The sequence below is a fragment of the Rhodococcus sp. NPDC019647 genome, assembly GCF_044389235.1.
Lineage (GTDB): Bacteria > Actinomycetota > Actinomycetes > Mycobacteriales > Mycobacteriaceae > Rhodococcus_F > Rhodococcus_F oxybenzonivorans.
Genome location: NZ_JBIRXS010000025.1, coordinates 1 through 115343 on the forward strand (window position 1 = coordinate 1; position 115343 = coordinate 115343).

100 protein-coding genes and 8 pseudogenes (1 of these 108 running past the window's edge) are annotated in these 115343 nt (G+C 63.0%); 43 read left to right on the forward strand and 65 right to left on the reverse strand.

Annotation, left to right across the window (positions count from 1 at the left end; genetic code table 11):
• Positions 1 to 297 precede the first annotated feature (297 nt).
• Both ACH49N_RS29815 and ACH49N_RS29820 read right to left on the reverse strand, forming a co-directional pair.
• Positions 298 to 1683 (reverse strand): MFS transporter, encoded by a 1386-nt coding sequence (locus tag ACH49N_RS29815; protein ID WP_358276329.1) that lies wholly within the window; start codon positions 1681 to 1683, stop codon positions 298 to 300.
• A 740-nt stretch (positions 1684 to 2423) separates the two neighbouring features.
• A complete protein-coding gene (locus ACH49N_RS29820; RefSeq protein ID WP_358276331.1) occupies positions 2424 to 3044 on the reverse strand; it encodes a hypothetical protein in 621 nt (206 codons plus the stop codon).
• A 1011-nt stretch (positions 3045 to 4055) separates the two neighbouring features.
• Between ACH49N_RS29820 and ACH49N_RS29825 the strand changes: the two are divergent.
• The 4 genes and pseudogenes from ACH49N_RS29825 to ACH49N_RS29840 all read left to right on the forward strand — a co-directional run bounded on the left by ACH49N_RS29825 (position 4056) and on the right by ACH49N_RS29840 (position 8602).
• Positions 4056 to 4513, forward strand: a pseudogene (locus tag ACH49N_RS29825) (MarR family winged helix-turn-helix transcriptional regulator).
• Positions 4510 to 5934 (forward strand): MFS transporter, encoded by a 1425-nt coding sequence (locus tag ACH49N_RS29830; protein WP_358276333.1) that lies wholly within the window; start codon positions 4510 to 4512, stop codon positions 5932 to 5934. The pseudogene ACH49N_RS29825 and the gene ACH49N_RS29830 overlap by 4 nt, the downstream one beginning before the upstream one ends.
• Positions 5935 to 6446: 512 nt before the next feature.
• A complete protein-coding gene (locus ACH49N_RS29835; protein WP_358276335.1) occupies positions 6447 to 7901 on the forward strand; it encodes an acyl-CoA synthetase in 1455 nt (484 codons plus the stop codon).
• Positions 7901 to 8602, forward strand: coding sequence for an alpha/beta hydrolase (locus ACH49N_RS29840; protein WP_358276337.1), 702 nt, complete (start codon positions 7901 to 7903; stop codon positions 8600 to 8602). Before ACH49N_RS29835 ends, ACH49N_RS29840 begins: the two co-directional genes overlap by 1 nt.
• Positions 8603 to 8895: 293 nt before the next feature.
• Here ACH49N_RS29840 and ACH49N_RS29845 read toward each other — a convergent pair whose 3' ends face one another.
• The 7 genes from ACH49N_RS29845 to ACH49N_RS29875 all read right to left on the reverse strand — a co-directional run bounded on the left by ACH49N_RS29845 (position 8896) and on the right by ACH49N_RS29875 (position 14164).
• A complete protein-coding gene (locus tag ACH49N_RS29845) occupies positions 8896 to 9126 on the reverse strand; it encodes a hypothetical protein (RefSeq protein ID WP_358276339.1) in 231 nt (76 codons plus the stop codon).
• Between the two features lie 353 nt (positions 9127 to 9479).
• A complete protein-coding gene (locus tag ACH49N_RS29850) occupies positions 9480 to 10241 on the reverse strand; it encodes an SDR family oxidoreductase (protein WP_358276342.1) in 762 nt (253 codons plus the stop codon).
• Between the two features lie 44 nt (positions 10242 to 10285).
• The gene (locus ACH49N_RS29855) at positions 10286 to 10699 is read right to left on the reverse strand and encodes a cupin domain-containing protein (RefSeq protein WP_358276344.1); all 414 of its coding nucleotides are present in this window, start codon (positions 10697 to 10699) and stop codon (positions 10286 to 10288) included.
• A gap of 25 nt (positions 10700 to 10724) precedes the next feature.
• Positions 10725 to 11483, reverse strand: coding sequence for a carboxymuconolactone decarboxylase family protein (locus ACH49N_RS29860; RefSeq protein WP_358276345.1), 759 nt, complete (start codon positions 11481 to 11483; stop codon positions 10725 to 10727).
• A 57-nt stretch (positions 11484 to 11540) separates the two neighbouring features.
• A complete protein-coding gene (locus tag ACH49N_RS29865) occupies positions 11541 to 12434 on the reverse strand; it encodes an aldo/keto reductase (RefSeq protein ID WP_358276347.1) in 894 nt (297 codons plus the stop codon).
• A 26-nt stretch (positions 12435 to 12460) separates the two neighbouring features.
• Positions 12461 to 13306 carry an SDR family NAD(P)-dependent oxidoreductase gene (locus ACH49N_RS29870; RefSeq protein WP_358276349.1) on the reverse strand — a complete coding sequence of 282 codons (846 nt, stop codon included), beginning with the start codon at positions 13304 to 13306 and terminating at the stop codon, positions 12461 to 12463.
• A 78-nt stretch (positions 13307 to 13384) separates the two neighbouring features.
• Positions 13385 to 14164: an SDR family NAD(P)-dependent oxidoreductase gene (locus ACH49N_RS29875; RefSeq protein WP_358276351.1), complete on the reverse strand. Its 780-nt coding sequence runs from the start codon at positions 14162 to 14164 to the stop codon at positions 13385 to 13387.
• Positions 14165 to 14309: 145 nt separating this feature from the next.
• On the opposite strand from ACH49N_RS29875, the gene ACH49N_RS29880 reads away from it, so the two are divergent.
• The 6 genes and pseudogenes from ACH49N_RS29880 (at position 14310) to ACH49N_RS29905 (ending at position 20336) form a co-directional block, all read left to right on the forward strand.
• A complete protein-coding gene (locus ACH49N_RS29880) occupies positions 14310 to 15188 on the forward strand; it encodes a helix-turn-helix transcriptional regulator (RefSeq protein ID WP_358276353.1) in 879 nt (292 codons plus the stop codon).
• A gap of 225 nt (positions 15189 to 15413) precedes the next feature.
• The gene (locus ACH49N_RS29885; protein WP_358276355.1) at positions 15414 to 16610 is read left to right on the forward strand and encodes an MFS transporter; all 1197 of its coding nucleotides are present in this window, start codon (positions 15414 to 15416) and stop codon (positions 16608 to 16610) included.
• A gap of 204 nt (positions 16611 to 16814) precedes the next feature.
• Positions 16815 to 17258, forward strand: a pseudogene (locus ACH49N_RS29890) (aldo/keto reductase); the annotation flags it as partial.
• 32 nt (positions 17259 to 17290) lie between these two features.
• Positions 17291 to 17629 carry an aldo/keto reductase gene (locus tag ACH49N_RS29895; RefSeq protein ID WP_358276357.1) on the forward strand — a complete coding sequence of 113 codons (339 nt, stop codon included), beginning with the start codon at positions 17291 to 17293 and terminating at the stop codon, positions 17627 to 17629.
• A 29-nt stretch (positions 17630 to 17658) separates the two neighbouring features.
• On the forward strand, positions 17659 to 18765 hold the full coding sequence (locus ACH49N_RS29900; protein WP_358276358.1) for an FAD-dependent monooxygenase: 1107 nt from the start codon (positions 17659 to 17661) through the stop codon (positions 18763 to 18765).
• Positions 18765 to 20336 carry a Na+/H+ antiporter gene (locus ACH49N_RS29905; RefSeq protein WP_358276360.1) on the forward strand — a complete coding sequence of 524 codons (1572 nt, stop codon included), beginning with the start codon at positions 18765 to 18767 and terminating at the stop codon, positions 20334 to 20336. The genes ACH49N_RS29900 and ACH49N_RS29905 overlap by 1 nt, the downstream gene beginning before the upstream one ends.
• A gap of 607 nt (positions 20337 to 20943) precedes the next feature.
• On the opposite strand, the gene ACH49N_RS29910 is transcribed toward ACH49N_RS29905, so the two are convergent.
• The 6 genes from ACH49N_RS29910 to ACH49N_RS29935 all read right to left on the reverse strand — a co-directional run bounded on the left by ACH49N_RS29910 (position 20944) and on the right by ACH49N_RS29935 (position 26877).
• On the reverse strand, positions 20944 to 21573 hold the full coding sequence (locus ACH49N_RS29910) for a site-specific integrase (RefSeq protein WP_358276362.1): 630 nt from the start codon (positions 21571 to 21573) through the stop codon (positions 20944 to 20946).
• Between the two features lie 684 nt (positions 21574 to 22257).
• A complete protein-coding gene (locus tag ACH49N_RS29915; RefSeq protein ID WP_358276363.1) occupies positions 22258 to 23094 on the reverse strand; it encodes an acyl-CoA thioesterase domain-containing protein in 837 nt (278 codons plus the stop codon).
• A gap of 15 nt (positions 23095 to 23109) precedes the next feature.
• A complete protein-coding gene (locus ACH49N_RS29920; RefSeq protein WP_358276365.1) occupies positions 23110 to 24348 on the reverse strand; it encodes a CoA transferase in 1239 nt (412 codons plus the stop codon).
• 172 nt (positions 24349 to 24520) lie between these two features.
• A complete protein-coding gene (locus tag ACH49N_RS29925) occupies positions 24521 to 25846 on the reverse strand; it encodes an MFS transporter (RefSeq protein ID WP_358276367.1) in 1326 nt (441 codons plus the stop codon).
• Between the two features lie 288 nt (positions 25847 to 26134).
• Complete coding sequence (locus ACH49N_RS29930; RefSeq protein ID WP_358276369.1) at positions 26135 to 26626, reverse strand: transposase; 492 nt, start codon at positions 26624 to 26626, stop codon at positions 26135 to 26137.
• Between the two features lie 128 nt (positions 26627 to 26754).
• A complete protein-coding gene (locus ACH49N_RS29935) occupies positions 26755 to 26877 on the reverse strand; it encodes a hypothetical protein (protein ID WP_358276371.1) in 123 nt (40 codons plus the stop codon).
• A 508-nt stretch (positions 26878 to 27385) separates the two neighbouring features.
• On the opposite strand from ACH49N_RS29935, the gene ACH49N_RS29940 reads away from it, so the two are divergent.
• The 12 genes and pseudogenes from ACH49N_RS29940 (at position 27386) to ACH49N_RS29995 (ending at position 41206) form a co-directional block, all read left to right on the forward strand.
• Positions 27386 to 28729, forward strand: a complete 1344-nt coding sequence (locus ACH49N_RS29940; RefSeq protein WP_358276372.1) for an MFS transporter — start codon at positions 27386 to 27388, stop codon at positions 28727 to 28729.
• A gap of 2 nt (positions 28730 to 28731) precedes the next feature.
• A complete protein-coding gene (locus ACH49N_RS29945; RefSeq protein ID WP_358276374.1) occupies positions 28732 to 30054 on the forward strand; it encodes an SLC13 family permease in 1323 nt (440 codons plus the stop codon).
• A 35-nt stretch (positions 30055 to 30089) separates the two neighbouring features.
• On the forward strand, positions 30090 to 30824 hold the full coding sequence (locus ACH49N_RS29950) for a hypothetical protein (protein WP_358276375.1): 735 nt from the start codon (positions 30090 to 30092) through the stop codon (positions 30822 to 30824).
• Positions 30825 to 32479: 1655 nt separating this feature from the next.
• Positions 32480 to 32602, forward strand: a pseudogene (locus tag ACH49N_RS29955) (helix-turn-helix domain-containing protein); the annotation flags it as partial.
• Positions 32603 to 32704: 102 nt separating this feature from the next.
• Complete coding sequence (locus ACH49N_RS29960; protein ID WP_358276445.1) at positions 32705 to 33250, forward strand: IclR family transcriptional regulator C-terminal domain-containing protein; 546 nt, start codon at positions 32705 to 32707, stop codon at positions 33248 to 33250.
• A 226-nt stretch (positions 33251 to 33476) separates the two neighbouring features.
• Positions 33477 to 34064 carry a nuclear transport factor 2 family protein gene (locus tag ACH49N_RS29965; protein WP_358276377.1) on the forward strand — a complete coding sequence of 196 codons (588 nt, stop codon included), beginning with the start codon at positions 33477 to 33479 and terminating at the stop codon, positions 34062 to 34064.
• Positions 34061 to 35146 (forward strand): amidohydrolase family protein, encoded by a 1086-nt coding sequence (locus ACH49N_RS29970; protein WP_358276379.1) that lies wholly within the window; start codon positions 34061 to 34063, stop codon positions 35144 to 35146. The genes ACH49N_RS29965 and ACH49N_RS29970 overlap by 4 nt, the downstream gene beginning before the upstream one ends.
• Positions 35143 to 35919: an SDR family oxidoreductase gene (locus tag ACH49N_RS29975; protein WP_358276380.1), complete on the forward strand. Its 777-nt coding sequence runs from the start codon at positions 35143 to 35145 to the stop codon at positions 35917 to 35919. The genes ACH49N_RS29970 and ACH49N_RS29975 overlap by 4 nt, the downstream gene beginning before the upstream one ends.
• A 412-nt stretch (positions 35920 to 36331) precedes the next feature.
• Positions 36332 to 37648 carry an MFS transporter gene (locus ACH49N_RS29980; protein WP_358276446.1) on the forward strand — a complete coding sequence of 439 codons (1317 nt, stop codon included), beginning with the start codon at positions 36332 to 36334 and terminating at the stop codon, positions 37646 to 37648.
• A gap of 189 nt (positions 37649 to 37837) precedes the next feature.
• Complete coding sequence (locus ACH49N_RS29985) at positions 37838 to 39187, forward strand: MFS transporter (RefSeq protein WP_358276381.1); 1350 nt, start codon at positions 37838 to 37840, stop codon at positions 39185 to 39187.
• Positions 39188 to 39325: 138 nt separating this feature from the next.
• The gene (locus ACH49N_RS29990) at positions 39326 to 40138 is read left to right on the forward strand and encodes an enoyl-CoA hydratase/isomerase family protein (protein WP_358276382.1); all 813 of its coding nucleotides are present in this window, start codon (positions 39326 to 39328) and stop codon (positions 40136 to 40138) included.
• Between the two features lie 144 nt (positions 40139 to 40282).
• A complete protein-coding gene (locus ACH49N_RS29995) occupies positions 40283 to 41206 on the forward strand; it encodes an SDR family oxidoreductase (protein ID WP_358276383.1) in 924 nt (307 codons plus the stop codon).
• Here the strand turns inward: ACH49N_RS29995 and ACH49N_RS30000 are convergent.
• From ACH49N_RS30000 to ACH49N_RS30030, 7 genes are all read right to left on the reverse strand, one after another.
• Positions 41142 to 41987 carry an IS5 family transposase gene (locus tag ACH49N_RS30000; RefSeq protein ID WP_358276384.1) on the reverse strand — a complete coding sequence of 282 codons (846 nt, stop codon included), beginning with the start codon at positions 41985 to 41987 and terminating at the stop codon, positions 41142 to 41144. The genes ACH49N_RS29995 and ACH49N_RS30000 overlap by 65 nt on opposite strands.
• Positions 41988 to 42120: 133 nt before the next feature.
• Positions 42121 to 43647, reverse strand: a complete 1527-nt coding sequence (locus tag ACH49N_RS30005) for an MFS transporter (protein WP_358276385.1) — start codon at positions 43645 to 43647, stop codon at positions 42121 to 42123.
• A gap of 67 nt (positions 43648 to 43714) precedes the next feature.
• A complete protein-coding gene (locus tag ACH49N_RS30010) occupies positions 43715 to 44467 on the reverse strand; it encodes a TauD/TfdA family dioxygenase (RefSeq protein WP_358276386.1) in 753 nt (250 codons plus the stop codon).
• A gap of 8 nt (positions 44468 to 44475) precedes the next feature.
• A complete protein-coding gene (locus ACH49N_RS30015) occupies positions 44476 to 44649 on the reverse strand; it encodes a hypothetical protein (RefSeq protein WP_358276387.1) in 174 nt (57 codons plus the stop codon).
• Positions 44650 to 44886: 237 nt separating this feature from the next.
• Positions 44887 to 45501, reverse strand: coding sequence for a TetR family transcriptional regulator (locus ACH49N_RS30020; RefSeq protein ID WP_358276388.1), 615 nt, complete (start codon positions 45499 to 45501; stop codon positions 44887 to 44889).
• Positions 45502 to 45733: 232 nt separating this feature from the next.
• The gene (locus tag ACH49N_RS30025; RefSeq protein ID WP_358276389.1) at positions 45734 to 47089 is read right to left on the reverse strand and encodes an IS4 family transposase; all 1356 of its coding nucleotides are present in this window, start codon (positions 47087 to 47089) and stop codon (positions 45734 to 45736) included.
• 837 nt (positions 47090 to 47926) lie between these two features.
• Positions 47927 to 49384 (reverse strand): aldehyde dehydrogenase family protein, encoded by a 1458-nt coding sequence (locus tag ACH49N_RS30030; protein ID WP_358276390.1) that lies wholly within the window; start codon positions 49382 to 49384, stop codon positions 47927 to 47929.
• Between the two features lie 473 nt (positions 49385 to 49857).
• Here ACH49N_RS30030 and ACH49N_RS30035 point away from each other — a divergent pair, with 473 nt between their 5' ends.
• On the forward strand, positions 49858 to 50688 hold the full coding sequence (locus ACH49N_RS30035) for a mycofactocin-coupled SDR family oxidoreductase (protein WP_358276391.1): 831 nt from the start codon (positions 49858 to 49860) through the stop codon (positions 50686 to 50688).
• 1019 nt (positions 50689 to 51707) lie between these two features.
• Here ACH49N_RS30035 and ACH49N_RS30040 read toward each other — a convergent pair.
• The 6 genes and pseudogenes from ACH49N_RS30040 to ACH49N_RS30065 all read right to left on the reverse strand — a co-directional run bounded on the left by ACH49N_RS30040 (position 51708) and on the right by ACH49N_RS30065 (position 59277).
• Positions 51708 to 52664: a PDR/VanB family oxidoreductase gene (locus ACH49N_RS30040; RefSeq protein ID WP_358276392.1), complete on the reverse strand. Its 957-nt coding sequence runs from the start codon at positions 52662 to 52664 to the stop codon at positions 51708 to 51710.
• A 396-nt stretch (positions 52665 to 53060) separates the two neighbouring features.
• Positions 53061 to 55478, reverse strand: coding sequence for a CoA transferase (locus ACH49N_RS30045; RefSeq protein WP_358276393.1), 2418 nt, complete (start codon positions 55476 to 55478; stop codon positions 53061 to 53063).
• Positions 55479 to 55522: 44 nt separating this feature from the next.
• Entirely contained in the window at positions 55523 to 56983 is a 1461-nt protein-coding gene (locus tag ACH49N_RS30050; RefSeq protein WP_358276394.1) for an aldehyde dehydrogenase, read from the reverse strand.
• A 21-nt stretch (positions 56984 to 57004) separates the two neighbouring features.
• A pseudogene (locus ACH49N_RS30055) lies at positions 57005 to 57290 on the reverse strand (thiolase C-terminal domain-containing protein); the annotation flags it as partial.
• Positions 57291 to 57393: 103 nt separating this feature from the next.
• Positions 57394 to 57711 (reverse strand): hypothetical protein, encoded by a 318-nt coding sequence (locus ACH49N_RS30060; RefSeq protein WP_358276395.1) that lies wholly within the window; start codon positions 57709 to 57711, stop codon positions 57394 to 57396.
• A gap of 84 nt (positions 57712 to 57795) precedes the next feature.
• A complete protein-coding gene (locus ACH49N_RS30065) occupies positions 57796 to 59277 on the reverse strand; it encodes an acetyl-CoA acetyltransferase (protein ID WP_358276396.1) in 1482 nt (493 codons plus the stop codon).
• A gap of 1037 nt (positions 59278 to 60314) precedes the next feature.
• On the opposite strand from ACH49N_RS30065, the gene ACH49N_RS30070 reads away from it, so the two are divergent.
• The 5 genes from ACH49N_RS30070 to ACH49N_RS30090 all read left to right on the forward strand — a co-directional run bounded on the left by ACH49N_RS30070 (position 60315) and on the right by ACH49N_RS30090 (position 66089).
• The gene (locus ACH49N_RS30070) at positions 60315 to 61124 is read left to right on the forward strand and encodes an enoyl-CoA hydratase-related protein (protein WP_358276397.1); all 810 of its coding nucleotides are present in this window, start codon (positions 60315 to 60317) and stop codon (positions 61122 to 61124) included.
• Positions 61125 to 61590: 466 nt separating this feature from the next.
• Positions 61591 to 62748 carry an acyl-CoA dehydrogenase family protein gene (locus ACH49N_RS30075; RefSeq protein ID WP_358276398.1) on the forward strand — a complete coding sequence of 386 codons (1158 nt, stop codon included), beginning with the start codon at positions 61591 to 61593 and terminating at the stop codon, positions 62746 to 62748.
• A 212-nt stretch (positions 62749 to 62960) separates the two neighbouring features.
• Positions 62961 to 63704: an enoyl-CoA hydratase/isomerase family protein gene (locus tag ACH49N_RS30080; RefSeq protein ID WP_358276399.1), complete on the forward strand. Its 744-nt coding sequence runs from the start codon at positions 62961 to 62963 to the stop codon at positions 63702 to 63704.
• A gap of 6 nt (positions 63705 to 63710) precedes the next feature.
• A complete protein-coding gene (locus ACH49N_RS30085; protein ID WP_358276400.1) occupies positions 63711 to 64913 on the forward strand; it encodes an acyl-CoA dehydrogenase family protein in 1203 nt (400 codons plus the stop codon).
• A gap of 24 nt (positions 64914 to 64937) precedes the next feature.
• Positions 64938 to 66089, forward strand: a complete 1152-nt coding sequence (locus ACH49N_RS30090; protein WP_358276401.1) for an acyl-CoA dehydrogenase family protein — start codon at positions 64938 to 64940, stop codon at positions 66087 to 66089.
• Between the two features lie 151 nt (positions 66090 to 66240).
• Here ACH49N_RS30090 and ACH49N_RS30095 read toward each other — a convergent pair whose 3' ends face one another.
• A complete protein-coding gene (locus ACH49N_RS30095) occupies positions 66241 to 66426 on the reverse strand; it encodes a hypothetical protein (RefSeq protein ID WP_358276402.1) in 186 nt (61 codons plus the stop codon).
• 151 nt (positions 66427 to 66577) lie between these two features.
• Here ACH49N_RS30095 and ACH49N_RS30100 point away from each other — a divergent pair, with 151 nt between their 5' ends.
• Positions 66578 to 67330, forward strand: a complete 753-nt coding sequence (locus ACH49N_RS30100) for an SDR family NAD(P)-dependent oxidoreductase (protein WP_358276403.1) — start codon at positions 66578 to 66580, stop codon at positions 67328 to 67330.
• Between the two features lie 246 nt (positions 67331 to 67576).
• On the opposite strand, the pseudogene ACH49N_RS30105 reads toward ACH49N_RS30100, so the two are convergent.
• Positions 67577 to 68491, reverse strand: a pseudogene (locus ACH49N_RS30105) (alpha/beta fold hydrolase); the annotation flags it as partial.
• A gap of 114 nt (positions 68492 to 68605) precedes the next feature.
• Here ACH49N_RS30105 and ACH49N_RS30110 point away from each other — a divergent pair.
• Positions 68606 to 68986 carry a hypothetical protein gene (locus ACH49N_RS30110; protein ID WP_358276404.1) on the forward strand — a complete coding sequence of 127 codons (381 nt, stop codon included), beginning with the start codon at positions 68606 to 68608 and terminating at the stop codon, positions 68984 to 68986.
• Here ACH49N_RS30110 and ACH49N_RS30115 read toward each other — a convergent pair.
• Complete coding sequence (locus ACH49N_RS30115; RefSeq protein WP_358276405.1) at positions 68977 to 69597, reverse strand: carboxymuconolactone decarboxylase family protein; 621 nt, start codon at positions 69595 to 69597, stop codon at positions 68977 to 68979. The genes ACH49N_RS30110 and ACH49N_RS30115 overlap by 10 nt on opposite strands.
• A gap of 705 nt (positions 69598 to 70302) precedes the next feature.
• On the opposite strand from ACH49N_RS30115, the pseudogene ACH49N_RS30120 reads away from it, so the two are divergent.
• Together ACH49N_RS30120 and ACH49N_RS30125 are read left to right on the forward strand one after the other, a co-directional pair.
• A pseudogene (locus ACH49N_RS30120) lies at positions 70303 to 70895 on the forward strand (IS1380 family transposase); the annotation flags it as partial.
• A 390-nt stretch (positions 70896 to 71285) separates the two neighbouring features.
• Positions 71286 to 72668: an MFS transporter gene (locus ACH49N_RS30125; protein ID WP_358276406.1), complete on the forward strand. Its 1383-nt coding sequence runs from the start codon at positions 71286 to 71288 to the stop codon at positions 72666 to 72668.
• On the opposite strand, the gene ACH49N_RS30130 is transcribed toward ACH49N_RS30125, so the two are convergent.
• The 5 genes from ACH49N_RS30130 to ACH49N_RS30150 all read right to left on the reverse strand — a co-directional run bounded on the left by ACH49N_RS30130 (position 72658) and on the right by ACH49N_RS30150 (position 75145).
• Positions 72658 to 73074 (reverse strand): transposase, encoded by a 417-nt coding sequence (locus tag ACH49N_RS30130; RefSeq protein ID WP_397504816.1) that lies wholly within the window; start codon positions 73072 to 73074, stop codon positions 72658 to 72660. The genes ACH49N_RS30125 and ACH49N_RS30130 overlap by 11 nt on opposite strands.
• Before the next feature lie 227 nt (positions 73075 to 73301).
• Positions 73302 to 73583 carry a transposase gene (locus ACH49N_RS30135; protein ID WP_397504817.1) on the reverse strand — a complete coding sequence of 94 codons (282 nt, stop codon included), beginning with the start codon at positions 73581 to 73583 and terminating at the stop codon, positions 73302 to 73304.
• Positions 73584 to 73602: 19 nt separating this feature from the next.
• Positions 73603 to 73962, reverse strand: a complete 360-nt coding sequence (locus ACH49N_RS30140; RefSeq protein WP_397504818.1) for a hypothetical protein — start codon at positions 73960 to 73962, stop codon at positions 73603 to 73605.
• Positions 73959 to 74201: a hypothetical protein gene (locus tag ACH49N_RS30145; protein ID WP_397504819.1), complete on the reverse strand. Its 243-nt coding sequence runs from the start codon at positions 74199 to 74201 to the stop codon at positions 73959 to 73961. The genes ACH49N_RS30140 and ACH49N_RS30145 overlap by 4 nt, the downstream gene beginning before the upstream one ends.
• 326 nt (positions 74202 to 74527) lie before the next feature.
• Positions 74528 to 75145, reverse strand: coding sequence for a TetR family transcriptional regulator (locus ACH49N_RS30150; protein ID WP_358276407.1), 618 nt, complete (start codon positions 75143 to 75145; stop codon positions 74528 to 74530).
• 1273 nt (positions 75146 to 76418) lie between these two features.
• On the opposite strand from ACH49N_RS30150, the gene ACH49N_RS30155 reads away from it, so the two are divergent.
• The 3 genes from ACH49N_RS30155 (at position 76419) to ACH49N_RS30165 (ending at position 80957) form a co-directional block, all read left to right on the forward strand.
• Complete coding sequence (locus tag ACH49N_RS30155) at positions 76419 to 77630, forward strand: CoA transferase (protein WP_358276408.1); 1212 nt, start codon at positions 76419 to 76421, stop codon at positions 77628 to 77630.
• 281 nt (positions 77631 to 77911) lie between these two features.
• Positions 77912 to 79087 (forward strand): aromatic ring-hydroxylating dioxygenase subunit alpha, encoded by a 1176-nt coding sequence (locus ACH49N_RS30160; RefSeq protein ID WP_358276409.1) that lies wholly within the window; start codon positions 77912 to 77914, stop codon positions 79085 to 79087.
• A gap of 58 nt (positions 79088 to 79145) precedes the next feature.
• Positions 79146 to 80957, forward strand: a complete 1812-nt coding sequence (locus ACH49N_RS30165) for an AMP-binding protein (RefSeq protein ID WP_358276410.1) — start codon at positions 79146 to 79148, stop codon at positions 80955 to 80957.
• Between the two features lie 137 nt (positions 80958 to 81094).
• Here ACH49N_RS30165 and ACH49N_RS30170 read toward each other — a convergent pair.
• A pseudogene (locus ACH49N_RS30170) lies at positions 81095 to 81241 on the reverse strand (transposase); the annotation flags it as partial.
• Between the two features lie 166 nt (positions 81242 to 81407).
• Between ACH49N_RS30170 and ACH49N_RS30175 the strand changes: the two are divergent.
• The 6 genes from ACH49N_RS30175 to ACH49N_RS30200 all read left to right on the forward strand — a co-directional run bounded on the left by ACH49N_RS30175 (position 81408) and on the right by ACH49N_RS30200 (position 86605).
• Complete coding sequence (locus ACH49N_RS30175) at positions 81408 to 82445, forward strand: LLM class F420-dependent oxidoreductase (protein ID WP_358276411.1); 1038 nt, start codon at positions 81408 to 81410, stop codon at positions 82443 to 82445.
• Positions 82446 to 82654: 209 nt separating this feature from the next.
• The gene (locus tag ACH49N_RS30180; RefSeq protein ID WP_358276412.1) at positions 82655 to 83086 is read left to right on the forward strand and encodes an OB-fold domain-containing protein; all 432 of its coding nucleotides are present in this window, start codon (positions 82655 to 82657) and stop codon (positions 83084 to 83086) included.
• Positions 83083 to 84267, forward strand: a complete 1185-nt coding sequence (locus ACH49N_RS30185) for a thiolase C-terminal domain-containing protein (RefSeq protein ID WP_358276413.1) — start codon at positions 83083 to 83085, stop codon at positions 84265 to 84267. The genes ACH49N_RS30180 and ACH49N_RS30185 overlap by 4 nt, the downstream gene beginning before the upstream one ends.
• A 164-nt stretch (positions 84268 to 84431) precedes the next feature.
• On the forward strand, positions 84432 to 84761 hold the full coding sequence (locus ACH49N_RS30190) for a hypothetical protein (protein ID WP_358276414.1): 330 nt from the start codon (positions 84432 to 84434) through the stop codon (positions 84759 to 84761).
• 134 nt (positions 84762 to 84895) lie between these two features.
• On the forward strand, positions 84896 to 85672 hold the full coding sequence (locus ACH49N_RS30195) for an SDR family NAD(P)-dependent oxidoreductase (protein WP_358276415.1): 777 nt from the start codon (positions 84896 to 84898) through the stop codon (positions 85670 to 85672).
• A gap of 603 nt (positions 85673 to 86275) precedes the next feature.
• Entirely contained in the window at positions 86276 to 86605 is a 330-nt protein-coding gene (locus ACH49N_RS30200; protein ID WP_358276447.1) for a hypothetical protein, read from the forward strand.
• A 30-nt stretch (positions 86606 to 86635) separates the two neighbouring features.
• On the opposite strand, the pseudogene ACH49N_RS30205 reads toward ACH49N_RS30200, so the two are convergent.
• The 5 genes and pseudogenes from ACH49N_RS30205 to gnd form a co-directional block, all read right to left on the reverse strand.
• Positions 86636 to 86870 (reverse strand): annotated as a pseudogene (locus ACH49N_RS30205) (hypothetical protein); the annotation flags it as partial.
• 142 nt (positions 86871 to 87012) lie between these two features.
• Complete coding sequence (locus tag ACH49N_RS30210) at positions 87013 to 87384, reverse strand: WhiB family transcriptional regulator (protein ID WP_358276416.1); 372 nt, start codon at positions 87382 to 87384, stop codon at positions 87013 to 87015.
• Positions 87372 to 89030, reverse strand: a complete 1659-nt coding sequence (pgi, locus tag ACH49N_RS30215; protein WP_358276417.1) for a glucose-6-phosphate isomerase — start codon at positions 89028 to 89030, stop codon at positions 87372 to 87374. Before pgi ends, ACH49N_RS30210 begins: the two co-directional genes overlap by 13 nt.
• Positions 89027 to 90031 carry a glucose-6-phosphate dehydrogenase (coenzyme-F420) gene (fgd, locus tag ACH49N_RS30220; RefSeq protein WP_358276418.1) on the reverse strand — a complete coding sequence of 335 codons (1005 nt, stop codon included), beginning with the start codon at positions 90029 to 90031 and terminating at the stop codon, positions 89027 to 89029. Before fgd ends, pgi begins: the two co-directional genes overlap by 4 nt.
• Positions 90028 to 90924, reverse strand: coding sequence for a phosphogluconate dehydrogenase (NAD(+)-dependent, decarboxylating) (gene gnd / locus ACH49N_RS30225; RefSeq protein WP_358276419.1), 897 nt, complete (start codon positions 90922 to 90924; stop codon positions 90028 to 90030). The genes fgd and gnd overlap by 4 nt, the downstream gene beginning before the upstream one ends.
• Before the next feature lie 187 nt (positions 90925 to 91111).
• Here gnd and ACH49N_RS30230 point away from each other — a divergent pair, with 187 nt between their 5' ends.
• Together ACH49N_RS30230 and ACH49N_RS30235 are read left to right on the forward strand one after the other, a co-directional pair.
• Complete coding sequence (locus tag ACH49N_RS30230) at positions 91112 to 91879, forward strand: DeoR/GlpR family DNA-binding transcription regulator (protein WP_358276420.1); 768 nt, start codon at positions 91112 to 91114, stop codon at positions 91877 to 91879.
• Between the two features lie 83 nt (positions 91880 to 91962).
• Positions 91963 to 92211, forward strand: a complete 249-nt coding sequence (locus ACH49N_RS30235) for a transposase (protein WP_358276421.1) — start codon at positions 91963 to 91965, stop codon at positions 92209 to 92211.
• Between the two features lie 10 nt (positions 92212 to 92221).
• Here the strand turns inward: ACH49N_RS30235 and ACH49N_RS30240 are convergent, their stop codons facing one another.
• The 23 genes from ACH49N_RS30240 to ACH49N_RS30350 all read right to left on the reverse strand — a co-directional run.
• Complete coding sequence (locus tag ACH49N_RS30240) at positions 92222 to 93169, reverse strand: TIGR03619 family F420-dependent LLM class oxidoreductase (protein ID WP_358276422.1); 948 nt, start codon at positions 93167 to 93169, stop codon at positions 92222 to 92224.
• 54 nt (positions 93170 to 93223) lie between these two features.
• A complete protein-coding gene (locus ACH49N_RS30245; RefSeq protein WP_358276423.1) occupies positions 93224 to 94357 on the reverse strand; it encodes an acyl-CoA dehydrogenase family protein in 1134 nt (377 codons plus the stop codon).
• Entirely contained in the window at positions 94354 to 95847 is a 1494-nt protein-coding gene (locus ACH49N_RS30250) for a long-chain fatty acid--CoA ligase (RefSeq protein ID WP_358276424.1), read from the reverse strand. Before ACH49N_RS30250 ends, ACH49N_RS30245 begins: the two co-directional genes overlap by 4 nt.
• Positions 95848 to 95858: 11 nt before the next feature.
• A complete protein-coding gene (locus ACH49N_RS30255; protein ID WP_358276425.1) occupies positions 95859 to 96161 on the reverse strand; it encodes a hypothetical protein in 303 nt (100 codons plus the stop codon).
• Positions 96162 to 96199: 38 nt separating this feature from the next.
• Positions 96200 to 97288 (reverse strand): phosphotransferase family protein, encoded by a 1089-nt coding sequence (locus ACH49N_RS30260; protein ID WP_358276426.1) that lies wholly within the window; start codon positions 97286 to 97288, stop codon positions 96200 to 96202.
• Complete coding sequence (locus ACH49N_RS30265; protein ID WP_358276427.1) at positions 97285 to 98577, reverse strand: acyl-CoA dehydrogenase family protein; 1293 nt, start codon at positions 98575 to 98577, stop codon at positions 97285 to 97287. The genes ACH49N_RS30260 and ACH49N_RS30265 overlap by 4 nt, the downstream gene beginning before the upstream one ends.
• 47 nt (positions 98578 to 98624) lie before the next feature.
• Positions 98625 to 99767 (reverse strand): thiolase family protein, encoded by a 1143-nt coding sequence (locus ACH49N_RS30270; protein WP_358276428.1) that lies wholly within the window; start codon positions 99765 to 99767, stop codon positions 98625 to 98627.
• Entirely contained in the window at positions 99764 to 100210 is a 447-nt protein-coding gene (locus tag ACH49N_RS30275; RefSeq protein WP_358276429.1) for an OB-fold domain-containing protein, read from the reverse strand. Before ACH49N_RS30275 ends, ACH49N_RS30270 begins: the two co-directional genes overlap by 4 nt.
• 552 nt (positions 100211 to 100762) lie before the next feature.
• Positions 100763 to 101188, reverse strand: a complete 426-nt coding sequence (locus tag ACH49N_RS30280) for a zinc ribbon domain-containing protein (RefSeq protein WP_358276430.1) — start codon at positions 101186 to 101188, stop codon at positions 100763 to 100765.
• A complete protein-coding gene (locus ACH49N_RS30285; RefSeq protein WP_358276431.1) occupies positions 101185 to 102366 on the reverse strand; it encodes a thiolase C-terminal domain-containing protein in 1182 nt (393 codons plus the stop codon). Before ACH49N_RS30285 ends, ACH49N_RS30280 begins: the two co-directional genes overlap by 4 nt.
• Positions 102359 to 103534 (reverse strand): CoA transferase, encoded by a 1176-nt coding sequence (locus ACH49N_RS30290; protein ID WP_358276432.1) that lies wholly within the window; start codon positions 103532 to 103534, stop codon positions 102359 to 102361. The genes ACH49N_RS30285 and ACH49N_RS30290 overlap by 8 nt, the downstream gene beginning before the upstream one ends.
• Entirely contained in the window at positions 103534 to 104832 is a 1299-nt protein-coding gene (locus ACH49N_RS30295; protein WP_358276433.1) for a CoA transferase, read from the reverse strand. The genes ACH49N_RS30290 and ACH49N_RS30295 overlap by 1 nt, the downstream gene beginning before the upstream one ends.
• 288 nt (positions 104833 to 105120) lie before the next feature.
• Positions 105121 to 105885: an SDR family oxidoreductase gene (locus ACH49N_RS30300; protein ID WP_358276434.1), complete on the reverse strand. Its 765-nt coding sequence runs from the start codon at positions 105883 to 105885 to the stop codon at positions 105121 to 105123.
• 15 nt (positions 105886 to 105900) lie between these two features.
• The gene (locus tag ACH49N_RS30305) at positions 105901 to 107136 is read right to left on the reverse strand and encodes an acyl-CoA dehydrogenase family protein (RefSeq protein ID WP_358276435.1); all 1236 of its coding nucleotides are present in this window, start codon (positions 107134 to 107136) and stop codon (positions 105901 to 105903) included.
• Between the two features lie 60 nt (positions 107137 to 107196).
• A complete protein-coding gene (locus tag ACH49N_RS30310) occupies positions 107197 to 107982 on the reverse strand; it encodes an SDR family oxidoreductase (RefSeq protein WP_358276436.1) in 786 nt (261 codons plus the stop codon).
• Between the two features lie 82 nt (positions 107983 to 108064).
• Positions 108065 to 109006, reverse strand: coding sequence for a PDR/VanB family oxidoreductase (locus tag ACH49N_RS30315; protein WP_358276437.1), 942 nt, complete (start codon positions 109004 to 109006; stop codon positions 108065 to 108067).
• Between the two features lie 77 nt (positions 109007 to 109083).
• A complete protein-coding gene (locus ACH49N_RS30320) occupies positions 109084 to 109470 on the reverse strand; it encodes an ester cyclase (protein WP_358276438.1) in 387 nt (128 codons plus the stop codon).
• A gap of 52 nt (positions 109471 to 109522) precedes the next feature.
• Entirely contained in the window at positions 109523 to 110752 is a 1230-nt protein-coding gene (locus ACH49N_RS30325) for a cytochrome P450 (protein ID WP_358276439.1), read from the reverse strand.
• 16 nt (positions 110753 to 110768) lie between these two features.
• On the reverse strand, positions 110769 to 110960 hold the full coding sequence (locus tag ACH49N_RS30330; protein WP_358276440.1) for a ferredoxin: 192 nt from the start codon (positions 110958 to 110960) through the stop codon (positions 110769 to 110771).
• Positions 110961 to 110990: 30 nt separating this feature from the next.
• Positions 110991 to 111824, reverse strand: coding sequence for a mycofactocin-coupled SDR family oxidoreductase (locus tag ACH49N_RS30335; RefSeq protein ID WP_358276441.1), 834 nt, complete (start codon positions 111822 to 111824; stop codon positions 110991 to 110993).
• Positions 111825 to 112394: 570 nt separating this feature from the next.
• Positions 112395 to 113216 (reverse strand): GntR family transcriptional regulator, encoded by an 822-nt coding sequence (locus ACH49N_RS30340; protein ID WP_358276442.1) that lies wholly within the window; start codon positions 113214 to 113216, stop codon positions 112395 to 112397.
• A gap of 119 nt (positions 113217 to 113335) precedes the next feature.
• On the reverse strand, positions 113336 to 113560 hold the full coding sequence (locus tag ACH49N_RS30345) for a hypothetical protein (RefSeq protein WP_358276443.1): 225 nt from the start codon (positions 113558 to 113560) through the stop codon (positions 113336 to 113338).
• Positions 113561 to 113779: 219 nt separating this feature from the next.
• Positions 113780 to 115343: the end of a protein kinase gene (locus tag ACH49N_RS30350; RefSeq protein WP_358276444.1), read on the reverse strand. Its footprint extends 1706 nt past the window's final position; only the last 1564 of its 3270 coding nucleotides appear in the window; its start codon lies off the right edge, out of view — the gene reads right to left on this strand; its stop codon occupies positions 113780 to 113782.

The window sequence follows — 115343 nt, forward strand, 5'->3', positions numbered from 1 at the left end:
TGGGCAGACCAGCGGTCACCGCATGCCCGCAACTGCCCATACATCCACTCGCCCGGCCGGAACGGGCTTCGGCATCACGTCGGTGGATTCAGGCTTAGTTGGGTGGCCGCACCCTTGCGGTGCGACCACCCAACACAAACCAGCGACTCACGTTCGTTCACGTCATCGGTGTCCCCGAGGCTAGCGGCCTTAGGCTCATCCACGGCTCGTTGGCCGAGACTTCGCTCCGCTTCCGACAGACTGCATCCCGGCTCGACCGCCTTGCCCAGCGACTACCGAGCAACCACCGGTGCTGGGTTAGGCGCGAGCCTGTTCTGTTTCACGCGGTAGTTCCAACTCGGTGAACTCCTCGAGGTTGAGGTGACGTCCGTCCTGCAACTTGGTTACTGCGATCGCCGAGACGATCAGTACTGCAAGAGTGAACAGCATGACGAGCTTCGTGCCTCCGACCGCGGCCAATGCTGCAGCGATGAACGGCGAAGGCGCTGAGAAGATCAGATTGGCGAACGTGTGAGAAAGCGCGGCGCCGGAGAAGCGACTCTCCGTGGGAAACTGCTCCGCGAATAGTGCCGGCTGCGCACCGCTGAGGAACTGGACCGAGCTCAGCACAAGCGTCACGATGAGTCCCGTCACGAGGACATCGGACCCCGCGACCGTGAAGAACAGTCCGATACCGACGAAGGCACCGGCAATCCCTCCGAGCATGATCGGCTTGCGGCCGATTCGATCGCAGAGCCATCCGCCGAACAAGCACGCCACTACGGAGACTCCGTTGGCGACCATAAGAATCGTGAAGGTCGTGTCGCGCGAGATGTCGGTCTCTTTGGTCAGGTAATTCAGTCCGTATACCGCAACGAGGTAGAAGGAGAGGGCGGGCCCACCCCACGAAAGCGCCAGCTGAGTGACCTTGAGCGGATGCGTCTTGAGCACTCGCAAACCCTTGCCGGCGGGCTTCGCGGCCGGTGACTCAGCCTCCTCTTCCTGGTTCGCGATGAACGCGGGGGTCTCCTCAAGCTTGAGTCGAATAAAGACCGCGATTACCACGACCAAGATGCTGCCGAGGAAGGGAATCCGCCAGCCCCACGATTCGAACTGCTCGGTGGTGAGCATCGCGCTCAGTATCACCAGCGAGAGGTTGGCCATGACCTGGCTGATCGGTGAGCCCATCGTGATGAACGAACCCAGGAGGCCGCGTCGACTCTTGTCACCGTGCTCCATGGTCATCAGCTGATTCCCGATGGCCTCACCACCGAGCGAGAAACCCTGGATGAAGCGCAGCCCCACGAGCAACACCGCGATGCCGACGCCTTTGCCGGTTGGCAAAGCACCGATCAGAATCGATGATCCACCCATCAACATCAGTGTGGCAAAGAGGATGGGTTTGCGCCCGAATCGGTCACCGAGATGACCGAAAACGATGGCACCCACCGGTCGGGCCGCGAACCCGACACCAAACGTGGCAAAGGACGCGAGCAACGCCCCAGTGGAACCGAGGTCGGAAAAGAAGAGGCTCGGGAAAATGGTGGCTGCGAGCGCCCCATAGACAGCGAAGTCGAAGTACTCCAGGGCAGAGCCCAACGCACCGCTCGCAACGGCGCGAACTTCCATTGGCCGGGCCGGTGGGCGACCGCTGGCCGTCGATGCCGACGGCGGGCCTTCCTCAGAAGGTGAAGAGGTCGTCATGAGGTACTCCTAATCTCTCTTACATTTTGACAGTCGCAGAGAACGTCGTCACATCTACTTGAACCGGGCAGTACGCGGAGCCCAACCTGCTCGGCCTCGAGGCGGGTGCCATGAAGGTCATCTGTGGATTCACGACAGCGGAGGACCTTGTGGGGGTTCATTTTCATCCGACGCGATCGGCCGCAGATAGCCTGCACCTCAGTTGGCTTTGACCTCACCGGTTCTGCCATCTGGCTTTGCACTGCGACCGGCGCCGCGGCACCTGTCGGCACGATCCGCAGGAGCGAAAGACTGGAAGCCGTACCTAAGTAACGCAACCTACTCATTAGGAACTCCCCAGCTTCACCGGTATTCATGATCATGAATGCGCGTACGTAATTACGTCGCAACGTTAGAGTGTGACCGCAGTCATGTCAACCGCTCTGGGTCGTCGCGGATCACTGCCCGACCTGCTCGTCCACAGTGCCGGCTGCCGTGGTCGTGTGCGCTATGCCCAGAGGTCAAATCGCACGTGCCGGTTGACGCAGGTGCAGCGCGGCCCGCCTGCGCGATGCTCATGCCTGGCTGCGAAGTGACCGAAATACGTATCCCCCGCCCTCTCGATCTGGTTCCTGATATGCGTTGCACCGCCGCGGACGCGAATTGAACGGACCATTCACTCATGCGCAGGAAACCTGCGAGCACCGACTCGTTTCGCTCGCCCGGGGGGAGCAACGCCGTGCGATGCAAGGAGCGAGGGCTCAGACAGCCACGTGAGTCCCTACCGAGGCCTCCTTGTCCTGTCCGAGCACGGAAACGGATACCGCTGACGTATCGGACCGCGTTGCACGCTTTGCGGCGAGGACAATCAACGGAATCAAGCCGACGCCGACCATGATCACGCCGATGCACTCCGGGCCGGTCGCGCCGAGCGGGGAATCGAGCGCGGGGCCCGCAAGCCATGAGCCAGCGGCGATCCCCACGTTGAAGTCCGACACCGTCAGAGCTGCGGCCAGTGCGGGGCCGGAGTGTCCAAAGCGCACAGCCAGGTGGGTCGCAATAGACGTCACGGCCATACCCGTCAGACCCAGGAGCACCACCAGAACGACGGTGGGCAAGGCGTAGCTCGACAGCGGGATGAGCAGGAGTATGACAAGCCCGGAACCGACTGCGATGCTGAGGAAAGTCGTCAATGGCTTGCGGTCGCCGAACCGCCCAGCCGCAATTGTGCCCACCAGGGCACCGACACCAAAGCCGACCAGGACCAACGGCACGGAGCCCGCGGAGAGTCCGGTCCGCTCGGTGAGCAGCGGAGAGATGAAGCTGTAGGCGGCCAGGAACCCGCCTGAGACGAGTGCGGTGGCGGCCAGGACCAGCCACAAGTTTGCCCTGGCGCAGCACGCCGAGCTGAGAGCGGACAGGGACGACGTCGCGGCGTTCCTCGGGCGGAGCGAATCGGCCGATAACCAGCAACTGCCACAGCGGCAAGGGCGGCCCACGACCAAAAGATTCCTCGCCAGCCGATCGCCTGACCGACCCACGAACCCAGCGGTACCGGCCACGATAGCCAGGCTCACGCCGCTCATCATTACGCCCATCGCGCGAGCCAGCGCGAGGCCCCGCTGTGGAAGTGGCTACGACTGCGGCGACAGACAAGAAGGCGCCAGTGGCCAACGCAGTGATCACGCGGGCTCCAACCACGACTGTGAAGGAGGGGCTGAGGGCGGCGACCACGTGGCCGACAGCGAAGACCACCAGCGACAGAACCAGAGTGGAGCGCTCGGGCGGGTGGCGATCGAGATCGTGGGCGCACCGACGATCATGCCAATTGCGAAAGCCGTCATAAACATGCCCGCTTCAGGCACGCCGACCCCGAGATCGGAGGCCATCTCGGGCAAGAGACCCGCGATGACGAACTCTGTGGTGCTCATCAGGAAGGTGCCAAGGGCCAGCAGTAACACGACGAATGGCAGTTTGGTGGTTTTCTCTCTGCGAGAGAACATATCGGTAGAACCTTTACATCAGTGAGGCACAAGCGGTGGGCGGCAGGCCCAGCTGGCCACGGAAGCGGGCCATGCACCATGAAACCGGGGACGCGCCGGATGTGGGAGTCTCCGCGGTGAGGGGTACCGGCAGGGACCCTCAGCGGCGAGCTGCGGTATTCAGTGCCGTACGGTCCGCGGTTTTGTCCCGACACTTGACGGCGTAGGTGCAGGTCAGCGCGCGGGAATCCTGTCGAGCCGAGTCCGACGCCGCGGCGGTACGCCCGCGGCGAACCATCCGACTTAATCAGCATTACTGCCTAATAAATGTGATAAACGTCCTGCGCATTCCGCGTACACGTCCGATCATTAGCCAGTTACCCTGTCTAATAGACTCAACGATGGGGCGATATGGAAGACGAAGATCGAATCGATCAGCTTCGCGAGGATGTGGTGTTGTTCACCCGCCGGATCCGAACGAAACGGGCGCGACACCTGCTGACGCCCACGCAATTGCAGGCTCTGGGACACCTCGACAGGGTGCGATGAGCGCTCGCGCACTCGCAAACCTCGAACAGGTGGCACCACAGTCCATCGCGCGCACCGTCTCGACGCTCGAGGAGGCCGGCACGCTCTCCCGCACTGCCGACCCAGAGGATGCGCGAGCAAGCATTGTCGCGATCACCGCAGCCGGTCACCAGACCCTGGTCGAGGACCGGGCCAAGCACAGCGAATGGTTGTCAGCCGTGCTCGCCGACAGGTGCACAGACGCCGAACGCGAGTTGCTTTTCATCGCGGGACGCCTCCTGCGCCGCCTCGCCGAAACCCCCGAACCCTCACGGAGTCAGGAGTCACTGATGCAGTCGTGACCGTCACCGACACCCGAGCAACCAATGACTCCCCCTCCGTCCCGTTCCGTGTGAGCGGCTCCGTCTCGTCGGGCACCATTCTCCAGCCCTTGAACGCCTCGATGATCGCCATCGCGATCGTCGCAATGGCGACCCATTTCGGGACATCAGCAGGGATCTCATGGGTGATCTCTGCCCTCTACATCGCGACCGCTGTCACCGCACCGATGGGAGGACGGCTGGGCGCTTTGTTTGGTGCCCGTCGGGTGTATCTCGTCGGGCTGGCGCTAGTCGGGGTCGGTTCGATCGTCGGATCGCTCGCGCCGGATGTGGGGTGGCTCATCGCCGCATACATCCTTCTCGGCGTCGGCATGGCAACCCATTTCCCCAACGCGATGACCATGATCCGCGGCTATGCCGAACGCTACTGTCGGCAGCCGCGCACAGCACTCATGACCCTTGTCATCTGCAGTCAGGCTGTAGCTGCGCTCGGCCCCACGGTGGGCGGGCTTCTGGTCGGAACATTCGGGTGGCAGTCGATCTTGTGGATCAACCTGCCTGTAGTCGTGTTGAGCGCAATCGCGGTCACGCGTTTCGCCGACGTCGGATTCGTGGGTGGCACCTCAGCGTCGGGACGTCAGATGCTGAACTCGCTGGACATCGTAGGCATCACGTTGTTTCTCGCGCTCATCACCACGACCATGTTGTTCCTGTTATCGCTGGGCGGCGAGCCGGTCTGGTGGCTGATACCCGTGTGGGCTGTGGCCCTAGCGCTTTTCGTGGTGCGTGAACGGCGGGCTGGCGAACCGTTCATCGACGTCCGAGCCCTCAGCCGCAACCGTGCCCTCAGCGCGACGCTAGCCCGCACCTTGCTCACCTACACGACCTTCTATTGCGTCTTCTTCGGCATACCGCAGTGGTTGCAGTACGCGAGGGGAATGAGTGCCACCCAAGCAGGTCTGACGATGCTACCAGTGGCCGCCGTGGCCATCTGTTCCACGATCGTCGCCTCGTGGACTTACCGACGCTTCGGTGCGCGCCGCACGCTCGTCGTCGGAACCTGCGCACTGCTCGTCGGCGGTCTGCTGCTCGCATCCGTCGAGCGCTCCACCGCCCCGATCATCGTGTTACTTCTCGTGGCCGCCGTCCTCGGGGTACCCCAGGGATTCAACAACATCGGTAACCAAAATCTCATCAACTCGGTCACCTCCGTCGCCGAAGTCGGCACCGCCATCGGCATGTACCGCACAGTGCAGAACATCGGCGCAAACCTCTCCGCCGTCGTCCTCCAGGTCACCGCCGGACACGTTATCGGGGATGAAGGAATCCACCGCACCGGCTGGTTCATCGCCGCCGCTGGCGTGATCCTTCTCGTCGAGGTCCTGCTGTCACGGAACATCGTTTCACGCTCCGCATCCGCCCTGCCGGTGGAGGTTACCTAGATTGTCTTCCTGACCGCCATTCAAGGATGAGCAGACCTGCTTGCGAACAACACATCCGAGTCTACTGATCTACATGGCGCAGTTGAGGACACGTTCAGCGAGAGTGAACCACCTCCTGCATCTCTCCACTTCTGCATCGCCGAACACCGCCAAGGTGATCCTCCTTCGACTGCTGTCATCAATCACGTTCACGCGCGGCGCCCCATTTCCACCCGGCCGCGGACAGGCCCCCGATGTAGTGGCCGCGCTGTGGTGCCGCGTTCGGCGCCACCACTATTCGCGATCCTCCAGCAGGGGATGCGTCCCGATTCCTTCGAACTATCGAGGCATCTGGAGCGCATCCGAGGGAACAAAGCAAAGCAGAAGCGCGCACCCATTGACACCCACATCGATTCGTAATAACGTATCCACATTCATATTCGGGAACGAGTGCGGTGCAAATGGGGTTGAGTCCGCCAATCAGAGCAGCGGCCTACACTTCCCCAGCCATCCTCGTTCGAAAGGGGCCGCAGATGTCCGCACTTCTCACTTCCCTGTCCGATCCGCGGAACAACCGCGATACCGCGGTAAGGGTGGGCGATCAGCGGTTATCGCCCGAGGAGCTCACGGCAGCCGCAGCTGCGGTTGCCGACCAAGTCGCGGGAGCCAAACGCGTAGCCGTCGATGCAAGTGCGGATATCAGCACAATCGTGGCCACAGTCGGATGCCTGATGGCTGGTGTCGCAGCAGTGCCCGTACCACCCGACTCGGGACCTGATGAACGTCGGCACATACTGGTCGACTCAGGGTCAGAACTCTGGCTCGGACAACCCCGCGACGAGGTGTCCTTGCCCGTAATCAAGGTCGACCCGAATGCGCGATCGGCTGTCAGCTATCCCGAACCTGACATGAATCTGCCGGCGTTGATCGTCTACACATCCGGAACAACGGGGGCACCTAAGGGAGTAATTCTCTCTCGCAAGGCAATCGCAGCTGGACTCGACGGACTCATCGACGCGTGGCACTGGACAGCAGAAGATGTTTTGGTGCACGGACTTCCACTGTTTCACGTGCATGGCTTGGTTCTGGGCGTTTTGGGCGCCCTCCGCGCCGGCTCTCCGCTCATCCACACCGTTCGACCCAAGCCCGTAAACTACGCCGCGGCACGCGGCTCGATGTACTTCGGTGTCCCCACAGTCTGGTCCCGCGTCTGCGCAGACCAATCGTCTGCTCGAGCCCTGACCCACGCACGGTTGCTGGTCTCTGGAAGCGCCCCGCTGCCTGCGACGGTCTTCGACGCGCTGACAACGCTCACAGGATCCGCACCGATTGAGCGATACGGCATGAGCGAAACACTCATCACCACCAGCACACGATTCGACGGCGACCGCAGGCCCGGTTGGGTGGGACTCCCGATCACCGGAATTCGAACTCGCCTACGCGCATCGGGAGTCCTTGCACCGCACGATGGCCAATCACTCGGGCAACTCGAGATCGCCGGGCCCACCCTCTTCGACGGCTATCTCGACAATCCGACCAAGACCGAAGAATCAATGACCGAAGACGGGTGGTTCAAGACCGGCGACATAGCCGTAATCGACCCAGAAGGATTCCATCGGATCGTAGGACGCGAATCCGTCGACATGATCAAATCCGGTGGATACCGAATAGGCGCAGGTGAGGTCGAACAGGCACTGCTCGGCTATCCCGGGGTACGCGAGGCCGCCGTAATTGGTCGCCCCGATCCTGATCTCGGACAACGGATCATCGCCTACGTGGTCGGTGACACCCTGAAGGACGCTGCCCTCATCGACTTCGTTGCACAATCATTGTCCGTACACAAACGTCCCCGCGAGGTGCGGATCGTCGAAGAGCTGCCACGAAACGCAATGGGCAAGATCCAGAAGAAGGCACTTATCGAAGCCGACAGTACGCACCGCAGTCGGACGTCCATCGCGTCGCAGCACAATGCCACGAGGGGGACCTGATGACCACATTCGTACTGGTCCACGGCGGTGGGCACCGGGGTTGGCACTGGAATTTGGTGCGCCCAGTGCTCGAATCGTTGGGACACCACACCATCGCACCCGACATCCCGATGGATGATCCCCAAGCCAGCGTCAAGGACTGGGCCGACGTGGTCGCCCAATCCATGAGGGGGGCCGAAGCCGACGATCTCGTCGTCGTCGGCCATTCGTTGGCAGGATTAATGCTTCCGGTCCTGGCCACCCAGGCCCCCCTGCGGCACTTGGTCTTCGTTGCCGCGAACGTCCCGATGCCCGGCATGTCGTACGTCGACTACCTCAAGATCCACCCCGAGGCCAAGACTTTTCCGTGGAACCGGATTACCTACGATGACCAGGGAAGGAGTCTCATCGACTGGGAACTGGCCCGTGACGCCTACTACCACGACGTCGAACCCTCGCTGGCTCGCGAAGCCTACTCTCGATGCTTACCCGTCGCGACTACTGGCTACTCCGAAATCTGCCCCCTCGAGACCTGGCCTGAGGTGCCGAGCACCTACATCGTCTGCGAGGCAGATCGCGCGACCAATCCTGAGTGGTCACGGGGCGTAAGCATCGAAAGACTTGGAGGCCCGGCGATCGAGTTCCCGGGAGGACACTCCCCCTTCCTCACGCATCCCGAGCGACTCGCACGACTCCTCGACGAAATCGCCGCACCAACATGACGGCTCTTTCTACAGTTGACGCACGATAGGCCCGGACGGCAGGCAGTTTAATCCTGCCGCCCAAGAACCGAAGCTGTCTGGTTGCCAGCGTTCACAACGAACGCATGATCCGTCGAATAGGATCCGGCTACTCACGATCCGCATCCTGACCTACTCAGGTGCGGCGGCGAAAATCCGACCCAATGACTGAACACCCCGGCAGACATAATGCGCGACGGGTCGCGCGAACACATTGAACGCAACCCTGCACCCGCAAAGTCGGTCGCCGACCGACCCGCCGCCCTTCAGCCCACTTACATCGAAGCCAAGCGCTCCGTCACTCGATGCGCCTCTTTGATTGCCGCGTTGGCGATCTCGTCGAGACGTGAACAGATCCGCGTGGTCGGTCCGGCGACGGCAATCGCCGCCACCTGCTTCTCGTTGTGGAATACGAGGACTGCAACGCCACTGAGGTCGGGAGTTACGTCGTTGCTGGCGAAGCAACCCCATCCCGCGCTATTCGAGCAAGATCGCTCTGCGCGCATACACGTTCGTCGACGTCCGAAATATGGCTGTCGAGGTACTGGTCGCGGACGCGTTGGTGCGGATGCACAACATCACTGTCTTGTCGAAGGGGCTCTGCAGGGCGTCCAGGCTCGTTCGAGCTACTCGGTCGAAAGCAGGGCGCTGGGCCGCCAACTGATGAGGCCCATCAACTCAACAAGTCGAGGCCCAGGACACGGCGGGAGGTGTCACTTCCCGCTTCGGGTCGGCCGTCGAAGAGCCGAGCGAAGCGCCAGAGCCCCGCCAAGGTCGCGGCTTTGATGCTGCAGAGTCCGAGTTCGAGCAGCAGACCCATTCGCGCCCTTGGAGAGGTCTTGACGCTCAACACGAATCTTCAGTTGTGGCCCGCGTAGATCTGGACCTGTCCGCCGTCGACGGTGAGCTCGGCGCCGTTGACGAAGCTTGCCTCGTCCGAGGCGAGGTAGACGACGGCGTTCCCGATGTCCTCGGGTAGGCCGACCCGGCCGGACGGGATCTCTTCGACGACGCGCTCGAGGTACGCGGCGGCTGCCTCCACGCCCATGTCCTTCTCGAACACCTCGGTGTGAGTGGTGCCAGGACTGATGGCATTAACGCGGATCCGACGGTCCCTCAACTCGTTGGTCCACGTGCGGACAAGGCTCCGCAGGCCGGCTTTAGCGGCGGCATATACCCCGAAGGTCGGCAGGCCCATGTCCTGGGTGATGGAGGTGTTCACGATGATCACTCCTCCCGGTGGGATCAGGGGAAGTGCAGCCTGGACAGTGAAGATCGTCCCTTTGATGTCAAGAGCAAGGCCATTGTCGATCTGCTCCTCCGTGAGCTTGTCGATCGTGTTGTACCAAGCCGCGCCGGCGTTGGCGAAGACGATGTCGAGCGTCCCGCGCTCCGCCTGGATAGCCTCGGCCACGGCGACCATCGCGGCTCGGTCGGTGACGTCGGCGCGGTGGGCACGGGCGTTGCTACCCAGCCTGGAAATGGCCTCCTCTAGGCGTTCCTGGTTGCGTCCGGTGATGTAGACGAATGCACCTTCTTCGACCATCCGGCGCGCAGTGCCGAAGCCGATACCTGAGTTGCCGCCGGTGATGAGCGCGGTCTTTCCTGCAAGGCGGGACATATGTTTCCTCGTTCCAGTTCGGGGTCGAGCGAAGGGGTGTCGGTTCAGGTCGGTTGGACCCGGTGCGCGTCGGCGTACTGCTCGTCGGTGACGGGCTCGAGCCACGTGGTGCCGTCGCCGTCCTCGTCACCGACGAGCATCGCGACGTGGCACATGACGGTCGCGTCCGTGCCCCCGTGCCAGTGCTCCTCACCCGGTGGGGTCCAGACGGTGTCACCGGCACGGAGGCGCAGCACGCGGTCGTCGCGATTGACGACCAGACCCTCGCCCTCAGTGCAGTAGAGCGCTTGACCAAGAGCATGCGAGTGCCAGTGGGTGCGGGCGCACGGGGTGAAACGAACGAGACTGGCAATCAGGCGTGACTCGTCGTCCCTGCGCTTGAGGGGGGTGACGTACACGTCGCCAGTGAAAGCGTGGGCCGGAGCCTTGGCAGTGGGGCTGACGGGCGTGAGATCCATGCTGATATGTCCTATGTCTTGATGGTCAGCTGTTAGCCGGCGCCACGGCGTTGAGGGCTCGCAGCCCGTTGAGCGTGCGTGGGTAGCCGATGAAGGGGAGCAGGCAGGTCAATACGGCGAGCATCGTTGCCCTGGTGTTGCCAACCCGGAGGTTGGCGCCCGCGTGGGACTGTGCCTGGGGATCGACACCGCCAAGCGAGACCAAGGCCGCGAAGACGATCAGCTCGCGAGTCGCGATGTCGAGGAGACCGCGGGTGATGAAGTCCCCGAAGCAATTCGCCGACAGGTATCGCTGGAAGTGCAGCTCGTCAGCTGGGGCGCTGTCGTACAGGCGGTCGATGGTCTCGGCGCCGATGATCTCCTTCTGTGCCACCAGGCCCCTCTCGAAGCGATCTTCGACTGTGGTGGTGCTCTGCGCGGGGAGCGGCAGGCTGATGTCGCGCTGGACGAGGGCGTCGTTGGTGATGGTGAGGAACTCCGACGCGCGGCCCATCCCGACGTAGGGCACCGTCTGGTAGACGACCTCCTTGACCTCGCCCGGCGTGACGTCCGTGGCCAGCGCAGCCTCGAGCATGGTGCGGTACTGATCCGTGCTGTCTGCGGCGATCAGGGCGGCGAGCTGAACCATCAGGCGCAGGCGGACCGGTAGGTCGGTGTCCTCGAGCACCTGGTCGAGGGCGAAGTTGTCGAAGATCTCGCTCAGTTCGGGGTCTGTCTCGGCCAGGGGTGCGTCCGGCGTCGAGAACAGCTCGGTGCGGTTGAGGCGGGCTCGTTCGGTCGGCATGGAGTTCGGTCCTTTCACTGTGGGTGGCTGGGGCGGCGACGGGGTCCCGGGCGATCCTCAGTCGGGGATGACCCAGCCGTGCTCGGCGAGGTTGAGGCTGTCGGGGTCGGGGCCGCCACGTACGCCGGTGTCGAGGGCGTCGATGGAGGCGATCTCGTCGGCGGTGAGGGTGAAGTCGAAGACGTCGAAGTTCTCCGCGATGCGGTGTGGCTTGACCGACTTGGGGATGGCGGACCAGCCGTGGTCGAGATGCCAGCGCAGCACGACCTGTGCGCCGGTCTTGCCGTACTTCTCCGCGAGAGCGACGACGACGGGGTCCTCGAGCGGGTTCTTGTCGGCGTTGCCGTAGTTGTACGAGCCGCCGATGGGTGACCACGACTGGGTGAGGATGCCGTGGCGGTCGTTGCCGGCTCGCCAATCGGGCTGGGTGTAGTAGGGGTGGACCTGGATCTGGTTCACCGCGGGGACGACGGCGGTCTCCGCGATGAGCCTGTCGAGCTCGGCGGGGGTCTGGTTGGAGACGCCGATGGCGCGGACGCGGCCGTCGGCGAGCAGGGTCTCGAGGGTCTGGTAGGCGGCGATCGTCTGCGCAAAGTCCTCGGCGAGCGGCTGGTGGAGCAGGAGCAGGTCGATCTGGTCGACGCCGAGCTTGCGGGCGCTCTTGTCGAACCCGCGCAGTGCGGCGTCGTACCCGTAGTCGCTGATCCATAGCTTGGTCTCGACGAAGATCTCGGTACGCTCAAGTCCGGAGCGGGCGATCGCCTGACCGACCTGCTCCTCGTTGAAGTAGGCGGCCGCGGTGTCGATGTGGCGGTAGCCGGTCTTGAGCGCTGCGAGGACGGCGTCGGTGGTCTCTTCGGGGGCGCTCTGGTAGACCCCGAGGCCCAGGGCCGGCATCTGGACCCCGTTGTTGAGAGTGACGTGCGGCTGGGCGGGTGTGCCAGTGGTCATGGTGGTGTGCTCCTTGGTCTGGGTGGTCAGGCATCGTCGTGGGCGAGCGAGCAGGAGAGCTCGCGGTGGGCCTCGATCTGCGAGAGCAGGTCGTGAGCCTTCTGTTCGATCGCTGCGACCGCATCGGCACCGGCGACCCAGCGAAGTGGAGGCTCGTCGGTGTCGGCGATCTGGACGAGTGCGACTCCGAGCTTGGCCGGATCACCTGCTTGCGTGCCGTTCATCGACCGCCAATTCGGGATGGCGGCCGCGGTGCGCTCTGCGTAGTCGTCGATCGACAGGGCTGGCCAAACGGTCGAGGAGTCCTCGACCAGGAGCTCAGTGCGGAAGAAGCCTGGCTCGACGAGGGTGGTCCGGATGCCGTAGGGCTCGACGTCGAAGTGCAGCGACTCCATCCATCCCTCGATGGCGAACTTGCTCGACGCATAAGCCGCGACGAACTCGAGACCGGTCAATCCAGCAAGTGAGCTGATGGTGATGACATGCCCGGCGCGCTGCTGGCGCATGAGCGGAAGGACCGCGCGGGTGACGTTCATGGGACCGAACACGTTGGTCTCGAACTGGGCACGCACCTGCTCATCGCTGGTCTCCTCGAAGAAGCCGGCATAGAAGTTAGCGGCGTTGTTCACCAGTACGTCGATCCGTCCGAATCGCTCGATCGCAGCCTGGGCGGCTGCCTCGGCCTCGGCGGGCTTGGTGATGTCGAGCTTCACCACGAGCAGCGAGTCGGAGTCGCCCAGCGCGCGTGCCACAGTCTCGGTGTCGCGGCCGGCGGCGACGACGCGGTGGCCCGCAGCAAGCGCTGCTCGCGCGATGTCGACGCCCATGCCGCGGCCTGCGCCGGTGATGAACCAAGTGTTGGTCTCAGTCATGAATTCGTTCCTCTGCATCGTTGGTTTGTCGGTCATTGCGTGCAAGCGAGGCGTGTCTCGACCAGCTGGCGTGTGGTGCTAGGACGTCCTGGGAAGGGCGACCCCGGTGAGGTCACGGCAGTAGGCCAGGAGCGCGTCCTGGGTCTGCGGCTCAGTGGTGGCGGGGTCGGGCCGCTGAAGGCGTTGGTGGTGGAAGTAGCCGCTGGTGACGGTGGGGGCCGGGTCGTCGCTGACGGCGAGCCACGCTTGTGTGAGGGAGCCGAGGTCGAGGTCGTCGGAGGCTCCGGGGCCGCCCATCTTCGTGGGCACCCAGCCGGGGTCGACGGCGTTGACCAGGACGTCGGGCCACAGGCGCGCCACGGCGAGGGCGAGGCTTGTCAGGTGGGCCTTGGAGTCGGAGTAGGCCTGCGTGGCCGACCAGCGGCGCGACGTCCATTGCGGGTCGTCGAGCGAGGCGTCTGCTCCTCGGTGCATGCCCGAGCTGAGGTAGACGAGCCGCGACGGGCGTGTGACCAACGCTGTGAGGAGGTAGGGCGCAACGACATTGACGGCGAACATGGTGGTGATGCCGTCATCGGTCTCGATGCGCCGCGGGTCGTTGTAGGCGATCCCGGCGTTGTGGATGACCGCGTCGAACCGGCCGAGCTCGTTGACCTGTGCAGCCACATCGGTGGTTGCGGCGAAGGTGGACAGGTCTCCCACCACGATGTCGCTCGCCTGCGGGGCGCGGTCCAGGACGTCGGCGGCGCGCTGCGGTGTACGGGCGTGCAGGACGATGTCGTGTCCTTGGTCGAGGAGTCGGCGAGCCGCGAGCAGGCCGAGCCCGTCGGTGGAGCCGGTGATGAAGATGCGGGACATGCCTCCAGCAAACGCGCATCCTCGTGCGCGCGGGAGGCTCTGCCGTGAGGGGTACCAGCAGGGACCCCCACCTCCCGCGCGCCGCGCCTACGCTCGAGGGCATGGACAATCGAGCCGAGGTGCGCGACTTCCTCATGTCGCGCTCATGTCGCGTCGCGAGAAGGTGACGCCCGAGCAGGCGGGCCTGCCGGTCTACGGCACACGCCGCGTCGCTGGGTTGCGCCGCAATGAGGTTGCGACTCTGGCGGGAGTCAGCGTGGAGTACTACACCCGCCTCGAGCGCGGCAACCTCCAGGGTGTCTCCGACAGTGTCTGGGAGTCGGTGGCACGAGCTCTGCAGCTTGACGACCTCGAACGTACGAACCTGTTCGACCTGGCGCGCGCCGCGAACTCCTCGCCTGCGCGCCTGGGCCGCGGCGCCAAGCCTGCTCGTCCCGTCGTTCGGTCGAGCGTCGCGCGCATCGTCGAGAAGATGCCCGAGCTGCCCGCCTTCGTGCAGAACGACACCTTCGACATCCTCGTGGCAAACCCGCTCGGCCGGGCCCTGTACGCCGAGCGGTACGACGACCCCGTCGCCCGCGAGAACACCGCGCGCTTCGTGTTCCGCAGCCCCGCGGCACGGCGGTTCTACCTCGACTGGGAGCAGGTCGCCCGTGGCGCCGTCGGGACGTTCAGGGTCCGCGCAGGACGTAACCCCTACGACCGCGAGCTGTCGAACCTGATCGGGGAGCTGTCCACCCGAAGCGACGCCTTCCGGGTCATGTGGGGCGCCAACAACATCCACCTGTTCCGTGAGGGCACCAAGAGGTTCAACCATCCTGTGGTCGGCGAGCTCGCCCTCGAGCACGAGTCGATGGATGTTCCGGGCGAGGACGGGCTCGCGATCACCGTCTACAGTGCCCCGCCCGGAAGCGCTGCGGAGGAGAAGCTCGGACTCCTCGCCAGCTATGCCGCGACTTTCGCCGAGGAGCGCCACACCTCCACCGAGGCGGCAGCCGCACCGGGCGACGAGACGCAGGCCTAGCGGACCTCGCGGGGGGCTGGGGGTCCCTGCCAGGACCCCTCACGAGCGAGGCTCCCACGTCGACGCGAGGACGGGTTCCATGGTTCTTGCCCGCCTTCGCGGGACCTCGAACCGCGCGGCCCCCGAGCCGCCCAGAGCAAAGGTCCTTCCATCTCCACGCACCCGTCCACGGAGCACGGCGCAGCGGTCACCGCAACAGCCGTCGTCAAACTGCCCTTCGTCGTCATGCTCCTCGCCGTCGGCACGTTCTTGACCGCAACGACCGAGTTCGTCATCGCCGGCCTCCTGCCTGAGCTGGCCGCGGACCTCGACGTCAGCGTCGCGCGCGCCGGCCTGCTCATCACCGCTTTTGCGGTCGGCATGATCGTCGGCGCCCCGCTCATCGCGATCGCCACCGCCCGTGTCCCGCAGCGCTCGACTCTGGTCGCCGCACTGTTGGTCTTCTCAGCCGGCCACGTCGTCGCCGCGATCAGCTCGTCCTTCACGGTGGTCCTCATCGCCCGCATCGTCACCGCGCTCGCCACCGGCACCTTCCTCGCCGTGGCCGCCGCCGTGGCGGTCGCCGCCGTCGGTGCCGCCAACGGCGCCCGCGCCATGGGCACCTTGATGAGCGGCGTGGCCCTCGCCACGGTCGTCGGCGTCCCGCTCGGCTCGTTCGTCGGCCAGCTCGTCGGCTGGCGCGGAGTGTTCTGGGGCTTGGCCGTCGTCTCGGCCTTCGCAGCGGCCGGCATCGCCCGCCTCGTCCCGCACAGCGACCGCGAGACGGCGTCGTCACTGCGCGAGCAGGCCGGCGTCCTCACCCAGGGACGGTTGTGGCTCGTCCTGGCCGCGACCGCGCTGGTCACCGGTGGCTTCATGGCCGCGTTCAGCTTCGTCTCGCCGCTGCTCACCGAGCGCACCGGCCTGTCCGGCGACGTTGTGCCGCTCGTCCTGGTCGGCTTCGGCGTCGGCTCGCTCATCGGCACCAACCTGGCTGGCCATTTCGGAGACCGGGGACCGCTGCGCACCTTCACGGTCATCGCCCTCAGCTCCACAGCCGTCCTCCTGCTGCTCATCCCGCTGTCCACCATGACCGTGCCGACCATCGTGCTGGTCGTCCTGCTCGGCGCGTCCGGCATGGCCGTCACCGCCATCGCCACCCCCCTCGCGGTCCGCTTTGGTCACCACTCACCCTCGCTGGCCGCCGCCCTGGCCGTCTCGGCGTTCAACGTCGGCATCGCCGCCGGGTCGGCGGTCGCCGGAGCAGCCCTCGAGTCCTCCCTCGGAACCACCGGACCCGAGATCGTCGGCGCCGTCATGGTGCTCCTCGGCCTCGTACCGCTCGCCGTCCTCGGCGCCCTGCGCGCGACGGCTTCGACCACCGACCAGGGGCCTACCGAGCCTGACCGCGCCGCTGCCCTCGCCGGCGAGCTCGCTGTCTGAACAGGATCACACCACCCGCCACACCACACCACACAGGGAGAACACCATGGAGTACACACGTCTCGGTGACTCTGGTCTTAAGGTCAGCCGCATCGCGCTGGTTTGCATGAGCTTCGGTGACACATCACGGGGCTTCAGCAGCTGGGCGCTCGACGACGACGGCGCCGCGCCCATCTTCAGGCAGGCAGTCGAGGCCTGGATTAGTTGTGGGACACGGCCAACGTCTACGGATACGGCACCTCCGAAGAGATCGTCGGGCGTGCCATCGACCGCTACACCCGCCGTGAGGACGTCGTCCTGGCCACGAAGGTGTTCCCCAAGATGCACGACGGTCCCGGCTGCTCCGGTCTGTCCCGCAAGGCCATCATGGAGCAGGTCGACGCCTCCCTCACGCGACTCGGCACGGAATACATCGACCTCTACCAGATCCACCGGTTCGACCCTGGGACGCCGGTCGAGGAGACCATGGAGGCCCTCCACGACGTGGTCAAGGCGGGCAATGTGCGCTACCTCGGTGCCTCCTCGATGTGGGCCTGGCAGTTCGCCAAGATGCAGTACGCCGCCGACCTGCACGGCTGGACCCGGTTCGTCTCCATGACGAACCAGTACAGCCTCATGCAACGCGAGGAGGAGCGCGAGATGCTCCCGCTGCTCGCTGACCAGGGCGTCGGTGCCATCCCGTGGAGCCCACTGGCCAAGGGCCGGGTCGCCCGCCCCTGGGGGTGCAGACCGAGCGGTCGCAGAACGATCCCGTTGGCAAGTCCGCCTTCGACGGCGACGGCAACAAGGACATCGCCGACGCCGTGCAGCAGGTCGCCGAGAACCGTGGCATCTCGATGGCCCAGGTCGGCCTGGCGTGGGTCATGCGCCACCCGGTCGTTTCCGCGCCCATCGTCGGCGCCACCAAGGAGTACCACCTCGCCGACGCCATCGCCGCCGTCGACGTCCGCCTCACCGATGACGAGATCGCCGCCCTTGAGGCGCCGTACACCGTCCGCAAGCCCACCGGCTACTCCTGACCCCCACGAACACCCAAGGAAGTCCCTTCATGTCCATTGCCAACGAGTCCGATCCCGTGATCGTCGTCGGCGCCTCGCTCGCCGGACTCATGACCGGCCTCGCGCTCTCACGTTCGGGCATCGAGGTCACCATGCTCGAGCGCGCCGGCGCCGACCCGCGCACCGGAGCCGCCGTGGGAGTCGACCCTGCCCGACTCGAACGCGTCACCGGTGTACGACTCCCGACCCAGCCGTCCAGCTCGGCGACTTCGGTCACCCCGGGCATCCACTCCTGGACGGCAGTCCACGCCCACCTCACCACCGCCGTCACAGCCGACCCGCGCATCACCCTGCACCACCGCGCCCGAGTCCAGACCGTCGGCCAAGACGACGAGAGAGCGTGGGTCACGACTGACGACGGCCGCACGTTCACCGGCGCGGCGGTCATCGGCGCAGACGGCCACAGCAGCGTCGTACGCGGAGCGGTCGCGCCCACAGCACCCGATGCCGCCTTCGCCGGTTACATCATCTGGCTCGGCGTGAGCGACGAAGCATCCCTGCCGCCGTCGTCACGGTGGCCTCGCGACGTGGCGTTCCTCGACAGCCATGACGGGCTCATGCTCGGCTACCCCCTCCCCGGGCCTGACGGCCAGGCCACGCCCGGCCAGCGGCGACTCGGCTGGGCCTGGTACGACGCCACCAGGAACAACCTGTTCAAGGCGATGGGCAGCGTGAAGAACAACGTCGTGCAGCACTCGCTGAGGCCCATCGACATCCCCTCGGAGACCTACACCGAGCTTGCCCGCGAGGCTCAGTACAGCTGGCCCGAGCCCTGGAGCAGCGCGGTTCGCGACGGCGTCGAACGTCGGTCGATCATCGGCATCCCCATCGCGGAGTACGTGCCGAACAAGCTCGCCGCAGGCCGCATCGTCATCATCGGCGACGCCGCCCACGTGCCCAGCCCGATGACAGGCTCCGGCTTCAGCGCCTCCTTGAGCGATGCAGAGGCCGCGGCCAGCGCGCTCACAACCGGCCTCGACCGCAACGCCGTGGGAGAGGCACTGGCCGACTACGAACGGCAGCGGATCGGCAGCGCGCGAAGTCTCGTCCTGGGAGGGCAGCGATTCAGCCAGTCCTTCGCACGGTCGGCGTCCTGATGAACGGGCTTGAGATCACCGTCGTCCTCGGAACGGCGGTCCTGGTCGGAAGCGTGCTGGCCCCACGCCTGCGGATGGCGACGCCCCTGTTCCTGCTTGGTGTGGGGATCGTCCTTGGATTCGTCCCGGAGCTGCGCGAGATCGAGCTGCCTCCGGAGTTCGTGCTGTTGCTCTTCCTCCCCGTGATGTTGTTCTGGGAGAGCCTCACCACCTCGCTTCGGGCGATCAGGCGGGACTTTCGTGCCGTCGTCCTCCTGAGCACCCTGCTCGTCGTGGCAACCGCCTTCGGCGTCGCGGGAATCGCCCATGCCTTTGGGATCCCATGGGCGTCTGCGCTGGTCCTGGGCGCGGCCGTGGCGCCGCCCGACGCCACGGCTGTCGGCGCGCTCGGCCGCTCGCTGCCCCATCGCAACTTCATGATCCTCAAGGCAGAGAGTCTCACCAACGACGGAACGGCCCTGGTCGTCTACGGCATCGCGATCGGCATCGCGGCCGGCGACAGCTACTCGTCCCTGGACGTGACGGGTCTCGTCCTTCGGTCCTACGTCGGGGGAGTGCTCGCCGGAGTCGGAGTGGCGTTCGTCTTCTACCTGCTCCTGCGCCGGCTGCACGACGCGACGAGCATCAACGTCGCCCTCCTGCTCGTGCCCTTCGTCGCCTACCTGGTGGCAGAGCTCGGCCATGCCTCCGGGGTCCTGGCAGTGGTGACGTCCGGGCTCGTCATGGCCTACGCCTCGACGCGCATCAGCACGGCGGCCTCACGGCGCACGACCGAGTCGGTATGGCCACTGGGTTCCTACGTCCTCAACGGCGCGTTGTTCGTGCTGATCGGGCTGGAGGCCCATGCTGTCACGCGCAACATCCCTGTCGGGGACGGTGTCCGCCTGCTCGGTTGCGTCGTTGCGGTCTGGCTCGGCCTCATGGTGATCCGGTTCGTGTTCCAGACGCTGAGCGTGCTGATCATCAGGTTGCTCGACCGGCGTCCGTCGCAGCATGAGCGCCGGATGGACTACCGCGCCCGCGTCGTCAGCGCTGTCGCCGGCTTCCGGGGCGCCATCTCGCTGGCCCTAGCGCTGTCCGTCCCGACCGTCGCCCGTGATGGCAGTCCCTTCCCGGTGAGGGACGAGATCATCATCGTCACGGCCGGCGTCATCGTCCTCACCCTCTTGGTCCAGGGTCCGCTCCTGCCGCGCGTCGCGGCGTGGGCCCGGCTTCCCGAGGACGCGGCGGCCCCCGACGAGCTGCGTACAACGGAGCGCGCGCTGCTCGATGCGGCCCTGACGGCCGCTCCCGAACTGAGCAGCCGTCTGGGGATTGGCGACGAGGTGCGAGACCGACTGGTCGCGGGCTACCGCAGGCGCCGTGATCAGGTTGACGCGACCACAACGTCGACACCCCTCGTCCAAGACGAGGAGTACTCCCGACTCCTCCTGGCACTGATGACGCCCAAACGGGACGTGCTTCGGTCGATGCGTCAGTCGGGAATGATCGACGACGTCGTCGCCCACCGGATCCAGACGCAGCTCGACGTCGAGGAGTTGCGCCTAAGAGGCGTGGAGCCGCTCGACTGAGCTTCTGGGTCATTGGTAAGTGCTCAGGTGGTTGCCGAACCGGGCCGCCCTGCTCTACCAGCACCGGTCGACCCGACGTCCGATCGAGGACCTTGCCGGCACCGCGGGCGACTCATCGCCGGGGGCAAGCTCCACCACTTCGGCCTGTCCGGGCCGGCTCGACCATAGGTCAGTCGTTGGAAGCTGCCGAGCCGGTGGAACTCGGAGCCCAGCAGGTAGGCGTGCGCAGCGAGGTAGTGGCAGACCTCGTCGCCGACCCAAGCGGGTGCGCGCCGGCGGAACTCGGCTCGATCCCGGCCGAGCAGATCGATCCATTCCTGCGTGCTCCAACCCTAGAAGGTCCGCTCCACCTCGGCGCAACACACCAGCAGCACCGCGACCAGTCGGCCATGGCACGCCGCCGATGCGCAGTGGCAGGCGAATCCAAACCGGCATTGACCGCTTCCAGAGGTTGCAGCAATCGTTCGATCCCGCGCCGGCCCGGCGCTGTCGGATCGTGATGTTGCAGCCACCGCAGGTTGCGCACACCGAGTTCACCGATCGCCGTGACTTCCTCGACTCGGACCTCAATGGTGGTATCGATGCGATGCTCGACTAGCGGTGAACATCAGCGTGATTCGAGTACGTCGTCAGGAATTCCCGACAGTGGCGCGGTCACTGTGGAGCTCCTGCCGCGGTGGTGTTCATGCCGGTGAGCATCGCGATGCGCCGGGCGTGGATGTGGTCCATGCCGCGGCCGAGCTTGTCGGCCAGATCCCGTCCGGACGTGGCGCAGCGTCGAGTCCGTGTGGCGATGCCCGGCGAAGGTCGCAATCGTGTGCAGTTCCCATCCCATCCGGGCCAGATCGGTCAGAGACAGGTGCCGGGTGGTGTGGGTGGAGAACCGCGGAGCATCGGCGGCCAACGCAATCCGGCGCACCACCTTCGGCCACGTCCACAGGGTCAGCGGCTGGGCGTGATTGCGGCGGGACTCCGACAAGAACAGCGGTCCGCGTGCCCGGCTCAGACTCGCCCGGTGTGCGAGATAGCCCGACAGCAACACCCCGGTTGCAGCCGAATAGGGCACGACCCGCTCGAGCCGATTCTTCGTCGTCCCCGCCCGGATCCGCAAGGTGCGGTGGGCGGGGTCGAGATCGTCGGTGCGCAGCGCGCACAGCTCCTCACGGCGCAACGCGGCATCGTAGGCCAGGGCGAGCATCACCCGGTTGCGAATCGGTTCCGTGGCGGCGACGGTCAAGATGGCCGCCCCCTGCCCCTCGGTGGGAATCCACCGCCAGCTTCGTCAACCGGGGCACCAACCCGCGCTGATGACCGACACCGCGCCGGACGGACGTGAAGTGGCCCCGGCCAACGGGATTGAGCTCGCGCAGCCCCTCCCTCGTGAAGTAGTCGTAGAACAGTCGCACCGGCGGCATCAGCCGCTGCTGGATCGTGGCGTTGGCCAGCCCGCAGCCGGAATCGAGGGACACCACGTTCGCACCTCGATGGCTGGATCGTTCGGTCAACTCCCGCACATAAATACCGATATGGGCACGGCTGGCGGTGAGCGGGTTGACCGGCAGGTGTATAGACGGGGCGAACCTCGACCTGCTGCGGAAACGTGTCATCCGCCTCGAATGATGCAGCACGGCAGTGGCTTCACGGAAAGTTTGCCAGATCCAGGATCAATGAGCGCCATCACAAGGGTTAACCGACTGCGGGACCGAGGGAATACGTGCTGTCATCGGTGAGAAGCCTGCGGCCACCAGACCCTTCACGATGTAGTGCACGGACGAGCTGGGAGCCTGCTGCTCCGCTTATCGGGTCGATACAGCGACCATAGTCAAGACCCGATCGGAGACAACAGCCGGAGCCATCTGTTTCCGCTGATCTGCGACCGTCAGCAGTTCATATGAGGACGCATCGCGGGCACAGAGACGACCTAGCGGTAGTGCTCGAAGTATGGGTCCGACCCAGGTCGGTAGAGCGTCTCCTGAGCCAGGCTTGCGGCCAGCGTGCCGTCAGCGAGGTACAGCGAGCCCGTGTACCAACCGCGACCCTTTCCCACCCGACGCGGAACCAGGTCGACAAGCATCCACTCGTCGACAGCGACGGGTTGGTGGAACCAGACTGTGTGGTCCAAGCTCGCCCACGACCGGTGGCTGTCCGTATCGAGCGGAGCGACGCCGCTCGAGTCGTCGGACAGGTAGGTCAAAGCGCAGGCGTTGAGCAGTGGGTCCCCGCCCAGGTTCTCGGTGCACCGCGCCCAGAATCTGGTCAGGAGTTCGTCGTGCGGAAAACGCTGGTCGACCCGCCGCCCTTCGAACGAGAACAGTCTGGGGAACCGGTACGGTGCAGAGTCGTCGGGAAGCGGCACCGTAGGCATGGCGAGTACCTGGGCCTGTGGCCCGTCCTCGACCACGTGGAAGGAGGTCGACATGCTGAAGATTGCCTTCTCTCCCTGCAGTGCCAGCACCCGTCGGGCAGAGAAAGAGCGGCCGTCCCTTTCACGGAACACCTGGTAGACGATCGGACGCGATGCGTCACCGGGGCGCAGGAAGTACCCGTGCAACGAGTGCGGCAACCGCCCGCCGCAGACAGTCAGTCCCGCGGCACGAAGCGCCTGGGCAGCGACCTGGCCACCGTAAAGCGGATACGGGTCGAAGTACACGGCGCTCGCTCGGAAGACATCTTGCTCGATCTTCTCCAATTCGAGCAGCTCGACGAGCGATCCTGTCGTGTAGATGGGTGTCGGAGTGTTTGTCTGGTGAAGGGTCATTGGGCCTGTGATCGTTCAGTCGGGGCGGGATTCGGTGGCGACGAGACCGTCGGCGCGCAAACTCGCTATGGTGTCGTTGGAGTAGCCGCATTCGTTCAGGATCTCCACGGTGTGCTCGCCCAGCATTGGCGCTGCCCGCCGGACCGGTGTCGGGGCGCCCCCGATCCAGAGGGGTCCGCGGGCGACCGGGATTGTGCCCAGAACTGAGTGCTTGACCTCCTCGACGACGCCCAATGCCTGCACCTGCGGCTCACTGAAAGTTTGTGCCATGTCGTTGATGGGGCCGCACGGGATACTCGCCGAGGTCAACGCCGACAACCACTCCGACGAACTTTTCAGGGCGAGCCGCGCCTCGATCTCACGCAACAGCTCCGCCTTGTTCGCGTAGCGCTTCTTCGGGGTGGCGAACCGCTCGTCGGTGGCCAATTCGGCTGCGCCGAGGACCTTACACAGCCCGACCCACTGGGGATCGGTCCCAGCGACGATATTGATCTGCCCGTCTGCTGTGGGAAACACCCCGCATGGAACGACGACCGGATGGTCGTTGCCTACGCGTGGCGGTATTTCTCCGAGGGAGAGGTAGCGCTGTCCGTGAAAGATCAGCACCGCGATCACACTCTCGAGGAGTGAGGTGTGCACCGACTGACCGCGGCGACGCCCTGCGAGCGAGGCACAGACCCCCATTGCCGCGAACATGCCAGTCAGCATGTCCGACAACGGAACCCCCGATCGCATGGGGCCGGACTCGTCGGTGCCGGTGATCGACATGAGACCGCCCATCCCCTGGGCGACCTGATCGAAGCATGCTTCGCCGCTTCGCGGGCCCACGTGCCCGAAGCCGCTGATCGACGCCAGAATCACGTCGGGGTGATGCTCGCTCATCCAGTCGTGTCCGATGCCCAGCGACTCGAGCACCCCGGGGCGGAAGTTCTCCACGACGACGTCGAAGTGGCCGACCAGCGAACGCAGCAGCTCTTGCCCCCTGTCGGACCAGATGTCGATGGCGATCGACCGTTTGTTCCGGTTCGCCGCGATGAAGTAGAGGCTTTCCGAGTCCTGGTAGGGCCCCCACTGGCGTACGACCTCGCCGGCGAGGGTCTCCACCTTGACCACGTCGGCTCCGAGGTCGCCGAGTAGTGCGGTGCAGAAGGGCCCGGCGAGCGCACGGGTCAGATCTAGAATGCGCGTCCCCTGCAAGGGCAACTCGCTCTGCTCGTCAGCGTCGGTGGCCGGTTCCCATTCTGCGTTCGTCACGTATCTGCTCCTCATCGTTGGCTGCTAAATTTCGACGGATCTGCGGTAGGTCAATCTGTTTGGCTGGGATCACTCTCCATCGCATACGGCCAGACCTCACGTGCGGACCGCGCCGACGCGTGATCTCATTTCGTCGGGGCCGGCGGAACCGCATCGTCCCTGACGGCTCCGACTAAGTCGAAAACGACGGCCCGGAGGGCAACAGTTTCTTCCAGAAGAGCAGGAGCACCGTGCACACCACACATGAAATGACCGGTATGAGGAGGCCTGACGTGACGGTCGACCCCGAGGTGCCCTTCCCGACGAGGTACGGGCCGATGAAACCGCCGAGGTTAGCCATCGAGTTGATGACGGCGACACCCACGATGGCGTGGGTCTTGGACAGCGTCGTCGTCGTCATGGCCCAGAACAGCGGGAGGAACGCGAAACTGCCGATCGCAGCCAGCGTGAGGGCCACCAACGCCAACCCCGGCTGGTGCCGGAAGGCGATGACACCGGTCAGCCCCAGCGCGAGGGCGAAGGAGAGAACCGTGACCGCAATGAGGCTCCGCTTCGGCGAATTCGCCCACTTGGGGAGGAGCAGCGTGGCGAGGGCAGCACAGGCATACGGTGCGATCGCCGCCATGCCGATATTGGTGGCACTGAAATCGGGATTGATCTGCTTGAGAATTAGCGGAACGAACAGATTGAAGCCATAGAAGCCAATTCCGAACGTCAACAGCGCGATCGACAGGTAAAGCACACGACCGTTCAACAGGGCTGCGAGCTGCGCGCGCAGACCGGGCTCGGCGGACGGACCACCCTCCTCGTCCAGCTCCCGCACCAACCACCTTCGCTCCCGGTCGCTCAGCCAGCGCGCGGACGCCGGGGACTCGGGGAGTTTCTTCCAGGTCACAAAACCGAACAACACAGAGGGCACACCGGTGAGGATGAAGACCCACTGCCACGGCGAGAGGCCTAGCCAGTGCACGTGGTCGAGAATAAGCCCGCCGATCACACCGCCGAGGAGAAAGGCGATCGGGTGGGCGAGGAACAGCCAGGCCATCGCCTGGGCGCGGTCACGAGCGCGGAACCACTGAGTGAGGTACAGAACCATGGCCGGAAGAAACCCGGCTTCGGCGACGCCCAGCAGAAACCGCGCCACGTATAGCATGTGCTCGTTGGTGACGAACCCCGTAAACACGGTAATCACGCCCCAGCTGATCATGATCCGTGTAAGCCATGCCCGGCTGCCGAAGCGCTGCGCCAGCATATTGCTCGGCACCTCGAAGAAGAAGTACGAGATGAAGAAGACAGCTGACGCCAGCCCATACCCCGCTGCCGTGATCCCCAGCTCGGCACCCATGCCCAGCTGGGCATACCCCAGGTTCACCCGGTCCAGATAGGACAGAATGAAGATCGGAAACACGAGTGGCAGGATCCGCCGGAACACCCGGCCGACTACATTCTCCCGTTCTTCCCCACTCAGGTTCGTCGGGACGGCCGTTGAACTCGGCATCGTTGCATCTCCTCGATTATTTCATGAGGTATGGAGGGCCGCTCGAACCCTCTTCCGAGTTCGGATCCCCTTACAGCAATGACTTTCGGGTGGGAGATGATCGGCCGGTAGCTTGAGGTTCTCAACATCTCGTTCACCACTACGAACGGTAATTCGTATTTATGTAGCGTATGGGTGAGTTTAGTCGCTGTCAAGAGGTCTTCTTTCGAGGTTCTCTCGAATTGACGAAGTCCGTCACCGTACGCGACGCATCACAGAACTGACCCCAGCAGGGACGAGCAGCAATTACTAGCGCCGGGGCACACAGCCACTACAGCCACGCCAAACATCAGCCGCAAAGCACAGTCGAGGGTGGACCGATCCGAGCTTGTGCGGTGTTCTTCGTTGCCTTAGAGTGCATCTGAAAACTCGGGTACAGGCTACGACGCCCGGGCGAGCGCCGGGTGACACGGTCGCGACCATGGCGATGTAGACCATCGCCTCGTGAAGATCGGGCCGCGTCTCGTAGTCGCAGACGCAGCGCCGGTGTTTACAGATCCACGCGAACGCTCTCTCGACCACCCACCTGCGCGGAAGAACCGGGAATCCCTTGATCCCGTCGACGCGCTTGAAAGTCTGAACAGCCAGCGACAGAGCATTTTTCGACGCCTCGATCAGCCCCCGACAGCCCCCACCAGAGTGATCGTCGAGCAGTGAGCGCCCAGCGCAGCCAGGAGCCCGGAACGCACCGTCACGGTCCTGGGTATCTGCTACCGCCAGCAGCAGCCCGTTCGAGTCCACGGCAATATGCCGTTAACATCGATTCGTCTTCTTGTCCGCATCGTATTTACGACTCGACCCAAGCACGATGTTTGGAACCCTGCACCGATTGAGTGTCGATGATCGCCGCCGCCCGCACACGGGCGCGATCACACAACTCGTCGCGAATCCGCCGCCACACTCCCACACGGACCCCGGGCGAAGATCGCGTACACCGCGGTTGCGGACGGGACCTCCGTCGGCAGTTGCCGCCACGCGACACCACCCCGCACGACATAGAAGATGGCGCCGAGTACCAAACGGCAACAAGGTCTTCGGGCCGACTACCACGGCCTGCGGTGTTACCGGCGGGCAGAAGCAGGGGTTCGAAGAGCGCGCATGTGCGTGCGGATGACCCAGAAGCGCTGATTGCTCATGCTGCGAACTCTGTCGGCCTTCTTATGTGACCCATCTGAACGCCTTCGCCATCGCCTTGTGTTTCGCGCCACAGCTTGCCGTTGACTTGCCGCAAATCACACTATAATCTATGCGTACTTACGGATCTGCGTTCCTATATCGGGATGCAACCGCGGAAGCGCTGCACTCAGTGGATCGGACCTAGGAGTCGCAGCGCAGGCCAGGTTCATGCTCCTTGAGTTGTCCGAATCACTTCGGACCTTCGCACCGTTCAATCAGACAGCGGCATTTCAGGATTGGGAGCGATCAGTGACGCCTACTCCACCAAGAGGTTTTGACGATTCAGGCACGCTTTCTAGAGAAGAGTCTCGGCCAGCTGGTCCGATGGAGGTACGCGCAGTAGCAAGCGGCGCGCTCGGCTCCGCGCTCGAGTACTTCGACTTCGCGGTTTATGGCGCGTTCGCCGCGACAATCTTTCCGACGCTCTTCTTCTCGGAGCTTGGATCGACAGGAGCGCTCCTGGCCTCGTTTGCGACGTTCGGCGTCGGATTCGCTGCCAGGCCAATCGGTGCCGTCGCCTTCGGGCAACTCGGCGACCGATTCGGACGTCGACCGATACTTTTCGCGACGCTGCTGCTGATTGGGGGGTCGTCGATTCTCATCGGACTGCTCCCGACCGGGCACGGGTTCGCGATCGCAGCCATTCTCGTGGGGTTGCGGTTCATTCAAGGCTTCTCACTTGGAGGTGAAACGACAGGTAGCCAGCTCATGACTATGGAGCATGGGGATCCCAGCCGGCGCGGGCTTCTGGGCTCATTCATCAACATGGGCTCCCCGATCAGCCAAGTGCTGGCCAATCTCACATTGGTTGCCTTGAGTGCAAACCTCACCACTGATCAATTTCAATCCTGGGGTTGGAGGTTGCCATTTCTTGGAAGCGTTCTGATTGTGGCAACAGCTGTATACATCCGACTCAAGCTGGAAGAAACGCCAGCCTTCGTGGCGCAACAACGTGCGGCGGAGAGGGGGAAGCAGGCGAAAGATACCGGTCTCCGCGTGCTCGTCACGCATCCGCGCAAGGTTGCCCAGCTGACACTCGGCTGGGGCGGACCAGCTTTGGCGTTCTACCTCGTCGCGGTCTACGGATTGAGCTACCTGTCAAAAGATACCGGAATGTCCTCGGAAACAACTTTCTTGATTCTGATGATCGCAAATGGTCTGTCGGTTGTATCCTGCGTGGCCGGTGGCTGGCTGTCCGACCGCATCGGACGTAAGACCGTCATGATTTGCGGGATATCAGGGAGCTTCGCCGGGATTGCACTCTTCTTTACGGTCGCCGGAAGCGGCGGCGTGATCGCAACTGGTCTGATAGTGGCACTTACGCTCTGCTCAACCCAGTTCATCAGCGGTTCGCAACCAGCTCTGTTCGCGGAACAGTTCCCCACAGAGGTGAGATTTTCCGGCGCAGCTCTCTCGCACACCTTGGCCAACCTGATCTTCTCAGCACCGTCCCCGTTTCTCGCAGCCGCGTTGGTCGCAGTTGGCGGAACGAATCTCGTCATGGCGTTCACACTTGTCGTGCTTGTGGCTTCGGCGATCGCGATTTCGCGTTTGAAGGACGGGCGTCATGTGGTTCTGTCGGAATTTACTCAGTCGAGAGCGGAACGACCGAAAACTGCTTTACATGCTGAGTCCGCACGGTCCCGCATCCTACGAACCGGAAAGTGACAATGACTTCCATACAGATCCTGTCCTTGATATTTCTCGCAATAACGTTCGTTGCAGCGACATTGTGGAAGATAAATCTGGGAATTCTGACCCTGGTCGCCGCTTTCCTCATTACCTCTATCGCTGGACTGCCTGTCGATACAATCTCGGAAGGTTTCCCTGCTAGCGTCGTTCTCCTGTTGGTCGGTGTCACATTCTTTTTCACTGTCGTGAATGCGAGTCACACGATGGACTACGTGATGGAAGGCCTCTTGAGACTGATTGGCGGTCGAGTCGCCATGGTGCCTTTCATCTTTTTCGCCTTGGCTACGTTCGCGGTGGCAATCGGGACTTACTCAGCCGCCGTAGCGGCGTTGCTCCTTCCCATTGCGATGCGCTTTGCTCGTGACTATTCGGTGAGTTCTTTGCTTATGGGGCTGATGGTGATACATGGAGTTATCGCAGGTGTGTTCAGTCCTATTGCAATCGACGGGATCTTCACGGACGGAGTGCTGACCGAGGCTGGTGTTCCGTCGTTCCCGATGCAACTTTTCCTTAGTCACCTTGCGGTGCATGGCATTGTCTGCGTGGCAGCATTCTGCTTGTTCGGAGGATTGAAACTCATTCGGGCCCCGCGGCAGATCGGCCCGACTACTGCAGTAGATTCGGATACGAACGGGGACGGCTCGGGAGGTCCACGTCCGCGAGGTTCCGGCACTACGATGACGCTCTCGACCGAGAAGGCAGTTCTTGGTCGACCGACTCTGTATCAGGCTTGCACGATGACGTCGCTGGTGGTGCTCGTTGTATCGGCGGCAGGCTTCGGACTGGATGTCGGGTATGTCGCACTGACGCTCGGTGTTGTTTTGGCGCTGGTGTTCGAACGCAAGAACGACGGTCTCGTCCAGAAAATGCCATGGTTCGCAATGATGTTGGTGACCGGAGTCCTTTGTTATATAGCAGTACTTACCGAGATTGGAACCCTCGAGGCGATCGGCAATCTGCTGGCCGGATTCGAGTCGCCTGCGCAGGCGGTCCTTGCTCTCTCGTTTGTCAGTGCAATCACCTCGGCATTTGCATCTTCTCTGGGCGTGCTTGGAGTCAATCTGCCTCTGGCAGTGGATGTGTACTCCTCTGCGGGGATGAGTACCCTCAGCGTGTTCGGACCAGTCACTATCGCAAGTACGATAGTGGACGCCAGCCCCATGGGTATCGGAGGCGCGCTCGTCCTGGCGAACGCCATGCCCGAGGAACGGCCGTCTCTCCTGCGTAAGTTGCTGCTATGGGGTCTTTCGATGATTGTTATCGGCCCACTCTTGTCGTGGGTCATATTCACCGTCTTTTGATCTCGTTTGAATCTTGACGCTTTAAAAAGATCGTCATGCACGATGCAGTTGGAGGGACAGGTGTGGAGAGTCTAAAAGGCGGTTATCCACAGATCGTCGGATATGTCGGCGGCCAGGCAGCTGCACGAGATATCGACGACCTCGAATTACAATCCGCGCGGCGCGCCCTTCGGTTGTTGAAGGCTCGTTTAACGGCTGACGAAATGGATCGATTGCTCAGAAGGGACCTCGACGAATCCGATGCCAGGTGGCGCCACTGGGCCGCGAATTCTGACGGATCGTGGCGAGCGTCGGAGGTTGACTTCAAAATATCTGGCTTGACGAAAGCCCAGTTTACCGAATGGTGGTCGACCGCATTGGACGACCTTCCTGACGTTGTCTTTCCCGCCTTTCCCGAGCACTACCGGTTCGGGTGGGTCGACGACCCGAGGCGAGTTGCCGATCAGTGTTATCTTGTCGTAGAGGAACTCGGGCACGTCCCTTTTCGGATGTACGCGACATTCGACTCTGGTTCGGCACCGATCGACCCGTTGCCGGGTTACGAAGTACTATCAGCTGGCGTCGGTCGGTTGGCCGACGGGACAGAGGTAGCGCGGTTCATGACCCAGGTGAAGGAACAGTCGAGTGGATTCGCTCTTCGAACTGGGCTGTACTTCGTTTCTGCCGCAACGGACGACGTCGTTCATTCCCACATTGATCAGTTGCTGGTGGAATGGACTCGTTGGTTCGAAATGGCTATATTGCATTTCCGGCCTGTACTTCGAGACTGAGCCCGCACAGGCCCTGCTTGGGTTCCTGCTTATTCGCCCGGAGAGCTATCGAGAAATAACAAAGCCCGCCTGTCCGATGGCGTGATTTCGAAGGTGAGGAATGAGAGAAAGCCGAGGCCCGCTTTTACGACTCTTCAACCTTGAAAACCGTGCGAGTTCGTCGATTATTGGCGTGCGACCGCGGCGAACTGCCGCTGAAGGCGCCGCCGGTCGCACATCGTCGTTGCGGCCACCGCGCAGCCCACGTCAGCCACGCGCCACTCGCCGGGTGGTACTGTTCGCTCGCCCCGATCGACGACTGACTCTCAGTCCCCATAATCTGGTCGACGAGGCATCGGTGGTGAGACCGGCAGCGTGAGGAATTACCTGCGATACAGCTATGAGCAGCAACAAAGCAGCATTCGGCAGGAAGTACTTGGATGGCGGGTTTCGGTCCACCCCGAGCGGAGTCTAATGAGCCACACGCTGGGCAGGCAACGCCGCAATCGCCTCGTCGGCCCGGAGCTCGGCGCATCGACGGTGAAGACCGCTGTTTCAGCGAAATTGCGAGCACGTAGGACAATTCGAGGCCTCGCAGGGCACGGAGTCGGCGCACCTGCCCATATACCGCGTCCCCGGTGACTTATCGTGCCGGCACACCGGCGGCGACGGCGCGCTCAAGCATCGCGAGCGCCCGCTCGGGTTGGTCACAAACTCGGGGGCGGCGGAATCCCGGCGTCCGCGTAGCGGGCGCGGTCGTCGGTCCAGGCTTTGGGCAGGTACAGCTCTCGGTCGGTCAGCGTTCGACCCGTTGGGGTGACATAGGTCAGCAACAGCTCGTCACAGTCCTAGAATTAGAAATTGAGCAGCCGCTGCATGCCCTCCCGAGCCGGTGTCACCCGCCGCCTCCGCGAGCGTCCACCCGTTCTTGCATTCGACCTCACCGTGCAGCCCGCACGTTGCGCCCATCCGGCGCCGCGGCTCCACCCGCGGAAACCAATGGGCCAAATCCACACAGAACGCGGTGTGTGCCCTGCCGGCCACTTCAGTGCCATGGTCGCCGAACTCGAAACAGTCCTACACCCCGTGCCACTCGCTCGATGCCACTCCTTGAGTGCATTCCGAGATCCGGTCGCACGCCCAGTTTCCGCCGAACTGCGGATGCTCGGCCCTTGTGAGGAATGCCGCCGACACTGCTGCGAAGAAGCCGGACCGGACCGGCCGTATTCGGCCACCGTCGCAATTTGTAGGCATTTATCGAATGTGGCCCATAAACGTTGGGTACTACGACGAGTTTCGATGCAAGTCGAAACGCGATGCAGGAGATCACCGAAACCGGAAAGTTCTTGATCTGGCTGAGCGACAATCATCGGGGCCACTATCGACGCACTCACCCGGGACAGCGTAGGCGATTACTTTTCCACCGGCACCACTACCCGCATGGACATCGATACCTGTCGTCTGCGGCGCGCCGAAGCACGCGGAGCGTGCGGTCGTGCGGTCGTGCGTCGGACGGTGCCTCCGGTGAACAAACCCGAGATGCGTGGCAAGATAGAGGACACGACCAACTGCGCCCTATTCCCCGAATAGACCTCGCATCTATAGGCAGAGCGGCGTGCGCTCATACTCATGCAATGGCCCGTAGTAAATCTGGGGAATCGATCCTCACCCGCGTCATGCGCATCCTTGAGTCGTTCGGACCGGCGAGTCCTGAACTCACAATCTCACAGCTGGCTGAGCGCGCTGATCTCCCCCTTTCAACAGCGCATCGCCTCGTCCATGACATGGTCAATCACGGAATGCTCGATCGGCACGACTCTGGGAATTTCCGTATGGGAACTGAGATGTGGGAGCTCGCCACACGTTGCTCTCGAGTTGGGTTGCGCGAAGCGTCGGCGCCGGTGCTGGAGAGCCTCCACGTCGTCGTCCGGCAACACGTTCAGCTTGCTGTGCTCGTCGACGGCCAGATCTTGTTCATCGAACGACTCAGTTCTCGGGGCGCGGTGCCAAACATTGCGAAGATCGCTACGCGACTCCCCCCTTACGCCTGTTCTGCAGGACTGGTTTTTCTCGCCTTCGGCCCGGACGACCTCCGAGCAGATGTGTTGGCCGGTGAGTTCACTCAATTCACGCCACGATCGATCACCGATGCCACGCGGCTCAGGCGCGTTCTTGCGGCCACTCGACGTAACGGTTACGGAGTGGCCTCCGAGTTAATCAATGTCGGCAGTAAGGGGTTGGCTGTCCCAGTTCACGGGGCCGACGGCGAGGTCGTCGCAGCACTGTCGATCGTCATCCAACATGACGCCGACCACCAGCCCTGGGTCCCGATGCTCAAGGCAGCGTCACGCTCCATCTCGCAGAGTCTGGGAGCCCCAAGTCTGGGAGACGACGACGTGCATCGCATCCACAACTTCCAGAACCCCGGCTACGCACCCTTTCATTGAATGGAAGAAGCCCTTGTGTCGGCAGTCACGTCCTCATACGTTGCGACGGCGACGTGGCTACGAGTCACCGCCCCAGCCAAAGTGAGGTTCACATGGTCGACATTCAGGCCAGATCGAAGGCCAGCGTGCCGCGTCGTAAATGCAAAGACCAGCCCAACGGGGTCTTAGTAGACGTGGACCTACGCATCTCGCTGGTGCTCCCGACAGAATCGAAGGACATGCCTCTATGACGGATTTACAACCAAAAGCGCAGTCCATGTTGGATCGATTGACCGCCGAAAACAACGTGCGCCGCGTTCTCGCCGACTACTGCCACGGTGTCGATCGGAAAAACTGGGACCTGGTTCGCCAGTGTTATCACGACGACGCCACAGACTCCCACGGAGCGTTCAATGGAACGGTGCCCGACCTGCTGCAGTGGATGCGAGATAGTCACCAGCACGTGTCTTCGTCATTCCATGTGCTGACAAACGTCCGGGTGATGCTCACAGACGATCTCCAAACGGCGCACACTGAGAGCTACTGCATGAGCTTCAAAGAGGTGTCGCCGGGCGGGTTCGACGCCTACGCCACCTCCGCCACGTCCTTATCGCGTTCGGCCCGACGTACCGTCGCGTGTCGATACGTCGACCATTTTGAAGACCGCCCGGGCGTGGGGTGGCGCATCACCTCCCGCGTGGTCGCTATCGACTGGATCCGACGCGACGACGGCGAAATGTTCCTCCCAATCGACCCCTCTTGGACGAGATCCCAACGCGACCGGAGCGATGCCTTCTACGCGGAAGTGCCAGCGAAAGAGCAGGTGAAGCGATGAGCGCCACCGAGACCGATGCCAATATCACCACCCGACGACACGCTGAGGATGCACTCGAACCAGATCTGGTGATCGTGGACCCGCACCACCACCTGTGGCCAGACGGACAAGTACGTGTGCCACCTGCGCCAGGAGATCCCGACGATGCGGGCACGACCGTTGCCGTTGCGACCGCGTACTCGCTTGACGACCTTCGCCAGGATGTCAGCGGCGGGCATTCTGTCACCGAGACCGTATACGTGGAGTGCCTATCGCACTATCACGACCAGGGTCCACACGAGCTACGTTCAGTGGGCGAAACCTCCTGGGTGGCGGAGCAGGGGAACCAGGAGTCGACCGGACTTCTCAGCGGCATTGTCGGTTACGCCGATATGTTGCTCGGCGCCGAGACAGGCCGGGTACTGGACGCTCACCTTCTGGCCGCGGGGAGCAGGTTCAAGGGCGTCAGGTACACCGTGTCATGGGATCCCCATGTCGATGCTTACGTCAGTCCCCGCAAGCCAGCTGCCGGGGTCTTGCTCGCGCCTGCCTTCGGCCGTGGCGTCGCCGAGCTCGCACGGCGCAGCCTGGTCTTCGAGACGTGGTGCTACTTCCATCAACTGTTGGAGTTATGCGAGATGGCCAGACAGCATCCCGAACTGACCATCGTCCTGAACCACTTGGGCGGACCTGCCGCAAACGGACCCTACGCAGGACGGCGGCGCGAGGTGCTTGAGTCCTGGCGGCGTGGGATTCACGAGGTCAGTGAGTGCCCCAACATCGTCCTGAAACTCGGCGCCATCGGCATGCCCGTGTTCGTCGAGCCATCATTCCTCGCAAGCGCACCGCATTCGTCGCAAACGATCGCCGATTACTGGGGGCCGGAGCTTCGTTTCTGCATCGAGACCTTGGGGCCAGAGCGCTGCATGTTCGAGAGCAACTTTCCGGTGGATTCCCACCTGTGCGACTACGTAACGCTGTGGAACTCCTTCAAGCTCGTCACGGCGTCCTATGCCCCGCACTGGCGTGAGAAGCTCTTCGCCGGAACTGCGCGCCAGACCTACAAGCTCGAACCCCAGCGGTTCGAAAGGGCACCGATATGAACAACAACTACCGCGCCGCAATCGTCACGGGGGCAGCCTCAGGGATCGGTTTGGAAACGGCCCGACTCTTTGCGAGCCAGGGCTATGACGTCGCACTAGTTGATCGAGACCACTCGCGTCTCCTTCATGCCATCGATCAGATCCATACGGACAGTCAGATTCATGCTGTGGCCGCCGATTTATCGACGGTGCCCGGGGCCCGGTCGGCGATCGAAACTTCGATTGCCGCCTTGCCCCACGCTGAGACCCTCGTCTGTTGCGCAGGTGTACTGCAGCCGGGCAACTTACTGGAACTGCGTGTCGATTCGTGGGACGAGATGTTCGACCTGCACGCACGTGCGCCTGTTCTTATGGCGCAGAGTTTCATCGCGAGCACACGAACTTCGGCGCTGGCGAATCCCCGTCGCCACCGCATCGTCGCAGTCTCCTCCACCGCAGCCGTCCGGCCGCGAGCAGGCAATGGCGCCTACGCCGCAAGCAAGTCGGCGCTGAACATGGCCTTTCGGGTCCTCGCGGTGGAAGTGGCACCATTCGGCTTCAACGTTAACGTCGTAACACCGGGACTCACTAACACTCCGATGGTCACGGCAGGCACCGACAACGCGGGCACGTCGGGGTGGCAGCCCAGCAGCATGCCGCCTGTTGGACGAATGGCCGAGCCCTCCGACATCGCGTCGGGCATTCGCTTCCTTTGTGGCGAGGACGCGTCCTTCGTTACCGGCGCGAACCTGGTCATCGACGGGGGTAGCAGCGCCGCCGTCCGAGGCGGCTAGCTGTTCGCGTCCCCTAGTTCTCATGTGCAATACCCACGGTGGACACCCAGTTTCTCGGCCTGGATGGTCTCTCACAGACCTGCACGTGTTTGGCATCACGAGGATCCTGAGCGCGACGGCGAAGGCTGATTCTCATGCCAGGGCCTGGCTGCTCTGCTGCCCATGCCCCCGGTGTCCACGTGAGGTTCGAGGGGCAGGGCGGGAGACGCCGTACCCGCACGCAATCTTTATACATACAGGGACATCAGCAATCTTCGATCTCAGTCACATCGCGACCGGCACCGAGTGCTGAGCGCGGCACTGAACCCCTGGATCCCGAGGGAGATACGTAACGAGCGCCGGCTTCGGCCATCATCAATATCCAATCCGGACCCATACAAAGGAAGTTTGCACGGTGACAAACCAACCGGTCGTGCAGGACGCAGACAGCGGAGCGGCTGAACCGAGGTCAGGCCCCGCACAACAGTCGACACTAAGGGTCGTGCGCGCCGCAGTTGTCGGAACGCTCGTCGAATACTATGACTTCGGCATCTACGGCTATATGGCGACGACCCTCGCCGCACTCTTCTTCACTACGGAAGATCCATCGGCCGCCCTATTGGGAACCTTTGCAGCATTTGGCGTTGCGTTCTTCCTTCGGGTGCCAGGCGGAATATTCTTCGGACATCTCGGAGACAAGTACGGCCGCAAGAATGCACTGTCTTGGACAATTCTGTTAATGGTGTTCGCGACAGTGTTTATGGGCTTCCTACCGACTTACGCCACCTTCGGCCTGTGGGCAACCGCAATGCTCGTGCTCGTGCGATGTCTTCAGGGCTTCGCCGCAGGGGGAGAGCTCGGAGGAGCCAACGTGTTCGTAGCAGAGTCAGCCCCATCACGATGGCGAGCGACCCAGACCTCGTTGGTCCTGACCGGCAGCTATTTGGGATCGTTGGCAGCTTCTCTGGTAGGCCTAGCGATACACTCGGCGTTCTCCCAAGATCAGATCCTCGCCTGGGCATGGAGGATGCCGTTTGTGCTGAGCCTGGTACTCGGCGTCGTGGGTGTCTGGATTCGATCCCAAATGGAAGACACTCCGCAGTTCGCTGAATTGGAGGACAAGGGCGCGGTCAAGAAGCTGCCAATCACGGAACTGTTGAAGACATCGCGCGGCAATGTCGTTAAGGTCGCCTTGCTTGGATCATTCACTTCCGGTGGCTTCTATATTGGCTCGGTCTATTCAGTGTCATATCTGCAAACCGTGGGAGGCCATTCATCGACCTTGGCGTTCGCCTCGACGTCGATTGCCTTGATCGTTGGTATTCCTGTTCTACCGTTCTCCGGCTACCTCGCCGACACGTACGGCCGAAAAAAGGTCATTGCTGGCAGTGGTGCTGCTGCCGTGATCCTCGCTGTTCCGATGTTCAGTCTAATGGCCGGCGAGGAAGTTTGGCAGGCAGTAGTAGGGCAGACGGTTCTGTTTGCTAGCGTCTCGATGGTTCTGGGCGTGTCATATGCAGCGTGGGCCGAGATGTTCAAAGCTTCGGTGCGCTACAGCGGCTTAGCCCTCGGGAACAATATTGCGGTTACACTCTTCGGTGGAACCGCGCCATTCATTGCGACCTTCCTGGTCGACGCTACTGGAAGTTCTATGGCACCCGCTGGCTATTTTATTGTCTGCGCGGCCATAACCTTCTTCACTGTCTTTTCCATCGAGGAAACAAAAGGAACGATGTTGAGAATTGATTAGACGGGCAAGCCCCTTGGCAGGGTTGTGAGTTTAGTGACGCGAAACTTGTCAAGGCGCCTGTGGCCGGAATCGACTAATCCAATCAATGGAAACTGCAGTTGTTCAGCGCAGCCACATCCTGGTTACTTTCGTAGATACGTAAACGCATTCGCAGGACCGACTAATCTCTGTTTGGAAGGTGGAACCGACATGACCACGAGTTCGATGCGCCCAAGCCCGCCAACCAAGCCACAACGTCGCCGCCGCTTCAGCGTGATGGAGAAACGCGTCACCGTGAGCGGGGCGCTAGGATCGTCGCTCGAGTACTTCGACTTCGTGATCTTCGGCGCTCTCTCGGCTACCTTGTTCCCGGATCTCTTCTTCTCCGGGCTCGGTGAAACTGGCAGTCTCTTGGCATCGTTTGCGACGTTCGGACTTGGCTTCGCCGCCAGGCCGATCGGCGCGATCTTTTTCGGCCATCTCGGAGATCGAGTCGGCCGGGTCGCGGTCCTCTACGTGACGCTCCTCATCATGGGGATCTCGTCGGCCCTAATCGGCCTGCTCCCGACCGGCCAGGGAATAGGTATTGCCGTGATCATCGTCGGTCTCCGCCTAATTCAGGGCTTCTCGCTCGGCGGCGAGGTTACCGGCAACCAACTTATGGCCGTTGAGCATGCGGACGCAGGGCGACGCGGTCTGCTCGGAGCTCTGGTCAACGTTGGGGCACCATTCAGTCAAATCGTCGCCAACATGGTCCTGGTTGTCATGACCGGCATTCTGTCCGAGGAGCAGTGGATGACCTGGGGCTGGCGCGTCCCGTTCCTGTCAAGCATCCTGCTCGTGGCTCTGACCGTCTACATACGGCGAAAGATCGAAGAGACACCGGCTTTCGTTGCGGATCAGACGAGTGACGCACCATCGGGCGGTGACACACCTTCCTCAGCTGACTCGGCCGGGCTCCCCGGGCTGCGCAGTGAGTGGCGCACGGTACTCAAACTGACGTTGGCGTGGGCGGGACCTTCCATGTGCTTCGACCTTATTGCCGTCTACGGGTTGACTTTCATGACCGACAGCGTCGGCATCTCGAGTCAAACGAGCTTCCGTGTCCTCCTGGTGGCTAACCTCGTGTCTCTTCCGTGCTGCCTACTAGGAGGCTGGATCAGCGACCGGTTCGACCGCAAACGAGTCTTTTTCTCAGGATTGGTCGGTGTCGCCGTAGGTAGCGTGGCATTCTTCACTATCGGCGCTGCCGGGGCACTGCCGCTATTAATTCTGTTCGCCGTCCTCACCGTCGGGTCGTGCCTATTCCTCTATGGAATGCAACCGGTCCTTTTCGCCGAGCAGTTCCCGACCAGGTTCCGCTTTTCGGGGTGCGCGATCTCATTCACTCTCGCCAACCTGTTGTTCTCGGCCTTTGCTCCGCTCATCGCGACTGCTTTGGTTGCCGTCGGCGGTACCCCCGCAATTTTGTGGTACACCATGCCGACTCTTGCGTTGTCAGCTGTTGCGGTTTCAACCATGAGATCGAAATCTGAACTGAGTTCGCCGAGTTCGGCCTAGCACTGCGAAGCGGTAGTTCCCAATCACGACCCACCGACCAGGTGAAGATACCTATGACAGCTCACACCAATTCTTGAAAAAGACCCGGACCCGATGAGGGTCGACCCCTCTAGACACCACTACGAACAAGGAGCGCAAATGACGACTGACTATGCGACATACCGAAGACTCACCTTCGAGCGACCCGCCCTTGGAGTACTCCTGGTAACGCTGAACCGACCCGAAGCCGACAACGCTGCGGACGAAACCATGCATACCGAGCTCGCCCGGGTGTGGAGCGACATCTCGGCCGATCCCGAGACTCGGGCCGTCGTCGTCACCGGCGCCGGCGCCTCGTTCTCCTCCGGCGGGGACCTAGACATGGTGGAGCGCATGGCTGGCAACTACGATCAAGTCACGTCGATGCTGTCGGAGATCAGTGATGTCGTCTACAACATGATCAACTGTGACAAGCCAATCATCTCCGCCATTAACGGCAACGCAGTGGGCGCCGGACTTGTGGTGCCCTTGCTTGCGGACATTTCGATCTGCGCCGAGGACGCCATGCTGGGAGCGGGGCACGTTAAACTCGGCGTGGCATCTGGAAATCACTCTGCAATCATATGGCCACTCCTTGTCGGAATGGCTAAAGCGCGCTACTACTTGCTCACTGGTGACCAGGTGAGCGGCACCGAGGCCGAGCGGATCGGACTGGTTACCAAGGTATTACCTCGCAAGGAGGTTCTTGACGACGCTCTCCGAGTGGCCGAGACGCTCGCACAAGGATCGCAGCTCGCTATCCGACTTACGAAACGCACATTGAACAACTGGCTCAGGAGCGCTGGCCCGATCTTCGACCAGTCAACCGCCTACGAGATGCTTTGTTTCCTCGGCCCCGACGTTATTGAAGCAATCGCAGCGCGTAGGGAAGGCCGATCTCCTCTGTTTCCGACAGCCAGCAACGGGGGGTGACGTGCAAAATACGACCAGGCGGTTGTTCGGCGTCGCCTCCTCCTCAACGGCGAATTTCCCGCGCCTTGGAAGATCCGACGATCTGGGGCCGGCGGATGCGAGCACAACTGCAAATGGTGAACTACCCGAGGAGGCGAGCTTTCCATGTCGAATACCGTCCTAGTCACCGGCGCCGCAGGCTTCGTTGGTTCACACTTGACTCGAGCGCTCCTAGAGCGCGGCGCGGCGGTGGTGGCTCTTGATCTTGCCGACCGCCTTCCGCAGTTCGTTACGAATGGTCTCGATTCGCCTCCGGTTACCTACATTGTCGGCGACGTCAGCGACTCGCACCAAATCGCCTCGGCGGTCTTGCAGTTCGGTGTCACCGACATCGTCCACACAGCAGCGTCGCTCGCGGAACCCGAGTCGATACTTCGTCCACGTCACTTCCTCAAGGTCAACGCCGAGTCGGTATGGGCCTTGTGCGACATCGCGCGGTCCCTGCCCATCCGTCGCCTCGTCGCGGTCAGCACGCGGTCGGTCTACGGCACCCATAGTCCTGAGGGGGGTCCTGTCAACGAAGAGGCTAGCCCGCGCCCCGTGGCGTTCTACGGTGCCTCCAAAGCGGCCGCTGACATCGTCGCCGTCCAGTATGCGAAGCATTTCGATCTCGACCTGGTAATTCCGCGGGTGACCGGGGCGTACGGCCCCCATCAAAGTTACCCTCAGTTCCTATCGGACATGATCGATGCCGCGGTACGGGGCGAAGCCTTTCACCGCGATGTGGGCGGCGATAGTCAGACCGAAGTCACGTATGTAAAGGACATAGTCCGTGGCCTCCTGGCACTTCTCGACGCAGCTACCCTCCGACACACGATCTACAACGTGGGAAGCGGCATGCAGGTCAGTCTGTCCGAACTCGCGCACATCGTGCAAACGTTCGTCCCGGAGGCGGACATCGAGATCGGACCCGGACTCGATCCCGCTGCAGCGCCTCGCGCTCTCAGTAAGTGTTTGGAAATGGTCACGATGCGCGGGTCGATTGCCATGGGCGGCGTCCGGGTGTCGGTGCAAGTCGTCGTGTCATGAGCCCGATCATGGCCCACTTGATGAACGCCTCCGAGTGGGCGGGGAGGCGCTCATAGTCGTGGTCGAGGCGGCGACAGCGCACCAGCCACGACAGCGTCCGTTCGATCACCCAGCGGTGCGGTAGGACAGCAAACCCACGCTGCCCTTTGGGCTTCCGAACGATATCCAATGCGATGCGGCAGTGCGTGTCGACCCAGGCGACCAGCTTGCCTGCGTAGCCGCCGTCGGCCCACACCACGACCATCGACGGCATCGCCGTCTTCGCCCGCGCCAGCACCGCGCGTCCGCCGTCACGGTCCTGCACACTCCCCGCCGTCACCAACACCACCACGAGTAGGCCGAGCGTGTCGGTTACCAAGTGCCTTTTGCGCCCATTGACTCGTTTCGCGCCGTCCCAACCGCGCGTGTCCGTGCCGACGGTGTCGCCACCCTTGACCGCCTGGGCGTCGACCATCCCCGCCGAGGCCATCGGATCCCGACCACCGCGATCGCGCGCCCGCGCCCGCAGTGCGTCGTGGATCCGGTCGGTCACCCCAGACTCGTTCCACACCTTGAAGTACCAGTACACCGTCTCCCACTTGGGAAAATCATGCGGCAACTGGCGCCAGGAACAGCCGGTGCGGTTCACATACAAGATCGCATCCACGATTCGGCGGCGCGAGTGGATGGCCGGGCGACCAGCCGAAGGCACCGGGACCATCGGTGCGATCAACTCCCACTGCGCATCGGTCAGATCGGACGGATACGGCTTCGGCTTGCGACGCTGCTTACGAGAACCCATGCCCCATCATGAGTCACCGATCGGCTTCAGGGCCGAAATCGAACAGCTTTCCAAACACTTACTTAGGCCCCGGGCGGCGGGGTAACGCACCGTCCGGGTCCGTGGAGGCGCGGTCGATCTCGGATGCCGCCGATCAGTGGGTATTTTCGAGGTCGACGACTTCGGGCCGGTCGGAGAGGGTACCGCCACTGGCCGGGGTACGACCGTGTTTCATGCGAAGTACTCCGGCAACGCCTGCGACGCAGACGAGAGCCAGTATGAAGAACACGATCTTGAACCCGTCCATGTCGTACTGAACCATGGAGGTCTGTGGGTCGATGCCTTGGACCGAGGACGCCAAGATGAGCCCGAAGACCGCCAGGCTCAGCGAGCCTGACAGTTGCTCGGCTTGGAACTTCATCGAAGCGCCGATGCCTTGGGAGGTCGCCGGTACGGCTTCGATCAACATATTGCCCGAGGACGCGTAGTAGCAGCCCTGTCCCATACCGAGTAGGAGTCCCACGGTCATGACCGCGCTAACGCTCGTGGCGATTCCCCCGGCCAGGAGCGCGCAGGCGGCCAGCCAGAACGTCCCGCTGGCGAGGAGGGGAAGGCGCGGACCCCATCGGCGGCTGCACCAGCCGGCGGCGATGCCGGTGCATGCGCCGCTCACTCCTATCGGGATGCCGAGGTAGAGCGCGTATTCCATGGCGGTCAAGCCCAAGCCCGGCATGGCGGAACCTGGGGAGGAGGTTGCTCGCAGCATTTGGGGCAGGATTCCGTTTCCGGCGGCGATGGCTGCGCCTAGGAGTGCGCAGACCGCGAGAGTTGTCCATACCGGGGGGTAGACAAGCAGACGAAACGAGATCAGTGGTTCAGCGGTCCTCCGCTCGATAAAATAGAAGCTGATCAAAGCGGTGAGCCCCACGACTGCCGCCGCGATCCGGTAGTTCTCGAACGTTGCGGCGTACATGAGGAGCCCTACCCCGACACCGAGAATGAGTGCACCGCGGTAGTCGACCTTGTGGCGGGCACGCACATCGGTTTCCGGTACGAACACCGCTACCAGCAGGCCGGTGATGATGACGTATACGAACAAAAACCAGAAGGCTGCCTGCCATCCGCTGTTGTCGATCAGCCAGCCACCGAGAAGCGGGCCAAGTAGACCAGCGACACCGAACCCAACTCCGATGCCGCCGATACCGAGAGGGACGCACTGCGCCGGCAGGAGATCACGAATCAGTCCGTAAGTGATCACCGAGCCGATCATGCCGATGCCTTGCACGGCGCGCCCCAGCAGCAGGATCTCGAAGGTCGGGGCCACGATGCAGATGAGGGCACCGACGGCGACGGCACCGGACGCGCTGAGCAGTACTTTCTTTTTGCCGTATCGGTCACCGAGTTTGGCGAAGACCGGGACCACGACCGCGCCCACCAGCAGTCCGATGGCGTACACGACGCTCACGCTGGTGACGCCGAAGTGCGCGGCGATGTTCGGAAGTGCCGGCGCAATCATGATGAACTCGAACGAAAAGACCTCGATCAGCAAGACGAGTAGAAAAACAATGACGATCGAGCGGCGTTTGGACAGGTTGTCGGCGGTCGACCGCATAGTCGAGGCCGATATGTCGACGGTGGGTGATGCGGGCGGGGAAGACGATTTTCCCGGATGCGGCGCCATCAGAATCCTCCGTCGGTACGGTACGATCCGTGAGACGGATTGCAGGTTTTCACCGATGCGTTCGCGATCATGACGACGCCCCGATGGGGCGCTCGCCGACGACGGAAATACGTTCCATCACCCGTCGGGCAGGGAAGTAGTCGCTGGTTGCGTAGTGTTGGCAGGATCGGTTGTCCCACAAGGCAATCGTGTCGGGTTGCCATCTGAGACGAACCTGGAACTCCGGCCGCTGGATATGGCGGTACAGGCCGTCGAGCAGGTCATTCGACTCCTGGTCGGAGAGACCGACGATGCGGGTGGTGAACAGGGCGTTGACGAACAACACTCGCCGTCCGGTCTCCGGGACGACCCGGATCACCGGGTGCTCCACCGGCGGGTAGTCCACGCGGAACGCTTCGCGCACATCGTCTTGCATATAGCGGCCGAAGGTATGGATCCAGTCGTGTTCGGCACGAAGCGTATCGAGGCGCTCCTTCACCTCGTCGGTGAGAGCATCGTATGCGGCACCCATGTCGGCCCATAACGTGTCGCCGCCGATCGGAGGGACCTCAATGGCCCGGAGAATCGCTGCTCTGGAGGGGGTTTCGAAGAATGTGACGTCATTGTGCCAGTTGTTCTCGAAGCCGGCATTATTTGTGTCGCGCGCGAGGGTGTTGACGTCTGCCGCGGTCTGACCAGGCTCCGCATGGCGAAAGAAGGGATGGATTTCGATCTCGCCGAGACGGGCTGCGAAGTGGCGGTGTTGCTCGCGGGTGATGTGCTGGTTTCGGAAGAACAGGACCTTCCACTCGAGCAGTGCACGCTCGACTTCGGCGAACATCTCCTCATCTAGATCCCCAGGTCGACCCCGCTGATTTCGGCACCGATCGTCGGAGTCGCGGGAGTGACCGTGATTCGGTCGTAGGTCTGCGGACCGAATGAGTCCGTCGACAAGCGGGACAGGATCGGTCCCAGCCCAACAGCGGCAACGAAGTCGGGCGTGATGGGGTGCTGGCGCAACATAGGATTCCTTCGGTTGTAGATATGGCGAAATAGCCAGATGGGTGATGTGGTTGAGGTACGGGGCACAGCGCCCTGAACTGTTCGCGGAGGATGAATGTGTCTGCTCGGAGCCAGTCAACGGAGACTGTCGCAGCCGTGCACATCGCTCACGACGCGCCATATGGTGCAGCACGTTGTGCGTGATCATTGATTGCGATTAGGCAGAGAGCTAACCGGTAACCTGTAGGACGGTCAGCCCTACAGGTCGACGAGTGTGGTCGGAGCTTCGAAAAGGCCAACGCAAGAGTCGACGAGATCAGTGATTCTCGCAGAAAGATCGTCGATCTCGGTGCTGGAGCCTTCGATCCTGGCGACGGCAACCGCGATCAAGTGTGCCATGTTCATGGCACGGTTTCGTGCTGTCTCCACCGGTAGCGGACTCCGCTCGACGAGCCGATCCATCACTTCTCGAACAGTGTCGGCATGGGATTTCTCGTAGGTCATGTCCACGAAGAGCGGATCGTTCGTGCACTGCACCAGAAACCTTGCGTAGTAACTATTTTCACGCATCACGGTTTCCTGCACGAACGGCATGATCAGAGCTTCGATGAGCTCTCTGGATGCCACCACCCTCCCGGCCGACCCTATACGACTCAGTATGACCCGCCGGTGTTCGTTGATTATCGACATCCGGCGTTCCACCACCGCCGCGATCAGTCCAGACTTCGATCCAAAGTGGTACTGCGCCGCAACCTTATTGGATTGCCCCGCTCGTGCGTGGACCTGACGCAGAGTCATAGCTGCGATCCCACCTTCGGCGACCAGTTCTTCAGCGGCATCGATCATCTGCTCTTGAGCTGTGATCTGCGTCATGAATTGAAACTAAAGGCATTGGGATTAAATGTCAACGGGGCTTTCTTAGAATTCACTGCTGCAGTGATGGTTTCGTGTCAGCATCGAAGGCATTCTTGACGCAATGCCGCTTAGCTGGCGGCTTGAAGGGCTGTGACCAGCGGTTTCCCAGCGTCCGGCGTGATGAACGATTGATTCGCCAAGCGAATCACCGCCGCCCCGCTATAGCGGGTTCCGCTGTGTCCCTACCGCTTCACCGGATAAGGTTGGGTCGGGTACGTTTGACCACACGGGGATAGCTGCGGTGACGGACAGGATTGCGGTTACATTTCGCGGTGACACGGGCGATGATCTCGGCGCGGATCCGGTGTTGACGGTCAGGGGAAAAAGCATCCGGATCAGCGAGCCTGTCGGCGATGATACGGATGCTGTTGGTGAACTTGATCCGCCCTGGATCGATACTGGTCTCGGTCGCGGCCTGACAGAGGAACGCGCAGACCGCGTAATGAGCGAGGCGATACCCGTAGATCTCCTGCCGCACCATCTCCGGGGACCGGGACCGCAGGATCTGCCCGGCTCCCCGCATCTGCGTTTTGATCTCCCGGTTCGCCGCTTCGTGCTGCCACCTCTGGTGGTAGACGTGAGCGAGCATCCCGGCAGGAGTATGTTTCGGCTCGAAACATGTGGTGAGCAAACAGATCAACTCACCGAACCCGCGGTCGTCGACCTCGTACTCGATGGCCCGCGCCCACTGGACCCGACCTTCCTCACCGACCAGATCATCCCCACCACCGGCGAGATGGATCAACTGGGCGCGTTGCGGCTTCGGTGTTGTCGGGTTGAACAGCAACGTCATGTACGAGCCGTCCCCGCAGGACTCCAGCACGGGCAGCTCCATGATGTCACCCACACGCCACAGCAGCTCAGCCCCGGTTTCGTAGGCCTTGGACCACAGGTCGAAACTGTAGAACCCCGCATCGCAGATCAACAGCATGTCGGACTCGAGTAAACCCACCAACTCGGCCGCGGCACTGCGATCACCGCTGCCCTTGCCGCTCACGCCACTGATCTGCGCGCCCAGGCTCACATGCGAGGCGCTCTCGGTCAACGTCACCACCCGCGCCTGCGGGAACGCGCCGCCGGTCGGGGTGCCGAATTCTTCACGGTTGGCTGTGCTATCGAACAGGTCAAACACCATGCCGTCCATCGACACCAGCCGCTTCCCAGCGCAGAACACGTTGGTTGTCAACAACTCTGAGACCGGGACCGCGATCCGCTCGAACAGGGCTTTGACAGTCTCGAACCCCAACCGTTGACGTGCTTGGGTGATGCCACCCGAGGTCGGGATGTCCCAACTCGGATCCCACGTTCCCCAGCAACGCAGCGGTTCGGTCAGCTTGCGCCACACACCTTCGTAGTCGAGGTCGGCGTGCAACGCCATCGCGATCACGTAGTACATCATCACGTGCGGTGGTAGCGACCCGCCGCGGCGCTTCGCCCGAACCCCGTGTTCGCCGAGCACGACCTCGATGTCGTCACGTGGTACCGACGAGGTCAACACGCCCAACGAGATTTGATCGATCAGCGGCACCGTGTCGGTATCTTTCACGCCGCGACGTTAGCCAGTCGCGGGCCGGCACGGCCAACAATGACACGCCAAAACCTCCATCTAACAGCACAGTTACCACAAGCTAAGTGGGATTGATCCTTGACGCCTCCTCCGAAAGCGCTGCTCGCAATGGCCTGCGCAGTCCGATAGTGAGAGGGGCAATATTTGATGAGTAGTTGTCGGGTCTCACGGCGCCCGCGCGGTCATCTCAACATTCCTGCGCGCGAAATACACTTCACACACGTCTGGTAAGAACACCGCGATCCAACGCGCGATCGGGTCGATTACCGACGAGGTGTGGACCCCAGTGAAATACCCCGGAGCGACCCGCGACCCGACACCGGAACCTGAAGCTGAATCTTCGAAAGTGGGGTCTCTGAAATCGCCTACACTTCTTTTACTTTCGCCAGGGTTCCGACCACCGCTCGGTTGAGCGTGCGACGCGTCAAATACCCTCTTCCCTGACGCGTTGTTCCCGGTGTGGGAGTATCACCCGATTTTCACAAACCACGCCTCCCCAGTGGTCGATGCCGATGTCACCCACCTCCGGCATACAAGCATTGAATCCGTTTCCGCCGATCTCATCGTCGGACCCCTGTCGCACAGGCTGCCGGGTGATTTCGAAGCGAGCTCCGCGTGGGTGCTCTGCGCCGCGCTCGTACACAATCTGCGTTGGCTTGCTTCAAAAAGCCATCCACGTGAGACACGCTCTAAGCCGTCGATCTTGGTGCGTGAACGCATTCTGCCTTCCGATGCAGATTCGGCTTCACTCGCCGCAGAGTAGTCGATGCCGCCCTGCACAGTTTAACCGCTGCGTCACACTGTAATCCGCTGTCCTCAGAGTGCGATCTGCACTGACTTGAAAGATACGAACTCAAGAGTTCCCTGCAGCCCGCCCTGGATGCCATATCCACTTTGTTTACGACCACCAAACCCGATCTGGGGGCCCGCGGGCGCCCACCCACCGTTGACGCCGACGTTGCCGGTGTCGAGCGCTCCGGCCACTCGGTGCGCCCTCGAGATGTCGGAGGTGAAGAGGTAACCGGCCAGGCCGAAATCCGAGTCGTTGGCGATCGCGACGGCTTCTTCCTCGTCTACGAAGGTCTGCACGCCCAGTACAGGGCCGAAGACCTCGTCTCGCGCTAACTCGACGTCATTTGAGGGGAGTGCGACGACGGCCGGGCTGAGGAAGAAGCCGTCAGCCAACTCGCCGCCGCACCGCTCGCCTCCGGTGATGACTTCGCCGTAAGTCCGGCTTCGCTCGACCATGCCCGTTATCCGGTCGACGGCCTTCTCACTGATCACGGGGCCCATGGCAACACCCTCGGTGAATGGGTCACCGATCGGGATCGAACTCACCGCGGCTACGAGTTTTTCCATGAACTCGTCTCGACGCGACTCGTGCACCAGGATACGAGTGCCCAACGTGCATGCTTGGCCAGCGTTCATAGCCACCATCGTCGCCATCGAGAGGGCGCGATCGATGTCTGCGTCCGCAAAGATAAGGCTCGCAGACTTACCGCCCAACTCGAAGACGGCCGGCGTCAGTGCTCGTGCTGCTACCTCTGCGATCCGGCGGGCGGTACTCGGCCCGCCGGTAAACGTAATCTTGTCCACGCCTGGGTGAGAGACGAGTGCCTCCGATGCCTCGATCCCAGCGGTCACCACATTGAGGACCCCGGCCGGCACGCCTGCCTGAAGAGCGATCTCCCCGATTCGGAGAGCAGCGAAGGGTGCAAGCTCCGAGGGCTTTGCCACCACTGTGCACCCCGCTGCCAGCGGTGCGGCGATAGTCATGCCGAAGGCGCCGACCGATGCGTTCCACGATGGTAGTGCAGCAACGACGCCGACCGGCTCGACCGAGGTGTACTCATGGACGTTGCGTGAAGACAACGGAGATACGTCGCCGTGAAGCCGGTCCGCCCAGCCGGCTGCCTCTTCGATCCAGTCCGCACCCCAATCTACGAGAAACGGTGATTGGGTTATAGGCGCACCCATTTCCAGCGACGCAATAACAGCGAGATTCTCGGACTCCGCCCGGATCAGCTCGGCGAAACGTTGCAGCACGCGTCGTCGTTCCACGGGGTTCCAGCGTGACCACGCGGGCAAGGCGGCGCGAGCGATATCGACTGCGCGGTCGATCTCTGCCAGGCCGGCCAACGGGAGCGACCGCTGAGCCCGTCCCGTACTGGGATTGACGTGATCGAAGCTGCCCCCCGAGGCCGAGGTCAGTCGCTCATTCCCGATCAATAAGTGACCGGGAAGAACCGTGGACTTGTCTGATGTAGCAGTCATGGGGATGTCTTCCTGATAAGAGGAGCTCAACTTAGATGAATACACAGTCGTCGAAACGGTAACACTGTGACCGTAGTCACGCAATGAGCACATCTCGGAACTTCTCGCTGTCAACGATCGGTAGTCCAGCTCGCGGCACAGCAAGGTCACGTCGAGCGTGTGCACCCAGAGATCACAGACCCAGGAACGCTACGGTTTCAAAGTGCCGAACCCACGAAATATGGTCTGAAATAGAGACTCTCACCTCCACCGCAATACCGCCAGCCATGGATGTTCGCCGCCATTGTGAGCAACCTCCAAAGCTGCGACCGAGCGCGTGCGCGATAGCGAGGCGGGGATTGACACCTCCCCATGAGGCTTATACGGTCCTCCCAATACTCAACAACGTTGAATCTATGACCGTGAAGCGCAAGGCTGTCGAGTGCCGACAGTATCGATGCGAGCTGGGTCCGGAGAAGCAAAGGACTGATCAAATGGGTCTTCTGGACGGAAAAGTCGCCCTGATTTCCGGCGTCGCGCGCGGCCAGGGACGGTCCCACGCCGTGCGCATGGCCAAAGAGGGCGCCGACATCATCGGCTTCGACATCTGCGCGAACATCGAATCGGTCCCGTACCCGCTGGCAACACCGGCTGATCTCGACGAAACCGCGCGATTGATCGAGATGCACGGCCGACGAGCCTCGCTACACCGAGCGGACGTCCGCGACCTCGACGCCGTGACCCGACTGGTCCAAGGCGGGGTCGACGAGTTCGGCCGGCTCGACATCGTCCTCGCCAACGCCGGCATCATGCCTATCGTTGGCGCGGAGAGCCGGACCATCCCCGCCTTTCACGATGCTGTCGAGGTCATGCTGTCGGGAGTATTCAACACTGTCTACGCGGCGCTTCCGCACCTTCAGGCAAGCGGTCGCGGAGGCGCAGTCGTCATCACCAGTTCGAGCGCCGGACTACGCGGGATGGGCGACGAGACTCCCGGTTCGCTGGGTTACGTCGCAGCAAAGCATGGTGTCGTCGGCCTCATGCGTGCATGGGCAAACGTGTATGCGAAAGACAACATTCGCTTTAACACGGTTCATCCGACCGGCGTCAATACCCCAATGATCGACAACGACGCGTTCCGAGACCATATCCAAGCTCATCCCGAGATCATCGACAACATTCAGAATCCCTTGTGGATTCCCGAGGCAGGCACGCTAGATGCAAACGACGTCACCGATCTTGTTCTGCATCTCGCTTCCGACGCCGCAAAGTATTCCACTGGCGGCACATTCACCGTGGACGCTGGGTTCACCAACAAGGTATGAATCAGGTCGCCGCTAGGGGTCAGGCACTCGGAGTCGGTGCCAGACACGCAACCAGGCAAGGTTGTGCGTCGAGTGGGTGTGGCGCATGAGGATCGTGGCGGCGGGAGGCGGTTGACCAGCTCGTTCAAGTCGGTCCGAGTGAACGTCCAGCCGAGGGGGCGGGTGCCGGCGTAGGGTCCGGTGGTCATCACCTGCTCCCCCAACCGGCCGAAAGGCTCGATGCCGGTGGTGGGCTCGCACCGACCGAACACGCGGGCGGGCTGGACGTCGTAGACGGCGAAGTACGCCAGCGTGCCGCGTCGGGAGTACTCGGCCTCGACCCGCATCGACCGAAGCGCGTCCGGCGGCACACTGCGCTGTCCGCTGCCGAGCCTGGACGCCGTCGGCGGCCGACCACCGACGCACCGTCGGTGGTCGGAATTGTACCGGCAATACCTCGGGGCGTGACCTCACGAGCCGGCTCCGGACAGCTCCACCGGGTCAGCGGCACGTCGGCCCGGGCCAGCAGTTCACAAAGCCAACGCCTCGACCTCGGCCACCAATTCGGCCGGACTTTTCGCGGCCGCGCACTGCGCGGCAGATCACGTAATCATTCGATTCCTTCACGGCAGAATCGGATACGCCACCTACGGACAGCGTCGAGACAAATACCGAGCCGTCGGCAATGGCGGCATCGGCTGCCGGCCCGAATCGACCAAGATCTCGGTCCGCCCACGCCTGCTCGCGCGGGCGAACGCTGGCCTCAGCTCGCGGGCTGGAGGTGCGTTACCACGGGCATTCGCCTATGTCACCGGTGAACTAGTCAACGGCACGAGGCTGCCACTGGGTCGTCTGCGCTACACCGAATCGGCCACCACCCGGGGATTCGCGATCTGCCGGGCAGGCCACGATGACAACGAAGACTCCTGCCCAGCGGCCTCCGCGGGGGCACCCCGGCCGAAGCACTCGACTGCGCCTGCGGCCACGACCTCAACGACCCCCACTGCCTGGCAACCCGCGACGAACTACGGGTGCACCCATCAGAGATCCAAGACGATTTTCGCCGTGCAACTCCGGGACACGCAGATCATCATGGAGTCGTTCGCAGCTTGCTCGTCCTCAGTGAGGACCGAATCCCGATGGTCGGGCACGCCTTCCACTACCGTGGCCTCACACGTTCCGCATATACCTTCGCCGCACGAGAACGGCACGTCCATTCCCGAACGCAGCAATGCGTCGAGCAGCGATTCGTTCGCATCCACGATCAAACTGGTGCCCGCTCGAGCGAGTTCGACCTCGAACGTTCCGTCAAGGGCATCGGCGGGGCGTTCCTTCGCTGCAAAACGCTCGACATGGAGGTCGATTCGGGGGCGGTCGCGGCACTCGTCTTCGATGGCCTGTAGCAGAGGTTCCGGGCCGCAGCAGTAGACGGCGGTATCGGCGTCCTGGGCGCCGAGCGCGGCGGCGAGATCAAGGATGCCGAACTCGTCCTGAGGTCTGATGTCGACGCGGTCGGGATAACGAGCGACGAGGTCGTCGGCGAACGCCATGCTGTTGCGGGTACGCCCGCCGTACAGCAGTCGCCAGTCCGATCCCGCCGCGTCGGCCGCCCGGAGCATCGGTAGCAGGGGCGTGATGCCGATGCCGCCGGCGACGAAGAGGCAGGATGGCGCGGGCTTGAACCGGAAGTTGTTGCGCGGACCGCCGACGCACACGAGATCGCCGGCCTGCAGCGAGTCGTGCACCCATTTCGATCCGCCGCGCCCGTTCTCCTCGCGCAGGACCGCGATCGTCAGGCACGTGCGGTCGTCGGCGTCGCCGCACAGCGAGTACTGACGCACGGTCGCCTCGTCGATGACGATGTCGATGTGGGAACCAGGGTCCCAGCCGGGAACCGGGCCTCCGTCCGGGTCCGCGAGCCGTATTGCGACGACACCGTCTGCAAGCACGTCCTTGCCGATCACCCGAAGTTTTCTGAGCTCGGTAGAGATGGTCATCAGCGTCTCACTTCCTGGACTTCACGTGCTATGCAATCTTGTTCAACTAGTTTTCGGTGACGCATCACCTCGGTATCCACAGTGCGCCACCCCAGGACAAACTCGTTCCCCTGATGCCCGCTGCGGACATCCGCGGTGATCCGATGGCACCCCCATCCGGCTGCTCGACAGCTCGATAGCGCTCTTCGTGCGCTCCGGATCGACTCAACAGCAGCTATCTTCACGTTCTCGATCGAGAACAGCTGCGAAGTCGCGCTGAAGATTCGACCTACGACGAAGAAAGCTCCTCGGGACCATGGAACGGCACCAGAACGTCGCGCCATCGGCCGTTCTTCTGACGGGTAACGAGCCATCACGCTCTCCTGCAGTGACTTCATTACGAAATTTGCTGCGCAATCAGCGAGCCGCTGCCATCGCGGGATCGTCCTCAGTCGGCTGCAATACCCCGTCCTGGACGAGTCTGTCGATCTCTTCCGCGCTCATCGCGAGCAAAGTTTCACAGATCTGCCGTGTCTGCTGGCCCGGCAGTGGAGCCGGACGGAGCGGCCAGACCGGCAACGTCTCGAAGTGCGCAACCTGCCGTGCGGTAGGCAACGGGGACGGCAGCAGTTCGTGTTCGAGTTCGGTGTACGCGCCACGCGCGGCGAGCTGAGGGTCGGTGAGCAATTCCGGCAGACGAATCATGGCACCGGCCGGAACACCACCGGCCTGCAGTACCTGCATCGCCTCGGTCGGGCCACGTCCGGCAATCCACTCGGCGACGATCCGGTCGGCCTCGGCACGACGCTCGAGGCGTGCAGCGGTGGTCGCGAAACGCGGGTCGTCGACGAGTTCGGGTCGTCCGAATACCTCGCACAGCCGCCGCCAGTCGGTATTGTCGCGCACCGCGACCACACACCATTCGTCGTCCCCAGCAGCAGGGAAGACACCCGACGGCGCCGAGTAGGGATCGGAGTTGCCCGGAGCAGTGATCGACCCGGGGTCGAGGTACTCGGCCACAAGCTGGTTGCCCAGAGCGACGATCGCCACGTCGGCCTGGGCGACCTCGACAGCAGCGCCGCGCCCGGTCCGGAGTCGATCGATGAGCACCGCTAAGACCGTCGTCGCGGCGACCTGCCCGGCAATATGGTCCGGGTACACCGTCGAGCCGTCGCACAGCCCGTCGGAGATGTCCGAAGAGCGCCACAGAGCCGAGACTCCGCAGGCGGCCCGCACCAACGGACCGTATCCCAATCGCGTGTTCCACGGCCCGTCGCTGCCGAAGGCACTGCTCTCCGACACGATGATCCGGGGATTAATCGTCGCGAGTTCCTCGTACGACAACCCCATCGACGCCAACGTGCCCGGTTTGAAGTTGGCCAGCACGACGTCCGCATCCGCAGCGAGCTCCCGAAAGACCCGGACACCTTCCGGCGTACGGAGGTTCAGCCCGAGGCTGCGACGATTGCGGTGACCCCACGCTACCGACGCGGCGAGCGCACCCTTGCGGCGCGACTGCCTCAGGCCGTCCGGGAAGTTCGAATTCTCGATCTTGATGACGTCGGCGCCGTTGTCCGCGAACTGGCGTCCGAGTTCGGCGCCGAACACTATCACTCCCAGGTCGAGGACACGCAGGCCTTCGAACGGTCGCGCTCCGACCCCGTGTGAGGGAGCGGGAATCGCCGAGCTTTGGCCGTCGCGGCCCGCCGCGAACACGACATCGTCGTGCTCGCCGAGTTCGGGTGCACGGAACCGGACACCGGCACGATCACCGTTGATCTTGGCGTAGCCGGACGGGATCCGCGCGGTCACGCCCGGGGCGATCTCGGTGTCGACGAAAGTGCCGGCAACCTCGAAGTGTTCGGTGGTGAGCACCTCGGGGACCGTGTTCAGTCCCCCGATCGGGATACCGCGCGCCGCTCCCTCGATGATCAGCTGCTCTCGTGTGTAGTGTGCGAACAGGGTGTCGATGAGCGGGTTGAGCCGGTCCGACGCCGCGAAACGCGCGGGGATGGTGTCGTACTTGGGATCGGCGAATTCCGCGGGTTCCCCGAGCCATTCGAACATCGCCCGCCACTGCCGCTTGGCCAGAAGACAGATCCGCACCTGTCCATCGGCGCACCGGTAGACGGGATAGAAGTTGGCGGCGTCGGGCCGGCCGCGGGGGAAGTCCTCGGATCGTCCCGCGGCGGCGGAGCCCTGCACGCCGAATCCGGGGTCGAAGCCGTGCACGACGACCTCGTAGGCCGACACGTCCACGTACTGCCCTTGCCCGGTGTGCAGGCGGTCGTAGTAGGCGAGCAGGGCTGACCACGCCGTGTGCACACCGACCGTTTCGTCGACGAGCCCGTTCGGCGGGAGCAAAGGCGGTTCGCCGGGTTCACCCGAACGCGACAGCACCCCACTTAGCGCGTACAGCACCGGCTCGGTCACGGCCCAGTCCCGATACGGGCCGTTCTGGCCGAACGGGGTGAGCGACACCGCAACGAGCGTCGAATTCACTTTCCGCAAGTCGCAGGGGCCGACTCCGCGTGCCGCGAGATAGCCCGGCGGCAGCGACTCGATCAGGATGTCGGACCGGCGGGCAAGCGCGCGAAGCCTCTCGCGTCCGCCCTCGTCGTCCACGTCGACGACGACTCCCAGCTTGTTGGCATTGCGCAACGCGAACGGGATGCTCACCCCATTGCGGACAGGCTCGGCCGCACGGGCCGCCGACCCGCCCGGAAGTTCGACGCGCACGACCTCCGCGCCGAGATCGGCCAGGAAACGGCCGGCGGTGTCACCAAAGCCGTCGCTCAGTTCCAGGACACGAACGCCCTGCAGAGGAAGTGCCATCCTGTGCTCCAAAGTTGTGTGCTCGTCATGACGTCAGGGTCCGGTCAGTGGGTGCCGAAGTAGACCGACTTGGCGGTGAAGTAAGGGTGCAGGCCCTCCGGGCCGAGTTCGCGACCGAGACCGGAGGACTTGACACCGCCGAACGGCGCCGCGAGATCCAGCGCGTAGTGGTTCACACCCACGGTTCCGGTGTGGATGCGGGCGGCCAACTCGAGCCCGTGCTGCTCGTCGGTGGTCCACACCGTGCCACCGAGGCCGTAATCCGAATCGTTGGCAATCGTGACCGCCTCGTCCTCGTCACCGTAGGGGGTGATCGTCAAAACCGGCCCGAAGATCTCCTCCTGCGCGATACGTGCGGAGTTGTCCACATCCGCGAACACCGTCGGCTCGACGAACCAGCCCACCGCTTGCGAGGACGGCCGTCCCCCACCGGTGGTGACGCGGTAGCCGTCCGCGCGGCCGGCCTCGATGTACCCGAGCACCCTCTCGCGTTGCGCGGCGGACACCAAAGGACCGATGTGCGTGGCCTTGTCCAGAGGATCGCCCACCCTCAACGTCCGCACCGTCTCGGTCACGGCCTCGACGACCTCGTCGTAGCGCGGCCGGGGTGCAAGGATCCGGGTGCTCGCGTGGCAGGTCTGACCGTTGTTGACCAGCGAGACTTCGAGCAGGTTCTTCGTGAACAGGTCGAGATCGGCCTGCTCAGTGACGATCGCCGCAGACTTGCCACCGAGTTCGAGGGAAACCGGACGCAACAACCGCCCACAGACCTCACCGATTGCCCGCCCGGCTGCGGTGGACCCGGTGAATGCCACCTTGTTGACGCCGGGATGCTCCACCAGATATGCGCTCGTCTCGCGTCCGGCAGGCAGGACGTTGACGACACCCTCCGGGAGCCCGGCCTCGACGGCGGCGTCGGCGAAGACGAAGGCATCCAATGCGGTCTCCGGTGCCGGCTTGAGTATCACAGTGCACCCCGCGGCCAGGGCCGGCGCCAGTTTCATCGCGGCGAGCGGCTGAGGGTAGTTCCACGGTGTGATGGCCGCGACCACTCCGACCGGTTCGCGTCGCACCACGGTACGTCCGCCGAATACGCTGGGTCGCACCTCCTCACCGGAGTCACCCCGGACGAGACCCGCATAGTACGAGAACATCGCCGCAGGACCGATCCCGTTGGCCCCGTTGGACAACGAGATCGGCATACCGTTCTCGCGACTGACCAACCGAGCCGTGTCGCGGCCGCGCCCCTTCAGTGCCGCCGCGAACCGGTCCAGCAGATCGGCGCGTTCGGCACCGTTCATCGTGCCCCACGGTCCAGCCAGGGCGGCGCGAGCCGCAGCGACGGCCGCGTCGACATCGGCGTTCGAGGCGAGTGCGGTTCGGGCCAGCATCTTCTCGGTGGCAGCTTCGATCACGTCGGTGGACTCACCGGACTTCGGCGGCACCCACCGGCCCCCGATGAACAGTTCGTTCCGATCTGCGATCTCACCGTATGCAGTAGTCATCCGTACCTTTCGAATACCGTGTCAGAAGTTGTCTTCGTTGCCGAACAACACTGAACTCACCAGCGGTGCCACCGGCCCTCCCATGAACAAGGAGGTTCGGCGCCGACAACCCGATTCGGAGAGCTCGGCGGATCTGACGGACCGCTTCGCCGGCCAGGTTCAGCCCGTTGACCAAGGAGTCGGCCAGATTGCCGCCGCTGGCGCTGACGGGAAGCTGTCCGCCCAGAGCAGTGAGATTCTCCACCGTCATGAACTCGCCGGGCGCCTCACCGGGCGGGCACAGACCATCGTCGATCAGTGGAGCCACTGGCACTCGCTTGCCATTGTTGGCAGCTGTAGCAGGAACCGCAGAGGGAGTTCGTCCTCGAGGAACCCCTCCCAGTGCGGCAGGTCGAGTCCGTCGGCCGCCGTCATGCCTGCGCCCCTGTTTCAACGTCGAAATTCTCGAGCCGGGCAGCGAGCCAGCGTCCGCCGTGGAGTTCCCAGATCGACCGGAGTCCGATCGTGCGGTCACTCACCTCGTACACGGTCTCGCCGACCATGAGATCACCTTCGGCGCGGACGTCCACGATCCGGAACGATTCGACGGCCGAGCGCGGGGTATCGACACCGTCGAAGACCTGCGGGAGGTTGCCGGGCACCATATCGGCGATTGCCGCCTTCATATTTCCGCTGACGACATAACCCACATGCTGTTCGTACAGGGAACGGAAGCCTTGGACAGACACGGGAACTCCTTGGATCAAGGACACGCCGTGGGGCGTATCCGACAGATGCTTTCAACTCAAATGATCAGCTTCATTTCGTCGTTGCTATTCCAGGCGGAAGTCTCCGCCGGGTGCGACCGTCACCTTCTCACCGACCACGTCACTCGTCGCAAGTCGGGCGAGGTTCTCGGCGTCCGTGCAAGTCGCAAGAATACGATCGCCCATCGGCGTCCGCGCAGCGAGGAACGCGCGCTCCAGGTTGCCGCCGCGTCCGTACACCACGGTCCACGCCTCCGCTGTCGCCGTTCCCTCGTACGAGACCAGCGCCGAAGTCTTCGGCTTCGCATCGACCTCGGCCTGTACGTCCACGCGCCGGAATCCGCCGGCGGGCGGCTCGGTCCGGTATACCCCCATCGCGTGTTTCGTGAGGTAGCCGCTGTTGGCGGTCACCAACCCGTATGAACCGGGTGCTTCGCGCAGGTGAGTCAGCATGGTGGCGATCGAGTGGGTCACGTAGTTGTTCCACGGTCCGCCTCCGAAGGTCAGTCCGCCGGTGATCGTGAGTGGACGCGCAGGATCGTCCAGCGGCAGACCGAGTTCGTTCGCTGCGACCTGTACCGCCGAAGGGAAGCACGAGTACACGTCGACGTGTGCGACGTCGTCGAGACCGATACCGGCGAGTTCGAGTGCCCGCGCACCGGCAATACGAATGGCCGGTGATCGGTCGAGCGCGGTCCGCTCGGCAATCGCGTAGGTGTCGTACGCTTCGGTCCCCGACTGCGGGAAGACCCAGTTCTCCTTGGGGATTCCGAGTCTGGTTGCGATCTCCACCGAGCACATCAGCACTGCCGCACCTTGATCGACCATGTTGTTCGCATTGAGAAGCTTGGTGTAGGGCGTGGAGATCATCCGGTTGTCGGCGGACGGGACAGCGATTTCGTCCGCGGTGTACGCGCGTTTCACCCACGCATTCGGATTGGTCGCCGCGACCTCACTGAACCGTACCCACAGATCACCGATGAACCGTTGATGCTCGTCGAGGGAACGACCCGCCGACACACGCAGGGCCTGCTCGAACAGCGGATACACGTACGAGGGCCGGTCCAGGCCGATACGCCGTTCGCTCTCGGCGTCCATCGGCACGTCCGTGACCAGGATCTTCGCAGCCGGAACCGACTCGTCCTGCATCGTCCACTCGGGGCGCAGCTTCTGCTGACGTAATTTCGTACGGGTGCGCCACGATTCGGCGCCGCCGATGAGCACGACGTCGGTCCGGCCCGCCGAGATGTCCTCCGCAGCGGAGTTCACCATCACTTGCGGTGTGCTGCCACCGTTTCCGGAATAGCCGGTATGACGGACGGTCGCGCCGATCCGCTCACCTACCAGGGCGCCCGGGTCGCGGTAACGCCACGAGAGCAGACCTACTACCCGCACGGAGTCGACCAGCTCCAGCAATCGGACCGACCCCGCCTGCTCCGCAGCAGCACGCGCGGCGCGCGCCAGGAGGTCGACGGGCTCGACACCACCGTTGCGTTCGTCAACCTGCCCACCGCCGACCAGGATCGGGGTTCTTGGATCGAGGGCCATCACTGCACCGCTTCCAGGATTCACTCACGATTCTCGGGACGGATCCCCGCCGAGAATGAGAGAAGTCAGACACATATTTTTCTACTTGGATTCCATCTCTTCGATGGTTCTGTCGGCAGGACCACCGAACTGATCACGGACGCGCTCGAGATGACGGTCGGCACGAACCGGCGCATCCGAGGCAAGAGCCTCCGTAACGATCGTGGATCGCGATATACTGCAGCGGGTTTCGCTGATGTATGTCGCAGTCACGGAATCCGGCCGAGTCGGGGCCGGATCTGGTCGGTTTGGATTAAGTAGCTCGCAGGGTCGTTCTTCCGTCGATTCAACAGAGTGGCGTTGATGTGCTCGAACTGGCCTGCGGAAACGTTCGGCATCCGCTCACCGCCGACGAAGAGACGATCCGCCAGGCGTGGACTCTCCACTGCAACGTTCCAAGCGCTCGCCTTCCTCACTTACTCAACACTGATGAATAATGAGACAACGTTAGCATCGTGGACCTTCTCATTGCAATGAGCGTCCCGTCCCAGGATCGGATAATGACGACGGTGGCCGACGACGGCGGGTTCCGCCAGGCCCAGCCGCCAGCCAACACGAACACGATCGCGTGAACACCACATGGCCGTCGAGCCGCATACTGCCACCGCCGCGAGGCCGGAAGCCGAAACGTGAGACCAACGGTTTGGCACTTTCCCACAACGCATCCGGCCCCAATGACAGAGACAACTTCCTCGACCATGAATCACGATCCACTTCATCCGCATGGGACGCGTTCCATCACCTTCCGGGTCGAATGACTGCGCCGACATGCCCGGGGCTTCCGCCCACTTCGACGGGGGAACCGACCACAGCCGCACGGCGGCAACCTCGCTCGTGCGATCGACACGCTCCAGATCCGGAAGCTCCGCGAAAGTTCAAGGATGCCAATCTCATACCTTGCAGTTTTAAACTTTGCCATTTAGTCTGGCCTCAATTGCGGTCGCAACCTCTTACCTCATACCCAGCGTGTGCGGCCCTCGAAGGAACATGGAGCGTCAATGCCCGACCTCGTACTGACCGAACGGCCCCGTCCCGGCATTCTTGTAATTCGGTTGAATAGACCCGAGCGACTCAACGCCATGAACTCGGAGCTGATCGAGGCACTGCACGGCGTACTTGCCGCAGTGCGACACGACTCCACAGTTCGCGCGGTCGTGTTGACAGGTGCCGGCCGTGCCTTCTGCGCAGGAGTCGACTTGCACGGCTACGACGACCCGCCGGGAGCAGTCGACGACCTCGGGCGGATACAATCCAGCATGCTGGTTCAACAGCACATTGCGAGCTTGGTGGATGCCTTCCGCAGCGTGCGTGCACCCATCATTGCCGCTGTCAACGGCGCCGCTGCCGGTGGCGGACTTGCTCTCGCGCTGATGTCCGATGTCCGGATACTTGCCGACGATGCTTCCCTGCATCCCGCATTTATTCGTCGGGGTTTCTCCAATTGCGATATTGGAGTGAGCTGGCTTCTGCCTCGGATGATCGGATTCTCTCGCGCTGCGCAAATTATGCTCACCGGCCGCACGATCGGCACGGAGGAAGCGGAGCAGATCGGATTAGCATCGTCGGTCGAGCCACTGGATCGCCTGCTCGACGCTGCACTCGAGACCGCAGAGACCATCTCCCGGAACAGCCCATTCGGGGTATGGATGACCAAAGAGGTCTTGTGGTCGAACCTTGAATCACCGTCGATGAGGGCTGCCATCGACCTCGAAAACCGCACACAAATCCTCAGTGCTCAAACCTTGGACCACCGAGAAGCGGTCGATGCGTTTCTCCAGAAACGAACAGCAACGTTCAGGAATCAGTAAGTCACCGAGGCCGAGACTGCTGCACGCTGGAGTGCAGGATCCTGCCACGCAGCCGTAATGCCACACATTGTCCGTGGCCCCAGTTCAACGATACCCATACAGGGTCTCGCACGCCCGGGCGCCATTCGAATGTGGCACCCATACCTTTCCCGACTTTGCTATTACACTCGTAGATTTCGTCCCTTCCCCGCAACAGTATCGCTGCCAGATAGACCGTTCGTCGCGAACACATCAACGCTGCGAGGGACTGCATCGACACCCCGTCCACCTGGCGGGAATGTCCCGCAGAACCTTCATTCCTCGAACTAAACACTGACACTACACAATTCGCATCTCCGCGCCGTCGCTATCCGGCTCGTCGGAGGAATCGACGCTTCTACCTGTTCCGCTCCCCTTTGAGTAGACCCGCCGCCGAGTCACACCTGCAGCTACCCCACCCGTATCCGCCGTACCCGAAGGACGTCCTGTGCAGCGCACGATCTACAACGAGGACCACGACACATTCCGGAAAACCATCCGCGACTTCATCGCGAAAGAAGTTGTACCGGTCCATCAGGAGTGGGAACAGCAAGGTCATCCGCCCCGCGACTTCTACCGCACACTCGGCGATCTCGGGGTTCTCGGCATTCAAGTTCCGGAGCAGTTCGGCGGCGCCGGGGAGACCAGTTTCAAGTTCTCCGCGATCATCGCGGAAGAGACCACTCGTGCAGGCGTGACCTTCGGAAACACTTCGATTCACACCGATCTGGTTCTCCCGTATCTGCTCAACTATGCGAACGCTGAGCAGAAGAAGCGCTGGATGACCGGATTCGCATCTGGTGACATCATGACCGCGATCGCGATGACCGAACCCGGCGCCGGCTCCGACCTCGCAGGCATGACCACCCACGCCAAACTGAATCCGGACGGTACCCACTACATCCTCAATGGTCAGAAGACGTTCATCAGCGGCGGCGCTTTGGCAGACCTCATCCTCGTCGTGGCCCGCACATCGGCACCCACCGTGGACAACCGTCGCCACGGACTGTCCATCCTGTGCGTCGACACCGCGTCCGACGGCTTTTCCGTCGGACGCAAGCTCGACAAAATCGGGATGCGCGCCTCGGACACCGCCGAACTGTCTTTCGTCGACGTGCAAGTGCCCGTCGAGGACCTTCTCGGTGAGGAAGGCAAGGCCTTCACCTACCTGGCCCACAATCTTCCGCAGGAACGACTCGGCATCGCAATCGGAGGCACCGCAACCGCGACCGCCGCACTACAGTTCGCACTCACCTACGTGAAGGAACGCGCCGTCTTCGGCAAACCCGTCGCCTCGTTCCAGAACACGAAATTCGTGCTCGCGGAGTCCGCCACCGAAGTCCAAGCCATGCAGCTCATGACCGACCGCGCCCTCGAGCTCCACGACGCCGGTGAGCTCACCGCCGCCGATGCGGCCAAAGCGAAGTTGTTCTGCACCGAAGCAGCCGGCCGAGTCATCGACAAATGCCTACAACTGCACGGCGGGTACGGATACATACTCGAGTACCCGATCGCGCGTCTGTACGCAGATACCCGCGTCTCCCGCATTTACGGTGGCACCAACGAAGTGATGAAAACAATCATCGCCAAATCACTCGGTCTCTGATCCGACTTAGCTCGTTTCGAAATGGCGTGCCGGTCCGCGCCCGGGGCAGCCCTACCTGCGCGAAGGATACAAAGGTGGCTCGACGAAGCAGAATCCGCAGCACACCGTTATACCGACCCGTGACAGGGGTGCCGTGGCTGGCGAGTGTGCACACTACCCTCTCAAAACTATTAGCGTTCGGTTAGTACCGACACACGGTGAAAGGGAGACAGATGGGCGAACTCGTAGTCCGCACCGACCACGACGGGTGGACGGTGCTCACGCTCAACCGTCCAGACAAGCTCAACGCACTCACGGTGGCGTTGTTCGCCGAGCTCCGCGAGCACGTCCTGGCCTTGCGGGACGACAGCACTGTCCGCTGCGTCGTCCTGCGCGGTGCAGGAAAGTGCTTCTCCGCTGGACACGACCTGTCGGACATCGCCGCCGGCGAGTCGGTGCCCTCCCCCGGATGGCACAGCGAGACGCTACGGATGCTGGAAAAACTGCCGCAGCCGGTGATCGCCGCCGTGCACGGCCACTGCTACACGGGCGCACTCGAGGTCGCGCTTGCCGCCGACTTCCTCATTGCTGCGGCAGACGCCCGCTTCGGTGACACGCACGCAAAGTTCGCCCTCACCCCCGTCTGGGGCATGAGCCAGCGCCTCCCACGCCGCGTCGGCGTCGCCACCGCCAAGCGGCTGATGTTCACGGCGGACATGATCGACGCCGCAGAGGCCGTTCGGATCGGGCTGGCCGAGTACACCATCCCGCTCGCGTCCTTCGACGCAGAAATCGAGGCGCTGGCAACCCTCGTCGCCGCCAACTCCCCCTTCTCGCATGCAGCCAACAAGCGCCTGCTCGACACGACGGACGGCCGCCCGCTCGACGCCGGGCTGCAGTGGGAAGTCATGGAGGGCGAGGGCCTGGGCCCGGACATGCAGGAACGCATTGCCGCCTTCACGAACAGAAGGACCTGATCACACATGGATATCGCACCGGACGCCGACCTCGAGAATTTCCGCAAGGAGGTCGCGGAGTTCCTGGACACCGCGCCGACCCCGGAGATCCGCGAGGCCGGCCGCAAGACGACCAGTCTCTTTCCCGCGTTCGAGCAGGTCATGGCCTGGCAGCGGATTCTGCACGCCCGCGGCTGGGCCGCGCCTGCCTGGCCGATCGAGCACGGCGGGCCGGGCTGGTCGGTGGAACAGCGGTACATCTTCGCCGACGAGTACCAGAAGCGCGGTCTACCGCCGTTGTTGCCGAACGGCCTACAGATGGTCGGACCGCTGCTGATGGAGCTGGGCACGCCCGAGCAGCAGGCCCGCTACCTGCCCGGGATCCTGTCCGGTGAGGACTACTGGACCCAGGGCTACTCGGAGCCCGGATCAGGCTCCGATCTCGCCTCGCTGAGCTGCTCGGCCGCCCCCGACGGCGACGACTACCTCCTCAACGGCAGCAAGATCTGGACGAGCCACGCACACCTGGCCAACCGGATGTTCATGCTCGTGCGGACCAGCAGTGAGGGTCGCAAGCAACAGGGCATCACGTTCCTACTGCTCGACCGGATGGACTACCCCGGCATGGAGGTACGTCCGATCATCGGGCTCGACGGCGAGCCGGAGCAGTGCGAGGTGTTCTTCACCGACGTCCGAGTGCCGCAGTCCGGGCGGGTCGGCGCGGAAAACGACGGCTGGTCGGTGGCCAAGCAGCTGCTCACGCATGAACGCGGCGGCTCGGCGCAGAGCCCAATGTTGCGCCATCGGCTCGGTGCGGCCCGCGAGGCCGCCGCCCGCACGCCCTCAGCGTTCGGTGGCACACTCGCCGAAGATCCGGTGTTCCGCCGCGATCTGGGCGAGCTGGAGGTCGAGATCGCGTCCTACGAGCACTTCGAAAAACTCGCCCTCAGCGGGCACGAGATCGCGCAGGACCCGGCCTTCCCGTCGCTGAACAAGGTGATGAGCTCCGAACTCACCCAACGAATCTCGGTGCTGATGACCCGCGTGGCCGGGCTGGACGCGCTGCCCGACCAGCGCGAGGCCCTGCACGTCGGCGCGCCGGTCGACCCACTCGGGGACGATCTCGCCCTCGTCGCGATGCCCTACTACCTGAACAGCCGCGCAACCACGATCTACGCCGGCACCAACGAGGTGCAGCGCGACCTCATCGCGCGCACGCTGCGCCACTGACCGCGGCACCGAACGGAGACCGGAATGAACTTCAGCTTCACCGAGGAACAGGACCTGCTGCGCGCCAGCGTGTCGCAATACCTGCAGCGTCACTACACCTTCGAGGACCGGCAAGCCGTCGTGCGCTCGAAGGCCGGCTGGTCGCACGAGGTGTGGCGCGGGCTGGGCGAACTCGGGCTCCACGCCCTGCCCTTCCCCGAGGAGGCCGGCGGGCTCGGCGGCTCGATCGTCGACGTCGTTGCGACCGCTGAGCTGTTCGGCGCCCACCTGGTCGTGGAACCGTACGTCGCCTCGGTCATGCTGGCCGGGACCGCTCTCGCCGCGGTCCCAGAGCACGCCGACACCGCCCACCGGCTCGAGCGGATCGTCGCCGGCGAGGCGATCGGGGCATTCGCCCACGAGGAGGGGTCGGGCATGCCCGACCCGGCGCTGGTGGCCACCCGCGCGGAGCGGACAGCCAACGGATACGTGCTCACGGGCGAGAAGAAGATGGTGCTGCACGGCGCCGACGCGGACATACTGGTCGTCTCGGCCCGCCTGCACGGCGAGCCGGGCGACCCCGACGGCCTCGCGCTGTTCGTCGTCGACCCGCCCACCGCCGGGATCGCGGCCACGCCGTTCGTCACCGTCGACGGACGCCGTGCAGCCCACCTGCGATTCGACGACGCAGAGCTGGCATCGGACGCGCTCCTCACAGCCGACGCCCACGACGTGATTATGAAGGTTCTCGACCGGGCGATCGTGGCACTCGCCGCCGAGTCGGTAGGTTCGATGGGCGAACTGCTGCATCGGACCGCCGAGTACGCCTCCACTCGCGAGCAGTTCGGCGTCCCCATCGGTACCTTCCAGGCGGTGGCCCACCGGCTCGCCGATATGAAGATCGCCTACGTCAAGGCGCGGTCGACGCTGCTCTATACAGCCGCGCTGGCCGAGGCCGAGCAGGCCGAGCCGCACGACCTCGCCGTGTTGAAGGCACAGGTCGGTCGGCTGGGCCGGGTGATCGGCGAGTCCGCGATCCAGACGCATGGCGGGGTCGGCATGACCGACGAGCTGCCGATCGGTCACCTCCACAAGCGCATACTCGCGGTCGACGCGATGTTCGGCGCCACCGACCACCACCTCAGGACGGTCGGGGCCGGACGACCGGAGCCGCAGCCCGCGTCCCGGGCTGGCTGACCGGGTCCGGCGAGGGCCGACTGCGGTAGGTGCAGTCGGGTGTCGTGCCCTCGCCGTCGGCGGACCCCCTCGCAGACCCGCTGCAGCACGATCGTCGGGCGGGACGCTTCCCTGCCTGTCACGCCGTGGGTTTTCTTGAGGCTGAGCGTGTTCACTCGAGTTTGCGGTCGAGTTCCGCTGCCGTCAAAAGAGCCGGCGCCGTGCCCAGAATCCCATTGGCACGACGCGCATCTCGGTTCTCGCGCTTGAGTTCGGCGATCCGTTTCGCCTCGTCCGTCGTAGTGCCCGGACGATCGCCACCGCCGATCTCGGACTGACGAATCCTAGGAGCATACACGCGAATTGGGAATCCATACGCACCGACCAATTCAACAATGTCGTGGCAGTGGACATGGCGCTGTTACGTCGGCGCGCGTCGACCGGGAAAATTGGACCGTAGTTCGACGGCTCGGCGGGTCGCCACGGTCAACTGAAGGAGAGGAGTTCGGATGAACTTGCACAATCGTGTTTTCATCGTGACCGGTGGTAACGGAGGGATCGGTCTCGCGCTGGCGCGCGGTGTCGGGCGAGCCGGCGCGCAGGTGGCTATCTGGGCGCGGTCTTCGGATCGCAACGCCGAGGCGGTTGAGCAACTCGCCACGGAGGGGATCGACGCATTCGCAATCCTTTGCGATACAACGTCGGAAGATGGTGTCGAGCGCGCAACCCAGGCGACAATTGAGCGCACGGGTCGTATCGATGGCGTATTCGCCAACGCAGGCATTGCCTCTGCCGCACCATTTCTGGATACTTCACTCGGCGACTGGCGGCATGTTGTCCGCACCAACCTCGACGGAACGTTTCTCACGACCAGGGCGGTAGCGCAGCGACTCGTCGAACAGGGCGAGGGTGGATCCATCATCGTTGTCTCATCGATGGTCTCGCGATACGGCGCGGCAACGCAAGCGGCGTATGCCACGACCAAAACAGGATTGATCGGTCTGGGTCGCAGTCTGGCGGTCGAATTTGCGCGGGATCGGATCCGGGTGAATGTCCTGATACCGGGATGGACCGAGACCGGGATGAACGCAACCTTGCGACAGAGCCAGAAGTTCATGGATGCGACCACCAGTCGAACGCCGATCCGGCGGTGGGGGCAACCCGAGGACTTCGAGGGCGTCGCAGCGTTCCTGGCGGATCCAGAATTGATCTACCACACCGGCAATGAGGTAGTGGTTGACGGCGGATACAGCATCTTCTAGCTCCCGGACCTCGGCAGGTCAAGACGCGAATTTCACAAACGGACGGCTCGACACATGGATGGCGTTCGTTGTCGCACACGAAGTTGCCGGCACCGAGGAGCAAAAACGAACAGCGCTGCGCATGTGGCCCGAGCGGCCGCTGCTGCCGCGTTCACACGGAGGTAGACGTCGGCCAGCAGATGGCGATGACGTCCCCGGCAGAGCCGAGAGAACCCCTGGTCGGTCACGGGCGAGATCACAGTGGCATCAGTGCCGGGAGGCGACCACGACGTCGTCGAGAAAGCCCTTCAATCCGCTGCTGAAGACATCGTTGTCGTCGCCGGCGACCATATGACCGGCCCCGGCGACGTCGATCAGGGTGGCGGTCGGGATCAGCTCGAGTAGTTCCTTCGCGCCTTCCTCGCTGACCACATCGGACTGCTTGCCGCGAACGAGCATCGTGGGAACGGTGATCGCAGTTGCGGCGTCCCGAGCGCGTTCGTATCGCACGATCGAATCGGCCTGGCGGGTGGGTTCGTCGCCGTGGCGCAGGAACGCCGGATCCCAGTGCCAGTACCACCGGCCGTCACGCAGGCGAAGGTTCTTGTGCAAACCGGCCGGATTGGGCTTGCGAACACGATTCGGGGTGTACGCCGCGATCGCGGCCGCAGCATCATCGAGGCTGTCGAACCCGTCGAGGCCACTGCGCATGAACGACATAATCTGCGCGGTGCCGCCGGTTTCGACCTTCGGAGCGATATCGACCAGGACCAGACCGCGTGCGAGCTCAGGATTCTCCCCCTGCCCGATCAACGATGTCATTCCACCCATCGACGCACCGACGAGAACCGGCTTCTTCCCCAGCTCACCGATGATCGCCGTCAGGTCGGCGACCAACGCATCCATGCCGTAGTCCCCGTCGGTCGCCCACTGTCCCCATGTCCACGCGCATCCACAGCGATGGCGGACCAGCCGTCCGCCGCGAGAGTGCGTCCGGTGTTGCGCCAGGAATGCCGAGTCTGCCCGCCGCCGTGCAGCAACAGCACCACACCCTTTCGGTCGACACCTGACCCGCCGGCACCGAGAGTCGGTGGATCCCACCGGTCGGCGGCGAGGGTGAGACCGGCACCGCGGAAGGTGCACTGGGTGACTACGGGATCCATGGAAGTTCCTCACCAACATTTCTCGCGTGGAGCATTCTTTCTCATGGTGCACTACGGGTGAACAGCAATTCACCCGTACTCGTTTCTTGAGGTCGTCCTCGGCCCGACCCTGCGGCGATGATCCCCCGCGCTCGTGCGGATCGGCAGCGTCGAGGTCACCGGCCGGCTCGATGGTCTCGACCGGCGGCGCCGTCAGGTCCGCGACGTCGCGAAGCAGCTCGACAGTCTCACCGACGAGCTGAGCGGCGTCCTGCGCCCGGAGGTCGAGGCCTGTCCACCGGCGGGACCGCCGCCATGGTCGACCCTGTCCCGCGCCCGTATCAGCCCGCGTGAACGGACCACCCGATCTTTTTCGGAGCGTCGCCACTCCGGGGTCGAGAGCAGGACGAGTCTGGTCCTCCTCAGCTTCGAGGCCACGTCACTGTTCCATGACCGGTTACCGCGTGTCGTCGCGATCCTTCAACCAACCTGCCTGGGCAGTACATCTGGTCTATGTCGCGGCGGTCACGGGTGATCGGGCAGATACGCGCGCAACTCCTCTTCCGTCTGTACCGCGAAGGAACGCAGCGCCATCGACAACATGGAGTAGCTACCCACCGTGAATACGAGGTCTGTCACTTGCCTCTCGTCGAAGTGAGCCTTCGACTCGATCCATGTCTCTGCGGAGATGGCGCCGTCCTGGAGCAGTTCGTCGGCCGCAGTCAGTAGGACGCGCTCGGACTCCGACCATTCTCCGGCGCGGGGGCCTTCCATTACCCGTTCGAGGTCCTCGGGTGTGAAGCCGACGCTCGTGGCAATGTGGGCATGCTTTGCCCATTCGTAGTCACTCTGCTGCAGATGCGCGACCCGAAGGATGAGCAGTTCACGCTGTCTGGTGGACAAGGTGTTCTCGGTAAGCAAGTACTTATTGAAAGGCAAGAATGCCATCGCCAACGAGGGATGATTGGCCAACGTGCCGATAACATTGTCGCCCGCGGAGTTCCCGCCGCTCTCGTGGGCTGGCTGACCACCGTCCGCTTCCTCGGCGTCGCCGATGACCGTCGACCGCAGATTGAGGACCAAATCCGTCAACTCGGGCGACCACTCCGATATGGGCAAGGGGTCGATTCGAGCGGTTGCGCTCAAGTCGGCAGAGTCCGGTGCAGTAGCGGTTGATGGTGTGTCTGCCCCGGGCGAATCGCCGTCCGTGCTGCTGCTGCAAGCTGAAAGAGCTAGTGCCGCAGCAATCAAGGCAGCGAGCAGGGGATGTACTCTCATGACATTTCGTCCTGTCGTCCGGTCACGACACCTCCGCAACATCATTCAGCTGCGGCTCGTACACCAAACTGATGTACCTAGGCCCCCTTTAGGGCAAATGCTGTGAGTGATGTGCGAGGTCATCGCGTGATTCATCGTTGATGAGTGAAGTATCACAGGAAGTGTAGGGATGTTAGGTGGATCGTGCAATCGGAGCTCTCATCATCGCTGAAAACACCAGGTAGACCCGCGAGTTTCTCGACAAGGCACTGTCACGTTGTTCACCTCGTGACAACTGGGAGAGTCGGTAGGGTGAACACCGCTATGCCGCTGCACAAGTGCAACCGATCTCCGGACGAGATCATCAACTACTCTGTGGGGGTCACACTTTCGGTTCTCGCTCAGCTTCCGGGAGGTGGAGGAACACATCCTCGAACGCGATGTCATGGTCAGCGACGAGACGATCCGCCGATGGTGCGCCAAATTCGGGCAGACCTACGCCGACGGGCTGCGCCGACGACGCCCACAACCCGGTTCCGGTACCCGATGCGGACACGCGGGGGGGTGGGGACGTAAACCTCGATCCACCAATCAAACGTGCGCTTCTCGCTCGTCCTGGCCAAGAACACCGCGGTCCCACGCGCGATCGGCTCGATAGCCGACGACGCGTGGACACCGGTGCACTATCCCGGTGCCGTGCGTGACCCCGACACCGGAGCACGGATCTGAAGATCCTAGGTCACCGAAACTACCTACACTGCTTTCGATTCCAGCAAGACTGCGGTCACTGCGAGGTTGATCGTGCGCCGCGTCGGTAAGGCCCGCTTCCCCGACGCATTTGTTCCCAGTTTGGCGATACACCCGTTCTTGACCAACACCACCGCCCCGGCCGCCGATGCCGATGCCACCCATCGCCGGCACGTGATCATCGAAACCGTCTTCGCCGACCTCATCGACGGACCCCTCGCACACATGCCGTCGGGGCGGTTCGGGGCGAACTCCGCGTGGGTGCTCTGCGCGGTGCTCGCCCACAAATCTTCTGCGCTCCATCGGTGTTCTTGCAGGCGGTGGGGCATGCATGTGCCCGTGGGGCAACGCTACGACGCACGATCGTCAGTCTTCCGGCCCGCTTGTGTCGACCGCAACGAAAATCGCGCTTGCGGCTACCCACCCACCGGCTTTGGTAGGACAAGTGGCTTCAACCGTGGGCCAACATCATCGGCCAAAGGCCAACCTTGACCACCTGAACATCGACCGACCCGCCGAGACGGCACGACCGGAGTCCCACCGGCGGAAAAGCTGGGCAGACCAGCGATCACCACACGCCCGTAACCGATGTGATTCACCCAGGGTCAGTTGGATATTTGCGGATTGCATTCCGCAGGATCGACTAGCCCCGCGAGATGGCCAAGCGGTCGAGCCGAGGTCGTGCCCCCGTCGAAAAGCTTGCGCGCCCACCTGACGTACTCAACGACGATGAAATTGCCTCTTGCGCGATGCACATCACAATCCTATGCTACCTGTGACGATTCACTCATCAGTGATGAATTTTCGGATCAGCAGAACGGAACATACGCATGCCCCGACCTATTTCGATCGCGGAGATCATCGACAGCTCGCCAGTGTCAGCGATTCAGAAACGAACAATCACCCTGTGTGTCGTGCTGGCCGTCCTCGACGGCTTCGACGCGCTGCTGCTCGGCTACGCAGTACCGGCGATCGCAAAGGATTGGGAGATAGGCCCGGCGGAGTTCGGTATCGTCATGTCGGTCAGCGCGGCCGCGATGGTATTGGGCAGCATCATCTTCGGGTCGATTTCCGATCGCCTGGGACGTCGACGGTTGGTTATTGCCGGCACGGTGATATTCTCGATCCTCACGCTGCTCACCGCTTTCGCATCATCGATGCCGGTGCTCATCGGACTCCGGGCCCTTGCGGGTCTCGCACTCGGCGGCGTCACGCCGAACCTGCTCGCCCTCTCGTCGGAAGTCTCGCCGAAAAGGATTCGCGGAACGGTCGTTACCGTCTTGACCAGTTCAATGGCGATGGGCGCCTTCTTGGGCGGCATCGTGGCGGCATCGCTCGTCCCGACATTCGGATGGAAGTCGCTCTTCGTCGTCGGCGGCGTCGTCCCGCTGCTGGCCGCGATCGCGGCCTATCGGTGGCTGCCGGAGTCGATTGCCTTCCTGGCCACCCACGGTGAGAGTCGCAAGGTCGCGGACTATGTCCGTTCCATCGATGGTGTATCGACGTCCTTCGGACCGGATACCGAATTCGTATACCACACGTCCGAGGTGCCGGAGAAGGCCTCGATGAGTCGACTGTTCGGCGGTGGGCGTGCGGTCACCACCGCGGCGCTCTGGGCAGCGTACTTCCTCACCTTGCTGGTCTTGTATTTCCTGATGGGATGGATGCCCACCTTGTTCGAGGACGCCGGAATGTCCGCGACCACGGCATCCACTGCGACCGCGTTGTTCTCTCTCGGTGGTGTGGTGGGCGGAATTGTTTTCGGCCGCATCGGGGATCGAATCGGAAGCCCGTCCTGGGTGGGTGTCGGTAGCTTCACCTTTGCGGCAGCATTCATCCTGCTCACCGCGGCCCTGATGGGGACGAATCAGATGCTCACGCTCACGGTGGTCTTCATTACAGGTTTCGGCGTGCTGGGCAGTGCAGCGATCATGAACGTCATCGCGGCCGGGAGCTACCCCACTGCTATCAGGGGTGCGGGGATCGGCTGGGCACTAGGCATCGGGCGGCTCGGGTCGATCACCGGACCGGCGGTCGGCGCGATTGCCCTGGCCCTGAGTCTCGGCGCGGCGACGATCTTCTCGTCGATGGCGGTTCCCGCGCTGGCCGCGGCGATCCTGCTCGTGGTGATCGCCCGGCGTTCCTCATCAGCAGCAGAGGACAGCGTGCCCCCGGTCACCGCATCCGCAGCAAGCCCAACCCTCAAGGGCTGATGCCGCACCGCCGCCTCACGGCGCGGGACCACGGACAGCACCGTTCGACAGCTCGGCCTGCCGGCGAACTGTCGAACGGTGCATTGTTGCACCACCGCAGGACGAGCTGGGTACGGACCGTCGGTGCGGCCGTGTGCCGGCTCTTCCGGTTGTACAGTGCATTGATTGCGTGGGTGAGGTTGCCGCAGTGCAGCAATGACCGAATCCGGTAGTGCGGTAGGTTGCGGAACCCGAGAGCATGACGGCCCAGCGCTTCGCGCCGACCGTTGATCGCCTCGGTTGGTCCGTTCGAGGCCCGGTAGTCGAAGTAGACCAGCACGTCCGCCCGTCTCCGGTGCAGGGTGCGGCCGAGATGGGCGAGTTCGTCGAGACCGTCCGGGACGCCGGTGCGGATCGTGTCGATCACCCGAGTCAGCCTGGTCTTGCCACGGCGACGGTCTGCGTCTGCGTCTGCGTCTGCGTCTGCGTCTGCGTCTGCGTCTGCGTCTGCGTCGATGATGTCCTGGTATCCGTCAGGTGACCTCGACCGCGACGTGCCGTTCGTCGACGAACACCGTCTCGAGCCGCCGGCGTTGCCGGTCGCTGAGCAACTCCTCGCGGGTACGAGCCACCCGACGGATTCCGTAGAGCGGATCACCCGAACGGCACGGTGCCGCAGGTGTGGTGCTGGACGCGCTGGCGGCACAGATCCAGCTTCATCCCAGCGAGCGCGACGACATGAAACGGATCCATCACCGTCACCACATCCGGAACTGTGTTGGTCGCAGCGGTCTTGTAGCCGTCGAACCCGTCCATCGCGACCACCTCGATGCGGCCGCGGAAGTCGACATCACGCTCTCCCAGCAACGTGGTGAGCACCGTCGACGAGCGTCCCCACACCAGATCGAGCAGGGCCCGCCCGACACCGTTGAACACACCGGCGTCAGGTCCACGATCACGGCCACATACCCGTTACCGGCCGCCCGGCGGGTGTGGACCCAACGGTGCTCGTCGACGCGCCCTGGAACTCCGCCCACGCATGCTCCGATCCCCGCACCGAGTCGAGTCGGGTGGGATCGGTGGCGAGCAGCCCGGTGGTGGCGTCGACCGCCATCGCGCTGACCATGCCCCAGGACGGGCCGAGCTCGCGGGCGATCGCCTCGACGGAGATGCGTCGAACATCAACCGTCGCACCACATGTCGGGCACACCTGCGGGTGGTCGACGAACCCGGGCGGGTAAATCGATCGACGTTGCGTCGGAACGCCTCCCCCGCACACGGGATGTTCTCGCATCGACAGCGGGGGAATGCTCACCGCAACTGCAGGGGATGGACGGCCACCGGCAGATCGGTCACCGTCCGCACGATCGTGTCCGGGTACCGGCCGAGGTTTCCGCACCGCAGGCACCGGCCGGGTCCGTCGACCAGTAGGTCGCAGAACACGACGGTGACCTCGTCCTCGACGGCGGCATCGGTGATCGTGACACCAAGTTCGATGGTGCGCATGATCGTGTCGGCGACGATCGGGGCGGGCAGGCAAGTAGGTTCGGACATCGGGCTCCCGGGTGTGGATGACGATTCGGTGTAGGAACCTTCATCATCTGCCACCTGAGGCCCGTCTCACGTCAACGACACCAGCGTCAACCTCGGACCTTCACAGCTCCTGCTGCACTCCATTTCCGGAAGAGCCGGTGAGCCTCCAGCAGCGCGGCCTTCTCCGCAAAGCTTTCGGGGGCACGTCGCTGAAGGTTGAGGAGGTGATGGCGTGGGGTCCTCCACAGGTTTGGGTGGCTTCGAATCGAAGCCGAACCTGCCGCAAGGGCCCTACGTCTCACCTTTCCGCGCGTCGGATCAACTAGAGGCCTCGTCTTGGTAGAACGTCATCGACGGGCTGATCCCGTTCGCAGCTCGGTGATCAAGCCGTTGAGGAGTACGCGAAACGCGAGATTGAACTCGTCTCGGCGCTGTTGGATCATGGCAGCGACATCCTCGTCGTCCCCGGGTGTGATGACCGAGCCGGCATCGTAGTAGTGCGCGGTGACGGCGGCCGATCCGATCACGAACGCGTTGGTCGACTCGAGGATGAAATGGTGCTTATCCTCCGGGATTCGCTCCGACAGAAGTTGTTTGCGATGCACCGCATACAAGGGCAAGCTTGTCCATGCGACGTAGTTCTCCTGGAGGAGAGTACGCAGATAGGCGTTCTGTACGAGAAGGTCTCGATACCGGTTGCCGACGGCGATAAACCACTCCCGCCATTCCGGATAGTCCGACTCCTGCGGTATGTCGAGCATCGCGAAGGACATACGACCGACTGCGCGGAGCAATTCGCCCTTGTCCTTGAAATGGTAGTAGAACGCCGCGCTGTCGACTCCCATCTGGACGGCAAGTCGACGCATTGTCAATGCCGACAACCCTTCGCGCTGCGCGATTTCGATCGCAGCCTGCGTAATGCTGGCGCGGGTGAGCCCAGTCTCAACCTTGGGGCGCCGGCTCATTCTGCCGCTCGATTCCGTAGCCGTCTCATACGCCACACGGTAGTCGATGCCAACGCGGCGGCATCGAGCACGGGCGGCCGGTCTACGCCGCGACCCCCGGGCCACGGCCTCGATCGTGCCGGCGGGAACCTGCACATCGGCACTCTGACCCCGGCCACGGCAGCCCTTCAGGTCTGCGGCGAACTCGAGCAGCGGTCCTCGGCCTCGCGTGTTGCCACCGCAGCGGTCCACGTCCGTCCATGTGCCGGGCGACGGAACGACCGGCAGTCGGGAAGTTCGGCTTTACCTTGCCCAAACTCATCACACTGCAACCTTCAATCACCCAATCGCATCCCCCGACCCGATGTCGGGCCCGGACAAGCCTGCCCGGACCGCCCGGACCGCCGTCACGCAACTTCGTCCTCCGCTGCGCTGCGGGTGTTCCGTCCACCGCGGCCCTCACCTGGTGCAGCCCGCATGGACACGACATCGGGCAAAACACCAGGTTTGGCAAACCCCCGCCCTCCAGGGATGACGACTTGACAGACGTCGCAGGGCTGGTATGGTCCACCTCACACTCAACTAAGTTGAATTATCGCCTCGACGCCCGCGGCAGGCGCCTATCGGCACCAGTGACGAAGGCACGTCCATGAAGGAGGGGGCGCAGATGTTGGATTCGGAGTCGCCGGTATTTGCGATCACCGGCGGTGAACGTGGCATGGACCATGCGGTCGTCGACGTCTTCGTCGGGATGGGAAAGAAAGTGTCGCGCTCGATCTGGACAAAGCAAGTGCTCACCTCGCTCTGCTCGTCGTGCACCTCCGTCGACTCCGACGATGTCCAACCCCATGCCTGCCGCGTACGCCCCTCCAGGGATTCATGCGAATGGTTCGGGCGCAACCGCGACGACCTCACCCCAGCCGACGCGGTGGGACTGCCCGACATCTCGACCAAGCACGTCGCCTGTGACCAGCGCGGTATACGACCCAACATCGCACTCATGGAAGGGCATTCGGGATTCGAAACGGGGCGCCGCAAGCGACGAGGCCGCCCCGCACCGAATCGAAACGTTCTGGACGACGACGCCGCGTCCTCCAATCGCGTCCATCAATTGCCTCACAATTCTTCTGTGTCGGATGGGTCCGACTCCACTTCGGCGGGGCGCCCTCGACAGCACAGTCGCAATGTCACGCGCAATGACCTGTACTGCGGCACTGTGCGCACAGTAAGCCCACCACATCGGCGAAAATCCTGAAATGCACACAGACACTTTATCTTTAAAGAAAGGCGCGGCATGAGTGGATACTCGTTGCTCGAAGGCATGCGGATCCTGGAGGTTGCGCAACTGGCACCATCTTCGGTCGGCGGACACCTCGCCGACCTGGGAGCGGAGGTTATCAAGATCGAATCCGGGCCGTTGGGTGACCCGGTACGCGTCGGCGGCAGCCAAGCGATCGGAGACGAGGACGGACCGTCGTTCATGCACCTACGGTGGAATCGGGGAAAGAAGAGCGTCGACCTCGACCTGCGTTCCGACGAGGGCAAGCACACCTTCCTCGCCCTTGCGCGGACGTGCGACGCGGTGGTCGAGGGTATGCGGGCCGGATACCTGGACTGGCTCGGCGTCGGATACGACCGACTGAGGAACGCGAATCCGGCGATCGTGTTCTGCACGGTCTCGGGTATGGGATCCGACGGGCCCTACAGCCACCTCGGCACCGGCGGGCCGGTGTTCGACGCGTATGCCGGATTGCGCGAGGTCCACACTCCGGAGGAGCCGCCGACCGAAGGAATGGCAGGGTCGACAAGTCCGTCCATCGCCATGTACGCCCTCGGTGCGTACGGGGCGATGGGGCTGCTCGCGGCGGTCCACCGCGCCCGACGGACCGGACAGGGCTGCAAACTCGAAATCGCGGGTATCGACGTCGCTGCGGCATGGATGCCCGACCTGGTGGACGCCGAACTGAACAAAGACCGCTCCATCCCGCGGCCCACGTGGTTGCCGGACGGGCGGCTGCCCGACTGGCCGCGACTCGAGGCATACCGGACCAAAGACGGGGAGGCGATGCTGTTCGGCTCTCACGTGAACAAGTTCTGGCGCAATTTCTCTGTGGCCGTTGGCCGCCCGGATCTGCTGGAGATCGACCTGGACAGCACCGACCCGCAGGCGCCGGCCCGCGCCGCTCGGGCCTATCGGGAACTGCGGGACATCTTCGTGCAGCGGACCCGCGACGAATGGGTTGCGCTATTCCTCAAGCACGAAATCGCAGGGGGCCCTGTCAACACCGTGGCGGACATGATCTCCGATCCCCACTTCACGGCACGGGACAATACCTACCGAGTTGACTACGAAGGCGTCGGGGAACTCGAGTTCGTCAAGAGCCCGATACGCGTCGAGGGTGAACCGTTCGCTCCGTCGCTGCCGCCGAAGGTGGGTGCGGACACCGAATGTGTACTCCGAATCAGTTTGCAGGACACCGCAATCCGCACTCCATCCGGCTCTTGACCGGCCGTAGTTGTTGTGGTCGGCTCGTGAATATTCGAGGGACAGGATCGTTGTGTTCGATATCTATAAAATGTTAGATTTATGTGCTGGCGGCTGCCGTTCAGTTCGAATCGAGAAATAAGAACGACTCTCTGAATAATACCGCCGCTACCTACGGTGCCCGGCCTGAACTCGACGCCTTCCGCGACGCGCTGGGCTCATGGAGAGCGCTGCGAGAGCCTCGTAATCCGGCCGCGTCTTCTGCTCTTCGTTCGACACTCACTACGGAAATGGAGTAAGACATGACTATCAATGACGAAGTACTCGATGAACTGGTCGAGCATATCCGCAATGACACGACCGATCTCGCGGACAGTGAGTTGAGGGTCCCGATTTCGCACTACATCAGCGACTCACGGGCAGCGCAGGAACGCGCGGTACTCCGGACCAAACCGCTCGTCGTGGCCCACCATTCTGACCTTCCGGAGCCGGGAAGCTTCATCACCCGAGACGTCTTGGGGACCCCGCTCATCATCGTGCGGCACAGCGACGGAACCGTCGGTGCCAACGTCAACATCTGCAAGCACCGAGGTGGCACGGTCGAGTCGCAGGCATCGGGCAAGAGGAGGGCGTTCACCTGCCGCTATCACGGATGGACCTACGATCGCGACGGGACGCTCAAGCACATTCCGTACGGCGAGTTCTTCGAGCCAATCGATCGCAAGTGCCACGGATTGGACCGGATTATTGCAGAGGAACGGCACGGCCTCATCTGGGTCACCCTCGAAGGTCACCCAACAGAATCTGTCGAGCAGTATCTGGGACCGGTGGTCGAATCCCGGCTCGATCTGTTCAATTGGGATAATTCCGTGGTTCTCATCGATGAGCAATTCACGCTCGACATCAACTGGAAGCTGATCGTTGATGGTGCGGTGGATGCACTGCATCCCAAGTTTCTGCATCCGTTGACTGTGGGAAAGATGGCGTCAACGAATACGAGCGTGTGGCGCGACTACGGACTTCACGGGGAATTCTTTGCTCCTCGAATGCGCCTCGAGAAGGCCGTCAAGTCCGGCGAGGGGTCCGTGTCGGACTTCAACCGCAACGCAGGAGCGGGCTTGTTCCTTTTTCCGAACACCCTCGCGTTTCGCACACCCGACCACATCGAACTCTGGACAGTGTGGCCTGCAACAGATTCCGCGTCGTCATCCACCACGCACATCCGCTTTCTGGCGGATCCGGATACTCTCGACGATCGAATTCGTAGTCGAATCAATCACAGTTGGGATATCCTGCGAGCAGCTGCCCAGGACGACGACTGGCCGATGGAGGCCTCTATCCAGCGCAACGCTGCCGCTGCACCAGCCGGCGAATTCCTTTACGGAAAAAATGAAAAATCGTGCCAACATATTCACCTTCGGTTGGACCAGGAAATTGCGTCAGTTATGGCGACGAACGACAGCCTGAAGTCCGAGTGAACAGGTTCTGCTGATAACCCTGTCAATGAATTAAGAGAGTGTCGATACCATGTCTGCTGTGTCTGACCGCGAAAAGGAATGTACCGCCGTTGGGGAGCCCCTCGAAGCCCTGACGCTGGCCGCCGCATTCCAGCGCACCGTCGCGAAGTATCCCTCGAAGATTGCCCTCCGTACCATCGGCGGGGAAGTCGAGCTCACCTGGAGTCACCTCGATCAGGAGGTGCGGTCGGTGGCTGCCGGCCTGGCCGCTCTCGGCGTCAGCAAAGGTGATCGTGTCGCCATGATGCTTCGAAATACAATCGAGAATCACGTAGTCGATTGTGCAGTATGTGTTCTCGGTGCTGCACCCTTCGGAATATTCAACAGCTCGTCGATTGAACAGATCGCTTATCAGGTTGCGCATGCCGAAGCAAAAGTAATCGTCACCGAACGTCGGTTTCTGGACAAGGTTCGGCAGGCCGCGAAATCCGACGGTTCCCTGGTCGAGCACATAGTGGTCGTCGACGGAGGCCACGATGAACTAACCCTCCACGACGTGAAAATGTCCGGAGACCCCGCGTTCGACGTTGATGCGGTCTGGAGAAGCATTGATCCCGAGGATGTTGCGTGCGTCATCTTCACTTCTGGAACCACCGGACCGCCGAAGGCAGCGCAGTGGTCGCATCGGATGATCATGTCAGGACTTCGTGCCACTCACCAGGCCATTCCGATTCCTGAGAAGGCAATCATCTCGTACCTTCCTCTGGCGTCCGCAGCCGGACGTATCAATGGCCTACATTACGCGGTGGTCAATGGCGCAACGATGACCGTCTGCCCAGAGAATGCCGATCTTCCGAAGGCGCTGATCGATGCGCATCCCGACATGTTCACGTCGACCCCGCGCTGGTTCGAAAAATTGCAGGTCGCCATCGAGCAGCTGATCGCCGCCGAACCCGTGGGTACCCGCGAACGCTTGAACAATGCCCTGAAATCGGGTATCGCGTTCTCGAAGTCGGGAGAATCCGGCGTGACAAGCGCAGAAATCGATGGCTCGCAATCGAATGCTTCTTCGGCTGCCGATGCCGATCTCTTCAAGCCGATCCTTCATCGCCTTGGACTTGACGAGTTGAAGGTCGTCATCATCGGCGGCGCATCGGTTGCTCCCGAGATGCTGCATTTCTTTCGCGCGGTCGGCATACCGTTGCTCGAAGCGTATGGTGCGACGGAGGTTTCGATCTGCGTCTACAACCGTGTTCACGATTTCAAGACAGGGACTGCGGGCAAGCCACTACCCGGTGTCGAACTCAGTCTCGAGGACGACGGGGAGATTCTGATTCGCGGTGACCTCAATATGTCCGGATATCTCAAGGACCCCGACAGGACTCGCGAAGTTCTGGATGACGACGGCTGGATCCGTACCGGTGACATCGGGGTCTTGGATACGGACGGGTTCCTCACGATTGTCGACCGCAAGAAGGACATCATCATCAACTCGCACGGCAAGAATATGTCACCGGCGGTGATCGAGTCCGCGATAGTTGGCGAAAGTTCGCTGATCGCGCAGCTGGTCGTGGTCGGTGAAGCACGGCGGTACGTGACCGCACTTGTGACGGTGGACCGGCAGTCGCTTGCACAGTTCGTGTCGGAAAACCCCGAGCTGTCGTCGCTGGAGACAGAAGACATCCTCAGATCTGATCTGCTCCGGCAGGAGATTCAGCGCGCTGTCGACCGAGGAAACGCCAGGCTGAACAGCAACGAACAGATCAAGAAATTCATTTTGCTGCCAGAGGTATGGGAGTTCGACAGCGCCGAGGTCACGCCCACCGGGAAATTGAGGCGCCGAGCGATTACGACCAAGTATGCCGACGCGATCGAATCGCTTTACGAATAGGTGTGGCCTTCATGTTCGAGAGTCGGCATGAGCTGGCAACGAATGTTCTTGAGTCCAGTGTGCCGATCTGAAGCGTCTTCGGATCGAAGTCGCTTCCCGATCTGAAACGCATCGATCGCGCGGGTGTGGTTGCTGTAGTGCAGCAGTGACCTGATCCGGTCATGAAGTGGGTTGCGGAAGCCGAGGGCGTGTCGACGCAGCGCTTCGAGTCGGCCGCTGATCACCTCGGTGACTCCGTTGTGGGCCCGGTAGTCGAAGTAGGCCAACACATCGGCTCGGAGCGGGTGCACGGTGCGGCCGAGCTGGGCGCGGCCATGGAGGACGCCGGTGCGCGCTGAGACGGTAAGTGTTCGGTGGGTTACGTATCGGTGAACCATGAAGGTGGGATTCACGTTGTTGTGCGCCAGAACATTGTGACGCGTTGAGTGAGCGAAAGGCAAGAACAGAAGCATGAAGATCGGAATCGCTGCCGGATACTGGGGGGCGGGGCCTCCCGCAGGGGCCGAACGCCTAATCGCTGAGATCGAATCGTGCGGAGTCGACAGTTTCTGGACTGCCGAGGCGTACGGATCCGACGCGCTGACCCCGCTTGCCTGGTGGGGTTCGCAGACTTCCACCGTCCAACTCGGGACGTCTGTCTGTCAGATGGCGGCACGTACTCCGACGGCGCTTGCGATGGCCGCGCAGACGATCGATCACCTCAGTGGCGGTCGTATGATTGTCGGGATCGGCGCGTCGGGGCCTCAGGTGGTCGAGGGGTGGTACGGGCAACCGTATCCTCGTCCCCTCGAGCGCACGCGGGAGTACGTCGAGATCATGCGGGCCGTGTGGGCGCGAGAAGAACCGGTCACCTTCAAGGGACGGCATTATCAGCTTCCCTTCGAGGGGGGTACGGGACTCGGGAAACCGTTGAAGTCGATTGTGCACCCGCTGCGTCGAGACATCCCGATCTACATGGGCGCGGAGGGGCCGAAGAACGTGGCTCTGGCGGCCGAAATCGCGGATGGTTGGATCCCGCTCTGGTTCTCACCGAAAACCGACGATTTCTACCGAGCGGCGCTCACCGAGGGCTTCTCGCGAGAGAACGCTCGGCACGATGCGTCGACGTTCGAGGCGGCGTGCATGTGTCCACTGGCCGAAGACGACGACGTAGACAAGGCGGCAGCCAGGATCAAACCGCTGGTTGCCCTCTACGCCGGCGGGATGGGAGCCAAAGATGCGAACTTCCATACCGATGTATTTGTTCGGATGGGCTGGGCGGACGTATGCGAGGAAGTTCAGAAACTGTACCTGAGTGGTCGACCAGATCTCGCGGCCCAAGCGGTGCCGACCGAGATGGTGGAAGACGTGGCATTGATCGGGCCCGCCGACAAGATCGCCGAAGATATTGAACATCGTTGGAAACAAACATGTTTGACGACTCTCATACTCACCAGTATGCCTCGGGCGGATACGCGTGCCCGTATCTTCGAGGCGATACAGGCATGAGCTTCGATCCACGAATCCGTGCTCGTGGTTATCGAGCAGGTAAAAGCTCCAGGACGTAAGGCATCGAGTGCAGAGCGACACGACGACACTGCACTCGAAGAAGGGAATCTCATGACTATCGACGACATTCGGCCGATCCGGGAAACGCGGGCACATAAACGGACGGCTGTAACAGTGAAGAATTTTCTGGTCGAGGGAGGGCAGACGACATGACGGCTGAGCCGTGGGGCCCGGCGGCGGACGGACTTGATCTGCCTTACTGGGAAGGACTGACCGAGGGGGAACTACGGTTACAACGCTGTAAGAGCTGCGCTGCGTGGATCTGGGGTCCGCAATGGATCTGCGGCTCATGCCATACCTTCGACCCTGGATGGGAGAGCGTCGAACCAGTTGGCACGGTCTACAGTTGGGCCCGTAGTTGGTACCCGTTCGTCACCGAATTCGCCGACCGACTCCCGTACGTCACCGTGCTCGTCGAGCTTCCGCACGCCGGGAACCGGCGAGTCCTGGGCATTCTCACCGGGGACGAGACTGATCAAATTCGCATCGGCGATCCAGTCGTCGGGCATGTCGAGCACGACGAGGGTGCCACCTGGCCGCTGCTGCGGTGGCGTCGTTCGACGGAAGGATCATTGGCATGAGCACAATCGCAATGCGTGGGGCCGCCGCGGTCGTCGGCGTCTCGGAACATCACTACCGGCGCGGTGGCGCGCCGGCCGGGGAAATGCGCATGACCCTGGAGGCGATCGTCTCGGCCTGCGCCGATGCCGGGATCTCGCCCCGAGAGCTCGACGGGTTCGTCTCCTACGCAGGCGGTGGATACGACGGCGCCATGATCGGTGGTGCCCTCATGATCGACGAGGTGCGGTGGTCGAACATGATGTGGGGCGGCGGTGGAGGTCCGGTCGCTGCTGCCGTCAATAACGCCGCTGTAGCCATCGCCACAGGCCAAGCCGAGTGCGTTGTCGTCTACCGGGCAATGGCCCAGTCCGACACCGGGCGCCTCGGCTACGCCAAATACTTCTTCGGTTCCCACTTCCTGGCACACGGTGTCGGATCCCCGGCGCAAGTCTGCGCCCTGCGCACACAACGACTGCTCGAGCACGACGGCGTCCCCCGGGAGGCTCTGCGCTCACTGGTCCTCGCAGCCTATCGGCACGCCCAGAACAACCCGACCGCGCAGGGGTACGGTAAGCCACTCGATGAGCAGACCTACGAGTCCTCACGGTTCATCACCGAACCGTTCCATCTCTACGATTGCTCCCGGGAGAGCGACGGCGCGGTCGCTTTGGTACTCGTCTCGGCCGAGCGAGCAAAGACCATCCGCCCCGATGCCGCATACGTGCTGGCCGGAGCCCAGGGCGCACCCGGCGGATACACGTCGATAATCGACAACGACGAGCAGTACTCGACCGCCGGATTCTCCGGTTCCGCCGGGCGCCCCGGAGTTGCCGACCGTCTGTGGACGGCTGCCGGACTCGGCCCGAACGACGTCGACGTGGTCCAGGTGTACGAGAACTTCAGCGGCCCCGCAGTGGCGGCGCTCATCGATCACGGACTGGTTCCCCCCGGCCCCGCGGCAGGTGAGGTCCTCACTGTCGAGAACCTGACTGCCGGGACGGGGAAGCTGCCGGTGAACACGAGCGGCGGGAACATCGCCGACTCCTTCGTCAACGGCATGGGACTCGCAGTCGAGGCGGTGCGGCAGATACGTGGAACATCGACAAACCCCGTTGCGAACGCCAAGACGTCTTTGTTCATCGGTGGGCCGGTGGCGCCGGTGGTCAGCTCTGTGCTGTTCGCCCACCAGGACGTGCTCTGACCGCTTTTGAACGACCCACGATAGTGCTCGCGACGCGTTCTCCAGCGAAGTTCAGGCGAACGCTTGAACTCGCTCCACCGAATCGATGATTGATGTCCAAACACACAGTTCATGTAATGAGAAGACACCGCTGGTCTAGCACTCTTGCGCCCTTCGAAAGCTCGATGATCGAGTACTCCAGCCGTTGGCTGCCATACGGGGGACCACCACCTGAAGATATCTTCGTGGAATTCGGTCTCACGCCAGGGCAATTCGCACACCGGGTCTTCGAAGCTCTCGATGGTTATCCCACGCTGGAATTGCCGGAAGGGCAGAAGCGTGAGCTGCGAGAAAACCTCGCCTCCATTCTCGACGCCTCCTGCCGACCGCAGGGTGGTGCCGAGGAGACGATCGATTCACAATCAATGTGCGTTCGCCGGGATCGGCCCGGGAGCGTAGCAGGAGCCAGAAAATATGCGTCCGGGCGTGGAACGCGCAGCAAGATCCTGCCGTGAGTTGATTGCCCCAAGTAATCCTGGCACCGCAAACAGCCTGACGGTCAGGGTGTACGGATACCGAAGGTGTCTGATTGCCGGCTGTCGTCGGTCAAATCCGGCGACCGAAACTATAGATGGAAAAGGAACAAGGCATGTCTGAATATGGGCTCCCGAATTTTTCGACGGATTTGTCCGGCAATGTTGCTTTGGTGACCGGTGCGACGTCGGGCCTCGGCAAGCGCTTCGCACGCGTAATCGCGAATGCGGGGGCTGCGGTCGCGATCGCCGGACGGCGTGAGGAACGACTGAAGGAGCTCCAAAAGGAGATCGAGGCTGCGGGTGGCACATGCGTTTCGATTGTTGTCGATGTCGCGGATACCCAGAACCTCGTGTCGGCGGTCGAGCAGGCGGAGTCTGCGTTGGGTACCGTGACGATGCTTGTGAACAGCGCAGGAATCCCGGATGCTCAACGCGCACACCGTATGTCACTCGACTTGATCAACTCGGTCATCGACGTCAACGTCCGAGCTCCGTTCGTGCTTTCGACGGAGGTCGCCAAGCGTCTTATTGCTGCAGAGAAGCCAGGCCGGATCGTGAACATCTCGTCGATCGGCGCCTACCAATACGCCGGTTCCGGGGCTGCTTTGTACTCCACGACAAAGGCCGCTGTCAGTCGGATGACCGAAACGCTTGCGGTCGAATGGGTGAAGAACAACATCAATGTCAATGCGATCGCTCCCGGGGCGTTCGACACCGAAATGATGGCCGGTATGATTGCGCGTGTCGGCGACATCGCGTCCTCACTTCCGCGGAAGCGGTTGGGGCACGTGGCACAGTTGGACAGTACCCTGCTCTACTTGCTGTCTCCCTCGTCCGACTTCGTTACGGGGACGATCATTAAAGTCGACGACGGCCAGCAACCGCGTTAACGGTAGTTTGTTGACTTTTGCGCAGGTCAGCGGCACGCCAGGGGTAGTGCTCGTACGGTACCCGGGGGTGTGTGATGACCCGACATCGGCCCTGCCCGGCGGCGCCCGGCCCGCTCGAGGAGTACACGGCCCGGTTCGGCGACATGTTCACCGGCTGGCGCAGCGCCGGGGATTCCGGGAGTACCTGGCCGGGCCGCTCGCGCCGCGGGATCGGACAAGACGTTGTCCGCGCTGGCCGGGGCCGAGCCGGTCACCGGAGCGTGGCACCCGGCGGTGCAGCGGCTGGGAATTCTCCCTCTCCGAATTCCATTGGGACGCCGACCGAATCAGTGCTCGACGGCTGGAGTTGCTGCACGCCGAATCCCGCGACCGCACCGCACACCGCCGGAGTACCGGCTTCGGATCCGATTCCCGATACAATCGGACCGCACGTACGCGCAGTTCCAGTGGATACTTCCTCGTTCCCACGGTGACGTCTTTTCTCGGTTCTTATGATCAAACCTGGTTTGGAAGTGTTCGGCAGGTGGCGGGTGGCCATACGCGAGACCCCCTTGCCCGCCACTCTGATTGATGGCACCATCCAGCCTCTTCGACCCTCGCTCCGTGCGTGCCCTCGAAGTCGCCCGCGAGGGGTGGACGATCCGTGACATCCTCGCCCACGGCGTCATCGACTACCACCCCACCCCCGTCGGTACTGCGTCCGTCAGCGCGAACCACATGCAGGAATGGTTCGACGCGGGTGCCTGCGACGGGTCCTGGGTCTCCATCGACATCAACGAGGACGGCATCGACACCTTCGTCGACGAGGTCGTCCCTCTGTTGCAGGAACGCGGGCTCTACCACGACGACTACGAAGGAACCACCCTCCGGGACCACCTCGGGGCACCCGCGCAATACGGAATAGATTCTCGGATCACCATGACGGCAGACTGAAATGCCCATACCGAAACCATCATGCAACCGGAACCCCTTGCGCGAATACGTGACAGCCTTGGGTCTGCCCGCCGCCAAGCAACCCGGCGTCCCGGACCTTCGCCGCCAATGAACACAGATCGGCCAGGTCGTCGCCGCGGGCCTGCAGCCGGACCGTCGCCTCGTCCACGTTCAAGGTGGCACCGTCGCGGGCGCGGCGCAGCACCCGCCGCATCTCGGACGAAGCCGCGAGGTATGGGGCCGTTGAGCCTTTTTCAGTCCTCACATGTCCTGTCTACGGCTTTGCGTTCCGAACGAGGAACCAAACGGATCACCCGCCTCGCTGGCATTTAGATCGAGAGTGCGTATCGCCAGCGAGCACCTGAACCCCGACTTCCCGCATACCGTGCAGAGGGCAACTCGCGTCGCTATTGGATTGTATTGTGCGCTCGCCCAGAAGATGATCGCAACGTCCGGCCGCGGTCGTCACTCCCCGGACTAGAATCTGGTGCTCTCCCCACGTCCCGCATCCTTTGGAGCGTCCTGCGCTCTTCCTCGGTGTAGCCGCCCCAGATACCGTGGCGTTCGTAGGCTTCGAGTGCGTAGTTGAGGCACCTCGCGCGCACGGGGCATCGTAGGCAGATACGTTTGGCTGCACGTATCCGACTCGCGCGTGGTTCGCCTCGTTCGTTGTCGGGATGGAAGAACACCGTGGGATCGGCGTCCCGGCACGCGGCGGACAGTTGCCAATCCCAGGACTCTGCGCTCGGCGACGGAAGCCGTACCGCTAATGCAGGCAAATGTGTTGTCCTCTCGCCCGTTGGTAGGCGCGTATCAACCCTGCGGTGGAGCTATCCCCGTCATAAGCTGCGCCGTCTGTGTCCCAGAGGGCAGGGCCCAGTTCCAGAGCCGATGTCTTGCCGAGTTCGACTCCCCACTGGTCGAACGAGTCGATGCCCCATACGATTCCTTGTACGAATACTTGGTGTTCGTACAAGGCGATCAGCTGCCCAAGGGTCGACGGTGTGAGCTTCGTGCCAAGGATCGTGGTCGACGGCCGGTTTCCGGGCATCACCTTGTGCGGTACGAGCTCGGGCGGTGTCCCGTCTGCGACGACCTCGGTAGCGGTTTTTCCGAATGCCAGAACCTTGGATTGGGCGAGCATGTTCGCCGTCAGCACACCGTGCATCGATCCCGCGCCATCAAGAGTGGGGAGATCATCCGTAGGTTGCGCGAACCCCAGGAAGTCCGCGGGAATCAATCGGGTTCCCTGGTGCAGTAGTTGGTGGAATGCGTGCTGACCGTTGGTGCCGGGTTCACCCCAGAAGATCTCGCCGGTCGCCGCACCAACGGGAGTCCCGTCCGCCCGGACCGACTTGCCGTTCGATTCCATCGTCAGCTGCTGCAGATACGCCGGGAACCGTGCGAGATCGTGCGCATACGGCAACACCGCACGAGAATCGGCGCCGAAGAAACTCGCGTACCACACTCCCAGCAGACCCAAAAGCACCGGTGCGTTCGACTCGAGCGGAGCCGTGCGGAAGTGCTCGTCGATCTGGTGGAAGCCACCCAGGAACTCGATGAAACGATCCCGCCCGATTGCTGCCATTACCGCGAGCCCGACGGCCGACCCCACCGAGTAGCGTCCTCCGACCCAGTCCCAGAATCCGAAGGTGTTCGCCGGGTCGATGCCGAAGGCGGCCACCCGTTCTGCGTTGGTGGAGACGGCGACAAAGTGCTGCGGGACCGCATCGTCGCCGAGAGTCTCGGTGACCCATCTGCGGGCCGCTGCCGCGTTGGTCATGGTCTCCAAGGTGGAGAACGTCTTGGAAACAACGATGAACAGTGTGCTGGCGGGGTCGAGGTCGGACAGCGTCGACAGCAGGTCCGACGGGTCGACATTCGACACGAACCGCACCTCGGGTCCGTCTACGTAGTGGCGCAGGGCGTGGTAGACCATCGCAGGGCCAAGGTCGGAGCCGCCTATGCCGATGTTCACCACAGTCCGGATGGGTTTCCCGGTGGCGCCGTGCCAGTCACCGGACCGGAGCCGATCGGTGAACGCACCCATCCGGTCCAAGACTACGTGGACGTCGCCGATGACATCCTGCCCGTCCACCGTCAGGGTGGCATCGCGGCGCTCTCGCAGCGCTGTATGCAAGACCGCACGGTCTTCGGACACGTTGATGTGGGCACCGGAAAGCATCGCGTCCCGCTGTTCCTCCACGCCGGCTGCTCGGGCGAGGTCGAGAAGAAGACCGAGGGTTTCACGTGTGATCCGGTGCTTGCTGTAATCCACATACAAGTCGCCGGCTGTGACGGTCAGATCGGTGCCGCGGCCCGGATCGGTGTCGAACAGCTCCCGCAGATGCAGCGCGGCGACGACCTGCTGGTGATCGGCGAGCTTCGTCCACACCGGGGTTTCGGTGACGTCGGCGCGGCTCATGTCAGTGCCCGCAGCCGGGGCGCCAGATCCCGCTCGAAGAGTTCCAGGAACCGCTTCTGATCGTGGCCGGGAGCATGGAATACCAGGTGGTTCAACCCCGCATCGAGATACGGGCGGATCTGCGCCACCGCCTCATCCGGATCCGACGCCACGATCCACCGCTTCGCCACCTGCTCGATCGGCAACGCATCCGCCGCCTCCTCCATCTCGATCGGATCATCGATGCTGTGCTTCTGCTCCGGCGTCAACGACAACGGCGCCCAGAACCGCGTGTTCTCCAACGCCAACTCCGGATCCGTGTCATACGAAATCTTGATCTCGATCATCTTGTCGATCTCCGCCACATCACGGTTCGCCTTCGCCGCCCCCTCCGCGACCGCAGGCATCAACTTCTCCGTGTACAACTCCATGCCCTTACCGGACGTGCAGATGAACCCGTCACCGCTCCGACCGGCATACCGGGCCACCACCGGACCACCGGCCGCGATGTACACCGGAATCCCACCCTCGGGCACGTCGTAGATCGATGCTCCGGCCGTCTTGTAGTAGTTGCCTTCGAAATTCACTCGTTGTCCCAGCCACAGCTCACGCATCAAGGCGACGGCCTCCCGCAGCCGCGCGAACCGCTCCTTGAACTCCGGCCACTGACCCGCGAAACCCGTCGCGATCTCGTTCAGCGCCTCACCGGTACCCACCCCGAGCATGATCCGCCCCGGGTACAGACACCCCATCGTCGCGAACGCCTGCGCCACCACCGCCGGGTTGTACCGGAACGTCGGCGTCATCACCGACGTCCCCAACTGCAACCGCTCCGTCCGCTCCCCGACCGCCGTCATCCACGCCAACGAGAACGGCGCATGACCACCCTCGTGCCGCCACGGCTGAAAATGATCCGACACCGTCGCCGAATCCATACCGTGTGCCTCCGCCAGAACACCCAGCTCCACCAACTCCCGCGGACCGAACTGCTCCGCAGACGCCTTGTAACCCAACTTCATCATGACTGCACCGCCTCCAAGGTCCGGACCTGATGTCCACCGAATTGCTGCCGCAGAGCCGAAACCGCCTTCATGGCAGGCGAGTCCGGCTGTCGGGAGGAGAAACGCGCGAACAAGGCGGCCGAGATCACCGGAACCGGCACCGCGTGCGCGATGGCCTCCTCGACGGTCCACCGGCCCTCCCCCGAATCTTCCGTGTATCCGGATATCGAGCTCAAACCCGGGTCCTCCCGAAGCGCAGCCACCAAGAGTTCGAGCAGCCAGGAGCGCACCACGGTACCCTTCTGCCACGCCCTCATCACAGCGCCGGGGACGGTGATTCGAGGTTCGGCGGCCAGCAGTTCGTAGCCCTCCGCGTACGCCTGCATCAACCCGTACTCGATACCGTTGTGCACCATCTTCGCGTAATGACCGGCACCGACCGGACCGGCATGCACGAAACCCTCGTCCCGGTTTCCGGAGGGTCTGAGTGCATCAAAGATCGGCATCGCCCGCGCCACATCCACCTCCGCGCCGCCCACCATCAGGCCGTAGCCCTCGTCCAGGCCCCACACACCCCCCGACACCCCGCAGTCCACATACCCGATTCCACTCTCCCGAAGAACATCTGAGTGCAACTCGTCGTCGGAGAAGCGGGAGTTGCCGCCGTCGATCACGAGATCACCTTCCCCCAACAGCCCGCCCAGCTCAACGAGCACCGAGCAGGTCGGCTCGCCCGCCGGAACCATCACCCACACCACCCGCGGGCTAGCGAGACGAGCCACCAACTCATCAAGTGACGCAACATCCCGGATCGACGGATCGGCATCGAATCCGATGACCTCATGACCCGCGGCGCGAACACGCTCCCGCATGTTCGCGCCCATCCGCCCCAGACCTACCAAACCCAACTGCATCGGGAAGCTCCTCGATATTGCTCATACGACCGGCGCGGGACACACACTCACCCACTCACTCACTACTGCACGAATTCGCGCATCGGATGCCCGCAATCATGCCGTTCAGCCGGATGAACTGTCAATATTCGCGCACCAAACGCTAGAATCGTGGTGCCCACGCATGCCGATCGCCCAGGAGAGTTTCGTGTCAGCATCCGAAAGACGAGGTCAGATACTCCAACGCCTCCAGGTCGACGGCTACGTCGAGGCCAAAGTTCTCTCGCTCGAACTCGGAGTGGACACGTCCACGATCCGGCGCGACCTCGACACCCTGGTTCGCGCCGGCCAAGCCGAACGAACTCACGGAGGGGCCCGTCCCACAACCGGCGCGTCGTCCGAGATCCCCTACGCGGTGAAGGAAACCGAACGCAGAAAAGAAAAAGTTGCGATCGCGCGGCATGCCGCACAGAAGGTGACCGATGGCCAAACCATCATTCTCGACAGCGGGTCGACCACATACCAAGTCGCTCTCGAGCTTCGCCACAAACCCGACCTGACGATCATCACCAACGACCTCCGGATCGGGAAATATATGGCCACCATCCCCGGCATCCGACTACTTGTCACAGGTGGCGAGCTCCTCGGATCCGTCTTCACCCTCGTCGGTGAACGCGCCGTGGACTTTCTATCCGACTACTCCGCCGACTGGGCCTTCCTCGGAGCAGACGCCATCGACCCCATCGCTGGCATCACCAACACCAACACCCTCGAAGTCCCACTCAAACGAGCCATCATCTCCGCTGCCGCACACACCGCCGTCGTCACCGACAGTTCCAAATTCGGGCAGCGAGCCCTCGCCAAAGTCGCAGCGATCAACGAGATCGACATCATCCTCACCGACACCGGACTCCCGAGCGATCAGGCCGAATGGTTCGGCGACAACGTCGCCCGAGCGAGTGTCACTGGCGACTGAACCACGCGGCTAGCTGTACTTCCTGGGGACGTTGTGAACGCCGACGCGGTCGTTAAGGGACTGCCCTGAGTTGCTGCGCAGCGGTGACGAACACCTCGAGCGCGGCACGGTTGCACGCTGCGTCAGCTGTTCACGTCGAACGCCTGCCGGCTTATGCTCCTGAGCTCAATCCCATCGAACAGGTCTGGGGCAACATGAAATCCACCGAACTTGCCAACCAGTGTCCCGATACCCTTGACGAGGTCCGTGTGGCGACCGAGTCCGGGCCGACCCGGATCGGCTCGAGCTACGACCTGTGTCACAGCTTCCTCGACCACACCGGACTTTCTTAATGACCAGTTCTCACTCAATTACCGAAACATCTTTAAGGTCCGTGCGTGAGGCGTACTCGTGATTTACCCCGCGGCAATGCGATCTGCCGACCGCACCGAGTTCGTCGGCCGCTTTCGCCAGATTAGCGCGCCGCTCTTCGACGGTGGCGCCCTTCCAGATCGTGTCCGCCCACACGACCAGGTTGGTCATGCCGTGATCGTGGTACCGCTGTAGCTCGGATGCGCTCGTCGCGTCGACACGAACGAAGCAATCGAACTTATTCGTTTTGCCGTACCTTTCACGACACCGTGCTATCTCGGTGACCAGTTCCAGCGATCCCTCGAACGACGGGGTGCCTGACGTGAACCATCCGTCTCCCAGCCTCGCGGCGCGGTCGAGCGCCTTGGGTCCGTTTCCTCCCAGGATGACGGGGATGTCCACCTGCCGCGGATGCACCTGTACGGAGCCGATGTCGAAGTGCTTGCCATTGTGAACGAACGGTTCGCCGGACCACGCCGCTCTGAGCACCTCGATGCACTCCTCTGTTCGCGACATCCTCGTCGTGTACGGCACTTCGAGAGCAGTGAATTCTTCCTCCAACCATCCTGCACCGACGCCGAGTAATACTCGGCCCGCGCTCAGTTCCTGGACGGTGATGGTGGTGCGCGCAGTGAGCAAGGGATGGCGCAGTGGGGCCAGGTACACGGCGGTGCCCAGTCGGATACGCGTCGTCGACGCCGCGATCGCCGCATGCACCACCCAAGGGTCGATCAATTCGGTTTCCGTGGTCACGATTGGGCCGGCATGATGCCTGTGTGCCTGCGTCCCGTCGGTCGGGTGATCACTGCCATACCCGGTCGGATGGAGAATATGTTCACCGAGCCATAACGCATCGAATCCCAGTTGGTCCGCTGATATCGCCAACTCCAGCACTTCGCGACCGTTCATGCCGAACGCGCACAATCCAAGCGAGGTCACTGGCATTCCTTTCGTGCTCCGCATGAGGCATCTGGGTGTTCGTCCCTCATGCTTTTAGCTCAGTGCGAGTTCGAAAAGGCGCTCGGCGTGATGCTGCGGCGTGCCCAGCAACCCCTGACTGCTCAGCGCCCGCCGATAATAGAAATGGGCAGGGTGCTCCCAGGTGAATCCGATACCGCCGTGGACCTGAATACACTCGCCCGCAGCGAGAACTGCTGCGGGCGCGCATGCCATCGCCACCATTGCGGCCGCGCGCGACAGCTCGGCGGCGCTGCCCTTCGCGGCCGCCCAGATACCGTGCTCGACTGCAGACTCGGCGCTCTGCACGGCGACAGCGACCTCTGCGAGCTTATGTTTGATTGCTTGGAAAGAACCAATAGGCCTACCGAACTGTCTGCGTTCACGTGCGTACTCGACAGCCATATTCAGAACGAACTTCGCCTGTCCCAGCTGTTCGCATCCGATCGCCAGCAACGCGAGATCGCGGGCATGGGCCATCAACTGTCCGGCGTCGCCCACCACACCGACCACCTCTGCAGGGGCGTCGTCGGCCGTGATCACGGCCAGCGGGCGCGTGGGATCGAGTGTATGCATGGAGTCCCGTCGCAGGTGTTTGCCTTCGACGGCGAAGAGGGTGCATCCGGCAGCGTCCCGGACCGGTATCAGAATGAGGTCCGCTGTTGCGCCGTCGATCACGAAGTCGCTTGTTCCCGACAGCGTGTGCCCGTGGGGCGTCTGGTGTGCAGCGAACGGAGCGGACTGCTCGGCGTATGCGTGGTCACCGATGAGGACCGGATCAAAGAGCACGGTGGCGGTGGCCTCTCCCGCGGCAAGCCGGGGAACCCACTTGTCCGAGACAGCACACCCTGGTGCCCCAAGAAGAACTTCGGTGGCAACGAAGGTACTCAGGTAGGGCACAGTCGCTAACGCCGCTCCGAGTTCTTCCAGGATCACAGCGGACTCCGCGACGGTAGCCCCAATCCCGCCCAGAGCCTCGGGAACGGCCAGGGCGGGCGCAGCGAATTCTCCACTGAGGGCCGACCACAACTCGGTGTCGGCGCCACCCGCCGACGCCGCCTCGGCCCGTCCCAGAAGATTTTCGGGTGGATTGATTTTGTGGACCATCGCGATGACCGATTCGCGAAGCATGATCCGATCTTCGGTGGCCTCGGAGTGTTCGAGGATCATGCCTTCGCACCTTCGAGCAGTGCGGCCAGCTCGGTTCGAACCTCACGGCGCAACAGCTTGCCGAGCTCGTTGTAGGGCAGCTCGTCGCGGTAGTGAATTTGAGTGGGGACACGAGTCGAGCGCAGAGTCACGCGGACCAATTCCTGCAGCTCCTCCATCTCGGCCGCTGCGCCGGCAGCGAGCACCACCACAGCTTCGACTCGCTCACCCCACTCCGCGTCCGGCACACCGACAACGGCGACGTCGGCCACGGCCTCATGGCTACGCAAACAGTCCTCGATCTCCGCCGGCGCGATGTTCTCACCCCCGCGCACGATCACATCGTCAGGGCGTCCGTGCAGAAAGAGGTATCCGTCGGCGTCGAGGTGCCCATGATCGCGGGTGGGGTACCAACCGCCCTCCCCCACTGCAGAATGCGAAAGGTACTCACCCGAGACCTGTTCGCCGCGCACCCAGACTTCGCCCACCGCACCGGACGGTAACGCTGATCCATCATCGGAGCGCACTTCGAGTTCGATCGACGGGATCGGCCGGCCTACGGACCCCAGACGTGCGCGAACTGACGGATCGGTGCTGGCCGCGGCGATCCGGTGGTCTTCGGGTCCCAGGACCGCGATAGTTGAGCTGGTTTCGGTGAGTCCGTAGGCGTTGACCAGATCTACTCCGGGGAGCAGTGCGAGCGCGCGCTCGACCGTCTCGATGGGCATCCGGCCACCGCCGTATGACAGATGGCGGAGCGCGTCGAGTCTCTGACCGCGGCGTTCGAGCACATCGAGGATCCGGTTCAGCATCGTCGGGACCACCATGGCGTGCGTGATGGCCTCTTCCGCTGCGAGGTTCACCCAGGATTCCGGGTCGAACGCGGGAAGCTGGACGATACGACGTCCGGAATACACCGATGTGAGCGCTGAACTCACCGAGGCGATGTGGTAGGGCGGGACCGACACGAGAATGGCTTCCTCGGGACCGGCATTGAAGAATTCCACTGTACTGACCACGTATGGCACAAGATTGGTGCTTCGCAGAACCGCAGCTTTCGGATCGCCACTGGTACCGCTCGTAAACAGCAGCACCGCTGGTGAGTGCTCGTTGCGTGCCACGACTGCGTCGTCTGCTGCGGTGTCCGGTGTAGACAGATCGAGCACGTTGACGCTGCTGGACTCGACTCGGGCGGTGAAGTCGGCGCCGGCAACCACCGCGACCGGCGCGAGCCGTTCGAGCGCGCGGCGGACCTGCTGATCGGTCCAGCGGTAGTTGATGGGCGCGAACGGCACACCTGCGTAGCTGCATCCGAACAGCAGCGCCACGCATGTCGGCGAGTTCAGGTCGAGGTACGCCAACGCCTGCGCGTCGAGTCTGCTGATCTGGGAGCCGTAGCGACGGCTCAGTTCGAGTAGTTCGCGGTAGGTCAGCCCGTCGCGTCGGGTACCGACAGCAATGCGGTCACCGTCCGCGTCGGCGGCCATTTCCAACAGCATCGAAATATTCATGGTCGTACCAATCAGTCCGAGGAGGGAAGGGCCTTGGGCACGGACAACTCGAGGGTCCGGTCACCGGCCGATACGGAGCCGGCACCCGGCTTGACGCAGAGGACTTCCACACCGGACTCCGTGTCGATGTACCTTTTTCCCATCACGGTGCCCGCATCGAAGCCGGCCTTCGGGACGCCGACCGCTTGTGTCGACTCGTCCGCTGCCAGCATCGGTACACCACCGCAGCACAAGGTGACGTCTCCGCTGCCGGCGCGAATGACCATGACTTCGGTGCTGCAGACCGCGCTGCGCATTTTGGCACCAGTTTTCATTACCTACTCCTCAGTGATGTACATCGCGAAATTCGATATCAGGTCAGCAACCCGAGGGCGCGACGGGCGAGCGGCGGAATCAGTGCGCCTCGCTGCCCCATCCGGGCATCGGCGGTCTGACCGCGAACGAAGCGGGCGTAAAGCTGTTGGAGAATGACCGCCGTCTTCCAGCATCCGAGGGCCTCGTACCAAGTGATGTCCGACAGATCGAGACTGCTGCTGCTGGCGTATCGGTCGATCACAGCGGCACGGGGCGGCAGCCCGAGTCCGTGCATTCCCGGAACCGCGATGAAGGCCGCATCCGAGTCGGGATCGAGTGTGCGGTCCGGCCAATAGTTCAGCAACGTACCCAGATCCGACAGTGTGTCGCCGGTGGTCGCCATGTCCCAATCGAAAACCGCCGTGACGCGGTCCGGGTCGCCGGGCCGGAATTGGCAGTTGTCGATTTTGTAGTCGTTGTGCACGATTCCACTGCGCTGGCTTCGCGGCTGACCCTTCACGAGCCGGACGGCGACCTCCCGCATGACGGCCGTGGTCTCCGGCGAGTCGACCTCCGGTTCCACCGCTGCCCAGCGTTTTTGCCAACCGCGGAGTTGCCGTTCGAGATAGCCGTCGGGGCGGCCCAGGTCGGACAGTCCTGCCTTGTCCGGATCCACCGCGTGCAAGTCGGCGAGGGCATCGATTACTGCCAGCCCGATACGTGCGCCGGCGTCGTCGAAGCCGGACATCGAGTCAGGTACCCGGTCCCAGACGACGACGCCCTCGCGGTACTCGTTGACGAAGAACTCCGCGCCGATGACCGACTCGTCGGCGCAATGCAGGAGAGCGCGCGGCGCGCGGGGAAACTCGGTGTGCAGCTGTGAGAGCACCTTGTACTCGCGAGCCATGTCGTGGGCACCTGCGGCGATCGTCCCGAAGGGTGGTCGGCGAACCACCAATTGCCGCTCACCGAACGTGACCTGATACGTCAGGTTCGCTGAGCCGCGGGGGAACTGAAGAACCGAGAAGTCACCCTCGAGGTCCGGTAAATGCTTGCGCAGATAGTGCTCGAGTCTGTCCCAGTCGAGCATCTCGCCGGCACGAACCGGTGCGAGCTCAGCCTGATCGTTGTTGATTTCGGTGCTCATGGCAGTCTCGCCAGTCCTAGATGTGGATACTTTTCCTGAGCCGCCGCCTCCAGGGCAGGAAGGTGACGGGTCGGGAACAGTCCCGGGGCCGGGGTTGCAGTGCGCAGCAGTTGCTTTGCCACGGTCTGCAGGTGCAACTCGGTGGCGCCGTCGGCGAGCCCCATGTGGTAGCTCTCCAGGATCCAGCGCCCGAACGGCAACTCCGTCGAAATGCCCAGTGATCCGTGGATCTGGGCGGCGCGTGAGGTCACGTCGAGAAGAACCCTGGGCATTGCGGCCTTGACCGCCGAAATGTCGACCAGGACCCTCTTGTAGTCGTTGTACTTGTCGATCTTCCACGCGGTCTGCAGCACCAGAAGCCGGAATTGCTGCAACTGAATCCACGACTCGGCGATCATTGCCTGCACCATTTGCAGGTCCGCCAGCCGTTGGCCGCGTGTATGGCGGGACACCGCTCGCTCGAGCATCATGTCCAACGACGCCTTCACCAGGCCCACGGTCCGCATCGCGTGGTGGATACGGCCTCCTCCGAGGCGGGTCTGCGCCACCTCGAAGCCCTGGCCCTCGTCCCCGAGGCGGTTACCGACCGGAATCCGCACGTCCGTGTACCGCATGTAGGCGTGAGTGGCCTCGTGGTCCTCGTGGCCGGACACACCGACGTTGCGGACGATCTCCACACCCGGGGTGTCGATCGGGACGAGGAACATCGATGCTCGCTTGTGAGGGGCGGCTTCCGGGTCGGTGACCGCCATGACGATGAGGAAGGTCGCGAATCGGGCGTGCGAAGAGAACCACTTCTCTCCGTTGATGATGTACTCGTCGCCGTCTCGTACCGCACGAGTGATGAATCCCGTCGGGTCGGAGCCACCGGCGGGCTCGGTCATCGAGTAGGCGGACATGATGGCACCGTCGATCAGCGGCTCCATGTAGCGCTTCTTGAGATCGGCGCTGCCGAAGTGCGCCAGCACCTCGGCGTTACCTGAGTCCGGCGCCTGGCAGCCGAAGACCACCGGACCGCTGTGGGTTCGCCCGAGGATTTCGTTGAGAAGGGCAAGCTTGAGCTGTCCGTAGCCTCGGCCGCCGAGATCGGGTGTGAGATGGCAGGCCCACAGGTTCCGCTCACGTACGTGCTGCTGCAGCGGGCGGATGAGCTGGTTACGCTTTGGATCCGTCACGTCCCAGGCGTGCTCGATCAGCCGGTCGAGGGGTTCGACCTCGGTGCGCACGAAGTCCTCTACCCACTCCAACTGCGCCTGGAATTCGGGATCGGTTTCGAAGTCCCAGCTCATCGCATGCTCCTAGAAATATTTAGTGACAGAGAGAATTTCGTAGTGGACTAGCGGGACAACACGGTGCACGCGCTGATGCCCGGCGCTCCGTAGACGTGGCTGAAGGCCAGCTTCGGATCACCCGGCACCTGCCGGGCGCCGGCAGCGCCGCGCAACTGCACCACGTTCTCGTACACCTGCCGAAGCCCGGTCGCGCCGATCGGCTCACCGTTGGCGATGCACCCGCCGTCGGTATTGATCGGGATCCGCCCACCGATGGCGGTCTCACCCGCAGCGATCAGCGCCTGCTGCTCTCCGTGCTTGCAGAGTCCGGTCTCGGCCATATGCATGATTTCGGCACCCGATTCGGTGTCCTGGATCTGCGCGACGCCGATATCGGCCGGGTCCACGCCGGCAGCCTCGAACGCCGCTCGCGCCGCTGTCACCGTGGGGCCGTCCGCGCGTTCGGGTGAGACCCACGGACTGAACACCTCGAACGAGCCGAACTGACGTGAACGCAGCTCGGCGGCCTCGAGGAATACCGGGGTATCGGTGTACTTCTTCGCCTGGTCAGCACGCGCAAGGATCAGCGCTACGGCCCCCTCTGCCGGGGAGCAGAACATGAACTGTGTCAACGGGTGACTGACCATCGTCGACGACAAGACCTGTTCCTCGGTCATCGGAGTCCGGCGCCACGCATGAGGAGCCAAGGCCCCGTTACCGAACGCCTTCACCGCGACCTGTGCGAGAGTGTGCTCACCGATACCGTGTTCGGCCATGTACCGCTGAATCTTCATCGCGAAGAACTGAGTGGTCACCATCATCCCAGTCTCGCCGTACCACTGCCCCAGCCCATTCGCCTTGGGATCGGCGTTGAAGGCACCCTTGGGATGCTTGTCGAACCCGATAGCGATCCCCAGGTCGTGCTTGCCCGACGCGATCGTGTTTACCGCCGACGTCAACGCGCTGCCGCCCGTCGCGCAACCATTGGAGACGTTGATGAACGGCAGGCCGGTCAGCCCGAGTTCGGAGACGAGGGTGTCGGCGTTTCCGGCGGAATCGCTACCTCCGTAGGCGAATTGAATATCGGACCATTCGACACCCGCATCCTCGAGCGCCTGCCGCGCGGCGTAGACGGCCTGGGCACGGCCGCTCACACCCTCGGTTCGCCCGAAACGGTGAATCCCTACTCCGACGATCGCGACCTTCATTTCGTCTCCTCATCGCTGCCGGGGCCGAACGCGTAGGTCAGGACCTCACAGCCGTCGGCGTCACGGTGGTTGACCATCGTGGTCAATATCATCGAATCGCCGATCTCGAGCTGGTCCGGGTCATTGATCGTCAACCGGGCCTCCACGATGACCGGACCCAGGTCGACATATCCGACACCGAACGGGACGAAGTCATCCGGACCGAGGAACGGGTGTTTCGGCCGGAACGACTGCACGGTGTACGACCACAACGTTCCGGCCGACGGAAGCGAGACGCTGACCATCGAATCGCCGCTGCATCGCGGACACGAATCCTGCACCGGAAAGGTGACGGTCCCACAATCACCGCACCGCCCGCCGAGTAGAGCCACACCCTGACCATCGATCCGAAGCACATCGCTATCGATCGATCTAGCCGGCAACGATGCCTGCGTCGGCGTCATTCTCGAACTCCTGACTCGTCTGTTCCGAGGCTCCCGCCGAAGAACCGCATGTGCTCGACAGCAGTCACGACGTACCTCCGGTTTTTTCGCTCGGTCGCGGTCGGGTACCTCACCGACCAGACATGTGCCTCACGTCACTCGCGATTCATCGAGCATATTCATCATGAGGAAATAAAGCAATAGTACTTTCCGCGGCCAGTTGAAAAGGAAGTGATTCCGCGGCCGACCGACCGACATGGACCGGTATTGCCTATAGATGTGCCTGAACTCCATGGACTCTGCGGAAGATCGCTCATTCCATCAGCGGCGTTCCGGCCTGAGTAGGCCATCGGAAATCCCGAATGCCTTCACTGCGGCGAGGTGGCATGCGCGGTGGTTGAGCAGTATCGGTCTGCCTATTACTCAACGAATCCGAAACTTAACGCCCGGGGCGGGTCCGTGTGGCAACTACAGTTGCCAGTCGCGAACCCACCTTGCTGGTAGCGTGAAGACGCGCCCCGAGCTCCCTTTCGTGCGGGCGACCTGGGCAAGGTCAGATCGTGAGGTTGTCCCCTACACGTTCCCCTTCACGATGGTCCATTTGGGAAGCACCCTGGCGTTGCCATCATGATCTGGTCCGAGATCCTCGAATTCGACGACCAATTCGGTGTTCTCGTCGACGTCCACCCTGCCAGGTAGATGGCCGATCATCCGGACGTTCTGTTCACCGTGGACGTCGATCAGGACCACGGTGTACGGCACGGGAAAGAGCGGGTGGACCTGATGTTCGACAACGGTCCACGACCTCGCGCTGCCCCGGCCGGGGACGGTAGACCATCCGAGTTCCGCTCCGCCGCAACCCATGCACCGGGGCCTGGGCAGATGGATCCGGGTCCCGCAGTCCGTGCAGGTCAGGACACCAAGTTTCCCTTCCGCCGCCAACGCGAAGAAACCGCGGGTCGCCGGGTCGTCGACCCGCGGTGCCAGCCGGGCGCTCATGCCGACACCAGGATCAGCGCGGCGGTCGACGGCGGTGGGGCCGACGTCACGAGGGACACCGACGCCCCCTGCACTTGGTTCGACGACTGTCCGCGGATCTGCCGGACACCTTCGACGACATGGTTCATTCCGTGGATGTAGCCCTCGGACATATGACCTCCACTCGTGTTGAACGGTATCGCCCCGCCGACTTCGAGTGCACCGGCCTCGATGAAGGTGCCGGCCTCCCCGCGGGCGCAGAAGCCGTAATCTTCGATCTGCAGCAGCGCAGTGATGGAGAAGCAATCGTAGAGCTGTGCGGAGTCGACGTCCTCAGGCCCGAGACCTGCACGCGCATAGAGCGTCTGCGCGCACTGCCGTGACGGCATCGACAGTGGATCCTCGCGCATCAACGCCGGATACATCTGCCCCGGTTGCGGCCGAGGCCCACTTGCCATGGCTGCCGCACGGATCACGGCGGGGGGTTGCCGCAGGTCCCTCGCCCGTTCGGTGGTGGTGACGACAACCGCGGCGGCACCATCGGTCTCGAGACAATAGTCGAACAGGCGTAATGGCGTGGACAGCATGCGCGAATTCATATAATCGTCCAAGGACATCGGACGGTGGTGCATCTGCGCCGCCGGATTGTTGTTGGCGTGTTTACGCGCGACAAGTGCGATGTTCGCGAGTTGCTCGGATTTCAGCCCGGTCTCGTTCATGTACTGCTGGGCGATGAGCGCAAAGAACATGCCGGGAGAGAGCAACCCGTACGGGCCGAAGAACTCCGTGAACGACTCGGCGCCGCCGATGACGGGATCCAGCTCCGCAGAGAGTCCGAACCGGTTGCCGGAGCGGCCGTTGAGGGAGCGGAAGACCACCACGGTGTCCGCCTGTCCACTCATGATCGCGGCGACGGCCTGTGCCACCATCGCGCAAGGACCCGACCCACCGGGACCCGCCTCACCGTAGTAGGTCAGATTGCGCGCGCCGATCGCATCACCGAGGGCCGCACAGGACACGAGATCCATGTCGTTGCGAACGATGCCGTCGACCTCGGCAGGATTAATGCCTGCGTCTGCCAGCGCACCGAGCGCCGCGTCCGCCGCGAGAGCAGTCACGCTCACACCGGAGTTCTTCGAGAAGGCGCTCTGCCCGACTCCCGCGATTGCGCAGACGTCGCGTTGCCATCGATCAGTCATGTGTCAGGACCTCTTCGGTGTGCTCGCCGAGGCGCGGCGGACGGCTCGGCCCGCCGTCACCACCGGAGAATCGGTACGGGGTACCAGGAAAGAGGACACTGGATCCGTCGTGCATCTCTACGGGGACGAAGAACCCGCGTTCGGCGAGGTGCTCGTCGTCGAACAACTCTTCCGGGGCCCGCAGAGGCCCGATCGGCAGACCGCACCCCTGCCCCTCACGGTAGATGGTTCCCGAATCCTGAATGAGGAAGAAGACCTCGAGCAGTTCCTGGATATGCGAAAAATTCTGCTGCCGATACGCCAGCGACAGGTACTCGTCGTCGACGAGGTCCGCCGCGACGCCAGCCGATTCCATCCACGAGGTCAGTGCCTTCCACGCATGCTGGTCAGCGAGGATGAGAGCGAAGTACACCCACACCCCGTCCGCGCACTGGAACAACGCCGGCTGCGTCGGTTCCGGTTGGGCGTGCCGGCAGGTCTGCCTCTGCACCAGCGCCTTCGGGTAGAACCAGTAGGGGTTTGCCAACTCACCCGTGACCGCGATCGATTCGTGCATCGACACGTCGACCACCTGTCCCTGCCCGGTGTTCTGGCGCTCGATGAGCGCAAGAAGAAGTCCGCACAGCGCGAAGCTCGCGGCGGTCATGTAGCCCTGATTTCCGCCGGGCCGGATCGGCGGAATGGAATGGTCGTCGTACCCGCAGGTGGTGAGTAGCCCGCCCATCGCGAGCCCGACCAGATCGGAACTGCGGTAGTTCGCCCACGGGCCGGTCAATCCGAACGGCGAGACCGACAAGGCAATCAACCGAGGATGCTCCGCGCACAGCCGTTCGAGATCCACTTCCTGCGCCGCCAGATCGACGGGCCGGCCGGTGGTCAGAAGGATGTCCGCGCCGGCGATGAGATGCGCGAGTGCAGCGCGTCCCTCCTCGCAACCGGTATCGACGGTGACCGAACGTTTCGAGGTGTTGTAGGTCCAAAAGTTCAGGCTGCTGTCCGGATCGGCATTGCCACCCGCGTAGGGCCCGATATGTCGGCTGGCCGCACCCCCGAGGGGCTCGACCTTGATGACGTCGGCGCCCTGATCGGCAAGTAGCTTGCCGGTATATTCGCCGGCCGGATCGTCAGCGAGCTCGACGACGACCAGTCCACTGTATGCGAGTTCCATCAGATCACGCCCTCTGCGGTAAGCGTCGCAATCTCATCCTCGCCGAGTCCGAGGATGTCGCCGAAGACATACTGATTGTCTTCCCCGAGCAGGGGGGCGCTGCGCCAATTGTGTTGGACAGTGCGAGAAAATTGCATGGGTGAACCTTCGAATTTCGCCACTCCGATCACCGGGTGATCCAACTCGAAGAATGTGCCGCGTAGGTCGATTTGGGGGTCCGATTCGGTGAGGTCTTGCGAGTTCCGCACGGCACCGGCAGCCACACCGGCGGTCTGCAGCAACTCCATCGACTCGTGCGCGGGCCGACCGGCGGACCAGCGGGAGATGTGCTCGTCGAGCTTGTCCTGGTGGGTGAAACGCGAGGATTGATCCGCGAACTCCGGTGACGACGCCCATTCGGGGTTTCCGAGTGCGGTCACGAACCGGGACCAGTCCGCATCGTCGAACACCGCGATCGCGAGCCATTTGTCCTCGCCCGCTGCTGGATAGACCCCGTGCGGGGCCGCATGGGGATTGTTGAGGCGGTTCCCGTTCGGGTATCCGGGTCTGCGGGTCGTGGCCTTGTTCACGGACACGTCGAGCAGGTCCGGGCCGATCAGATTGATGCCGGCCTCGACGGCAGAAACGTCGATTTCCTGCCCCTTGCCGGTGGCGTTGCGTTGCATAATTGCCATCAGCAGTGCCGCCGAATTATAGTACGCGGCTTGGTTGTCCATGTAGGACAATCCCCAACCGGACGGTTCCCGGTCCGGCAGACCGGAGATGAAGGACAATCCGCACACCGCTTGGATCACCGGGCCGTAACTCTTGAATCGGTGGTGTGGTCCGCTGTGCCCGAATCCGCTCATCCGCGCGAAGATGACCTCGGGGTTGATCTCCCGCAGATCGTCGTAGGTCAGTCCCCACTTCTCCATGACACCGGGGGCAAAGTTCTCGGTCACAACCGAACTGGCGCCGATGAGCTGCCGCACCAACTGCTGGCCGCGTTCGGTCTTCATGTTGACGGTGATGCCGAGCTTGTTGCGGCTGTAGTTGTTGAACAGCCCGCCCTTGTTCGGATCCGGATTCGGATCTTCGTCGCCGTACGAACGCAGTTCGTTCTTGTAGATGGGCAAGCGCCTGGGCATGTCGAGTCGATCACGTGCCTCGATCTTGATGACCTCGGCGCCGAAGTCCGCCAGCAGACGCGTCGCGACAGCACCAACGCCCATCCAGCAGAAGTCCGCGATTCGCACACCGGCGAGCGGTCCGGTGCGCTGTTGGGGCAGGCGCCGCCCACTGTCCAGCTGTGTCTGCATTGGCCGCGTGTGCTCTAGTGCCGTCACCGCGTGCCTCCCATCCTCGTCGTTTGTCGGGGTATCAACCGGGCAGCTCACTCACCGGAATTTCGTGTGCCTCGTCACTCCCGTGCACCGAGCATAATTATCATGAGGAATATTGGCAAGTGTGCGCGTGCAGAAAATAGCCGCATGAGCCGCGAACCCCGCGCATCGGGAAATTTGTGCGCGGGGTTCGCAGAGATCAGCGCTGAAAGTCCCTACCAGCCAATCAAGTAGAGGGAAGTTTGGCAGGGGCCCGACAACGGATTATCCGACGGCCATTCGGCCACCGTCGACAGGCAGGATCGTCCCCGTGGTGTAACTCGAGGAGTCGCCGGCGAAGTACAGCACCGCTCCGACAATCTCCTCCGGCCGGCCACCACGCGAGATCGGCCAGGCTCCCGCGAGATCGTCGAAGTCGTCCATGTCCCAGCCCTTGCTGATGTCGGTGAAGAATGAGCCGGCCATCACGCAGTTGACTCGGACCCCAGGTCCGTAGGCGGAGGCGAAACCCTTCGTCAGCGAGTTGAGACCGGCCTTGGCTGCGCCGTACGGAATGTAGGCCGGGGCCGGCCGCTCGGATGCGTTGCTACTGATGTTGATGATCGAGCCGCCGCCCGCTTCGGCCATTCGCGCCGCGACGAGGGCGCTCAGGCGGAACGGACCCTTGAGGTTCACGTCGACGATCTTGTCGAACAGCTCCTCGCTCACGGCTTCGATACTCGGATACAGCGGTGCGATGCCGGCATTGTTGACCAGCACGTCCAGCTTCCCGAAGGTCGAGTACACCTCGTCGATCAGGGTCGGCAGCGTCGCCCAGTCCCCCACGTGTGCTGCCACGCCGAGCGCCTTGACCCCGGTCTTGGCCTCGATGTCCGCAGCGAGCTCGCGGCACGGCTCGACCTTACGGCTCGCGATCACGACGTGTGCGCCCTCTTCGGCGAACGCCCAGGCCATCGAGGCTCCCAGGCCCCTGCTTCCGCCGGTGATCAGGGCTACTTTGCCGGCGAGATTGTGTCGATCGGTACTCACGGTTCCTCGATTCGTTCAGGCGCTCGAGCGTGACGTCGATTCACGCCACGACGTGCCCTTGTCGGCCCGCGCTTCTGCGGGAAGCCCCAGCAGTCGTTCGGCGATGATGTTGCGCTGGATCTCGTCGGAGCCGCCCGCAATGCGGTAACCGGGTGCCCCGAGGACGTGGTCGTTCCACCCGTATGTTCCCGGTCGCCCCGTGTCGGCGAGGAGCGTGCGTCCTAATATTGCAGTGGCGGTGTCGGACACCAGCTTCAGCTTGTCGACCCACTGCACCTTGCGGACCGATCCCACCGCGCCGGGAGCGCCTCCCGCCGCCCGTGCCTGGCGATCGCGGAGGAGGTCGATCTCGGCAAGCGTCTGACGAAGGTAGACTTGGGCCAGTTGCTGCCGAATCTGTGGATCACCGATCCGTCCGGCAGCGCGGGCGGAGGCAACGAGCTGGCTGAATTGTCCGCCGACTCCCGCTGTGTTCGAGCTTCCTCCGCGTTCGAATGCCAGGGTCGTCAACGCGACATTCCAGCCCGCCCCCACCTCGCCCAGCCGCAGACGATCCGGGACACGGACGTCGGTGAAGAAGACCTCGTTGAAACTGGTACCTCCGGACATTTGCCGGATCTGGCGTACTTCCACACCCGGTGCGTCGAGCGGCACCAGGAACGCGGTCATTCCCGCGTGTTTCGGTACATCGGGATCGGTGCGGGCGATGAGTTCACCCCACTCGGCGAATTGCGCGCCCGAGGTCCACACCTTCTGCCCGTTGATCACCCATCCATCACCGTCTCGGACGGCGCGAGTGCCGAGGGAGGCGAGGTCGGAGCCGGCGCCGGGCTCGGAGAACAACTGGCACGCAAGGAGTTCACCGCAGAGCATCGAGGGCAGAAAGGTCTTCTTCTGTCTGGGCGTCCCGAGGATGCGAATGGTCGGGGCGATCAAGTGCATCGTGACCGAAAACAGCTCGTGTGGCGCCAACGGCAACAGCGCCGACTCCTCCCTCGCGAATACATCGGCATGCTCGACGCTCAACCCGGCGCCGCCGTCCTCGACCGGCCAGTCGATAGCACCGTAGCCGGCGTCGAACTTGATGCGCTGCCACCTCTTGTGCTCCTCGAGCAACGCCTGCTCCGCCTCGAACGGCAGTGAATGGAACACCGCCACATCGAACGGGTCCCGCTCCGTAGTGCCCGCGACGGCGCCGGCGTTCGCGCGCAACCATGCGCGGGCCTGTTCACGAAACTCTGACAGGGTCATACAACCTCCGAAAAATTATGCAGCGAAAAGCACCCGGCCCCGGCCAGGAAGCTCCGGCAATCAGTACAACGACTCTCCGCCGTCGACGATCTGGTTGGTGCCCGTAATGAATCTCGCGCTCGGACTGCACACGAACACCGCGGCCGCGGCCATGTCCTCGACGCTGCCGGCTCGACCCAACGGAACTGTCGCGGCCATCCTCTCGAAGATCTCCGGGTTCCGCTCCAGCGCCATCGGGGTTGCGGTGATGCCGGGCGAGAGAGCGTTGACCCGAACGCCGTGCTCGGCCAGCTCATAGGCTGCCACGCGCACGAACTGATTGAGTCCCGCCTTGGTCGTCGCGTAGTGGATCGTCGCTGGCCGAGTCCCCAGTGCGCGGACCGACGACAGCACGAGGATCGCCGCATTCTCGCTCTTGTCCTCACGTGCCACCATCCGCGTCGCGGCCTGGTGACAGCAGCGGAAGGTGCCCGTGAGGTTCAAGTCGATCGTGTTGGTCCACACCTCCTCCGTCATCTCCAGGAACGGGACCATCGATCCACTGCCCGCGTTGGCGACGAAGATGTTGAGCGTAGGGAAGGCGCGGTCTGCGAGTGCGAACATCGCGCCGACCGATTCGGGGTCGCGGATGTCTACTTCCGCAATCTCGACCTGCTGCCCGGGCGACGCGAGCTCCTGCAGTTCCTTACGAGCGAGCTCCAGTTGTGGTCGCCGACGGGCCGCGATCATCACACTCGCCCCGGCTTCCACCATTCCCTTCGCAATGCCCAGCCCAATGCCTTCGCTGGCACCGGTCACAAGCACGTACTGCCCGGCCAGCACACCCTGATTTCCGCTCTCTCTCATCACAACACAGCTCTCCTTCGGTTCCTCCGCTGCGCGACTGCGGGATGAGCGCCACTACCGACGTCCGCACGAACGGATGTATTTACGCGTCGAGACGCAGTGAGACCGAGCGCGCGCGTGACACACACAGCATCATGGTCTGACCGCATGCACGCTCATCGTCGGTCAACACCGAATCCCGGTGGTCCGGAATGCCCTCGAGGACTGCAGTTTCACAGGTTCCGCAGGTTCCCTCGTTGCACGAGGAGAGTATGTCGATTCCGTTCTCCTCGGCCACGGACAGGATCGTGCGATCGGCGGGAACGGTGACCGTGATACCGGACTGTGCGAACTCGACGTCGATGTCGTGATCGGGTTCGTGAAGTTCGATTTCTTTTGCCACGAACCGCTCGGTGCGCAGGGTCCGTTTCACCGGCCCGGCCGTGCAGAGGTCTTCCAATTTGGCCAGCAGCCCTTCCGGACCGCAGGAGTAGATGATGGTCTGCGGATCTGTGGCGGCGACGAGCCCGTCGATGTCGGGCATCCCCCGTTCGTCGTCCGGCCAGATCTGGACGCGATCTCCGAACTGGGCCAACTCGTCGAGGTAGGCCATGCTGGCCCGCGATCGTCCGGCGTAGAACAGCTTCCAGTCCCGGCGTTCACGTTCGAGCTGCATGATCATGGGGATGAGAGGGGTGATGCCGATGCCACCGGCCACGAACTGAACCGTGACGCCCTCGGCGAGAGCGAAATGATTGCGCGGAGTGCTGACCGTGACCGATGACTGCTCGTCGAGCGAGTCGTGAACGAACACCGATCCGCCGCGACTGTTCGGCTCCCGGAGCACCGAGATGACCCACCGGTTGTCGGTCACTGCAAAGCCGGTCAGCGAATACTGGCGAATCAACCCATCGCCCAGGTGGAGATCGATGTGGGAACCGGGTTCCCACCGCGGAAGTGCGTCACCGCCGACGGCTTCGAGTGCCAGTTCGACGATGCCGTCGGCGACCGGGCGTCGTTCGACGACGCGTAGATCGAGGTTCATGTTCACTTCCCAAACATTTGTCAAGGGTGCCGATTCCCTCGAAGCGGGACGAACCCGCTTCGAGGGAGCGCAGCGAGTTATCCGTAGTCGCACCACTCGGTCAAGCGACCGTCCTCGAACGTCATGATCGAGAGCACGTTGAGCTTGCAGAGCTCGCCGGCCTTGCCGAACCCGGGAACGTCCGCTGTCGCGGTGCCCTGCCACGTGGTCTCCCGCATGACCGAGTTGCCGGTCACCGCCCACCGGGTGGTTTCACCGATCGAGCGGTCGGGAAAGACCTGCTTCATCTGTTTCACCGTCTCGATCATCAGATCGCGACCGGTTGCGGCGACGCCCCGATTCTGGTGCACCACCACGATGTTCTCGTCGACCAGGTCGTGGAGCACGTCGAGTTCGAGGTTGTTCCACGCATCGACGACTTTGTGGGCCTGCGCCAACAGTTCTTCCGGAGCCGGGTTGGTCATGAATAATCAGTCCTTCTAGTGAGTCTGAGATGCGAGGGGTGGGTGGGGGTCGTCAGTTCGTGAGCACTTCGATCTCGAGCTCGTGGATTCCGCGGGTAGGCATCGAGTGGTATCCGATTCTCTGCCCCTCCACCAAGGTGAACTTGGGCATCTTGGTGACGATCCGCTCGAGTACCAGAGTCATCATCACGCGCGCGAAGTTGGATCCGAGGCACCGGTGGGGCCCGATGCTGAAGGCGATGTGGTTCTTCTCCTTGCGGTGCAGGTCCCACTGGTGCGGGTTGGGAAACTTCGTTTCGTCACGGTTGGCCCCGTTGTACGAGGTCCATACCTTGGCGCCCTCGTCGAGCTCGGTCTGGCCGACCGTGACGGGGCACGTGGTGGTCCGCTGCAGTGCCGTGACATTCGCGAACATGCGCAGGCCTTCTTCGACTGCGTTGGGAACCAGGTTCGGATTCTCCACCAATTCGGCCAGGTCATCGGGATGAGTGGCGAGGTGATGAACGATGCCGCCGAGAATGGTGCCGGTCGATTCGAGACCGGCAATCGACAGCGGGAGTACCACGGCGATGCGCTCGGAGAGGGTGGGCTCGCGGCCGTCGATCTCCTTGACCTGGCACACGAGGCTGACCAGGTCGTCCTCGATCGGATCGGCCATACGCGCCTTCACCAGGGCTTCGATGGCGGCGTAGAGGCTGGCGAATGCATTCTCCGATGCCTCCGCCGTCTCGCCGACGAAGATATCGTGTGCCCATTGCATCCAGTCGTCGATTTGGTCGCCCTCGAGCTGGAGCAGATTACTGAAGACCGCGCGGAGCTGCAGCGGGCGCAGGAAGTCTTCCATGACGCTGAACCGGCCACGCTCGATCCCTGCGTCCAGGAGCCTATCGATCTCCGCGGTGATCGACGGCGCGAAGACTTTCATCTTCTCTTCCGTCAGTTCCGGGTTCAAGATCTTTCGCCAATCCGTCTGCGCCGGCGGATCGAGGTCCTCGGGGAGGAACCGGCCCTCATTTTTCGGAGGTGCTGCCCGGTTGTCGTGGCCGAGGATCGCGACGCCCCCTTCGGAGGAGAAGCGTTTCCAGTCACGCAGGATCTTGAAGACATCTTCGTAGCGGGTGGCCACGTAGCAGGGGGTATCGCCCTGCGTATGGACGCTGAGCTCGTCGAGTTTCTGCATGCGATTGATCTCGGGCCAGAAATTGTCGTTGAATTCCGCCGACCACATATCGACGGGGCATCTACCGGTCGTGGCCGTCTCCGACTGCAACTGTTCTGTCATTTCCAAATCCTGTCTCTCACACGGTGGTAATTGCGGCTTCGGGACACACGGCCAGAATCTCGTCTACCGAGTTCGACTCCGGCACCACACCGTGGTTCTTCACCTGAGCGCGGCCCTCGTCGTCGGGTTCGAACAAATTAGGAAACAGCGCGTAGCACCTACCGTGCGCCTGGCAGAAGTCTTGATCTATCGCTACCTTGTTCGTCATTTCGACTCCAATCGATGTCTTCCGGCACCTTCAGGCGCGTGCGAGTTGTCCGCCGTCGACGGGAATCGCTGCGCCGGTGACGAATCGGGATTCGTCCGAGGCAAGCCACAGCACGGCGTTGCTCACATCCTCGGGCTCTACCCACGGGATCGGAAGAAGCGTGAGGTTGCTGAAAAGATCTGCCGCATCCGCGGGAGTTGGGTTCTCGATATCGGGAAGGAACATCTTCAGCAGGCTCTCGTTGATCGCCATTTCGGTGTTGACGGCGCCGGGATTGACCGAGTTCACCCGGATGTTGTGTTGACCCACCTCGTTCGCCAACGACAGCATCAGCCCCTGCATTCCGTGCTTGGACGCGCTGTAATGCGCCTGCCCGGGCGCGCCGCGCAACCCGACCGTGGAACTGACGAAGATGACCGATCCCCCCGCTCCGCGCTCGATCATCGAGGGCAGAACCGCTCGGCACGAATGCCAGGCTCCGACGAGGTTGGTGCCGAGAATGTCTTCCCACTGCTGGTCGGTGAGCCCGACGACCGATCCCTGATTAGAGATGCCGGCGTTGGAGACGAGAATGTCGATTCCGCCGAACTCACGGAGCGCCTCGTCGACCACCACATCCAAGGACGCCTGGTCCCGCACATCGGCGGCACGCGCGATGATCCGGCGGCCTTCCTGTTCGACCAGCCGCACCGTCTCCTCGAGGTCCTCCGGGGTGCCGGACGTGTAGTCGAGATTGGCCTGCTGCCTGCACAGATCAACCGCGACGATGTCGGCGCCTTCCTGCGCAAGCCGGACGGCGTGGGTACGCCCCTGTCCGCGAGCAGCACCAGTGATGAACGCGATCTTGCCATCCAGCCGTGTCACTTGATTGCCTCCTAGGGCAGCTGTCTCGGCGGGTACGCCAGGTACTCAAAACAACTGGCGGCGCCAAGCAGAAGAAGAGATGTCGAGAGCGCATCGCAGCAAGCCGACGAGCCCCGGTTCGTAGGGTCTTGTTAATCCAGTCACATCCCGGACAACGTGAGATCCATATTGCTCATGAGGAACTCGGATGTCAAGGGGAGATCGCAATTTGCGCGGCACCACCGTGGGTGAGTTGACAAATCCGGTTTGACCAGCACTTTCAACCGGTTCGCCCCGGCGTGAGGAATCTCGCCGGGTCCCACAAAAACACACGCGCAATCACGAGTCGTTCGCGACTCGCCCATCCGCACGGGTCGGGAGAGGGGGGGAAGGAAGCGCCGGCATGCCTGGCAAAGCGGCCCTCCGAAACCGCTCGCGGATACGCCAGCTTTCGATCGGGAGGAATTTCCCGGTCCAAGGGCCTCTCAGTAGCGGAAAAGCCTGCCGACCTCAACAACGGCAATACTCGGCGCCCGGTGTTCAGCCCGGCCCAGGCGCACCGGTTGTGCGCGTAACCAGGTAGGCGTCAGTTCACAGCCACTCGATCGGAGAATCGAGCGATCCTCCCAAGCGATCGCGGCAGTAGTCGACCACCCCTCGCAGGTGTTCTTCCATGAGATCTCGGGAGCGTTTGGGCTGCCCAGCAGCAACTGCCCTGGCAATCTTGTGATGATCGTCAACGAGAACGTTCCGGAGTGTGCGGGGGTCGTCGACCATAGCGACGTGGTGCGCAACGATCTGACCGTAGGATTCGAGACTCAACTCGAGGACCCGATTGCGAACCAACGAGGCAACGGCCCCGTGAAACCCAGCATGCTCCTCGAGATAGCCCTCGAGGACATCTTCGGATTCGTGATGGTGCCCGTCCAGGAAGGGCGCCATGGTCGCCGCGCGCATGTCGGCGTCCGGATGCCGAGCCGCACGCTCGGCCAGCTCCCCCTGTCCCCACACCCACGCCTCGAAGAGTTCCTGGTAGGTGGCACCCGACATGTGAAAGAACAACGCCGAGACCCGCCCGAGGTGCGCCGCGCCCACAGAGCCGACCACGGGGCCGCCTCCGGGACCGCGTCGAATCGCGATCATTCCCTGCACCTCGAGTAGGCGCAGTCCTTCCCGCAACGATTCTCGGCTCACACCGTACTGTGTGAGCATCGCCGCTTCCGAGGGAAGTCCATCGCCCGGCCGGAGGTTCTGAGCACGGATGTCCCCCACAATGTTCCGTGCGATGACTTCAGCGGCCTTGAGCGGCCTAAGCAGCGAGGATCCACCAGCCGCAATCGGAATCGGGCGGTCACCGTTCGTCTCGCGCTTGCGTGTTTCGCGCTTGCGCATCCCTTCACTACTTACGACCATCGCGCCATCCTCGTGGAGTACCGGACCTACACACCACCGATTCGCGGTGCGCGCGGCACCCTAGAACGTGGACGTGCTGGACATCACATCGGATATTATCATGATGTTTTGCATGACCCCTATTGAACTCGTCTCTGATTGCGTTCCAACAGCGCCGCTGCCGAGCCCGCCGACGGGTGGGCGGCCGTGTCCTGCGCCCGCCCAGACGACCCCGCATGCTCGAGAAAGCCGGGCTGGATGACGATGGTGAGTCCGCGCCGGTGGAAGTCGTCGATTGCATCGGCGGGGATTGGGGCGCCGTGCTCGATGCGGTCGCCGGGGATGATCCCGACCTCGTCGAGCACCCAGCAAGATCGGCAGTGCCTCGCGGGTGACGCAGTTGTACCGCTGCCGTTCGCCCGTGGGGGCCAGCGCCCGGGTGGCGAGGTAGAAAACACTTGAGAGCGGGCTGCTCGGGTGGCCCCTCGCTCGCATCGACCAAGGCAAGATCAACCCTATCGCGACCGTCGTCTGTCACGTTGTCATAGTTCCCAAAGTTTAGCGGTCACGTCCGGTAAACGAGGCTAGTCGTGCGCCTGCTCCACGACCCAGGCTGCGACCTGTGTCCGGGAGGTGAAACCTAGTTTGGCCAGGATGTGCTCGACGTGGCCTTGTGCGGTGCGGGGTGAGATCACCAGGCGGTCGGCGATGGCCTGATTGGTCAGGCCTTCGGCGATCAGGTCCGCGACTTGGCGTTCCCGGTTGGTCAGTCGCGTCGACGCGTCGGTGTGGAGCGTGGAGGCGGCGGACTGTTGTTCGTGGAGGGCGTAGGCGATGGCTGCGTCGAAGCCGAGCTGTTCGCCTTTGCGGTGAGCCGCTCCGAATGGCTTGTCTCCAAGCTTGTGACGGACCGTCTGTTCATAGTTCTCGTGGTAGACAAGCAGATTGGAATGAAGGACAACGGCACTGCCCACCGACCGTGCCAACCCGTCCGCGGCTCCCAGCAGAACCGCAGCCCGCGATGGATCGTGCCGGTCGCACGCGATCCAGGCCAGCACCTCGAGGCATGAGATGGCGACACGCGGGCCATGCACTTTTCTGGTCAACTCCAGCGATTGCTCGAAGAGCTGGATCGCATGATCTACATTATTTTGCTGCCAGACGGCAATACCCATGGCCCACAATGAGTACGACCGGTACATCTTCTCGCCGTGCACTTCAGTAATCGCGAGCACACGCGCGTGGCACGAGATTGCCTGATCCGTCGACCCATGCTGCCCATAGGCCACACCCAACGAGAACAGGACACTGGTTTCGAGTGTGCGATCCTCCCGCTTGCTGAACTCCGCAAGTGCGGTTTCCATGCGAGAGCACGCGCGCGTGAAATCACCACTGTAGAGGGCCAGCATGCCGTCAGCGCAGTCAGCGAAGGCGCTTATCATAAGGTCGCTGGTCTGCGCCGCCAGCATTCGCGCCGCCGCCACGAGTTCGGCACCGGTCTGGAGGTCACCCTGAACGTTCGCCATTACGCTGTCGACGTAGAGCGCCTTGACCCACTCGAGAGTGGGTGGGCCGCTCTGACGGGCGAGCAGTTGGTCGAGCCAGCGCCGTCCCTCGTTGTAGAGGCCCTGGGAGGTCCAGAACGAGAACAGTGCGGCGGCGGTGCGCAGGCCGGCGGCGGGGTTGTCGTCGACGCTGAATTCGAGGACCTCCCGCAGGTTCGGTTGTTCTCGCGTCAGGCGGGCGATCCAGTCGAGTTGGCGGGTGCTGATCCACTCGGCTTCCGATTCGAGCGCCAATGCCTCATACCAGTCCCGGTGCCTGCGGCGCACGGGTAGGGATTCACCGGTCTGCTCGAGTTTCTCGTAACCGTATTCGCGGAGGGTCTCGAGCATCCGGAACAGCACCACCGACCCGGCTTCCTCCCGGATCAGGATCGACTTCTCCACCAGGGAGGTCAGCGTGTCGAGCAACTCGTCCGGTTCGAGGTCGGCGCCGCACACCTGCTCTGCCGCATCGAGTTCGAAACTTCCCGCGAAGACCGCCATCCGCCCCCACACCAGTTGTTCACCGGCGGTGCATAACTCGAAGCTCCAGTCGATACACAGTCGCAGCGTCTGTTGCCGTGTCGGCGCACTCCGGCTGCCG

Coding starts and splice junctions, on each gene's coding strand:
- ACH49N_RS29815 (WP_358276329.1), bottom strand. CDS start 1,683: ATGACGACCTCTTCACCTTCTGAGGAAGGCCCGCCGTCGGCATCGACG.
- ACH49N_RS29835 (WP_358276335.1), top strand. CDS start 6,447: ATGTCCGCACTTCTCACTTCCCTGTCCGATCCGCGGAACAACCGCGAT.
- ACH49N_RS29840 (WP_358276337.1), top strand. CDS start 7,901: ATGACCACATTCGTACTGGTCCACGGCGGTGGGCACCGGGGTTGGCAC.
- ACH49N_RS29845 (WP_358276339.1), bottom strand. CDS start 9,126: ATGCGCGCAGAGCGATCTTGCTCGAATAGCGCGGGATGGGGTTGCTTC.
- ACH49N_RS29850 (WP_358276342.1), bottom strand. CDS start 10,241: ATGTCCCGCCTTGCAGGAAAGACCGCGCTCATCACCGGCGGCAACTCA.
- ACH49N_RS29855 (WP_358276344.1), bottom strand. CDS start 10,699: ATGGATCTCACGCCCGTCAGCCCCACTGCCAAGGCTCCGGCCCACGCT.
- ACH49N_RS29860 (WP_358276345.1), bottom strand. CDS start 11,483: ATGCCGACCGAACGAGCCCGCCTCAACCGCACCGAGCTGTTCTCGACG.
- ACH49N_RS29865 (WP_358276347.1), bottom strand. CDS start 12,434: ATGACCACTGGCACACCCGCCCAGCCGCACGTCACTCTCAACAACGGG.
- ACH49N_RS29870 (WP_358276349.1), bottom strand. CDS start 13,306: ATGACTGAGACCAACACTTGGTTCATCACCGGCGCAGGCCGCGGCATG.
- ACH49N_RS29875 (WP_358276351.1), bottom strand. CDS start 14,164: ATGTCCCGCATCTTCATCACCGGCTCCACCGACGGGCTCGGCCTGCTC.
- ACH49N_RS29880 (WP_358276353.1), top strand. CDS start 14,310: ATGTCGCGTCGCGAGAAGGTGACGCCCGAGCAGGCGGGCCTGCCGGTC.
- ACH49N_RS29885 (WP_358276355.1), top strand. CDS start 15,414: ATGCTCCTCGCCGTCGGCACGTTCTTGACCGCAACGACCGAGTTCGTC.
- ACH49N_RS29900 (WP_358276358.1), top strand. CDS start 17,659: ATGTCCATTGCCAACGAGTCCGATCCCGTGATCGTCGTCGGCGCCTCG.
- ACH49N_RS29905 (WP_358276360.1), top strand. CDS start 18,765: ATGAACGGGCTTGAGATCACCGTCGTCCTCGGAACGGCGGTCCTGGTC.
- ACH49N_RS29915 (WP_358276363.1), bottom strand. CDS start 23,094: ATGACCCTTCACCAGACAAACACTCCGACACCCATCTACACGACAGGA.
- ACH49N_RS29925 (WP_358276367.1), bottom strand. CDS start 25,846: ATGCCGAGTTCAACGGCCGTCCCGACGAACCTGAGTGGGGAAGAACGG.
- ACH49N_RS29940 (WP_358276372.1), top strand. CDS start 27,386: ATGGAGGTACGCGCAGTAGCAAGCGGCGCGCTCGGCTCCGCGCTCGAG.
- ACH49N_RS29945 (WP_358276374.1), top strand. CDS start 28,732: ATGACTTCCATACAGATCCTGTCCTTGATATTTCTCGCAATAACGTTC.
- ACH49N_RS29950 (WP_358276375.1), top strand. CDS start 30,090: ATGCACGATGCAGTTGGAGGGACAGGTGTGGAGAGTCTAAAAGGCGGT.
- ACH49N_RS29965 (WP_358276377.1), top strand. CDS start 33,477: ATGACGGATTTACAACCAAAAGCGCAGTCCATGTTGGATCGATTGACC.
- ACH49N_RS29970 (WP_358276379.1), top strand. CDS start 34,061: ATGAGCGCCACCGAGACCGATGCCAATATCACCACCCGACGACACGCT.
- ACH49N_RS29975 (WP_358276380.1), top strand. CDS start 35,143: ATGAACAACAACTACCGCGCCGCAATCGTCACGGGGGCAGCCTCAGGG.
- ACH49N_RS29985 (WP_358276381.1), top strand. CDS start 37,838: ATGACCACGAGTTCGATGCGCCCAAGCCCGCCAACCAAGCCACAACGT.
- ACH49N_RS29990 (WP_358276382.1), top strand. CDS start 39,326: ATGACGACTGACTATGCGACATACCGAAGACTCACCTTCGAGCGACCC.
- ACH49N_RS29995 (WP_358276383.1), top strand. CDS start 40,283: ATGTCGAATACCGTCCTAGTCACCGGCGCCGCAGGCTTCGTTGGTTCA.
- ACH49N_RS30000 (WP_358276384.1), bottom strand. CDS start 41,987: ATGGGTTCTCGTAAGCAGCGTCGCAAGCCGAAGCCGTATCCGTCCGAT.
- ACH49N_RS30005 (WP_358276385.1), bottom strand. CDS start 43,647: ATGGCGCCGCATCCGGGAAAATCGTCTTCCCCGCCCGCATCACCCACC.
- ACH49N_RS30010 (WP_358276386.1), bottom strand. CDS start 44,467: ATGTTCGCCGAAGTCGAGCGTGCACTGCTCGAGTGGAAGGTCCTGTTC.
- ACH49N_RS30015 (WP_358276387.1), bottom strand. CDS start 44,649: ATGTTGCGCCAGCACCCCATCACGCCCGACTTCGTTGCCGCTGTTGGG.
- ACH49N_RS30020 (WP_358276388.1), bottom strand. CDS start 45,501: ATGACGCAGATCACAGCTCAAGAGCAGATGATCGATGCCGCTGAAGAA.
- ACH49N_RS30030 (WP_358276390.1), bottom strand. CDS start 49,384: ATGACTGCTACATCAGACAAGTCCACGGTTCTTCCCGGTCACTTATTG.
- ACH49N_RS30035 (WP_358276391.1), top strand. CDS start 49,858: ATGGGTCTTCTGGACGGAAAAGTCGCCCTGATTTCCGGCGTCGCGCGC.
- ACH49N_RS30040 (WP_358276392.1), bottom strand. CDS start 52,664: ATGACCATCTCTACCGAGCTCAGAAAACTTCGGGTGATCGGCAAGGAC.
- ACH49N_RS30045 (WP_358276393.1), bottom strand. CDS start 55,478: ATGGCACTTCCTCTGCAGGGCGTTCGTGTCCTGGAACTGAGCGACGGC.
- ACH49N_RS30050 (WP_358276394.1), bottom strand. CDS start 56,983: ATGACTACTGCATACGGTGAGATCGCAGATCGGAACGAACTGTTCATC.
- ACH49N_RS30065 (WP_358276396.1), bottom strand. CDS start 59,277: ATGGCCCTCGATCCAAGAACCCCGATCCTGGTCGGCGGTGGGCAGGTT.
- ACH49N_RS30070 (WP_358276397.1), top strand. CDS start 60,315: ATGCCCGACCTCGTACTGACCGAACGGCCCCGTCCCGGCATTCTTGTA.
- ACH49N_RS30080 (WP_358276399.1), top strand. CDS start 62,961: ATGGGCGAACTCGTAGTCCGCACCGACCACGACGGGTGGACGGTGCTC.
- ACH49N_RS30085 (WP_358276400.1), top strand. CDS start 63,711: ATGGATATCGCACCGGACGCCGACCTCGAGAATTTCCGCAAGGAGGTC.
- ACH49N_RS30090 (WP_358276401.1), top strand. CDS start 64,938: ATGAACTTCAGCTTCACCGAGGAACAGGACCTGCTGCGCGCCAGCGTG.
- ACH49N_RS30100 (WP_358276403.1), top strand. CDS start 66,578: ATGAACTTGCACAATCGTGTTTTCATCGTGACCGGTGGTAACGGAGGG.
- ACH49N_RS30125 (WP_358276406.1), top strand. CDS start 71,286: ATGCCCCGACCTATTTCGATCGCGGAGATCATCGACAGCTCGCCAGTG.
- ACH49N_RS30145 (WP_397504819.1), bottom strand. CDS start 74,201: ATGTCCGAACCTACTTGCCTGCCCGCCCCGATCGTCGCCGACACGATC.
- ACH49N_RS30150 (WP_358276407.1), bottom strand. CDS start 75,145: ATGAGCCGGCGCCCCAAGGTTGAGACTGGGCTCACCCGCGCCAGCATT.
- ACH49N_RS30155 (WP_358276408.1), top strand. CDS start 76,419: ATGAGTGGATACTCGTTGCTCGAAGGCATGCGGATCCTGGAGGTTGCG.
- ACH49N_RS30160 (WP_358276409.1), top strand. CDS start 77,912: ATGACTATCAATGACGAAGTACTCGATGAACTGGTCGAGCATATCCGC.
- ACH49N_RS30175 (WP_358276411.1), top strand. CDS start 81,408: ATGAAGATCGGAATCGCTGCCGGATACTGGGGGGCGGGGCCTCCCGCA.
- ACH49N_RS30180 (WP_358276412.1), top strand. CDS start 82,655: ATGACGGCTGAGCCGTGGGGCCCGGCGGCGGACGGACTTGATCTGCCT.
- ACH49N_RS30185 (WP_358276413.1), top strand. CDS start 83,083: ATGAGCACAATCGCAATGCGTGGGGCCGCCGCGGTCGTCGGCGTCTCG.
- ACH49N_RS30190 (WP_358276414.1), top strand. CDS start 84,432: ATGATCGAGTACTCCAGCCGTTGGCTGCCATACGGGGGACCACCACCT.
- ACH49N_RS30195 (WP_358276415.1), top strand. CDS start 84,896: ATGTCTGAATATGGGCTCCCGAATTTTTCGACGGATTTGTCCGGCAAT.
- pgi (WP_358276417.1), bottom strand. CDS start 89,030: ATGAGCCGCGCCGACGTCACCGAAACCCCGGTGTGGACGAAGCTCGCC.
- fgd (WP_358276418.1), bottom strand. CDS start 90,031: ATGATGAAGTTGGGTTACAAGGCGTCTGCGGAGCAGTTCGGTCCGCGG.
- gnd (WP_358276419.1), bottom strand. CDS start 90,924: ATGCAGTTGGGTTTGGTAGGTCTGGGGCGGATGGGCGCGAACATGCGG.
- ACH49N_RS30245 (WP_358276423.1), bottom strand. CDS start 94,357: ATGATCCTCGAACACTCCGAGGCCACCGAAGATCGGATCATGCTTCGC.
- ACH49N_RS30250 (WP_358276424.1), bottom strand. CDS start 95,847: ATGAATATTTCGATGCTGTTGGAAATGGCCGCCGACGCGGACGGTGAC.
- ACH49N_RS30255 (WP_358276425.1), bottom strand. CDS start 96,161: ATGAAAACTGGTGCCAAAATGCGCAGCGCGGTCTGCAGCACCGAAGTC.
- ACH49N_RS30260 (WP_358276426.1), bottom strand. CDS start 97,288: ATGAGCACCGAAATCAACAACGATCAGGCTGAGCTCGCACCGGTTCGT.
- ACH49N_RS30265 (WP_358276427.1), bottom strand. CDS start 98,577: ATGAGCTGGGACTTCGAAACCGATCCCGAATTCCAGGCGCAGTTGGAG.
- ACH49N_RS30270 (WP_358276428.1), bottom strand. CDS start 99,767: ATGAAGGTCGCGATCGTCGGAGTAGGGATTCACCGTTTCGGGCGAACC.
- ACH49N_RS30275 (WP_358276429.1), bottom strand. CDS start 100,210: ATGACGCCGACGCAGGCATCGTTGCCGGCTAGATCGATCGATAGCGAT.
- ACH49N_RS30280 (WP_358276430.1), bottom strand. CDS start 101,188: ATGAGCGCCCGGCTGGCACCGCGGGTCGACGACCCGGCGACCCGCGGT.
- ACH49N_RS30285 (WP_358276431.1), bottom strand. CDS start 102,366: ATGACTGATCGATGGCAACGCGACGTCTGCGCAATCGCGGGAGTCGGG.
- ACH49N_RS30290 (WP_358276432.1), bottom strand. CDS start 103,534: ATGGAACTCGCATACAGTGGACTGGTCGTCGTCGAGCTCGCTGACGAT.
- ACH49N_RS30295 (WP_358276433.1), bottom strand. CDS start 104,832: ATGCAGACACAGCTGGACAGTGGGCGGCGCCTGCCCCAACAGCGCACC.
- ACH49N_RS30305 (WP_358276435.1), bottom strand. CDS start 107,136: ATGACCCTGTCAGAGTTTCGTGAACAGGCCCGCGCATGGTTGCGCGCG.
- ACH49N_RS30310 (WP_358276436.1), bottom strand. CDS start 107,982: ATGAGAGAGAGCGGAAATCAGGGTGTGCTGGCCGGGCAGTACGTGCTT.
- ACH49N_RS30315 (WP_358276437.1), bottom strand. CDS start 109,006: ATGAACCTCGATCTACGCGTCGTCGAACGACGCCCGGTCGCCGACGGC.
- ACH49N_RS30320 (WP_358276438.1), bottom strand. CDS start 109,470: ATGACCAACCCGGCTCCGGAAGAACTGTTGGCGCAGGCCCACAAAGTC.
- ACH49N_RS30325 (WP_358276439.1), bottom strand. CDS start 110,752: ATGACAGAACAGTTGCAGTCGGAGACGGCCACGACCGGTAGATGCCCC.
- ACH49N_RS30330 (WP_358276440.1), bottom strand. CDS start 110,960: ATGACGAACAAGGTAGCGATAGATCAAGACTTCTGCCAGGCGCACGGT.
- ACH49N_RS30340 (WP_358276442.1), bottom strand. CDS start 113,216: ATGGTCGTAAGTAGTGAAGGGATGCGCAAGCGCGAAACACGCAAGCGC.